General features: G+C 60.4%; 100 protein-coding genes and 1 pseudogene (2 of these 101 cut by a window edge). 43 read left to right on the plus strand and 58 right to left on the minus strand.

Translation table 11 applies throughout. The features are described from left to right. Positions 1-932, minus strand: partial view of a type VI secretion system tip protein TssI/VgrG gene (gene tssI, locus PspCFBP13508_RS13195; protein WP_137214763.1) — the 5' portion only. Its footprint begins 457 nt before the window's first position; only the first 932 of its 1,389 coding nucleotides appear in the window; it begins with the start codon at positions 930-932; the stop codon falls past the left edge of the window. Positions 933-1,153: 221 nt separating this feature from the next. Between tssI and PspCFBP13508_RS13200 the strand changes: the two genes are divergently transcribed. Continuing rightward, on the plus strand, positions 1,154-1,858 hold the full coding sequence (locus tag PspCFBP13508_RS13200) for a YebC/PmpR family DNA-binding transcriptional regulator (protein ID WP_073471330.1): 705 nt from the start codon (positions 1,154-1,156) through the stop codon (positions 1,856-1,858). A 102-nt stretch (positions 1,859-1,960) separates the two neighbouring features. Here PspCFBP13508_RS13200 and PspCFBP13508_RS13205 read toward each other — a convergent pair whose 3' ends face one another. The 4 genes from PspCFBP13508_RS13205 to PspCFBP13508_RS13220 form a co-directional block, all read right to left on the minus strand. Next, on the minus strand, positions 1,961-3,274 hold the full coding sequence (locus PspCFBP13508_RS13205) for a protein kinase (RefSeq protein ID WP_137214764.1): 1,314 nt from the start codon (positions 3,272-3,274) through the stop codon (positions 1,961-1,963). Positions 3,275-3,481: 207 nt separating this feature from the next. Further along, positions 3,482-4,612, minus strand: coding sequence for a cell division protein ZapE (zapE, locus tag PspCFBP13508_RS13210; RefSeq protein WP_137214765.1), 1,131 nt, complete (start codon positions 4,610-4,612; stop codon positions 3,482-3,484). 209 nt (positions 4,613-4,821) lie between these two features. Next, entirely contained in the window at positions 4,822-5,577 is a 756-nt protein-coding gene (locus tag PspCFBP13508_RS13215; RefSeq protein ID WP_110600761.1) for an anti-sigma factor, read from the minus strand. Then, positions 5,574-6,080, minus strand: coding sequence for a sigma-70 family RNA polymerase sigma factor (locus PspCFBP13508_RS13220; RefSeq protein ID WP_016775320.1), 507 nt, complete (start codon positions 6,078-6,080; stop codon positions 5,574-5,576). Before PspCFBP13508_RS13220 ends, PspCFBP13508_RS13215 begins: the two co-directional genes overlap by 4 nt. Before the next feature lie 156 nt (positions 6,081-6,236). Between PspCFBP13508_RS13220 and PspCFBP13508_RS13225 the strand changes: the two genes are divergently transcribed. Both PspCFBP13508_RS13225 and PspCFBP13508_RS13230 read left to right on the plus strand, forming a co-directional pair. Beyond that, positions 6,237-7,343 carry a catalase family peroxidase gene (locus PspCFBP13508_RS13225; RefSeq protein WP_137214766.1) on the plus strand — a complete coding sequence of 369 codons (1,107 nt, stop codon included), beginning with the start codon at positions 6,237-6,239 and terminating at the stop codon, positions 7,341-7,343. After that, entirely contained in the window at positions 7,340-7,885 is a 546-nt protein-coding gene (locus PspCFBP13508_RS13230; protein WP_137214767.1) for a cytochrome b, read from the plus strand. Before PspCFBP13508_RS13225 ends, PspCFBP13508_RS13230 begins: the two co-directional genes overlap by 4 nt. A 59-nt stretch (positions 7,886-7,944) precedes the next feature. Here PspCFBP13508_RS13230 and PspCFBP13508_RS13235 read toward each other — a convergent pair whose 3' ends face one another. Then, a complete protein-coding gene (locus tag PspCFBP13508_RS13235) occupies positions 7,945-9,096 on the minus strand; it encodes a M14-type cytosolic carboxypeptidase (RefSeq protein ID WP_137214768.1) in 1,152 nt (383 codons plus the stop codon). A gap of 417 nt (positions 9,097-9,513) precedes the next feature. Then, positions 9,514-9,912 (minus strand): DUF3077 domain-containing protein, encoded by a 399-nt coding sequence (locus tag PspCFBP13508_RS13240; RefSeq protein ID WP_137214991.1) that lies wholly within the window; start codon positions 9,910-9,912, stop codon positions 9,514-9,516. Between the two features lie 130 nt (positions 9,913-10,042). On the opposite strand from PspCFBP13508_RS13240, the gene PspCFBP13508_RS13245 reads away from it, so the two are divergent. Further along, positions 10,043-10,702, plus strand: coding sequence for a S24 family peptidase (locus PspCFBP13508_RS13245; protein WP_038861876.1), 660 nt, complete (start codon positions 10,043-10,045; stop codon positions 10,700-10,702). A 42-nt stretch (positions 10,703-10,744) separates the two neighbouring features. Here PspCFBP13508_RS13245 and PspCFBP13508_RS13250 read toward each other — a convergent pair whose 3' ends face one another. From PspCFBP13508_RS13250 to PspCFBP13508_RS13265, 4 genes are all read right to left on the minus strand, one after another. Next, positions 10,745-12,694, minus strand: coding sequence for an acetyl/propionyl/methylcrotonyl-CoA carboxylase subunit alpha (locus tag PspCFBP13508_RS13250; protein WP_137214769.1), 1,950 nt, complete (start codon positions 12,692-12,694; stop codon positions 10,745-10,747). Beyond that, positions 12,694-13,506, minus strand: coding sequence for a gamma-carboxygeranoyl-CoA hydratase (locus PspCFBP13508_RS13255; RefSeq protein ID WP_041477116.1), 813 nt, complete (start codon positions 13,504-13,506; stop codon positions 12,694-12,696). The genes PspCFBP13508_RS13250 and PspCFBP13508_RS13255 overlap by 1 nt, the downstream gene beginning before the upstream one ends. Before the next feature lie 120 nt (positions 13,507-13,626). After that, on the minus strand, positions 13,627-15,231 hold the full coding sequence (locus PspCFBP13508_RS13260) for a carboxyl transferase domain-containing protein (protein WP_137214770.1): 1,605 nt from the start codon (positions 15,229-15,231) through the stop codon (positions 13,627-13,629). Between the two features lie 107 nt (positions 15,232-15,338). After that, the gene (locus tag PspCFBP13508_RS13265) at positions 15,339-16,502 is read right to left on the minus strand and encodes an isovaleryl-CoA dehydrogenase (protein ID WP_024013438.1); all 1,164 of its coding nucleotides are present in this window, start codon (positions 16,500-16,502) and stop codon (positions 15,339-15,341) included. A 300-nt stretch (positions 16,503-16,802) separates the two neighbouring features. Between PspCFBP13508_RS13265 and PspCFBP13508_RS13270 the strand changes: the two genes are divergently transcribed. Further along, positions 16,803-18,500: an AMP-binding protein gene (locus tag PspCFBP13508_RS13270; RefSeq protein ID WP_137214771.1), complete on the plus strand. Its 1,698-nt coding sequence runs from the start codon at positions 16,803-16,805 to the stop codon at positions 18,498-18,500. Between the two features lie 655 nt (positions 18,501-19,155). Here PspCFBP13508_RS13270 and PspCFBP13508_RS13275 read toward each other — a convergent pair. The 3 genes from PspCFBP13508_RS13275 to PspCFBP13508_RS13285 form a co-directional block, all read right to left on the minus strand. Next, positions 19,156-20,055, minus strand: coding sequence for a hydroxymethylglutaryl-CoA lyase (locus PspCFBP13508_RS13275; RefSeq protein ID WP_137214772.1), 900 nt, complete (start codon positions 20,053-20,055; stop codon positions 19,156-19,158). A gap of 145 nt (positions 20,056-20,200) precedes the next feature. Then, entirely contained in the window at positions 20,201-20,596 is a 396-nt protein-coding gene (locus PspCFBP13508_RS13280; RefSeq protein ID WP_137214773.1) for a MerR family DNA-binding transcriptional regulator, read from the minus strand. 198 nt (positions 20,597-20,794) lie between these two features. Beyond that, positions 20,795-21,724, minus strand: coding sequence for a LysR family transcriptional regulator (locus PspCFBP13508_RS13285; RefSeq protein ID WP_016775308.1), 930 nt, complete (start codon positions 21,722-21,724; stop codon positions 20,795-20,797). Positions 21,725-21,895: 171 nt separating this feature from the next. Between PspCFBP13508_RS13285 and PspCFBP13508_RS13290 the strand changes: the two genes are divergently transcribed. Beyond that, complete coding sequence (locus PspCFBP13508_RS13290) at positions 21,896-23,125, plus strand: acyl-CoA dehydrogenase (protein WP_016775307.1); 1,230 nt, start codon at positions 21,896-21,898, stop codon at positions 23,123-23,125. Between the two features lie 121 nt (positions 23,126-23,246). On the opposite strand, the gene PspCFBP13508_RS13295 is transcribed toward PspCFBP13508_RS13290, so the two are convergent. Together PspCFBP13508_RS13295 and xthA are read right to left on the minus strand one after the other, a co-directional pair. Beyond that, positions 23,247-24,581, minus strand: coding sequence for a phosphate ABC transporter substrate-binding/OmpA family protein (locus tag PspCFBP13508_RS13295; RefSeq protein ID WP_137214774.1), 1,335 nt, complete (start codon positions 24,579-24,581; stop codon positions 23,247-23,249). A 189-nt stretch (positions 24,582-24,770) separates the two neighbouring features. Beyond that, positions 24,771-25,583: an exodeoxyribonuclease III gene (xthA, locus tag PspCFBP13508_RS13300; protein ID WP_137214775.1), complete on the minus strand. Its 813-nt coding sequence runs from the start codon at positions 25,581-25,583 to the stop codon at positions 24,771-24,773. A 299-nt stretch (positions 25,584-25,882) separates the two neighbouring features. Here xthA and PspCFBP13508_RS13305 point away from each other — a divergent pair, with 299 nt between their 5' ends. From PspCFBP13508_RS13305 to PspCFBP13508_RS13340, 7 genes are all read left to right on the plus strand, one after another. Continuing rightward, positions 25,883-26,533 carry a GNAT family N-acetyltransferase gene (locus PspCFBP13508_RS13305; RefSeq protein ID WP_130910729.1) on the plus strand — a complete coding sequence of 217 codons (651 nt, stop codon included), beginning with the start codon at positions 25,883-25,885 and terminating at the stop codon, positions 26,531-26,533. Positions 26,534-26,599: 66 nt separating this feature from the next. Then, a complete protein-coding gene (locus PspCFBP13508_RS13310; RefSeq protein ID WP_137214776.1) occupies positions 26,600-28,327 on the plus strand; it encodes an autotransporter assembly complex family protein in 1,728 nt (575 codons plus the stop codon). Next, the gene (locus tag PspCFBP13508_RS13315; RefSeq protein ID WP_137214777.1) at positions 28,324-31,998 is read left to right on the plus strand and encodes a translocation/assembly module TamB domain-containing protein; all 3,675 of its coding nucleotides are present in this window, start codon (positions 28,324-28,326) and stop codon (positions 31,996-31,998) included. Before PspCFBP13508_RS13310 ends, PspCFBP13508_RS13315 begins: the two co-directional genes overlap by 4 nt. 235 nt (positions 31,999-32,233) lie before the next feature. Continuing rightward, complete coding sequence (locus PspCFBP13508_RS13320; RefSeq protein ID WP_130910732.1) at positions 32,234-32,716, plus strand: MarR family transcriptional regulator; 483 nt, start codon at positions 32,234-32,236, stop codon at positions 32,714-32,716. Continuing rightward, positions 32,706-34,175: an efflux transporter outer membrane subunit gene (locus PspCFBP13508_RS13325; RefSeq protein ID WP_137214778.1), complete on the plus strand. Its 1,470-nt coding sequence runs from the start codon at positions 32,706-32,708 to the stop codon at positions 34,173-34,175. Before PspCFBP13508_RS13320 ends, PspCFBP13508_RS13325 begins: the two co-directional genes overlap by 11 nt. Positions 34,176-34,190: 15 nt before the next feature. After that, positions 34,191-35,393 carry an HlyD family efflux transporter periplasmic adaptor subunit gene (locus tag PspCFBP13508_RS13330; RefSeq protein WP_024013427.1) on the plus strand — a complete coding sequence of 401 codons (1,203 nt, stop codon included), beginning with the start codon at positions 34,191-34,193 and terminating at the stop codon, positions 35,391-35,393. Positions 35,394-35,554: 161 nt separating this feature from the next. Next, positions 35,555-37,084 (plus strand): DHA2 family efflux MFS transporter permease subunit, encoded by a 1,530-nt coding sequence (locus PspCFBP13508_RS13340; RefSeq protein WP_024013426.1) that lies wholly within the window; start codon positions 35,555-35,557, stop codon positions 37,082-37,084. A gap of 122 nt (positions 37,085-37,206) precedes the next feature. Here PspCFBP13508_RS13340 and lpxH read toward each other — a convergent pair whose 3' ends face one another. Continuing rightward, the gene (gene lpxH, locus PspCFBP13508_RS13350) at positions 37,207-37,959 is read right to left on the minus strand and encodes a UDP-2,3-diacylglucosamine diphosphatase (RefSeq protein WP_137214780.1); all 753 of its coding nucleotides are present in this window, start codon (positions 37,957-37,959) and stop codon (positions 37,207-37,209) included. After that, positions 37,956-38,462 carry a peptidylprolyl isomerase gene (locus tag PspCFBP13508_RS13355; RefSeq protein WP_095189877.1) on the minus strand — a complete coding sequence of 169 codons (507 nt, stop codon included), beginning with the start codon at positions 38,460-38,462 and terminating at the stop codon, positions 37,956-37,958. Before PspCFBP13508_RS13355 ends, lpxH begins: the two co-directional genes overlap by 4 nt. 251 nt (positions 38,463-38,713) lie before the next feature. On the opposite strand from PspCFBP13508_RS13355, the gene PspCFBP13508_RS13360 reads away from it, so the two are divergent. Together PspCFBP13508_RS13360 and cysS are read left to right on the plus strand one after the other, a co-directional pair. Beyond that, positions 38,714-40,411 (plus strand): glutamine--tRNA ligase/YqeY domain fusion protein, encoded by a 1,698-nt coding sequence (locus tag PspCFBP13508_RS13360; RefSeq protein WP_024013424.1) that lies wholly within the window; start codon positions 38,714-38,716, stop codon positions 40,409-40,411. Positions 40,412-40,429: 18 nt separating this feature from the next. Next, positions 40,430-41,812 (plus strand): cysteine--tRNA ligase, encoded by a 1,383-nt coding sequence (gene cysS, locus PspCFBP13508_RS13365; RefSeq protein WP_122612129.1) that lies wholly within the window; start codon positions 40,430-40,432, stop codon positions 41,810-41,812. Positions 41,813-42,151: 339 nt separating this feature from the next. Here cysS and PspCFBP13508_RS13370 read toward each other — a convergent pair whose 3' ends face one another. After that, a complete protein-coding gene (locus PspCFBP13508_RS13370) occupies positions 42,152-43,990 on the minus strand; it encodes a sigma-54-dependent Fis family transcriptional regulator (RefSeq protein ID WP_137214781.1) in 1,839 nt (612 codons plus the stop codon). Positions 43,991-44,062: 72 nt separating this feature from the next. On the opposite strand from PspCFBP13508_RS13370, the pseudogene PspCFBP13508_RS27655 reads away from it, so the two are divergent. From PspCFBP13508_RS27655 to PspCFBP13508_RS13405, 7 genes and pseudogenes are all read left to right on the plus strand, one after another. Then, positions 44,063-44,152: pseudogene (locus PspCFBP13508_RS27655) on the plus strand (metal ABC transporter ATP-binding protein); the annotation flags it as partial. A 220-nt stretch (positions 44,153-44,372) separates the two neighbouring features. Next, positions 44,373-45,467, plus strand: a complete 1,095-nt coding sequence (locus tag PspCFBP13508_RS13380; RefSeq protein ID WP_016775291.1) for an ABC transporter ATP-binding protein — start codon at positions 44,373-44,375, stop codon at positions 45,465-45,467. Then, positions 45,467-46,579: an ABC transporter ATP-binding protein gene (locus tag PspCFBP13508_RS13385; protein WP_041477087.1), complete on the plus strand. Its 1,113-nt coding sequence runs from the start codon at positions 45,467-45,469 to the stop codon at positions 46,577-46,579. The genes PspCFBP13508_RS13380 and PspCFBP13508_RS13385 overlap by 1 nt, the downstream gene beginning before the upstream one ends. After that, positions 46,576-47,442 (plus strand): sugar ABC transporter permease, encoded by an 867-nt coding sequence (locus tag PspCFBP13508_RS13390; RefSeq protein WP_007912484.1) that lies wholly within the window; start codon positions 46,576-46,578, stop codon positions 47,440-47,442. Before PspCFBP13508_RS13385 ends, PspCFBP13508_RS13390 begins: the two co-directional genes overlap by 4 nt. A gap of 9 nt (positions 47,443-47,451) precedes the next feature. Further along, positions 47,452-48,252: a carbohydrate ABC transporter permease gene (locus tag PspCFBP13508_RS13395; RefSeq protein WP_073471306.1), complete on the plus strand. Its 801-nt coding sequence runs from the start codon at positions 47,452-47,454 to the stop codon at positions 48,250-48,252. 10 nt (positions 48,253-48,262) lie between these two features. Further along, a complete protein-coding gene (locus tag PspCFBP13508_RS13400; protein ID WP_038861868.1) occupies positions 48,263-48,535 on the plus strand; it encodes a DUF2160 domain-containing protein in 273 nt (90 codons plus the stop codon). 47 nt (positions 48,536-48,582) lie between these two features. Beyond that, entirely contained in the window at positions 48,583-50,325 is a 1,743-nt protein-coding gene (locus PspCFBP13508_RS13405) for an ABC transporter substrate-binding protein (RefSeq protein ID WP_016775286.1), read from the plus strand. 383 nt (positions 50,326-50,708) lie between these two features. Here PspCFBP13508_RS13405 and nuoN read toward each other — a convergent pair whose 3' ends face one another. From nuoN to PspCFBP13508_RS13520, 22 genes are all read right to left on the minus strand, one after another. Then, complete coding sequence (gene nuoN, locus PspCFBP13508_RS13410) at positions 50,709-52,172, minus strand: NADH-quinone oxidoreductase subunit NuoN (RefSeq protein WP_101159113.1); 1,464 nt, start codon at positions 52,170-52,172, stop codon at positions 50,709-50,711. A 7-nt stretch (positions 52,173-52,179) separates the two neighbouring features. Next, positions 52,180-53,712: an NADH-quinone oxidoreductase subunit M gene (gene nuoM, locus PspCFBP13508_RS13415; protein WP_016775285.1), complete on the minus strand. Its 1,533-nt coding sequence runs from the start codon at positions 53,710-53,712 to the stop codon at positions 52,180-52,182. A gap of 39 nt (positions 53,713-53,751) precedes the next feature. Beyond that, positions 53,752-55,605 (minus strand): NADH-quinone oxidoreductase subunit L, encoded by a 1,854-nt coding sequence (gene nuoL, locus PspCFBP13508_RS13420; RefSeq protein WP_024013419.1) that lies wholly within the window; start codon positions 55,603-55,605, stop codon positions 53,752-53,754. Then, the gene (gene nuoK / locus PspCFBP13508_RS13425; protein ID WP_003180046.1) at positions 55,602-55,910 is read right to left on the minus strand and encodes an NADH-quinone oxidoreductase subunit NuoK; all 309 of its coding nucleotides are present in this window, start codon (positions 55,908-55,910) and stop codon (positions 55,602-55,604) included. Before nuoK ends, nuoL begins: the two co-directional genes overlap by 4 nt. A 3-nt stretch (positions 55,911-55,913) precedes the next feature. Then, on the minus strand, positions 55,914-56,414 hold the full coding sequence (gene nuoJ, locus PspCFBP13508_RS13430) for an NADH-quinone oxidoreductase subunit J (protein ID WP_007951462.1): 501 nt from the start codon (positions 56,412-56,414) through the stop codon (positions 55,914-55,916). Between the two features lie 9 nt (positions 56,415-56,423). Next, entirely contained in the window at positions 56,424-56,972 is a 549-nt protein-coding gene (gene nuoI, locus PspCFBP13508_RS13435) for an NADH-quinone oxidoreductase subunit NuoI (RefSeq protein WP_016775283.1), read from the minus strand. A gap of 11 nt (positions 56,973-56,983) precedes the next feature. After that, complete coding sequence (nuoH, locus tag PspCFBP13508_RS13440; protein ID WP_016775282.1) at positions 56,984-57,991, minus strand: NADH-quinone oxidoreductase subunit NuoH; 1,008 nt, start codon at positions 57,989-57,991, stop codon at positions 56,984-56,986. After that, the gene (gene nuoG / locus PspCFBP13508_RS13445; RefSeq protein ID WP_137214782.1) at positions 57,988-60,702 is read right to left on the minus strand and encodes an NADH-quinone oxidoreductase subunit NuoG; all 2,715 of its coding nucleotides are present in this window, start codon (positions 60,700-60,702) and stop codon (positions 57,988-57,990) included. The genes nuoH and nuoG overlap by 4 nt, the downstream gene beginning before the upstream one ends. A 136-nt stretch (positions 60,703-60,838) precedes the next feature. Next, the gene (gene nuoF / locus PspCFBP13508_RS13450; protein WP_024013417.1) at positions 60,839-62,194 is read right to left on the minus strand and encodes an NADH-quinone oxidoreductase subunit NuoF; all 1,356 of its coding nucleotides are present in this window, start codon (positions 62,192-62,194) and stop codon (positions 60,839-60,841) included. Continuing rightward, on the minus strand, positions 62,191-62,688 hold the full coding sequence (gene nuoE / locus PspCFBP13508_RS13455) for an NADH-quinone oxidoreductase subunit NuoE (RefSeq protein ID WP_003223804.1): 498 nt from the start codon (positions 62,686-62,688) through the stop codon (positions 62,191-62,193). Before nuoE ends, nuoF begins: the two co-directional genes overlap by 4 nt. Before the next feature lie 2 nt (positions 62,689-62,690). Then, positions 62,691-64,475 carry an NADH-quinone oxidoreductase subunit C/D gene (gene nuoC / locus PspCFBP13508_RS13460; protein WP_137214783.1) on the minus strand — a complete coding sequence of 595 codons (1,785 nt, stop codon included), beginning with the start codon at positions 64,473-64,475 and terminating at the stop codon, positions 62,691-62,693. A gap of 69 nt (positions 64,476-64,544) precedes the next feature. After that, a complete protein-coding gene (locus tag PspCFBP13508_RS13465) occupies positions 64,545-65,219 on the minus strand; it encodes an NADH-quinone oxidoreductase subunit B (protein ID WP_016775278.1) in 675 nt (224 codons plus the stop codon). 10 nt (positions 65,220-65,229) lie between these two features. Continuing rightward, a complete protein-coding gene (locus tag PspCFBP13508_RS13470) occupies positions 65,230-65,643 on the minus strand; it encodes an NADH-quinone oxidoreductase subunit A (RefSeq protein ID WP_003223812.1) in 414 nt (137 codons plus the stop codon). 644 nt (positions 65,644-66,287) lie between these two features. After that, complete coding sequence (gene aceA / locus PspCFBP13508_RS13480; protein WP_003223815.1) at positions 66,288-67,613, minus strand: isocitrate lyase; 1,326 nt, start codon at positions 67,611-67,613, stop codon at positions 66,288-66,290. 474 nt (positions 67,614-68,087) lie between these two features. Next, a complete protein-coding gene (locus tag PspCFBP13508_RS13485; protein WP_137214785.1) occupies positions 68,088-68,849 on the minus strand; it encodes a secretin N-terminal domain-containing protein in 762 nt (253 codons plus the stop codon). Positions 68,850-69,092: 243 nt separating this feature from the next. Then, on the minus strand, positions 69,093-69,518 hold the full coding sequence (locus PspCFBP13508_RS13490; protein ID WP_025108996.1) for a GNAT family N-acetyltransferase: 426 nt from the start codon (positions 69,516-69,518) through the stop codon (positions 69,093-69,095). Beyond that, a complete protein-coding gene (locus tag PspCFBP13508_RS13495; RefSeq protein ID WP_130912657.1) occupies positions 69,511-70,680 on the minus strand; it encodes a cupin domain-containing protein in 1,170 nt (389 codons plus the stop codon). Before PspCFBP13508_RS13495 ends, PspCFBP13508_RS13490 begins: the two co-directional genes overlap by 8 nt. An 86-nt stretch (positions 70,681-70,766) precedes the next feature. Next, the gene (gene purB / locus PspCFBP13508_RS13500; RefSeq protein WP_003223822.1) at positions 70,767-72,137 is read right to left on the minus strand and encodes an adenylosuccinate lyase; all 1,371 of its coding nucleotides are present in this window, start codon (positions 72,135-72,137) and stop codon (positions 70,767-70,769) included. Positions 72,138-72,263: 126 nt separating this feature from the next. Next, positions 72,264-72,887, minus strand: coding sequence for a high frequency lysogenization protein HflD (gene hflD / locus PspCFBP13508_RS13505; protein WP_130912656.1), 624 nt, complete (start codon positions 72,885-72,887; stop codon positions 72,264-72,266). Beyond that, positions 72,884-74,008: a tRNA 2-thiouridine(34) synthase MnmA gene (gene mnmA / locus PspCFBP13508_RS13510; protein ID WP_137214786.1), complete on the minus strand. Its 1,125-nt coding sequence runs from the start codon at positions 74,006-74,008 to the stop codon at positions 72,884-72,886. The genes hflD and mnmA overlap by 4 nt, the downstream gene beginning before the upstream one ends. 59 nt (positions 74,009-74,067) lie before the next feature. Next, positions 74,068-74,514, minus strand: a complete 447-nt coding sequence (locus tag PspCFBP13508_RS13515) for an NUDIX hydrolase (RefSeq protein WP_137214787.1) — start codon at positions 74,512-74,514, stop codon at positions 74,068-74,070. 198 nt (positions 74,515-74,712) lie between these two features. Then, on the minus strand, positions 74,713-76,938 hold the full coding sequence (locus PspCFBP13508_RS13520; protein WP_137214788.1) for an NADP-dependent isocitrate dehydrogenase: 2,226 nt from the start codon (positions 76,936-76,938) through the stop codon (positions 74,713-74,715). Between the two features lie 481 nt (positions 76,939-77,419). Between PspCFBP13508_RS13520 and icd the strand changes: the two genes are divergently transcribed. Next, positions 77,420-78,676 (plus strand): NADP-dependent isocitrate dehydrogenase, encoded by a 1,257-nt coding sequence (icd, locus tag PspCFBP13508_RS13525; protein ID WP_024013414.1) that lies wholly within the window; start codon positions 77,420-77,422, stop codon positions 78,674-78,676. Positions 78,677-78,753: 77 nt separating this feature from the next. On the opposite strand, the gene PspCFBP13508_RS13530 is transcribed toward icd, so the two are convergent. Then, positions 78,754-79,035 (minus strand): cold shock domain-containing protein, encoded by a 282-nt coding sequence (locus tag PspCFBP13508_RS13530; RefSeq protein ID WP_130912652.1) that lies wholly within the window; start codon positions 79,033-79,035, stop codon positions 78,754-78,756. Between the two features lie 224 nt (positions 79,036-79,259). On the opposite strand from PspCFBP13508_RS13530, the gene clpS reads away from it, so the two are divergent. Then, positions 79,260-79,643: an ATP-dependent Clp protease adapter ClpS gene (gene clpS, locus PspCFBP13508_RS13535; protein ID WP_011334948.1), complete on the plus strand. Its 384-nt coding sequence runs from the start codon at positions 79,260-79,262 to the stop codon at positions 79,641-79,643. Positions 79,644-79,673: 30 nt separating this feature from the next. After that, positions 79,674-81,944, plus strand: coding sequence for an ATP-dependent Clp protease ATP-binding subunit ClpA (gene clpA / locus PspCFBP13508_RS13540; RefSeq protein ID WP_016775266.1), 2,271 nt, complete (start codon positions 79,674-79,676; stop codon positions 81,942-81,944). Positions 81,945-82,572: 628 nt separating this feature from the next. Here clpA and infA read toward each other — a convergent pair. From infA to aat, 3 genes are all read right to left on the minus strand, one after another. After that, complete coding sequence (gene infA, locus PspCFBP13508_RS13545; RefSeq protein WP_002553999.1) at positions 82,573-82,791, minus strand: translation initiation factor IF-1; 219 nt, start codon at positions 82,789-82,791, stop codon at positions 82,573-82,575. A gap of 112 nt (positions 82,792-82,903) precedes the next feature. Continuing rightward, positions 82,904-83,611, minus strand: coding sequence for an arginyltransferase (locus PspCFBP13508_RS13550; RefSeq protein WP_137214789.1), 708 nt, complete (start codon positions 83,609-83,611; stop codon positions 82,904-82,906). 58 nt (positions 83,612-83,669) lie between these two features. Beyond that, the gene (gene aat / locus PspCFBP13508_RS13555; RefSeq protein ID WP_137214790.1) at positions 83,670-84,350 is read right to left on the minus strand and encodes a leucyl/phenylalanyl-tRNA--protein transferase; all 681 of its coding nucleotides are present in this window, start codon (positions 84,348-84,350) and stop codon (positions 83,670-83,672) included. Between the two features lie 522 nt (positions 84,351-84,872). On the opposite strand from aat, the gene ftsK reads away from it, so the two are divergent. The 6 genes from ftsK (at position 84,873) to cysG (ending at position 92,552) form a co-directional block, all read left to right on the plus strand. After that, the gene (ftsK, locus tag PspCFBP13508_RS13560) at positions 84,873-87,281 is read left to right on the plus strand and encodes a DNA translocase FtsK (RefSeq protein WP_041477069.1); all 2,409 of its coding nucleotides are present in this window, start codon (positions 84,873-84,875) and stop codon (positions 87,279-87,281) included. 67 nt (positions 87,282-87,348) lie between these two features. Then, positions 87,349-87,969, plus strand: a complete 621-nt coding sequence (gene lolA / locus PspCFBP13508_RS13565) for an outer membrane lipoprotein chaperone LolA (RefSeq protein WP_056788905.1) — start codon at positions 87,349-87,351, stop codon at positions 87,967-87,969. Between the two features lie 195 nt (positions 87,970-88,164). Beyond that, positions 88,165-89,487: a replication-associated recombination protein A gene (locus PspCFBP13508_RS13570; protein WP_137214791.1), complete on the plus strand. Its 1,323-nt coding sequence runs from the start codon at positions 88,165-88,167 to the stop codon at positions 89,485-89,487. After that, complete coding sequence (gene crcB, locus PspCFBP13508_RS13575) at positions 89,487-89,861, plus strand: fluoride efflux transporter CrcB (RefSeq protein WP_016775261.1); 375 nt, start codon at positions 89,487-89,489, stop codon at positions 89,859-89,861. Before PspCFBP13508_RS13570 ends, crcB begins: the two co-directional genes overlap by 1 nt. Positions 89,862-89,876: 15 nt before the next feature. Beyond that, positions 89,877-91,157 carry a serine--tRNA ligase gene (serS, locus tag PspCFBP13508_RS13580; protein WP_125927824.1) on the plus strand — a complete coding sequence of 427 codons (1,281 nt, stop codon included), beginning with the start codon at positions 89,877-89,879 and terminating at the stop codon, positions 91,155-91,157. After that, on the plus strand, positions 91,158-92,552 hold the full coding sequence (cysG, locus tag PspCFBP13508_RS13585) for a siroheme synthase CysG (RefSeq protein ID WP_137214792.1): 1,395 nt from the start codon (positions 91,158-91,160) through the stop codon (positions 92,550-92,552). Positions 92,553-92,670: 118 nt separating this feature from the next. Here the strand turns inward: cysG and PspCFBP13508_RS13595 are convergent, their stop codons facing one another. The 7 genes from PspCFBP13508_RS13595 to PspCFBP13508_RS13630 all read right to left on the minus strand — a co-directional run bounded on the left by PspCFBP13508_RS13595 (position 92,671) and on the right by PspCFBP13508_RS13630 (position 96,639). Continuing rightward, complete coding sequence (locus PspCFBP13508_RS13595; protein WP_137214793.1) at positions 92,671-93,672, minus strand: glutathione S-transferase family protein; 1,002 nt, start codon at positions 93,670-93,672, stop codon at positions 92,671-92,673. A gap of 91 nt (positions 93,673-93,763) precedes the next feature. Then, positions 93,764-94,765, minus strand: a complete 1,002-nt coding sequence (locus PspCFBP13508_RS13600) for a glycosyl transferase family protein (RefSeq protein WP_137214794.1) — start codon at positions 94,763-94,765, stop codon at positions 93,764-93,766. Beyond that, entirely contained in the window at positions 94,762-95,097 is a 336-nt protein-coding gene (locus PspCFBP13508_RS13605; protein ID WP_137214795.1) for a TusE/DsrC/DsvC family sulfur relay protein, read from the minus strand. The genes PspCFBP13508_RS13600 and PspCFBP13508_RS13605 overlap by 4 nt, the downstream gene beginning before the upstream one ends. After that, positions 95,094-95,387 (minus strand): sulfurtransferase complex subunit TusB, encoded by a 294-nt coding sequence (gene tusB, locus PspCFBP13508_RS13610; protein WP_130912875.1) that lies wholly within the window; start codon positions 95,385-95,387, stop codon positions 95,094-95,096. Before tusB ends, PspCFBP13508_RS13605 begins: the two co-directional genes overlap by 4 nt. Beyond that, positions 95,387-95,743, minus strand: a complete 357-nt coding sequence (gene tusC / locus PspCFBP13508_RS13615) for a sulfurtransferase complex subunit TusC (RefSeq protein ID WP_137214796.1) — start codon at positions 95,741-95,743, stop codon at positions 95,387-95,389. Before tusC ends, tusB begins: the two co-directional genes overlap by 1 nt. A gap of 2 nt (positions 95,744-95,745) precedes the next feature. Further along, positions 95,746-96,138 carry a sulfurtransferase complex subunit TusD gene (gene tusD, locus PspCFBP13508_RS13620; RefSeq protein ID WP_137214797.1) on the minus strand — a complete coding sequence of 131 codons (393 nt, stop codon included), beginning with the start codon at positions 96,136-96,138 and terminating at the stop codon, positions 95,746-95,748. 171 nt (positions 96,139-96,309) lie between these two features. Continuing rightward, on the minus strand, positions 96,310-96,639 hold the full coding sequence (locus PspCFBP13508_RS13630) for a DUF6388 family protein (protein WP_137214798.1): 330 nt from the start codon (positions 96,637-96,639) through the stop codon (positions 96,310-96,312). Between the two features lie 133 nt (positions 96,640-96,772). Here PspCFBP13508_RS13630 and PspCFBP13508_RS13635 point away from each other — a divergent pair, with 133 nt between their 5' ends. Then, positions 96,773-97,123, plus strand: a complete 351-nt coding sequence (locus PspCFBP13508_RS13635) for a hypothetical protein (RefSeq protein ID WP_137214799.1) — start codon at positions 96,773-96,775, stop codon at positions 97,121-97,123. 101 nt (positions 97,124-97,224) lie between these two features. Here PspCFBP13508_RS13635 and PspCFBP13508_RS13640 read toward each other — a convergent pair whose 3' ends face one another. Then, positions 97,225-97,650: a GNAT family N-acetyltransferase gene (locus tag PspCFBP13508_RS13640; protein ID WP_137214800.1), complete on the minus strand. Its 426-nt coding sequence runs from the start codon at positions 97,648-97,650 to the stop codon at positions 97,225-97,227. Positions 97,651-97,802: 152 nt separating this feature from the next. Between PspCFBP13508_RS13640 and PspCFBP13508_RS13645 the strand changes: the two genes are divergently transcribed. The 7 genes from PspCFBP13508_RS13645 to PspCFBP13508_RS13675 all read left to right on the plus strand — a co-directional run bounded on the left by PspCFBP13508_RS13645 (position 97,803) and on the right by PspCFBP13508_RS13675 (position 104,219). Next, positions 97,803-98,243, plus strand: a complete 441-nt coding sequence (locus PspCFBP13508_RS13645; RefSeq protein ID WP_016775257.1) for a hemerythrin domain-containing protein — start codon at positions 97,803-97,805, stop codon at positions 98,241-98,243. Positions 98,244-98,450: 207 nt separating this feature from the next. After that, a complete protein-coding gene (locus PspCFBP13508_RS13650) occupies positions 98,451-99,086 on the plus strand; it encodes a lytic polysaccharide monooxygenase auxiliary activity family 9 protein (protein ID WP_137214801.1) in 636 nt (211 codons plus the stop codon). A 98-nt stretch (positions 99,087-99,184) separates the two neighbouring features. After that, on the plus strand, positions 99,185-99,772 hold the full coding sequence (locus PspCFBP13508_RS13655) for an NUDIX domain-containing protein (RefSeq protein WP_137214802.1): 588 nt from the start codon (positions 99,185-99,187) through the stop codon (positions 99,770-99,772). Positions 99,773-99,919: 147 nt separating this feature from the next. Next, positions 99,920-101,647, plus strand: coding sequence for a gamma-glutamyltransferase (gene ggt / locus PspCFBP13508_RS13660; RefSeq protein ID WP_137214803.1), 1,728 nt, complete (start codon positions 99,920-99,922; stop codon positions 101,645-101,647). A 65-nt stretch (positions 101,648-101,712) separates the two neighbouring features. Continuing rightward, entirely contained in the window at positions 101,713-102,246 is a 534-nt protein-coding gene (locus PspCFBP13508_RS13665; protein WP_137214804.1) for a cysteine hydrolase family protein, read from the plus strand. A 188-nt stretch (positions 102,247-102,434) separates the two neighbouring features. Further along, a complete protein-coding gene (locus tag PspCFBP13508_RS13670) occupies positions 102,435-103,448 on the plus strand; it encodes a lysozyme inhibitor LprI family protein (RefSeq protein WP_137214805.1) in 1,014 nt (337 codons plus the stop codon). Positions 103,449-103,583: 135 nt separating this feature from the next. Further along, complete coding sequence (locus tag PspCFBP13508_RS13675) at positions 103,584-104,219, plus strand: hypothetical protein (protein ID WP_130912885.1); 636 nt, start codon at positions 103,584-103,586, stop codon at positions 104,217-104,219. Between the two features lie 40 nt (positions 104,220-104,259). Here the strand turns inward: PspCFBP13508_RS13675 and PspCFBP13508_RS13680 are convergent, their stop codons facing one another. After that, the gene (locus tag PspCFBP13508_RS13680; protein WP_130912886.1) at positions 104,260-104,805 is read right to left on the minus strand and encodes a hypothetical protein; all 546 of its coding nucleotides are present in this window, start codon (positions 104,803-104,805) and stop codon (positions 104,260-104,262) included. A 202-nt stretch (positions 104,806-105,007) separates the two neighbouring features. Here PspCFBP13508_RS13680 and PspCFBP13508_RS13685 point away from each other — a divergent pair, with 202 nt between their 5' ends. Continuing rightward, on the plus strand, positions 105,008-106,453 hold the full coding sequence (locus PspCFBP13508_RS13685) for a SulP family inorganic anion transporter (protein ID WP_137214806.1): 1,446 nt from the start codon (positions 105,008-105,010) through the stop codon (positions 106,451-106,453). On the opposite strand, the gene PspCFBP13508_RS13690 is transcribed toward PspCFBP13508_RS13685, so the two are convergent. Both PspCFBP13508_RS13690 and PspCFBP13508_RS13695 read right to left on the minus strand, forming a co-directional pair. Then, positions 106,421-108,652, minus strand: coding sequence for a response regulator (locus tag PspCFBP13508_RS13690; protein ID WP_137214807.1), 2,232 nt, complete (start codon positions 108,650-108,652; stop codon positions 106,421-106,423). The genes PspCFBP13508_RS13685 and PspCFBP13508_RS13690 overlap by 33 nt on opposite strands. Positions 108,653-108,838: 186 nt before the next feature. After that, positions 108,839-109,357: a carboxymuconolactone decarboxylase family protein gene (locus tag PspCFBP13508_RS13695; RefSeq protein WP_110645511.1), complete on the minus strand. Its 519-nt coding sequence runs from the start codon at positions 109,355-109,357 to the stop codon at positions 108,839-108,841. Between the two features lie 131 nt (positions 109,358-109,488). Between PspCFBP13508_RS13695 and PspCFBP13508_RS13700 the strand changes: the two genes are divergently transcribed. After that, positions 109,489-110,304: an AraC family transcriptional regulator gene (locus tag PspCFBP13508_RS13700; RefSeq protein ID WP_130899270.1), complete on the plus strand. Its 816-nt coding sequence runs from the start codon at positions 109,489-109,491 to the stop codon at positions 110,302-110,304. Positions 110,305-110,307: 3 nt separating this feature from the next. On the opposite strand, the gene PspCFBP13508_RS13705 is transcribed toward PspCFBP13508_RS13700, so the two are convergent. Next, positions 110,308-111,201: a DMT family transporter gene (locus tag PspCFBP13508_RS13705; RefSeq protein ID WP_137214808.1), complete on the minus strand. Its 894-nt coding sequence runs from the start codon at positions 111,199-111,201 to the stop codon at positions 110,308-110,310. 89 nt (positions 111,202-111,290) lie between these two features. Here PspCFBP13508_RS13705 and PspCFBP13508_RS13710 point away from each other — a divergent pair, with 89 nt between their 5' ends. Beyond that, positions 111,291-112,622 carry a PLP-dependent aminotransferase family protein gene (locus PspCFBP13508_RS13710; protein WP_137214809.1) on the plus strand — a complete coding sequence of 444 codons (1,332 nt, stop codon included), beginning with the start codon at positions 111,291-111,293 and terminating at the stop codon, positions 112,620-112,622. A gap of 40 nt (positions 112,623-112,662) precedes the next feature. After that, positions 112,663-113,046, plus strand: coding sequence for a cytochrome c family protein (locus PspCFBP13508_RS13715; protein ID WP_137214810.1), 384 nt, complete (start codon positions 112,663-112,665; stop codon positions 113,044-113,046). A gap of 516 nt (positions 113,047-113,562) precedes the next feature. On the opposite strand, the gene PspCFBP13508_RS13720 is transcribed toward PspCFBP13508_RS13715, so the two are convergent. Further along, on the minus strand, positions 113,563-115,008 hold the 3' portion of the coding sequence (locus PspCFBP13508_RS13720) for a diguanylate cyclase (protein ID WP_137214811.1). Its footprint extends 210 nt past the window's final position; the window shows 1,446 of its 1,656 coding nt (coding positions 211-1,656); its start codon lies off the right edge, out of view; its stop codon occupies positions 113,563-113,565.

The raw sequence follows: 115,008 nt of genomic DNA on the forward strand, positions 1-115,008 counted from the left end.
TGGCGCACGGCGCTGATCAACCATTGTTCGTTGAAATGATGGATCGGATGCTCTGCCACAAGCAGCAATCGGCCGCTGAGCAAATCGCTGCAATCACTGCGCCCGTGGATGGTGCGCAGTTGGCAGCGTTGGCGTTGCAAATGCCGCCGGCTGCGTTGCTCGGCGTACAGGCGCTCCGGTGATCGCGCTGGCATCGCCGGCTCTGTCGAGACTTCGTTGGCTGCGTCGATACTGGCGGTCGGCTGACCGCGATTGCGCACTACATGCAGCACCGGCACCGGCGCCGCGCGATGCTGTTGATACAGAGTGCTGACGCAGGGCGATGGCGGTTGCGCATCGGCGTTGAAAGGTATTTCGACCGGTTCCTGCGGCAGGCTCAGGCTGTCGTCGGCGAACACTGCGACATGTCCGTCCGGCCCGTGTTCGAAGTGATAGTGGATGCCTTCTTCTTCGCAAAGCCGCTGCAGCAGGGCCAGATCGCTTTCTTCGTACTGAACGCAAAACGCCCTTGCCGGGTAGTGACCGACGCTCATTTCGATGCGATAGCTATGTGCCGGCAGGGCATGTTCTTCGAGCAGTTGTTGAATGATCTGCGGCGTACTCAGATGGGTAAACACGCGTCGGTTATGCGTTTGCGCCAGTTGTTGCAGATGCGGCACCAGAATCAGTCGATAGCCGACCCGATGGGTGCCGCGGTGTTCGCAGCTGGCGCTGGAAATGACCCCATGGAAACCGTGCTGCTCACTCAGCCGCAAAAACGCCGGCCGTTGCAAAAAGGCGCCCGGGACGATGGCCGGGGCGAGGCCGAGTACTTCGATGTCGAAACGGTAGGGCTGGTTGAGCGCTTCCTCGCCGCGAAAACGCACCACCGGCAGGCGCAATCCGCTGTCGGTCAGCGTTAGGGTGAAGGGACTTTCCTTGTCATTGAGCATTCGAGCAGGCCCTGTCAGGCGATACGGGGTTTCAAGGGTACGAAACCGTCGGGCTGAATGGTCATGTCAAAGGTGCTTTTCAGAATTCCCCTACATGCTTTGGTGAAGATGTCGATTCCGCCGGCGATTTTTTTGGTCGATTGCCGACTTTAGGCCGTATAAACTTGCCGCCACGCGTCGGCCAATAGATGTCTCGGCGCCACAGATCAAGAGAGTGAGTAATGGGCGCACAGTGGAAGGTTAAACACAAAGAAGCGGCAGCCAACGCCAAAGGGAAGATCTTCGGCAAACTGGTGAAGGAAATCACCATTGCTGCGCGCAACGGTGCCGATACCGCCACCAACGCACACCTGCGTCTGGTGGTCGAACAGGCGAAGAAAGCCTCGATGCCAAAAGAAACCCTCGATCGCGCGATCAAGAAAGGCGCCGGTCTGCTGGGTGAAACCGTGCAATACCATCGCGTGACCTACGAAGGCTTCGCGCCGCATCAGGTGCCGCTGATCGTCGAATGCGTCACCGACAACATCAACCGCACCGTCGCGGAAATCCGCGTGGCGTTCCGCAAGGGCCAGTTGGGCGCTTCCGGTTCGGTGGCGTGGATGTTCAACCACGTCGGCATGATCGAAGCCTCGCCGGACAGCCCGGATGCCGATCCGGAAATGGCCGCGATCGAAGCCGGCGCCCAGGATTTCGAACCGGGTGAAGAGGGCGCGACGCTGTTCCTCACCGACCCGACCGACCTCGACGCTGTGCAGAAAGCCCTGCCTGAACAAGGTTTCACCGTGTTGTCGGCGAAACTCGGCTACCAGCCGAAGAACCCGGTCAGCGGCTTGAGCGACGAGCAGATGGCTGAAGTCGAAGCGTTCCTTGAAGGCCTCGACAACCATGATGACGTGCAGGACATGTTTGTTGGTCTGGCTGGCTGATCTGTCGCGCCAGTAATGACCTCTTCGCGAGCAGGCTCGCTCCCACATTTGAAATACATTCCATTGTGGGAGCGAGCCTGCTCGCGAATGACTGCGCAGCGGTCAAAGATTCTCCAGCACCTCGATCACTTCACTGAACCCCGGCCGCCCCAGCACATCGGCCTGACAGCAACGTCGCTCCAGCGCCTGCAGTTGCGCGCGCCGCTCCGTACTCAATCCTGAGTCGACACGCTCCAGCAATTCCCCCAACAACACACCGAACGCACGGACTTCCAGGCGCTGCAATGCGCGCGTCTGCACATCATCGCCGGTGGCATGAAACGACGCCGCGCCGAAATCCCCGAGCAGACAATCGCCGCGATCGTTCAACAGAATGTTGTGGCCATACAGATCGCCGTGGGTGATGCCTTGGCGGTGCAGGTGCTCGGCCGCTGAGGCGATGCCTTTGGCGACGCGCAGGGCGACCTCGGCGGGGAACCGGCAACCTTCGGCATAAACATCCCGCGAGCACGAGTCCAGGCTGGGCAAACCGGCGAGATTGCCGAAGCTCGGATCAATCAGTTGCATCACCAGCCCCTGCTGTTGGTCGGGATGGCCGCTGATGCGCCCTTCGACGCGGATCAGGTTCGGGTGCAAGCCTGCGGTGATGCAGGCGTTCATCTCATGCAACGGCGAGCCGTCGCTGGTCATCTCGCCTTTGTACAGCTTCACCGCAACCGCCTGCGCCGTGCCGTCGTCGCGCTGCCAGACTGCCCGGGAAATCACCCCGGAAGCGCCTTCGCCCAGTTGCTGCTCCAGGCGCAGCGCCGACCAGTCGATCAGCGGCGTGGCCTCAAGTGCAGCGGCATCGGCTTCGGTCTCCAGCGGATTGCCGGCGTAGGCCAGCCAGGTCAGGCTCGGCAAGGTCAGCAACCACTGCGGCAGTTCGCTGAGCTGATTGGCAGCGATGCGGAGCAATTCCAGCCGATGGCAGTGACGCAGGGAGTCTGGCAGCGATTGCAGGCGATTGCCGGCGAGCATGAGCTTCTGCAAAGCGGGGCGTTCACCGAGTTCGCTGGGCAGGCTTTCGATGCGGTTATCGGTGAGGATCAGCCAGCGCAGCTGCGGCGGCAGGGCGGCACCGGGCACAGTGACGATGCGGTTGGCCTTGAAGCCGACCATGGTCAGCGCGGTGCACTGGCCGAGGCACGCCGGCAGTTCGCTGAACTGGTTGTCGGAGCAGAACAGCACGCGCAGGCGGGTCAGGCGGTGCAGGTCAGCGGGCAGGCTGGATAACGCGTTGCCGCTGAGGTTGAGCACTTCCAGCGTGTCGGCCAGTTGGAAAACTTCGCGGGGGAATTCAGTCAGCCCGCAAGACAGGTCGAGGCGGGTAATGCCTGACAGCTCGCCGGCGCGCAGTTGAGCAAGGGTGTGCATGTCTGGTTTCGCTATTGATCGGTGGAGCGACGCGGGGGCGCTGGGAATGGGCGACATGATAGCGGTAAAGCGGATGCTGAACGGATTTTGAGTTGTCCCGGGACCTTGTGGGAGCGAGCCTGCTCGCGAAAGCGGTGTATCAGTTAAATGAATTCTGACTGACATACCGCTTTCGCGAGCAGGCTCGCTCCCACAGGGTTCAGGGTGTCAGTTGGGTTCGTGGATTTCCTGCAATTGCCCCAACCGGCTGCGCGTGCGCGCCAGGTCAATGGCGTGACCTTCCAGACTCTGACCCAGCGGCAACTGGCCGAGCAGGGTCAGGTGTTTGTCCTGATCGTAGAGCACGTCGATCAGATTGATGAAGCGCTGCTGCACGGCGATCGGACACTCGCCGAGCTGCGGCAGGTCATCGATGATCCACTGCTCGAAACGCTGGCACAGTTGCAGATAATCCATCACTGCTGTTGGCTGTTCACACAAATCGTTGAAGGTGACCGCGACTCGCCGGCCTTGGCAAAAACGGGCCTGAAGCTGGCGCTTGCCAACTTCGAGGGCCAGGGCAGGCGCGTCGGCTGGTGGCAGGTCCAGAGTCTGACGTTGAGCTGCCGTCGCCGGCCAAACGTAATGTCCTTGGGTAAACACTTGATGCGTGTGCTGGCGGTTGAGTGTGCGGTAGTCGTGGGCGCCGCCGACTTCCATCACTTGCATGCGCGTGTTGATCAGCTCGATCACCGGTTTGAAGCGCGCGTGATACAGCGGATTGGGCAGCAGGCCCTCGGGTGCATAGTTGGAGGTCACCAGCAGCATGATCTGCCGTTTGAACAGGGCCTTGAACAGTCGCGTGATCAGCATCGCGTCGCCGATGTCATGCACGTGAAATTCGTCGAAACACAGCACCTGGCAATCTTCCAGCAGTTCGTCCAAGGTGATTTCCAGCGCGTCTTCCTCCTGGCGATGACGGAACATGCCGTCGTGCAACCGAGCGAAGAACTGATGGAAATGCAGGCGGCGTTTGCGCGTGATCGGCAGTGCCTGGAAGAAACCGTCGAGCAACCAGCTCTTGCCGCGCCCGACGGCGCCGTAAAGATACAGGCTCGGCGGGGTGTGGCCGCTGTCGCCGAGCAGCACGCTGGCTTGCTGCGCCATGCAGTCGATGACTTGCTGCTGACTGCGGCTGAGGGTGTAACCCTGACTGTGGGCCTTGTCGCGGAAGTAATCGCGGATGCTCGCGGCATGAGCATCGTGCCCGGCGCTGGCGGGAAGGCCTTTGCCGAACAGGCGGCGCAGCAACGGCCAGCGTTGGCTCAGTCGTGATCGTTTCGGCGGTCGGGCGGGCACGCGGGAAAGGCTCCTGTTTGATTGGGCGAGCTCCACCGGGAGCGCGGTGGCCCAAGTGTAACCAGAGCTCAGGGGCTGGCTCCATGAAATATGTGCACGTTCCCCTGTAGGAGCTGACGAGTGCAACGAGGCTGCGATCTTTTGATCCTGGGTTGCCACCAACAGATCGCAGCCTCGTTGCACTCGTCAGCTCCTGCAAGAGGCGGATTTCAGAACGGTGGCGATTGCTTGAGCAACTCTGCTGCCGGCGAGTCGGTCGGGCTGACCACCGCATAGTTGTAGCCCGGCCCTGACCAGTAATCGGCCTGCAGATCGCCATCGCTGCGCGAGCCACGCGGCAGCAGGGTGTTTTTCGGCCCCGGTGGACGCAGGTAAAAGCTCACTTTGTGACCGCTGCCATCCTCATACATCACCATCGCCGCCGCGCCTTCATCGGTGCTGAGCAAGCGCCCGCTGACCGGCTCGAATCCGGCAGCTTTCAAGTCCGGCAAGCGCCCGGCACCGCTGAAGTAGCGGTCGAGCCAACGCTGCATGTCGCCGTCGCTGTCGACCTTGTAATCGGCGGGCAGTACGCCTTGCTGGGCGATCAGGCGATAGGCTTGCAACGCGTCAGTCATCGGCAATTGCGCAGGGCGCGCCAGGGTCATTTCCCGCGCCTGCCAGCCACTGAAACCGCCAATGCTCACGGCAATCAGCAACACCGCCGCGCTGGCCAGGTGGCGACGGGACTGCTGGCGGCGGCGCTGGCGAATCATCATCGGGTCGAGCGCCGGATTGGCCGGTTGCTGCAACGCGCCACTCAGCGCTGCGCGCAACTGTTGGGCATCGCGTTGCCAGGCGCGCACCTGCGCCGCTTCTTCGGGGTGGCTGGCCAGCCAGGTCTCGAGTACGCGCCGATCGGCGTCGCTGAGCTGGTGGTCGACGTAGGCGTGCAAATCACGTTCGCTGGGAGGCAGGCTGATCATTTGAGTATCCGCAAGGAAGGGCTGCTGATTTCGCCGTCGCTGAGTTGGCGCAAGGCCTGGCGGGCGCGGGACAGGCGCGACATCACGGTGCCGATCGGGGCGCCGAGGATCTCGGCGACCTCTTTATAGGACAGGCCTTCCACCGAGACCATCAGCAGCAGAGCGCGCTGTTCGGTGGGCAGGCGTTCGAAGGCTTGCAGGGTCGACTGGGCAATCACGGTGCGTTCCACCGAGGGTTCGGCATCGTCGCGACCGGTGAAAAATTCCAGCATCCGCGCATAGCGCCGCGAACGACGGTGCGCGTCGAGAAATTGCCGATAGAGGATCGCAAACAGCCAGGCGCGCAGGTCGCCCTCAGCGCGTTTCTCGCCCCAGGCCGACAGCGCCCGCTCGAGGCTGGCCTGGACCAGATCGTCAGCGCTGCTGCTGTTGCGCGTCAACGACACGGCGAAGCGGCGCAATCTGGGAATGATTTCTCTCAACTGTTCGTCGAATTCGCTCATGAATTTCTGCTGGTCGCTACGCTGTGGACTAGGAAGACGCCCGTCAGCGCAGGTTATTCCCCGTGCGCAAAAATAAATACCGCGCCGTGGAATAAACCCGGACGGGGTGCGTCTTGCTGACTCTTTCCACTTGTGGCCGATGGCCTGGAGATATTCATGGTTGATCGCTCGTCCCCCAACGCTGCACCGCCCGGCAGGCCGCCGCGCCAGCCACTGAGCGCCGCGAGCCTGGTTTTTCGCCTGGGCGGCATTGCCGTGATTGTCGCCGCCGTGGCCGGGGCGTTTGCCTACGTGCATGGCAACCTTGACCCACAACGATTGACGCCAAAAGCGTTGGTCGATGTGCTGGAAAAGAACAACGGCGTGCATCCCGGTTTCCGTCGCAATCACGCCAAGGGTGTCTGCGTGATCGGCCATTTCGAAAGCAGCGGCGAGGCGCGCGCGTTCTCCACCGCGCAAGTGTTCAATCTGCCGCAGACGCCGGTGGTGGGGCGTTTCGCCTTGCCGGCCGGCAATCCCTATGCGCCGGACAGCGCCGTGCCAATCCGCAGCCTGGCGCTGCGCTTCACCCAAGCGAACGGTCAGCAATGGCGCACCGGCATGAACAGCATGCCGGTGTTCCCGGTGGGCACGCCTGAAGCGTTCTACCAATTGCAGCAGGCGCAGTCGCCGGATCCAGCCACCGGCAAGCCCGACCCGACGAAGGTGCCGGCGTTCTTCGCTGCACACCCGGAAGCCGTGCCGTTCTTGACGTGGGTGAAGACCGCCAAGCCTTCGGCCAGCTACGCGACCGAAACCTATAACAGCATCAATGCGTTCTATCTGGTCGATGGCAACGGTAAAAAGCAGGCCGTGCGCTGGAGCATGACCCCGTTGGCGCAGGACGCAACAGGTGCCACGGCCCCTGAAGGCGCGGACTTTCTCGAGAAGGATCTGGTGCAACGCCTGGCCGCCGCACCATTGCGCTTCCAGTTGAACATCACCCTGGCCAACGCCGACGACCCGGTCAACGATGCCAGCAAGACCTGGCCCGCAAATCGCAAAGTGCTGAACGCCGGGACGTTGGTGCTGGAGAAAACCCAGCCACAGCTCAGCGGTGAATGCCGCGACATCAACTACGACCCGCTGGTGCTGCCGGCCGGGATTCAAGGCTCGGCAGATCCACTGCTGGCCGCGCGTTCTGCCGGCTATGCCGATTCCTACCTGCGTCGCACCAGCGAAGTCAGCCAGTTGCCCGCCGCCAAACAGGAGGCTCGTCCATGAACAAGCAACCGACGCATTTCGTTTTGCTGGCGCGCCTGCTGCACTGGCTGATGGCGCTGATGATCATCGCCATGCTGTTTATCGGCGCGGGGATGGTCACTTCGGTGTCGTCTCGCCATGAATGGCTGATTCATCTGCACAAGCCGCTGGGCATCGCGATTCTGGCGCTGGTGATCGTGCGCCTGCTGGTGCGCTTCACCACGCGTCAGCCGCCGTTGCCGGATGATCTGCCGGGCTGGCAGGTGCTGGCGGCCAAGGCTTCCCACGTCTTGTTGTATGCGTTGATGCTGGTGTTGCCGCTGCTTGGCTGGGGGATGATCAGTGCCTCGGGCGAACCGGTGATGCTCACGGCGTCGCTGCATCTGCCGTCGATTGTGCCGGCCGATGCGCAACTGTTTGCGTTGCTGCGCAAGTCGCACGGCTATCTGGCCTATCTGCTGTTTCTGACGGTGCTGCTGCACCTGGCGGCGGCGCTGTTTCATGGCTGGGTGCGTCGTGACGAAGTGCTCGACAGCATGTTGCGCGGGCGTGATCGCGGCTGAGCCGTTAAAGCAAAAGATCGCAGACAGGCTGCGATCTTTTGTCGTTACAGAGGAGGGGATCAGCGCAGGGTGTCGACCATGTCGGCGAGGGTGGTCAGCACGTCCTTGCCCAATTGCTTCGAACGTTTGCCCGACCAGCCGGTGATCTTGTCCGGGTGGTCGTCGTGGTCCTTGAACGGCATCTCCAGGGTCAGCGACAGGCAATCGTATTTCTGCCCGACGCTGTTGCACGCCAAGGTCATGTTGGCCTGCCCCGGTTCGTCGCGGGTGTAGCCGTAGGTGGTCTGGAAGTCTTTGGTGGTGTGCTTGAGATGACTGCGGAAATGCTCTTCAAGCTTTTCGATGCGCGGTGTAAAGCCAGGATTGCCTTCACAGCCGGCGGTGAAAACGTGAGGTATGGTTTCGTCGCCGTGTACGTCGATAAACGCATCGACGCCATACTTTTGCATCTGCTGCTGAACGAACAGCACTTCCGGGCTGATGTCCTGGCTCGCGTTCTGCCAGGCCCGGTTCAAGTCCTGGCCCATGGCATTGGTGCGCAGGTGGCCGTGGAAGGCGCCATCCGGGTTCATGTTCGGCACCAGATACAGATCGGCGCTCGCCAGCAGTTTATTCAGAATCGGGTCGTCATGGCGCTCCAGACGCTCAATCACGCCTTCCATGAACCATTCCGCCATGTGCTCGCCCGGATGCTGCTGGGCGATGATCCAGATCTTGCGCTGGCCTTCGGCACCGGTGCCTTTGCGCAGTAGCTGAATGTCGCGGCCCTCGACACTTTTGCCGGTCGCCAGCAATTCGGTGCCAGCCTTGCTCAGCGCCTGCTCGATCAACCAGTCGTGGCGGCCGCGGCTGTAGGGTTCGAAATAGGCGAACCAGGCGTGGGTCTGTTCGGCTTCCAGGCAGAAGCGCAGGCTGTCGCCTTCGAAGCTGGTGGGGATGCGGAACCAGTTGACGTGATCATACGATGCCACCGCTTGATAGCCCGGCCAGCCTTTGCTGTAGGTCGATTGGCTGGCGTTGACCAGACGAAACCAGTGTTCCTGATGCACATGCAGGCCGCTGGCCTTGAAGTGGAACCACTGAAAATGAGCGCTGCGGGTGTCCGGGCGGATGGCCAGAACCGGATTGAGCGGGTTGCTGATGTCGATGACTTGGATATTGCCGCTGTCGAAATTGGCGCTGATGTCGAACGAAGATTTGGCCACGGTCATAATCGCTTCCAGAGCAGGATTTTTATGACCGGTACTTTACACGCAGGCTGGGGTGAAACCGAGGGGAATTGCGGGTGTAGCGGGGGGCGTCTTCCGTGACGCGCCAGCAGCTTAGAGGCTATGCGATTGATTCTCAAGTGCTGATTGCCATTGTTTGGCCCAATGTGGCCGGGCTCGGCTTGCCAATCAATATTCTTTTGATATTATCCGCGCCATCGAATTTGCAGCACCCAAAGACTTCATTAGCCTGAAGACACAAGCCCGAAAAACGGGCAAAAAAAGACCCGGCAAAAAGCCGGGTCAAAAACCGTGATTAGCCTGATGAGGAGATAGTCCAGAAGACCGACCTAAGGTCTCTGGTCCATCGACTGATCTCGCGACCAGCTGCTTGCAATAATAATCATTATCATTTGCAAGTCAAATGTTTTTATCTGCGCGATGGGAAAATTCTTTCCTGTCCGCCCGTACCTTGTCCGCCGTGACTTCGTCGTTGTCGATCGAATGGTCGACCATTGCCCGCGCCATATCCACCATGTGCACCACCGAGAAAGCCAGGTCGCGATTCGTGCCTTGCAGGTTTTCTGCAGCCTTGAACGCTGTGGCGGCCGCACATCGCAACAAGTCCGAGGCGTGCACCAGTGCTTCCTCGCCACTGAGATGGTTTTTGACATCGAAGAAACGTTCGTCCGCCTCGGATTTCGAAACAGTCGGTTTCAAGTAGTAGTCGAGAGCGCGCTGTGCGGCGGCATTGCCCTGAGGCGAGGTGAAGCTGGTGTCGATATGCAGATCGGGCAGGTCTTTGCTGCTGATGTTCATCATGAAACGTCACTCCATGTTCGATTGAAAGTCCGTTTCCCTAGGATAGTACCACCTGTATTTGTGACGAGAATTTAAATACTACAATATGTGTTTTGCCGGTCGAAGACGTCCGCGTAAGGTGCGGCACATGGATAAATGGATTGAGTTGGTCAAGGCCAAGATGAGTGAACTCAAAGTCACTCAAACAGAGCTCGGAGAGCGCGTCGGCATGTCCCAGGGCGGGATCGGTCATTGGCTGAACAAGCGTCGCGAACCCGGTGTTACCGAAATGAACCGCGTGCTCAAGGCGCTGGGAATGGACTTCCTCGAAGTCGTTCTGGTGATCCGCGAACCGCAGCCGACGCCGGAAGACGAAATGCCGCTGGCGCAGAAGTACAACCCGTACTTCCGTTATCCGGTCTGCGATTGGCGTGCGCCGTGCGAAGTGCGTGACACTGCGGCGAGCTATCCCGGAGCATCAGCGAAGCAGCGCTTCGAACTGACGGATTACCACGCTCGTGGCGGTGCCGCGTTCTGGCTGACGGTGACGGGGGATTCGATGACCGCGCCGAGCGGCCAGAGCATTGCCGAGGGCATGCTGATTCTGGTTGACCCGGAGTTGGAGGCAGTGCCTGGCAAATTGGTGATCGCCCAGTGGCCGGACAGCGAAGAAGCGATTTTCCGCAAACTCGACGAGCAGGCCGGCCAGCGCTACCTGGTGCCGCTCAATCCAACCTGGCCGAAAACCCTGCTCACCGATGAATGCCGGATTATCGGCGTGGTGGTTCAGGCGACGGCGCGTTACTGAACGGATCGATCCTCGCTCAAGGCCAGGATCGACCCTTTTATTTCATCCCTCTTCCAGTTCAACCAAAGCACTGCCTTCACTGACCATATCGCCTTCCTGGCAATACAGCGCTTTGATCACACCGGCCTGCGGCGCGCGGATGCTGTGTTCCATCTTCATGGCTTCAAGCACCACCAGTTGCGCCCCGGCCTCAACCGACTGTCCCGTTTCGACCAACACGCGCACGATGCTGCCGTTCATTGGCGCGGTCAGACCGCCCTGATGGCTGTGGCTGGCTTCGACGGCACTGATCGGATCGAACGCTTCGATGCGCCGCAACTCGCCGTCCCATTCCAGATACAACGCGCCACCCTGACGAATCGCCCGGAATGTGCGGCGCACGCCGTCATGCTCGATGGTCAGCGCCTCGCCCAGCAGTTTTGCATGGGCCGCAGTTCTCAAGGTCAACGCGCGATCCTGTCCCTCGCAACTCAAATGCAAGGTGATTTGCGCCGGCAAACCTGCGCGCAAACCACTGCCGCAAGACCAGGGGGAGGCGGGATCATCCGCCCGCGCACGCTTCGGCAAACTCTGCGCAAACGCCTGCGCCGCCGCATGCCAGAACTCATCGCTCAACGCGGCTGGTGCTGGCAGCAATTGCTCCTGATAGCGCGGGATAAACCCGGTATCCAGCTCTGCCGCCGCAAACGCTGGATGCGCGATGATCCTTCGCAGGAAATTGATGTTGGTCCTCAGCCCGCCAATCGCAAACTCGTCGAGCATGCTCAACAGACGCAAGCGCGCCTGTTCGCGATCTTCACCCCAGGCAATCAGTTTGCCGAGCATCGGATCGTAGAAGGGCGAGATCTCGTCACCTTCCTCAACGCCGCTGTCTACCCGTCGCCCCGGTCCCTGCGCCGATTCGCGGTACAAGTCCAGACGCCCGGTGGCCGGCAGGAAATCATTCGCCGGATCTTCGGCATACAAGCGCACTTCAATCGCATGACCGTTGAGCGGCACCTGCGCCTGGGTGATCGGCAGCGCTTCCCCACGGGCGACGCGAATCTGCCAGGCGACCAGATCCAGCCCGGTGATTGCTTCGGTCACCGGGTGCTCGACTTGCAGCCGCGTGTTCATCTCCATGAAGAAAAACTCGCCGCGCGCATCCAGCAAAAACTCCACGGTGCCGGCGCCGACATAACCGATCGCCTGCGCCGAACGCACAGCCGCTTCGCCCATTGCCCGGCGCAACTCGGGCGTCAGACCCGGCGCCGGGGCTTCTTCGACGACTTTCTGATGCCGACGCTGGATCGAGCAGTCGCGCTCGTTGAGGTACAGGCAGTTGCCGTGCTGATCGGCGAACACCTGAATCTCCACGTGACGTGGCTTGAGCAAATACTTTTCCACCAGCATCCGCGAGTCGCCAAACGACGATTGCGCTTCGCGCTGCGCCGAGGCGAGGGCTTCAGCCAGTTGGCTGACATCCTCGACGACTTTCATGCCTTTGCCGCCACCACCCGCAGTGGCCTTGAGCAGCACCGGATAACCGATGCGTTCGCAGGCTTTGCTGAAGGTGTCGAGGTCCTGCGCTTCGCCGTGATAGCCCGGCACCAGTGGCACGCCAGCCTTTTCCATCAGCGCCTTGGCGGCGGATTTGCTGCCCATCGCATCGATGGCCGAGGCGGGCGGGCCGAGGAAGATCAGCCCGACGGCTTCGATGGCGCGGGCGAATCCAGCGTTTTCCGAGAGAAAGCCATAGCCGGGATGAATCGCCTGGGCACCGCTGGCCTTGGCGGCGGCGATCAATTTATCAATTTGCAGATAACTCTCGGCAGCCTTGCTGCCGCCCAGATCCACGCGGATATCGGCTTCACGGCTGTGCCGCGCATCGCGGTCGGTGGCGCTGTGCACGGCGACGGTGGTCAGGCCCAGGGCCTTGGCGGTGCGCATCACGCGGCAGGCGATTTCGCCGCGGTTGGCCACCAACAGGGTGGTAATCACAGGTGCGCTCATCAACGCGACTCCTTGGTGGATGCGGCTTGCCAGTTCGGCGGGCGTTTTTGCAGAAAGGCGCGCAAGCCTTCCTGACCTTCGGCGCTGACGCGAATCCGCGCGATGGCATTTTCCGTGTAACGACGCAGGGCCGGGGTCAGCGCGCCGTTGCCGACTTCACGCAGCAAATCCTTGCTGGCGCGCATCGCGGCGGGGCTGTTGAGCAGCAGATTGTCGATCCACTGTTCGACCTGTTGCTCCAGTTCAGCGGCCGGGTAGCTTTCGGCGAGCAAGCCGATTTCCCGCGCCCGCTGCCCGCTGAAGCGCTCGGCCGTCAGCGCATAGCGGCGCGCCGCACGCTCACCGATCGCCTGCACCACGAACGGGCTGATCACCGCTGGCGCCAGGCCGATGCGCACTTCCGACAGGCAGAACTGCGCGTCATCGGCGCCGATCGCCATGTCACAGCAACTGATCAAGCCCAGCGCGCCACCAAACGCCGCGCCCTGAACCACAGCCAGAGTGGGGATTTTCAGCTTGGCGAGGTTGTACATCAGCTCGGCCAGTTCGCGGGCATCGTCAAGATTGGTGTGGTAATCGAGTTCCGCCGATTGCTGCATCCACGCCAGGTCGGCACCGGCACTGAAATGCTTGCCACGCCCGCGCAGCAGCAGGAAACGCAGGCTCGAATCGCTGGCGACCTTGTCGAGGGCGAGGATCAGTTCGCGGATCATCTCGGCGTTGAAGGCGTTGTTTTTCTCGGCGCGGTTGAGCCACAAGGTCGCAAAACCGCGTGGGTCGTTTTGCAGTTCGAGGGTATTGAAGTCGCTCATATTCATCCGTCTCCACGGTTCTTGTGGGAGCGAGCCTGCTCGCGAAAGCGGGGTATCAGTCGATCTATCCGCTGCCTGACAGAGCGCATTCGCGAGCAGGCTCGCTCCCACAAAAAAACATCACATCCGGAACACGCCGAAGCGGCTCGGTTCGATTGGCGCGTTCAGCGCCGCGGACAACGCCAGGGCCAGTACATCGCGGGTCTGCGCCGGGTCGATGACGCCGTCGTCCCACAGTCGCGCGCTGGAGTAGTAGGGGTGACCCTGTTCTTCGTACTGATCGAGAATCGGCTGCTTGATCTCGGTCTCCTGCTCGGCGCTGAACGCCTGACCGCTGCGTTCGGCCTGTTCGCGCTTGACCTGCACCAGTACGCCGGCGGCCTGTTCGGCGCCCATCACGCCAATTCGCGCGTTCGGCCACATCCACAAAAAACGCGGATCGTAAGCGCGCCCGCACATGCCGTAGTTGCCGGCACCGAAGCTGCCGCCGATGATCACGGTGAATTTCGGCACTTTGGCGCAGGCCACCGCGGTCACCAGTTTCGCGCCGTGCTTGGCGATGCCGCCGGCTTCGTACTTCTGGCCGACCATGAAACCGGTGATGTTCTGCAGAAACAGTAGCGGGATGCCGCGCTGGCAGGCCAGTTCGATGAAGTGCGCGCCTTTCTGCGCGGCTTCGGCGAAAAGGATGCCGTTGTTCGCCAGAATCGCGATCGGGTAGCCATGCAAGTGTGCGAAACCGCAGACCAGCGTGGTGCCGAACAGCGCTTTGAATTCATCGAACACCGAACCGTCGACCAGCCTCGCAATCACTTCGCGCACATCGAATGGCTGCTTGGCGTCAGCCGGAACCACGCCGTACAACTCATCGCTGGCGTACAGCGGCGCAATCGGCGTGCGCTGCTGCACCTCGCCGAGCTTGCGCCAGTTGAGGTTGGCGACGCTGCGGCGGGCGAGGGCAAGGGCGTGTTCGTCGTTCTCGGCGTAATGGTCGGCCACGCCGGAGGTCTTGCAGTGCACATCGGCGCCGCCGAGGTCTTCGGCGCTGACCACTTCACCGGTCGCAGCTTTCACCAGCGGCGGGCCGGCGAGGAAAATCGTCGCCTGGTTGCGCACCATGATCGCTTCGTCCGCCATGGCCGGCACATACGCGCCGCCCGCGGTGCACGAGCCCATGACCACGGCGATCTGCGGGATGCCCATGGCGCTCATGTTGGCCTGATTGAAGAAGATCCGCCCGAAGTGCTCGCGATCCGGAAATACTTCGTCCTGACGCGGCAGGTTGGCACCACCGGAATCCACCAGATAAATGCATGGCAGGCGATTCTGCTGCGCAATGGTCTGCGCGCGCAGGTGTTTTTTCACCGTCAGCGGGTAGTACGAGCCACCTTTCACCGTCGCATCGTTGGCGACGATCATGCACTCGACGCCTTCAACGCGACCAATCCCGGCGATCACCCCGGCAGCCGGGACGTCTTCGCCATACACGGCGTGAGCGGCGAGTTGGCTGATTTCGAGAAACGGCGAGCCCGGATCAAGCAAGCGATTGATGCGCTCGCGCGGCAGCAATTTCCCCCGCGAGGTGTGGCGTTCCTGAGCTTTGACACCGCCACCCTGCGCCACTTGAGCGAGCAGGGTGTGCAGCGCGTCGACCTGTTTGAGCATCGCCGCGCTGTTGGCGGCGAACTCCGCTGAACGCGGGTTGAGCTGAGTGTGCAGAATCATGGGGCTTACTCCGTAAGCAGCTTCGAGCTACAAGCGGCAAGCTGCAAGTTGGGGCAAGAGCGTGGATCTCTTGCAGCTTGTAGCTTGCGGCTTGCAGCTGACGAAATTCATTTCGTCTCGTTGAACAGTTCGCGGCCGATCAGCATGCGGCGGATCTCGCTGGTGCCGGCGCCGATTTCGTAGAGCTTGGCGTCGCGCAGCAGGCGGCCGGCGGGGAATTCGTTGATGTAGCCGTTGCCGCCGAGAATCTGGATCGCGTCGAGGGCCATTTGCGTGGCGCGTTCGGCGGTGTAGAGGATCACCCCGGCCGCGTCCTTGCGCGTGGTTTCGCCGCGCTCGCAGGCCTGGGCCACCGCGTACAGATAAGCGCGGCTGGCATTGAGCTGGGTGTACATGTCGGCGACTTTGCCCTGGATCAGTTGGAATTCGCCGATGCTCTGGCCGAACTGTTTGCGGTCGTGGATGTACGGCACGATCAGGTCCATGCACGACTGCATGATTCCGGTCGGGCCGCCCGAGAGCACCACGCGCTCGTAATCGAGGCCGCTCATCAACACTTTCACGCCACCGTTGAGCACGCCGAGAATGTTCTCCTCGGGTACTTCGACATCGTCGAAAAACAGCTCGCAGGTGTTGGAGCCACGCATGCCGAGCTTGTCGAACTTGTTGCTGCGGCTGAAGCCTTTCCAGTCCCGCTCGACGATGAACGCGGTGATGCCGTGCGGGCCTTTTTCCAGGTCGGTCTTGGCGTAGATCACGTAGGTATTGGCGTCCGGACCGTTGGTGATCCAGGTTTTGCTGCCGTTGAGGACGAAGCGGTCGCCGCGTTTATCGGCACGCAGTTTCATCGACACCACGTCGGAACCGGCGTTGGGCTCGCTCATCGCCAGGGCGCCGACGTGCTCGCCGCTGATCAGCTTCGGCAGGTATTTGGTTTTCTGTTCGTGATTGCCGTTGCGGTTGATCTGGTTGACGCAAAGGTTGGAGTGCGCGCCGTAGGACAGCGCCACCGAAGCGGAGCCACGGCTGATTTCTTCCATCGCCACCACATGCGCCAGATAACCCAGACCCGCGCCGCCGTACTCTTCCGGCACGGTGATGCCGAGCAGGCCCATGTCACCGAATTTGCGCCACATGTCGGCGGGGAACAGGTTGTCGTGGTCGATCTGCGCAGCGCGCGGGGCGATCTGATCGGCGACGAAGGACTGCACCTGATCGCGCAGCATGTCGATGGTTTCACCGAGGGCGAAATTCAGGGATGGATAGCTCATGGGTCACCTTTTGGCTTTTTTATCGGGTGGAGCGCACGACTAATCGGCGTTCAGCTTTACGTTAACGTAAAGCTTCCACAGATCGACTGTCAATCGGCTTTACGTAAGCGTCAACTTGGGCGAGAGTAAGGGCAGTTCAGGATCAGATATCGGTTTGTTTCTGGTGGGAGCGAGCCTGCTCGCGAAAGAGCTGTATCAGTCGCCCCCAAGGCTGAATGACGCAGCGTATTCGCGAGCAGGCTCGCTCCCACAGGGATTCAAAACCGGGAAAACCCACTAATAAAGACAATAGGGGTCGTCATGGATCAACCCAGTGCAAACCCGCAGCGCAGCTACAGCCGTGGCTCTCAGGACCAAGCTCTGCTGGCGATGACCATCGGTCAGCGCTTCGATCAGACTGTCGCGCAGTACCCGGACGGCGAGGCGTTGGTGGTGCGCCATCAACAGTTGCGTTACTCCTGGCGGCAGCTGGCCGACGCGGTGGATGAGCAGGCCAGGGCCTTGCTCGCCCTGGGCTTGCAGGCCGGCGATCGACTCGGCATCTGGGCGCCGAATTGCGCGCAGTGGTGCATTACCCAGTTCGCCACGGCGAAGATCGGCGTGATCCTGGTCAATATCAATCCGGCCTACCGCAGCTCCGAACTCGAGTACGTGCTCAAGCAATCCGGCTGCCAGTGGCTGGTCTGTGCCGGAGCGTTCAAGACCTCGAATTACCACGAAATGCTCCAGAGCCTGACGCCACAGTTGGCTGAACACGCCATCGGTCAGCTGCGTAGCGAACGCTTGCCGGAGCTGCGCGGCGTGATCAGCCTCGATGCCAATCCGCCGCCCGGTTTTCTGCCGTGGTCGCAGCTCAGCGATCTGGCGGTCAGCGTCTCGCCCGATCAATTGCGTGAACGCAGTGCCAGCCTGCATTTCGATCAACCGGTGAACATCCAGTACACCTCCGGCACCACCGGTTTCCCCAAGGGCGCGACCCTCAGTCACTACAACATCCTCAACAACGGTTACATGGTCGGCGAAAGCCTCGGCCTGACGGCTGCCGATCGTCTGGTGATTCCGGTGCCGCTGTATCACTGCTTCGGCATGGTCATGGGCAACCTCGGTTGCGTCACCCATGGCAGTACGATGATTTACCCCAATGACGCGTTCGATCCGGCGCTGACCCTGCAAGCGGTGGCCGAAGAGCAGGCCACGGCGCTGTATGGTGTGCCGACCATGTTCATCGCCATGCTGGATCAGCCGCAGCGGCAGACTTTCGACCTGTCGAGCCTGCGCACCGGGATCATGGCCGGCGCCACCTGTCCGATCGAGGTCATGCGGCGGGTCATCAACGAAATGCACATGAGTGAAGTGCAGATCGCGTACGGCATGACCGAAACCAGCCCGGTGTCGTTGCAGACCGGGCCGGCGGACGAGCTGGAGTTGCGCGTCACCACGGTCGGGCGCACCCAGCCGCAACTGGAAAGCAAGATCATCGACACCGCTGGCAACCTTGTGCCGCGCGGCACCATCGGCGAATTGTGCACGCGCGGTTACAGCGTGATGCTCGGTTACTGGAACAACCCGCAGGCCACCGCCGAAGCCATCGATGAGGCGGGGTGGATGCACACCGGCGACCTGGCGAGCATGAACGAGGAGGGTTACGTCAACATCGCCGGGCGTAACAAGGACATGATCATTCGTGGCGGCGAGAATGTTTATCCCCGTGAGCTGGAGGAATTCTTCTTCACCCATCCGGCGGTGGCCGACGTGCAGGTGATCGGTATTCCGTGCTCACGCTACGGTGAGGAAATCGTTGCCTGGATCAAATTCCACCCCGGCCACAGCGCCTCGGAGCTGGAGCTGCAAACGTGGTGCAAGGAACGCATCGCCCATTTCAAGACACCGCGTTACTTCAAATTCGTCGACGCGTTTCCGATGACGGTGACGGGCAAGATTCAGAAATTCAGGATGCGAGAGATCAGTATCGAGGAGCTGAAAACAATCGACCGATAACCACGTCTTCTGTGGGAGCGAGCCTGCTCGCGAATGCAGTGTGTTATTCAGCGCAAATGTGTCTGATACACCGTTTTCGCGAGCAGGCTCGCTCCCACAGGGATGCAGTGATAGAGAGACGAATCGCAGAAAGCACAAAGGGGAGCCGAAGCTCCCCTTTAATTTGTCGTTGCGTGCTCTTTTTATTATTGAGGGTCGGTCTGTTGTTGTTTTTGGCAACCGTGGCCCTGTACAGCTTTTTGGCGACCCCCATCCGGGGTCAAGAGCAAACGTATTTTTTTGAGCGCTGATCTGCTTTCTCGTTTAACGATCCAACCGATTCGGGAGCTACCTGAAGGTAGTTTTATTGTTCTCTGCCCGGTTGCGGGTCACTCCTGAAAGCACCCTGAAAAGCACACCTTCTCCAAAAAAATCTGTTAGCTGCGTCTCTGCCGTGTTGTTCTTGTTATGTCAGAGTCGTTTCGTCTTGTTTTTATTGGTTTGCGGCTTTTTATTCTTGTTATGCCATAGAGATAGCAGGTGTCGTGCCAACTTTTAAAAAACCTTTTGAATCAACCGCTTAGGATTTTTAGGCTTTTTCAGCTTGGGGCAAAGCCAGACAATTTGTTTCCGTGTTACTCGCTTTTGCCCACATCACTGACGCAGCGGTAACACCTCACTGCGCGCTGCGCGCCTTGGCCACTCGCGAACCGCTCGGGCGGCCGAGCACTGCGCTGATCTGCTGGCCTGCGGCAATCAAGGCGTCCAGGTCGATACCGGTCTCGATGCCCAAGCCGTTGAGCAGGTACACCACGTCCTCGGTGGCAACGTTACCGCTCGCGCCTTTGGCGTACGGGCAGCCGCCGAGGCCGGCGATAGAGCTGTCGAACACCGCAATGCCTTCGAGCAGGCTGGCGTAGATGTTGGCCATGGCCTGGCCATAGGTGTCGTGGAAATGCCCGGCGAGCTTGTCCCGTGGCACCTGCGCCGAAACCACCTCGAACAGGCGCCGGGTCGCGCCGGCCGTGCCGGTGCCGATGGTGTCGCCCAGCGACACTTCATAGCAGCCCATCGCGTACAGTTCACGCGCGACCATCGCCACTTGCTCCGGCGCGACCGTGCCTTCATACGGACAGCCCAGCACACAGGAAACGTAACCGCGCACGGTAACGCCGTGTTGTTTCGCCGCCTCCATGATCGGCGCAAACCGCGCCAGGCTTTCGCTGATCGAGCAATTGATGTTGCGCTGCGAGAACGCCTCGGAGGCGGCGGCGAACACCGCGACTTCCTTGACCCCGGCGGCGAGCGCGTCTTCAAAGCCGCGCAGGTTCGGCGCCAGCGCGCCGTAGGTCACGCCAGGTTTGCGCTGGATCTGCGCGAACACTTCGGCGGATCCGGCCATCTGCGGCACCCATTTCGGCGAGACGAAACTGCCGACTTCGATGTAGCCGAGCCCTGCGGCGCTCAGCGCATCGACCAATTGCACCTTGTCAGCGACGCTGATCGGTTGGGCTTCGTTCTGCAGGCCATCGCGCGGGCCGACTTCGATCAGGCGTACTTGGGAGGGGAGGGACATGGGTGGGACCTGCCTGTTTTTTCAGTTCACGAAGATCCCTGTGGGAGCGAGCCTGCTCGCGAAAGCGGTGGATCAGTCACCGTTAATGGTGGATGACAGAATGCATTCGCGAGCAGGCTCGCTCCCACAGGGGCACCAATATTTGCTAGACCGCCTGGCTTTTGAGCGTCTGCTCCAGCGCCTGGACGCAGCGCTCTTCGGCAGTGTCCAGCTCAAGCTTCATCTGTTCGATATCCAGCAACTGCTGTTCGAGCTGTTCGCGGCGTTCGCTGATTTTCGCCAGCATGCTGTTGAGCTGTTTGGTGTTACCGCCGGACGGGTCGTAGAGTTCGATCAGCTCGCGGCATTCGGCCAGGGAGAAACCGATGCGCTTGCCGCGCAGGATCAGCTTCAGGGTGACCTTGTCGCGCGGCGAATAGATACGTTCCTGGCCACGACGCTCGGGGCTGAGCAGGCCTTGCTCTTCATAAAAGCGGATCGCCCGGGTGGTGATGTCCAGCTCGCGGGCGAGGTCGGAAATGCTGTAGGTCTGACTGCTCATGAAAGCGCTCGGAAAATGGGCATGGCGCTAAGCTAATCGGTGGTTTACGTTTACGTCAAGAAGGATGGTTGTGGTTGTCTGTACAGGCCCCTTCGCGAGCAAGCTCGCTCCCACATTCGACCGCGTTCCTTCAGATGAAATGCAATTCATTGTGGGAGCGAGCCTGCTCGCGAAGAACGATAACGCGGTAAAAAAGCCCTACACCTTCTCCAGCTTCTTCTCCTGCGCCGTCACCTGCTGGCACAACTCGATCATCTGCTCGCGCATCCAGCGGTTGGCCGGGTCCTGGTCGGTGCTTTCGTGCCAGTACAAATGCGTTTCCACCGACGGCACATCATTCACCGGCAAATTGAACGACTGCAAATCATGGCGGCGGGCGAAGCGTTCCGGCACGGTCATGACCATGTCGGTCTGCTGCATCACTTGCGAGGCCATCAGATAGTGCTGCGAGCGCAGGGCGATCTTGCGCTGGATGCCCATTTTGCCCAGCGCCAGATCGACATAACCCAGACCACTGCGGCGGCTGGAAATATGGATGTGAGTCAGCGACAGGTAGTCATCGAGGCTGAGTTTTTCCTTGCCCGCCATTGGGTGGCCCTTGCGCATGGCGCAGACGTAACGGTCGTCCATCAGCTTGACGTGGCGCACCTGCGGGTCGGTGTTGAGCGGCGCATCCACAGCGAAATCCAGACGCCCGGCCGCGAGTTCCTTGGTGGTTTCCCGGCGCTTGGACAGAAAGCTTTCGATGATCACCGTTGGCGCGAGGCGGCGCAGGCGCTGGAACAGTGGCGGCAGAATGATTGCTTCCGTCAGGTCGGTCATGCTGATGCGGTAGGTCTTGACCGCCTGCGCCGGGTTGAAGATGCGACTTTCCTGCACCGACACGCGCAGCAGCGAAAGGGCGTTGCGCACCGGGCCGATGATGTTCTGCGCCATCGGCGTGGGCACCATGCCCTGAGCGGTGCGCACGAAGAGCGGGTCGTTGAAGGTTTCGCGCAACCGCGCCAGGGCGTTGGACACCGCCGGCTGGGTGATGCCGACAATCTGCCCGGCGCGGGTCAGGTTGGCTTCGGTGTAGATCGCGTCGAAGACGATGAAAAGGTTCAGGTCGACCTTGCTCAGATTCATAACGCGGCTTCTCTTGTTATTAAGTGCAAATGTTTTGGGGCTGACGATCAGCGGATCATATATTGGTGATGAATGTTTATACACGCCGAGAATAGGCTAGGTAAATGATCAGCGCTGTTCTAGCATCGATTGCATGACTTGAACAACCTCTGCCCGAGAAGGTAACTACCCATGGATTTCGCTTATTCGCCCAAGGTTCAGGAACTGCGTGAGCGCGTGACTGCGTTCATGGACACTTACGTTTACCCGGCCGAAGCGGTGTTCGAACGCCAGGTCGCCGAGGGTGATCGCTGGCAGCCGACCGCGATCATGGAAGAGCTCAAGGCCAAGGCCAAGGCTGAAGGGCTGTGGAATTTGTTTCTGCCTGAGTCCGAGCTGGGCGCCGGCCTGAGCAACCTCGAATATGCGCCATTGGCGGAAATCATGGGCCGTTCCCTGCTTGGGCCGGAGCCGTTCAACTGCTCGGCGCCGGACACCGGCAACATGGAAGTATTGGTGCGCTACGCCAACGAAGAGCAGAAACAGCGCTGGCTCGAGCCGCTGCTGCGCGGCGAGATCCGTTCGGCGTTCGCCATGACCGAACCCGACGTGGCATCTTCCGACGCGACCAATATGGCCGCCCGTGCTGTGCGCGATGGCGATCAGTGGGTAATCAACGGAAAAAAATGGTGGACCTCTGGCGCCTGCGATCCGCGCTGCAAGATCCTGATCTTCATGGGCCTGAGCAACCCCGACGCGCCGCGTCACGCCCAGCACTCGATGATTCTCGTGCCGGTCGACACCCCCGGGGTGAAGATCGTCCGGCCGCTGCCGGTGTTCGGTTACGACGACGCACCGCACGGTCACGCCGAAGTGCTGTTCGATAACGTTCGGGTGCCGTACGAAAACGTCCTGCTCGGTGAAGGACGCGGCTTTGAAATCGCTCAGGGTCGCCTTGGCCCAGGCCGCATTCACCACTGCATGCGTTCGATCGGTATGGCCGAGCGTGCACTGGAACTGATGTGCAAACGCTCGGTGAGCCGCACCGCATTCGGCAAACCACTGGCGCGTCTGGGCGGCAACATCGACAAGATCGCCGACTCGCGAATGGAGATCGACATGGCGCGCCTGCTGACGTTGAAAGCGGCGTACATGATGGACACCGTCGGCAACAAAGTGGCGAAAAGCGAGATTGCGCAGATCAAAGTGGTGGCGCCGAATGTCGCCCTGCGAGTGATTGATCGGGCGATCCAGATGCATGGCGGGGCAGGGGTGTCGAACGATTTCCCGCTGGCCTACATGTATGCCATGCAGCGCACCCTGCGTCTGGCCGACGGCCCCGACGAAGTGCACCGCGCGGCGATTGGCAAGTTCGAGATCGGCAAGTATGTGCCGAAGGAGATGTTGCGCAGCGGTCAGTAATACCGCGTCGCCTCATTCGCGAGCAGGCTCGCTCCCACAAGATTTGTGCACGCCACAGATCCAATGTGGGAGCGAGCCTGCTCGCGAAAGGGCCTGTACATTCAGCACATCGACATCAGGATCAATACACCCAAACCTCAACCCGCCGATTCTTGATCCGCCCTTCATCTGCACTGTTGGTCGCCACCGGCATCAGCGCACCAAAGCCGCGTACTTCGCGCATGACCACACCGTTTTTGACCAGCTCACGCCGCACTGCCATGGCTCTCAGCTTCGACAGCAGATCGGCCCGCGCCGGGTCATCCTTCAAATCACCAAACCCCACCAGCGTCACCGCGCGCTCGGTCTTGCCATGGCGCTTTATATAGTCGAGCACCCGCGCCAGATCCTGCCGCGCCTTGTTATCCAGACTGGCGCTGCCCTCGGCAAAACGGAAATTCACTGTCAGACGCTGGGCATGCCGGCTGAGAGATTGATAACCCTCGGGCATCAGCGCATTCGGCGCCACGCTCATGGCCTGCACGGTCTGGCTGACAAAACCGCTGGCCGCGACGATCGCCTGACCCTGCGGGCTTTGCGCGAACGTTGCCAACGCCTGCGCCCACGGATTCTGGCTGTCCGGCGGCAGATAAAAGAACAAGCGCCGCGACAGCGGATAATCTTCGGTGGCGATCAGACTGTTCAGCGGCAGCATCGCTTGCGAGGCGCCATCGGCAATCGCCACGGCTTTGGCTTGACGCACATAGGGCAAGCCGATGAAGCCGATACCTTGCGGGTCGGCGCTGACCGCGTCGGATAACTGCTCGCTGGACTCGAAACGCTTCGCCGCGCTGCTGAGACTTTTCCCACGCCGGCTCAGGACCAGTTCCTTGAAGGTGTCGTATGTCCCCGACTGATCATCCCGCGCATATAAATGTATAGCGCCGCCACGCCCACCGAGCTCTTCCCAGGTTTTCACTTCGCCGGCAAAAATCCGCGCCAGTTGCTCGGTGTTCAACTGCTCAAGCGGGTTGGCCGGGTTGAGGATGATCGCCAGGCCGTCGATGGCAATGACTTGCTCGGCCGCCGGGCTTTTCAGATCGCCGAGGGCTTGCAGGGCAAGCAGTTCGCTGTCCTTGATCTCACGGGAAGAGGCGGCCAGATCGGCGCTGGCGTTTTTCAACGCGGCGAAACCGGTGCTGGAACCGTGGGCGGCGACTTCGATGATCACGCGTTGCCCTTGTGCGGTCTGGCCGACGATGCGTTGTTCGTTGGCGGTGTCCGGGGTTTCGCGGTGGATTTTCAGCAGGCCTTGTTCCTGCAACAGGCCTTCGACCAGCGCCGGGCCAAGTTCGGCGCCGATGGTGTTGGAGCCCTGAATGCGTAATGCCGGGCCGTTTTCGGGGATCGGCAGGGCGGCGGCGGACACCGACAGCCAGCCACTCAACAGGAAAACGCAGAGAACACGCAGGGTCATTCCGGCACCGAATCAAGCCAAGGGGATTGCCGGGGAGATTAAGTCAGGCGCGTGACCGAAATATGACAGGGGATTACCTGTGGGAGCGAGCCTGCTCGCGAAGGCGGCGTGTCAGTCGAAAAATTCGTCGCTGATCCACCGCTTTCGCGAGCAGGCTCGCTCCCACAATGAAAATTCCCTCAGGCTGGATCAGCTCAGCTCAAGCCAGATCGGCGCATGGTCCGATGGTTTTTCCATGCCGCGCAGTTCGTAGTCCACGCCGGCATCCTTGACGCGTGGCAGCAGGCCATGGGACGCCAGAATCACATCGATGCGCAGGCCACGCTTCGGCTCATCTTCGAAACCACGGCTGCGGTAGTCGAACCAGCTGAACATGTCGGTCACCTCGGGGTTGAGGTGACGATAGCTGTCGGTGAGGCCCCAGTTTTTCAGGCGCGCCATCCACTCGCGTTCTTCCGGCAGGAAGCTGCATTTGCCGGTTTTCAGCCAGCGCTTCATGTTGTCCGGGCCGATGCCGATGTCGCAGTCTTCCGGGGAAATATTCACATCACCCATCACCACCAGTGGCTGTTCATTGTGGAACTGGCTTTCCAGCAGCGCTTGCAGGTCGCTGTAGAAACGCTCCTTGGCGGGGAATTTGGTTGGGTGGTCGCGGCTTTCACCTTGTGGGAAATAGCCGTTCATGATCGTCACCGGCACGCCGTTGGCATCGGCAAAAGTGCCCCAGATAAAGCGCCGCTGCGCGTCTTCTTCATCGGTGGCGAAGCCTTTATGGATGGTGATCGGTTCGTTGCGCGAGAGCAGGGCGACACCGTAATGGCCCTTCTGGCCATGGAAGTGCACGTGGTAGCCGAGGGCGCGGATGTCATCGTGGGGGAACTGGTCGTCGTGAACCTTGGTTTCCTGCAGGCCGATCACGTCGGGCTGATGTTTTTCGATCAGCGCTGCCAGCTGATGCGGACGGGCACGCAGTCCGTTGATGTTGAAGGAAACAATCTTCATGGTCGGCAGTCCTGGCAAAAGGGCGATGCTAGCTGACATGGGGGAGATGGGCCAGTGTGGGACAAATCAATTTCACCTGTGGGATTTGGGTTGTTGGATCTGGCCCCTTCGCGAGCAGGCTCGCTCCCACATTCAGACCGCGGTCCCCTGTGGGAGCGAGCCCGCTCGCGAAGAGGCCGGCAAGATCGATGAAGATCCCGACTTGGTCTATACCTTTCAGGGGAACCACCACATCCGCCCAAGGTTCGTACCAACAAGCGCGCCAGCCTCCGAGCGCGCCTCCGGGGAGAATCACTGCAATGCCTGAAACCCAGTCCGCCGTTGCCGACGTCCACATGCTCGACCGCGGCTATTCACGCGAAGCCCGCTCGTTGCTGTATCAGGCCTATCGCCACGAGCCGACCTTCGGCTATCTGTTCGAAGCCGAACGTCCCGGCTACGAACAGCGCGTGCGCGCGACGGTGCGCGAGTTGGTCAAACAGCATTTCCTCCAGGACCTGCCGGCAATCGGCCTGTTGGTCAACGATCGCTTGATCGGCATTGCCCTGATCGCACCACCGCAACGGCGCCTGGGCGTTACCGAGAGCTGGGCGTGGCGCTTGCGCATGGTGCTCAGCACCGGTTTTCGCTGCACCCGGCGTTATCTGGAATACCACGATGCCGTCGCCGCGTGCGTGCCCGGTGACTCGGTGCACATGCTGCCGTTGCTTGGTGTGCATCCGCAGTTTCAGGGCAAGCATTACGGCGAACAATTGCTGACTGCCGTGCACAACTGGTGCGCGGTCGATGAAACCTCGCAAGGGGTGGTGCTCGACACCGGCAACCCGCGCTATCTGGAATTCTATAAAAGGCAGGGTTATCAGGAGATCGGCGAGGTTGCCGTCGGGCCGGTGCGCGAACACGTATTTTTCCACGCCAATCCGCAGGTGTTACAAACAGCAACGGGATAATCATCGAACTTCTTCACAAATTACCTGTTCTATCAGGCTCCCGAGCCCGTGATAGCATCCGCGCCTATGAAGTTTCCACGAAGATTTACCAGCGGCGTGCTGATGCTGTTATCCAGCTGCGCGGCGCTGGCGCAAAGTGAATTGGATGTACGGATCAAGCCGTCCAACGATGAACTCAAGGCCAATATAGAAGGCTATATCGGCAGCCTCGGCGATCGCGACGAAGAAGCCTTGCTGCGTTTCAGTCGCGGCGCCGAAGAGCAGGCGCGCAAAGCCGCGCAGGCGCTGGGCTACTACCAGCCGCAGATCGACAGTGACGTCAAGGGCGGGGAAAAACCGCGTCTGGTGCTGAACATCGATCCCGGCGAGCCGATTCGCCTGCGCAACGTCACCGTGCGTGTCGACGGCCCGGCGGCGTCGCTGAAATCCTTTCGCGTACCGAAAAGCGACCTGCTCAAATCCGGCGCCGTGCTCAACCATGGCCGTTACGAAGACGCCAAACGGGTGATCCAGAATCAGGCTTCGCGCTTCGGTTATTTCAGTGGCCATTTCACCAGTCAGAAGCTCATGGTCGATCCGCGCGCGGGCGTGGCCGACATCGAATTGATCTACGACAGCGGCCCGCGCTATGCGCTGGGCAAAGTCAGTTTCGAGGGCGACACGCCGTTCGACGAAGACCTGCTGCAACGCATGGTGCCGTTCAAGGCAGGCGAGCCTTACGATTCGGAACTGATCGCCGAACTCAACCGCGACCTGCAATCGAGCGGCTATTTCGAGGGCGTGCGCGTCGACGCCGCGCCGACCGCTGCGAAAAACGATGTGATTCCGGTCGAGGTCAAACTCGACACGCGCAAGCCGCGCACCATGGGCCTTGGTCTCGGTTACTCGACCGACGTCGGCCCACGGATCAAGGCCAACTGGACGCGCCACTGGGTCAACCCGCAAGGCGACAGCTATGGCTGGGAAGCCGAGCTTTCCGCGCCCCGGCAGAACGTCGGGCTGTTTTACGACATCCCGCTCGACCCGCCGCTGACCGACAAACTGCGCTGGGCCGGCGGCTATCAGTTCGAAGACATCGAAAGCTCCGACACCCTCAGCAAGCTGCTGACCTTCGGCCCGGAATGGCACAGCAAGTTGCCCAGCGGCTGGCAGCGGGTGATCTCGCTGAAATGGCAACGCGAGGAATACGAACTCGGCGACGACTCGGGCCTGAGCACGTTGCTGATGCCTGGCATCAGTTATTCGTACCTCAAAAGCGACAACCGCATCGACCCGCGCAACGGCTATCGCCTGAGCTTCGAAAGCAAAGTGGCCAAGGAAGGGCTCGGTTCGGACAACAACCTTTTATACGGCACCGCGCTGGTCAAAGGCCTGACTACGGTGTTCGACAAACACCGCTTGCTCGGCCGCGTGCAGGTTGGCGGCAGCGCCACCAACGGCTACAACTCGATTCCGCCGTCGCTGCGCTTCTTTGCCGGCGGCGATCAGAGCGTGCGCGGTTACGACTACCAGAGCCTGTCGCCGAAAAACTCTGACGGCGACCGCATCGGTGGCCGCTACATGATCGCCGGCAGTGTCGAATATCAATACTCGATCGCCGAGAAATGGCGGGTCGCGACCTTCGTCGACCAGGGTAACTCTTTCAACAAACTCGAACTGCCCGACCTCAAGACCGGCGTCGGTGTGGGTGTGCGCTGGGTCTCGCCGGTCGGGCCGATCCGCCTCGACCTCGCACGGGGGCTGGATGACGGCGGCGGCTTCCGACTGCACTTTTCCATGGGGCCTGAGCTGTGAAGCGTGGTTTGAAAATAACGGCGCTGACGGTGTTGGCGCTGGTCTTGCTGATCGTCCTGAGCCTGGCCGCACTACTTGGTACGCAGGCGGGCAGTCGTTGGGCGTTGGGCCTGGTGCCGGGCCTGAACGTGGAGAATTTCCACGGTCGCCTCGCTGGGCAGTGGAGCGCCGATCACTTGGTGTGGCAGCAGGACACCAGCCGTGTCGAGCTGAACAAGGCGATCTTCGCCTGGTCACCGCTGTGCCTGACGCGCATGACCTTGTGCATCGATCAGCTCAAGGCCGATCAGCTGATCCTGCAGTTCCCGCCCAGCGAAGAAACCACCGAGAGCGGCCCGATCAAACTGCCCGATCTGCAGTTACCGTTGGCCATTGAACTCGGCGATGTCGAGGTCGGCAGCCTGTTGTTTAACGGCAGCGAACAGCTCAAGGGCTTGCAGCTGGCGGCGCACTGGACCGCTCAGGGCCTGCAGATCGACAGCGTGAAATTGCAGCGTGACGAGCTCAGCCTGAACCTGTCCGGCCTGCTGCAACCGAGCGGTAACTGGCCACTGAATATTCAGGGCGATCTGGCCTTGCCCGCTCCCGGCAGCGAGCCGTGGACCCTGGCGCTGAAAGTTGAGGGCGACCTGCTGAAAACCCTCAACCTGCACGCCGACAGCCGTGGTTACCTCGACGGCCAGTTGAGCGGCGAGCTGCAAGCACTGGCGGAAAACCTCCCGGCCAAGCTGCGCATCACCAGCGACGCGTTCAAGCCGAGCGCCGATCTGCCGGACACCCTGCAATTCAATCAGCTTGTACTCACCGGCGAAGGCGACCTGAAAAACGGTTATCAACTGCTCGGCAACGCCACGCTGCCCGCCGAAAAATCGCCAGTGGCGCTGCTGCTCAAAGGCAAGGTCGACGCCAACGGCGCGCAGATCGCCGGGCTCGACCTCAACGCCAACGACCAGCAAAACCTCAAACTCACCGGCAGTGTCGACTGGAGCAAGGGCCTCAGCGCTCAGGCCAATATCAACTGGCAAGACTTCCCGTGGCACCGGCTCTATCCGGAAATCGACGAGCCGCAAGTGACGTTGCGCACCTTTACCGGCGAAGTGTCCTACACCGACGGCCAGTACCTCGGTAATTTCGACGCCGCGCTGGATGGCCCGGCCGGGGCGTTCACCTTGAGCAGTCCGTTCAGCGGCAGCCTCGAACAGATCGCCTTGCCGCAACTGGTCATGCAGGCCGGGCAGGGCAAGGCCGAAGGGCACGTCAATGTGCGCTTCGCCGACGGCATCGCCTGGGATACCGCGCTGGATCTGTCGGCGCTCAACCCGGCATATTGGGTCGCCGAACTGCCGGGCACGCTGGCCGGGCCGTTGCAGAGCAAAGGCGAGATGAAGAATGATCAGCTCAGCCTCAGCGCCGACCTCGACCTCAAAGGCAAATTGCGCGGTCAGCCGGCGGTCCTGCAAGCGAAGGCTGACGGTGCGGGCGAGCGGTGGAACCTCAACGCCCTGCAGATCCGCCTCGGCGACAACAGCATTAACGGCAAGGGCAGCCTGCAGGACAAACTCGGCGGCCAGATCGACATCAAACTGCCGCGTCTGGCCCAGCTCTGGCCGCAATTGCGCGGGCAGGTCAACGGTCAGGTCAATGTTGCCGGCACGTTGAAGGCGCCGCAGGGCAAGCTTGATCTGCAGGGTTCGCAACTGGCCTTTCAGGACAATCGCCTGCAAAGCCTCAACCTCGACGCCACGCTCGACAGTGCGCAGCGGGCGAAGATCAATCTCAAAGGCAGCGGCATTCAGACCGGCGATACTTCGCTCGGCACCCTGACCGCCAGTGCTCAGGGCGACATCAAGAGCCAGAAACTCAACCTCGACCTGATCGGGCCGAAGCTGAAACTGGCGCTGGGGCTGGACGGCAATCTGGACAAGGGCAACTGGCGCGGACGCTTGGCCAGTGGCGACATTCAGGCCGGTGGCCAGGACTGGAAGCTGCAAGGCCCCGCAAAACTGGAGCGCCTGGCGGACGGCCAGATCAATTTCGGCGCGCATTGCTGGCTGTCCGGCAATGCCAGCCTGTGTGGCGAAGACCAGCGCCTGATGCCCGAGCCGAAGCTGCGTTATCACCTCAAGCAATTCCCGATCGAAAGCCTTGCGCAGTGGCTGCCCAAGGACTTCGCCTGGCAGGGCCGACTCAACGCCGATCTGCAACTGGACCTGCCGGCGAGCGGCCCGAACGGCGTGGTCAGTGTCGACGCCAGCGGTGGCACCCTGCGCGTGCGCGACAAGGATCGCTGGCTGGATTTCCCCTACCAGACCCTCAAACTCACCAGCAAACTCACGCCCAAGCGCGTCGACACCGAGCTCAATTTTGTCGGCGGAAAACTCGGCGAATTGATGGTCCAGGCGCAGCTCAATCCGCTGCCGAAAAACAAACCGCTGAGCGGCTCGTTCCGCCTTTCCGGCCTCGATCTGTCGGTGGCGCGGCCGTTCGTGCCGATGGTGGAAAAACTCACCGGCCGGCTCAACGGCAGCGGCACTATTTCCGGTGGCCTGCTCGCACCGCTGGTCAACGGCACCGTGCAGCTCAGCGACGGCGAGGTGTCCGGCGCCGAACTGCCGATGGAGTTGCAGAATCTGCAACTGACTGCGGCGATCGCCGGCGAATCGGTGCGCCTGGACGGTGGCTGGGACAGCGGCAAGACTGGCAAAGGCAGTCTCAACGGCAACGTCGCCTGGGGTCAGGCACTGGTGGTCGATCTGGCGCTCAAGGGCACGCAATTGCCGGTCAGCGTCGAACCCTACGCCAAATTGGAAATGGCTCCGGATCTGAAAATTTCCATGGCCGGCGATGAGCTGAAAGTTGCCGGTAAGGTGTTGGTGCCGAAGGGCGAAATCACCGTGCGCGAACTGCCGCCATCGACGGTAAAAGTCTCCGACGACACGATCATCGTCGGCGCGCAGACCGAAGAGGGCAAACCGCCGATCGCGATGAAAATGGACATCGACGTGATCGTCGGCCAGGACAAGCTGAGCTTCGCCGGTTTCGGCCTGACCGCGAATCTGCAAGGTCAGGTGCACATCGGCGACAACATGGACACCCGTGGCGAACTCTGGCTCAACGACGGCCGCTATCGCGCCTACGGCCAACGCCTGACGGTACGGCGTGCGCGTCTGTTGTTCGCCGGCCCCATCGACCAGCCGTATCTGGATATCGAAGCGATCCGCCAGACCGACGACGTCATCGCCGGTATTCGCCTGAGCGGCAGCGCCGAACAACCGACCACGCAGATCTTCTCCGAACCGGCGATGAGTCAGGAACAGGCGCTGTCGTACCTGGTGCTGGGCCGTCCGCTGAGCACCAGCGGCGAAGATAACAATATGCTCGCGCAAGCCGCGCTGGGCCTGGGCCTGATGGGCAGCGCCGGGGTCACCAGTGGTCTGGCCAAGGATCTGGGCATCGAGGATTTCCAGCTCGACACCCAAGGCAGCGGCAACGACACCAGCGTCGTCGCCAGCGGTAACATCTCCGAAAAACTCAGCCTGCGCTACGGCGTCGGCGTCTTCGAACCGGCCAGCACCATCGCCTTGCGCTACAAGCTGAGCAAGAAGGTCTACGTCGAAGCAGCGAGCGGCGTGGCGAGTTCGCTGGATATTTTCTACAAGCGGGATTTCTAGAGCGCACCTGCTCATTTGAACCGAGTCGCACCCTTCGCGAGCAGGCTCGCTCCCACATTGGAACGTGTTTTCCCTGTGGGAGCGAGCCTGCTCGCGAATGCGGTCGCTCACGCGATAAAACCCAGCCCACAGGTCAACTAATTACCAAGCCCCCTAACTATTGCGTTGACATTCGCTGCCTAAGCAGTAACATCTCGACATACATTCACTGCCTAGGCAGTTATCAGGTCGACCCATGAAGCATTTCACCCCGGAAGAATTCAAACATTGCCACCTCGGCCTGCTGCTGGGCCGGGCGGCGTTGCTCAAGGACCGGATCATCGACACCCACATGGAACCGCACGGCATCACCGCCGCGCAGTTCAAGGTGTTGATCATCATGGCCCAGTTCGGCGTCGACACCCCGACCGAGCTGTGCCGGCATCTGTCGCTGGACAGCGGGTCGATGACGCGCATGCTCGATCGTCTGGAGCAGAAGGGCTTCCTGATTCGCCAGCGCAGCGAAGATGACCGCCGTCAGGTGCAGCTGAAGCTGACCGAGCAGGGCCAGCAGTTGACCGATCGTCTGCCGCAGATTGGTGCCGAGGCGATGAATGAACTGGCCGGTGCCATTACCCGCGAAGAGCTGAAGACCCTGGAATACATCCTCAAGAAAATCCTCCTGGCCGCCGGTGACCCGATTACCGTCCAGCGTTTGGGTGAACACAATGAGCGCTAAGACCTTGCGCAGCAGTCTGACGCTGTTGTTGTCGGCGATGATCCTCGCCGGTTGCGCCAACTACAGCGGCCTCGACACTGAAGGCCAGCGCCTCGACGCGGCGCAGTTGAAGACAGCGCAGTCTCTCGATGGCGTGACCCTGTCTCCAGCGGCGTGGCCGAAAAGCGATTGGTGGAGCAGCCTCGGCGATCCGCAGCTCGACGGCCTGATCCGCGAAGCCCTGCGCGACAGCCCGGACATGCAGATCGCCGAAGCCCGTGCGCACCAGGCCAGCGCCGCCGCGTATGCTGCCGATGCCGAGCGTTATCCGACCCTCGACGCCAGCGCTGGCATCAGCCGTTCGCGTCTGGCCCGCGATCAGGATCCGCGCGGGCAGGGCGGGGCTTATGCGACGGTGCGCAATGTCAGTGCCGGCTTCAATTACAACTTCGACTTGTGGGGCGGCCAGCGCGATGCCTGGGAAGCCGCACTCGGCGAGGCCCGTGCTGCTGAAGTCGATCGTCAGGCCGCGCAGTTGACCCTCGCCGCTGACGTCGCCCGTGCTTACAGCGATCTCGGTCAGGCGCACATCGTTTACGACCTCGCCAGCGAGGACCTCAAGCGCACCCGGCAAATGCTCGACCTCAGCCAGCGCCGCTTGAGTTCCGGGATCGACAGCCAGTACCAGTTTCAGCAAACCCAGAGTCTGGAAGCCAGTTCTCAAGCGAGCCTGATCGACGCGGAAAAACGCTTGAACAGCGCGAAAATCGCCTTGGCGGTATTGCTCGGCAAAGGCCCGGATCGTGGCAACGAAATCGCTCGACCGAAAGTCCTGCAAGCCAGCGCCGTGGCGGTGCCCTCGGTGTTGCCAGCGGAACTGCTCGGCCGCCGCCCGGATCTGGTCGCGGCGCGCTGGCGTGTCGAGGCGGCGAGCAAAGACATCGATGCGGCGAAAACCCGTTTCTATCCCAACCTCAACCTGTCGGCCTCGGCCGGCGCCGAGTCGTTGCTGGGTGATGCGATGTTCGGTTCGGCCAGTCGTTTCTTCAACATCGCGCCGACCGTGTCGCTGCCGATCTTCGATGGCGGACGCCTGCGCGCCAACCTCGATGCCCGCGACGCCGATTACGATCTGGCGGTGGCGCAGTACAACAAGAGCCTGGTCAAAGCCCTGGGTGATGTCGGCGACACCATCAATCAGCTGCGCGATATCGGCCGGCAGATCGGCGCGCAGCAACATGCCACCGACATTGCTCAGGATTCTTACAACACCGTCGTCCAGCGTTACGGATCCGGCATCGGCAACTACCTGGACGTGCTCAGCATCGAGCAGCAATTGCTCCAGGCCCAGCGTCAGCTGGCGACCCTCAATGCCGAGCAGATCGACCTGTCGATTCAACTGATGCAAGCGCTGGGCGGCGGCTTTCAGGGTGAAAACCTGAACGCAGCCAACGCCAGCCCCGCGTCGTCGCACCCATAATTCAAGGTATTTGTCATGGCCACTGCCGAAAACACCCAAGCTCAAGACAACACCCCGGACACCGGCAACCCGCGCAAACGCAAGGTGATGCTGCTGGCCCTCGCTGTGGTGGTCCTGCTCGCCATTGCCGGCGTCTGGGCCTATCACGAGTTCATCGGGCGCTTTAACGAAAGCACCGACGATGCCTACGTCAACGGCAACGTCGTGGAGATCACGCCGCTGGTCACCGGCACCGTGGTCAGCATCGGTGCCGACGACGGGGATCTGGTCCAGGAAGGCCAGGTGCTGGTCAACTTCGACCCCAACGATGCCGAAGTCGGCCTGCAAAGTGCCAAGGCCAAACTGGCGCGCACCGTGCGTCAGGTGCGCGGCCTGTATAGCAACGTCGACGGCATGAAAGCTCAGGTCAATGCGCAGCAGGCCGAAGTGCAGAAGGCCCAGGACAACTACAACCGGCGGAAAAATCTCGCCCAGGGCGGGGCGATTTCCCAGGAAGAGCTGTCCCACGCCCGCGACGACCTGACCTCGGCGCAGAACGCCTTGGCTAACGCCAAACAGCAACTGAAAACCACCAGCGCGCTGGTCGACGACACCGTGGTCTCGTCCCATCCGGACGTAATGTCGGCGGCTGCCGATCTGCGTCAGGCCTACCTGACCAATGCCCGCAGCACGTTGATCGCGCCGGTCACCGGTTACGTCGCCAAGCGCACCGTGCAACTCGGTCAGCGTGTGCAGCCGGGCACTGCGTTGATGGCGGTGATTCCGCTGGATCAGCTGTGGATCGACGCCAACTTCAAGGAAACCCAACTGCGTGACATGCGCATCGGTCAGCCTGTCGATATCGAGGCCGATATTTATGGCAGCGATGTGAAATACAGCGGCACCGTCGACAGCCTCGGTGCCGGTACGGGTAGCGCGTTTGCTCTGCTGCCGGCACAGAACGCCACTGGTAACTGGATCAAGATCGTCCAGCGTGTGCCGGTGCGTATCCACATCAATGCCGAAGAGCTGGCCAAACACCCGCTGCGTGTCGGTCTGTCGACCAATGTCGAGGTCAATCTGCACGACCAGAGCGGCCCGGTGCTGGCCCAGCAACCGCCGCAAAAGGCCTCGTTCAGCACCAATGTGTATGACCGCCAACTGGCTGAAGCGGACGCGATGATTGCCCAGTTGATTCACGACAACAGCGCAGCAGCAGGCAAGACCGCACAGCGCTGAATGCTGACTCCAACCCCTGTGGGAGCGAGCCTGCTCGCGAATGCTGACTGACATTCAACATAAATGTCGACTGATCCACCGCCTTCGCGAGCAGGCTCGCTCCCACAGGGTCAGCTGTGCCTGCCATGGCGCAGCGCTCCTCAGGTTTCATAGGATTCACAATGAGCAATAACGCTTCTTTCACGCCGCCCAGCCTGTTGCTCAGCACCATCGGCCTGTCGCTGGCGACGTTCATGCAAGTGCTCGACACGACCATCGCCAACGTGGCGTTGCCGACGATTTCCGGCAACCTCGGGGTGAGTTCGGAGCAGGGCACCTGGGTCATCACTTCGTTCGCCGTGAGCAACGCGATTGCGCTGCCGCTGACCGGTTGGCTCAGCCGCCGCTTCGGCGAGGTGAAGCTGTTTCTGTGGGCGACGATGCTGTTTGTACTGGCGTCGTTTCTCTGCGGTATCTCCACTTCGATGCCTGAGCTGATCGGCTTTCGCGTGCTGCAAGGCCTGGTCGCCGGGCCGCTGTACCCGATGACGCAGACCCTGCTGATCGCGGTGTATCCGCCGGCGAAACGCGGGATGGCCTTGGCATTGCTGGCGATGGTCACGGTGGTCGCGCCGATTGCAGGTCCCATTCTCGGCGGCTGGATCACCGACAGTTACAGCTGGCCGTGGATTTTCTTTATCAACGTGCCGATCGGCATCTTTGCGGTGATGGTGGTGCGTTCGCAATTGGCGAAACGGCCGGTGGTCACCAGTCGCCAGCCAATGGACTACGTCGGCCTGATCACGCTGATCATTGGCGTTGGCGCGTTGCAGGTGATCCTCGACAAGGGCAATGACCTGGACTGGTTCGAGTCGAATTTCATCATTGTCGGCGCGGCGATTTCCGTGGTCGCCCTGGCGGTGTTCGTGATCTGGGAAATGACCGACCGCCATCCGGTGGTCAACCTGCGCCTGTTCGCCCATCGCAACTTCCGCATCGGCACGCTCGTGCTGGTGCTGGGTTATGCCGGGTTCTTCGGCATCAACCTGATCCTGCCGCAGTGGTTGCAGACGCAAATGGGCTACACCGCGACCTGGGCAGGTCTGGCGGTGGCGCCGATCGGGATTCTGCCGGTGCTGCTATCGCCGTTTGTCGGTAAATACGCGCACAAGTTCGACCTGCGTCTGCTCGCCGGCATTGCGTTTCTGGCGATTGGCCTGAGCTGCTTCATGCGCGCCGAGTTCACCAATGAGGTCGACTTCCAGCACATTGCGCTGGTGCAGTTGTTCATGGGCATCGGCGTGGCGCTGTTCTTCATGCCGACCCTGAGCATTCTGATGTCGGACTTGCCGCCGAGCCAGATCGCTGACGGCGCAGGCCTCGCGACTTTCCTGCGGACACTGGGCGGCAGCTTCGCGGCCTCGCTGACCACCTGGATCTGGATTCGCCGGGCCGATCAGCATCATGCGTATATGAGCGAAAGCATCAGCACGTTTGAGCCAGCCACCCGCGAGACCTTGAATCAGTTGGGCGGCGCGAGCCAGTCGGCGTATGCGCAGATGGATCAGATCCTCACGAGCCAGGCGTACATGCTCTCCACCGTGGATTACTTCACGTTGCTGGGCTGGGGATTCATGGGGTTGATTCTGATTGTGTGGCTGGCTAAGCCGCCGTTCGCCGCCAAGGCCGGGCCTGCCGCCAGCGGGCATTAACCTGAAACGCAGCACCTGTGGGAGCGAGCCTGCTCGCGAAAGCGGTGTGTCAGACACTCGACTGCTGAGTGACACACTGCATTCGCGAGCAGGCTCGCTCCCACAGGGTTTTGTGTTTGGCTTTAAATCGTAGGGGCGGGCAGGGCGGGTGGCGGGGCGAAATCGAATGGCGCCAAGGCATACCCACTCTCATCCACCTGCAACGCCCATCCCTGACGATCCCAATCCCCCAGCACAATCCGCTTCGCCGCTTGTTCACCAAGCTGCAACTTGTGAATTGCCGGGCGGTGGGTGTGGCCGTGGATCAGGGTTTTCACGCCGAATTCCTGCATCACTCGCGGAATCTCTTCCGGGGTGACATCAACGATGTCATTGGCCTTCATCCGCGTCTGTGCACGGCTTTCGCTGCGTAGCTTGCGCGCCAGTTGGTGGCGGCTGCTCAGCGGCAGATGACGGAGGATGAAGAGGGTGATCGGGTTGCGCAGGTAGCGGCGCAGCTTCATGTAGCCAACGTCGCGGGTGCACAGGCTGTCGCCGTGCATCAGCAGCACTGGCTCGCCGTAGAACTGCACGACACTCGGATCCTTCAGCAAGGTGCAGCCGGCCTGTTTGCAGAAGGCCTTGCCGAGCATGAAATCGCGATTGCCGTGCATCAGAAAGATGGCCGTGCCGCTGTCGCTCAAATCGCGCAGGGCCTGGCAGATGGAGCGCTGAAAGGGCGTCATGGCGTCGTCGCCAATCCACGCCTCGAAGAAGTCGCCGAGGATGTACAACGCACTCGCCGAGCGGGCGCGTCCGGCGAGCAAATCCAGAAACGCCCGGGTTATGTCCGGGCGCTCCTCTTCCAGATGCAAGTCTGAAATCAGCAATATCACGCTTCGATGATCTCGGCTTTCTCGATGATCACGTCGTCTGCGGGTACGTCCTGGTGGCCGGCCTTGGAGGTGGTCGACACGCCTTTGATCTTGTCGACAACGTCGGTGCCGGCGGTCACTTTACCGAATACCGCGTAGCCCCAGCCCTGCACGTTCTTGCCGCTGTGGTTGAGGAAAGTGTTGTCGGCGACGTTGATAAAGAACTGCGCCGATGCCGAATGCGGCTCCATGGTGCGGGCCATGGCGACGGTGTATTTGTCGTTGGAGAGACCATTGTCCGCTTCGTTCTGGATGCTTGGACGCTTGTCTTTCTTTTCTTTCATGCCAGGCTCGAAACCGCCGCCCTGGATCATGAAGTTGCCGATGACGCGGTGGAATACGGTGTTGGTGTAGTGACCGGCGTTGACGTACTCGATGAAGTTGGCAACGGTGATCGGCGCCTTTTCAGCGTTCAGTTCGATGACGATGTCGCCATGGTTGGTGGTCAGTTTGACTTGAGTCATGGTCATTACTCTTCATAGGGAATTCGTGGTTCTGGGACATTGAGCCCCACAACCGGTTCAGCCTGCTTCGGCCAAGGTGCGCAGTTTAGCGTGACAGGCGCGAATTTCGAGGCGGTTTTTCATTTCCCGGCGATTAAATGCGTGCCTTTATAAGAGCTGCTCTGTCAGGCCCTTGACAGCATCGGCTATGATAGCGGCTTTGTTTTGTCTGGCCCCTCTTTGCGGCCGCGCACCTGTACGTCAAGGATCCTATGAGCAAGCCCACTGTCGACCCTACCTCGAATGCCAAGTCCGGCCCTGCCGTGCCGGTCAACTTCCTGCGGCCGATCATCCAGGCAGACCTGGACTCGGGCAAGCACACCCAGATCGTGACTCGCTTCCCGCCGGAGCCCAACGGCTACCTGCACATCGGCCACGCCAAGTCGATCTGCGTCAACTTCGGCCTGGCCCAGGAGTTCGGTGGCGTCACGCACCTGCGTTTCGACGACACCAACCCGGCCAAGGAAGATCAGGAATACATCGACGCCATCGAAAGCGACGTCAAATGGCTGGGCTTCGAATGGTCCGGTGAAGTGCGCTACGCCTCGCAGTATTTCGACCAGTTGCACGACTGGGCCGTCGAGCTGATCAAGGCCGGCAAGGCCTACGTCGACGACCTGACCCCGGAGCAGGCCAAGGAATACCGTGGCAGCCTGACCGAGCCGGGCAAGAACAGCCCGTTCCGTGACCGTTCGGTTGAGGAAAACCTCGACCTGTTCGCGCGCATGAAGGCCGGTGAATTCCCGGACGGCGCGCGCGTGCTGCGGGCGAAGATCGACATGGCCTCGCCGAACATGAACCTGCGCGACCCGATCATGTATCGCATCCGCCACGCGCATCACCACCAGACCGGCGACAAGTGGTGCATCTACCCGAACTACGACTTCACCCACGGGCAGTCGGATGCCATCGAAGGCATCACCCATTCGATCTGCACCCTCGAGTTCGAAAGCCATCGTCCGCTGTACGAGTGGTTCCTGGAGAACCTGCCGGTGCCGGCGAACCCGCGCCAGTACGAGTTCAGCCGCCTGAACCTGAACTACACGATCACCAGCAAGCGCAAGCTCAAGCAACTGGTTGACGAGAAGCACGTCAACGGCTGGGACGATCCGCGCATGTCCACGCTGTCGGGCTTTCGCCGCCGTGGCTACACGCCGAAATCGATCCGCAACTTCTGCGAAATGATCGGCACCAACCGTTCCGACGGCGTGGTCGATTTCGGCATGCTCGAATTCAGCATCCGCGACGATCTCGACCACAGCGCACCGCGCGCGATGTGCGTGCTGCGCCCGCTGAAAGTGGTCATCACCAACTACCCGGAAGGCCAGGTCGAAAACCTCGAACTGCCACGCCACCCGAAAGAAGACATGGGCGTGCGCGCGCTGCCGTTCGCCCGGGAAATCTACATCGACCGCGAAGACTTCATGGAAGAGCCGCCGAAGGGCTACAAGCGCCTGGAACCGGCCGGTGAAGTGCGTCTGCGCGGCAGCTACGTGATCCGTGCCGACGAAGCGATCAAGGACGCCGACGGCAACATCGTCGAACTGCGTTGCTCGTACGACCCGGACACCCTCGGCAAGAACCCGGAAGGGCGCAAGGTCAAAGGCGTGATCCACTGGGTGCCGGCCGCCGCCAGCGTCGAGTGCGAAGTGCGTCTGTACGATCGCCTGTTCCGTTCGCCGAACCCGGAAAAGGCCGAAGACAGCGCCAGCTTCCTCGACAACATCAACCCTGACTCGCTGCAAGTGCTGACCGGTTGTCGCGCCGAGCCATCGCTCGGCAATGCACAGCCGGAAGACCGTTTCCAGTTCGAGCGCGAAGGCTACTTCGTCGCAGACCTGAAGGACTCGAAACCCGGTCAGCCGGTATTCAACCGTACCGTGACCCTGCGTGATTCGTGGGGCCAGTGAGTGAGTCAAGGAACTAACGTGCTAACGATCTACAACACGCTCAGCAAGAGCAAAGAAGTCTTCAAGCCGCTGGATGGCAACAAGGTGCGCATGTACGTCTGCGGAATGACCGTGTACGACTACTGCCACCTCGGCCACGGCCGCAGCATGGTCGCGTTTGACCTGGTGACGCGCTGGCTGCGCTTCAGCGGTTATGACCTGACCTACGTGCGCAACATCACCGACATCGACGACAAGATCATCAATCGTGCCCGTGAGAACGGTGAGTCGTTCGAAGCACTGACCGAGCGCATGATCGCCGCGATGCACGAAGACGAAGCGCGCCTGAACATCCAGAAGCCGGACATGGAACCGCGCGCCACCGATCACATCGCTGGCATGCACGCGATGATCCAGACCCTGATCGACAAGGGCTACGCCTATGCGCCGGGCAATGGCGACGTGTACTACCGCGTCGCCAAGTTCATGGGCTACGGCAAGCTGTCGCGCAAGAAGATCGAAGATTTGCGCATCGGTGCACGCATCGAGGTCGACGAGTCGAAACAAGACCCGCTCGACTTCGTGCTGTGGAAAGCCGCCAAGCCGGGCGAGCCGAGCTGGGAATCGCCATGGGGCGCCGGGCGTCCGGGCTGGCACATCGAGTGCTCGGTGATGTCGACCTGCTGCCTCGGCGAGACTTTCGATATTCATGGCGGCGGCAGCGATCTGGAGTTCCCGCACCACGAAAACGAAATCGCCCAGAGCGAAGCGGCCACCGGCAAGACGTACGCCAACGCGTGGATGCATTGCGGGATGATTCGCATCAATGGCGAGAAGATGTCCAAGTCCTTGAACAACTTCTTCACCATCCGCGATGTGCTCGACAAGTACCACCCGGAAGTCGTGCGTTACCTGCTGGTATCGAGCCACTACCGCAGCGCGATCAACTATTCGGAAGACAACCTCAAGGACGCCAAGGGCGCGCTTGAGCGTTTCTACCACGCGTTGAAAGGCCTGCCGAGCGTGGCGCCGGCCGGTGGCGAAGCGTTTGTCGAGCGTTTCACCACGGTGATGAACGACGACTTCGGCACCCCTGAAGCCTGCGCCGTGCTGTTCGAGATGGTGCGTGAGATCAACCGTCTGCGTGAGAGCGATCTTGATGCAGCGGCGGGGCTGGCGGCACGTCTGAAAGAACTGGCGAGTGTGCTGGGTGTGTTGCAGTTGGAGGCGGATGACTTCCTGCAGGCCGGTGCTGAAGGGCGGGTCGACGCGGCTGAAGTCGATGCACTGATTGCGGCGCGCCTGGCAGCTCGGGCGGCGAAAGACTGGGCCGAGTCGGACCGGATTCGTGATCAGCTGACGGCGATGGGCGTGGTGCTGGAAGATGGCAAGGGTGGGACTACCTGGCGTCTGGCTGACTGATTCAAAAGCCAAAAGCCCCTCACCCTAACCCTCTCCCAGAGGGAGAGGGAACTGACCGAGGTGTCTTTTGCTATACGCCGACCTGAACGACCGAGTCGATTATGGATTCGGTGAAGCCAGATCAGGTCGGCGCATCTCTCGAATATCCCCCAATCGGCTCCCTCTCCTCGGGGAGAGGGCTGGGGTGAGGGGCAAGGGGTTGATGCAGTAGCCGAACAGGACGATGTTCGCCTAATCCATAATCGACGCGTGTTTTTCAGGTCGATGTATAACGCAAGACACCTCGGTCGGCTCCCTCTCCTCGGGGAGAGGGCTGGGGTGAGGGGCAAAGGGGTGTACTCAGTTGCCAATTTGCCGCAACCGCTTATACAGCGTATTCCGACTCACCCCCAACCGCCGCGCCAGGTGCGAAATATTCCCTCCGGCCGCCTTCAACTCGCGATTCAGCGCTTCGACATCATTCAAATCCAGCCCCAACGGCGCAGCCACTTCGACCGGCTCCATCTCCAGGTCGACAAAAAAATCATCCGGCAGATGCTCAGGCCGCACCGGTTGTTCCTCGGCCATGGCCAGCGCCACTTGCATCACGCTGCTGACCTGACGCAAATTCCCCGGCCACGGATGCTTTTCAAACAACTCCAGAACTTCAGGGCTCAGCCCCGCCCATTGCGTCGGCTCGCGATGCTGCTCCCACAGCCGTTTGAACAGCGCCTGCTTGTCGCTGCGTTCGCGTAACGGCGGCAGTTCCAGGGTCAGGCCACCAATGCGGTAATACAAATCCTCACGAAATCTGCCCAGTTGCACCTGCTCGCGCAACGATCGGTTGGTCGCCGAGATAATCCGCAAATCCACCGGGAACAACTCGCTGCTGCCCACTGGCTGCACGCAGCGCTCCTGCAACACGCGCAACAAACGCGCCTGAGTTGGCAGCGGCATGTCACCGATCTCATCGAGAAACAGCGTGCCTTTGTCGGCCTTGCGGATCAGGCCGATGCTGCCTTTCTGGTTGGCCCCGGTGAACGCGCCTTTCTCGTAACCGAACAACTCGGACTCGACCAGTTCAGCGGGGATCGCTGCGCAGTTCACCGCGATGAATGCCTGTTTCTGTCGGGAGCTGGCTTGGTGCAAGGCTTTGACGAACACTTCCTTGCCGACGCCGGTTTCGCCGTGGATCAACAACGGAATGTCCTTCTCCAGCAAGCGCTCAGCCTGGCGCACGGCTTTTTCCACGCGACTGTCGCCGAAGTGCAGGGTATTGAGGCTGATCGCACTGGCTGGCGCAGGCTTGTCCTCGGCGACAAACACCCGCGCCTGCACCGGTGCCTGTTTCGGCCGTTTCAGCAAGCACTGGAAGCGGTTGCGCCCCGAAGTCTGCAAGGCAAACGGCAAGCCCTCGGGTTGATTGATCAACTCCAGCAATGACACTTTGAACAGGCTTTCGACACTCACGCGCGACAGACGCACACCGAGCAGATTGTCGGCCCGGCGATTGGCCGAGAGCACTTGGCCGCTCTCATCGAAGATCAACAACCCGGCCCATTGGCTGTCGAGGTTGTTCAATCCGGTGTTGAAGGTCAGTTGAAAATGCTGGCCGTGGAACAGGTTGAGGATCAGCCGGTTCTCCACGGTCTGGCTCATCATCTTGACCATGCCCAGGGTGTGCGAGGGCGGCAGGTAGCTGTCGCTGGAGACATCGAGCACGGCGATGACCTTGCGCTCGGCGTCGAAAATCGGCGCGGCGGAGCCGGTCATGAAGCGGTTGGCCTTGAGAAAGTGTTCGTCGTGTTCGATGTGCACCGCCTGCTCACAGGCCAGTGCGGTGCCGATTGCATTGGTGCCGCTGCTGCGCTCCATCCAGCTCGCCCCGGCCTGAAAGCCCCGGGCCAGATTCGGCTCGATAAAGCGCTGTGTGCCCCACGAGGTCAGCACTTGGCCCTGATTGTCGGCGAGCATGATCAGGCAGTTGGAGTTGCTGAGGATGTTTTCGTAGTAGGGCAGGACTTCCTGATGCGTTGTCTGCACCAGCGAATGATGGCTGTCGAGCAACCGCGCAATGCCGGCGGCGGGCAATTGATCGAAGGCCGGGGCGCTTTGGTGGTCGAGGCCGAACGCGCGGCAACGTTGCCAGGAGGTCTGGACGATCGCGTCGTGGGACAGCGGCGAAGCAGGTGCGGCCATGGGGGCGAGCCTCTGAGTGCAGCGATTTTATTATTGTTATGAACCCGATCTTCAAAACTACACAAATCCCCTGTGGGAGCGAGCCTGCTCGCGAAAGCGTCGGTTCAGTCAATGCATTCATTGAATGACACACCGCTTTCGCGAGCAGGCTCGCTCCCACAGAGCATCTCCATCGCATTCAAGGTCGGCAAAAGCGTGCATAGAGTGTTGTTCACTATTGTTCATTGTCAATCACCCCGACTGTTCAAAAGTGTTCAGCTGTGAACGCCGCTTGCCCCCGTAAACACTGCTTCCCAAGACAAATCAACCACTTGCAATTTCTGGCACGAATGTCGCTCTGTTGCTCCGGTCGCTTGACTCCAAAAATAACAAAGGCCGAGCCATGTCACTCACCCTGGAGCACGTCAGCCGTACCGTCGAGGGCCAGATCTGGATCGACGATGCGTGCCTGAAATTCGAACCCGGATCCTTCAACGTTCTGCTCGGGCGCACCCTGTCCGGCAAGACCAGTCTCATGCGTCTGATGGCCGGTCTCGACAAGCCCGACAGCGGCCGCGTGTTGATGAACGGCGTCGACGTCACCCAGCGCCCGGTGCGGCTGCGCAACGTGTCGATGGTCTATCAGCAGTTCATCAATTACCCGACCATGACGGTATTTGAGAACATCGCCTCGCCACTGCGTCAGGCCGGCATCTCGAAAGAGATCATCCACAGCAAGGTGCAGGAAACCGCACGCATGCTGCGCATCGAGAAGTTCTTGCAGCGCTATCCGCTGGAGCTCTCCGGTGGGCAGCAACAGCGCACGGCCATGGCCCGCGCGCTGGTCAAGGATGCTGAACTGATCCTCTTCGACGAGCCGCTGGTCAACCTCGACTACAAGCTGCGCGAAGAGCTGCGTCAGGAAATGCGCGAGCTGTTCAAGGCCCGCCACACCATCGCCATCTACGCCACCACCGAGCCCAACGAAGCGCTGGCCCTCGGCGGCACCACGACCATTCTTCACGAAGGCCGGGTGATCCAGAGCGGGCCGTCGACCGAGGTGTATCACCAGCCGCAATCGGTGCTCGCCGCTGAACTGTTCTCCGAACCACCGATCAACTTGATGCCGGGACGCATCGCCGGCAACGAAGTCAGCTTCGCCAATTTTGTGCACTTCCCGTTGAACGTCGATCTGCGCCCGGTAGGCGAGGGCGAGTTCCGCTTCGGCGTGCGCCCCAGCCATATCTCGCTGGTGCCGAGCAACGATGACGACCTCGAACTGGCGGTGACCGTCGAGGTCGCCGAAATCAGCGGTTCGGAAACCTTCCTGCATGTACGCAACGAGCACTTTCTGTTGGTGCTGCACTTGCCGGGTGTTCATGAATACGACGTCGATGCGCCGATCCGCATCTATATCCCGACCCACAAACTGTTCGTTTTCGATGCGCAGGGCCGTCTGGTGCAAGCACCGGGCCGGCGTGTCGCGAGGGTTGCCTGATGGCCGAAATCCGTTTGCAGCACCTCGCCCACAGCTACAGCAAAACCCCCAGTGGCGCGGAGGATTATGCGATCCGCGAGATGGATCACGTCTGGGAGCAGGGCGGCGCCTACGCCTTGCTCGGCCCGTCCGGTTGCGGCAAGTCGACCTTGCTCAACATCATTTCCGGCCTGCTCAGCCCGTCCCAGGGCCATGTGTTGTTCGACGGCAAAGCGGTCAACGACCTGACCCCGGAGAAGCGCAACATCGCCCAGGTTTTCCAGTTTCCGGTGGTCTACGACACCATGACCGTGTTCGACAACCTCGCCTTCCCGCTGCGAAACCAGGGCATGGCCGAGGCGAAAGTGCACAGCAAGGTGCAGGAAATTGCCGAAGTGCTCGATCTGCAGAATCTGCTGAGCAAAAAAGCGCGCAATCTCACCGCCGACGAAAAGCAGAAAGTCTCCATGGGCCGTGGCCTGGTGCGCGACGACGTCTCGGCAATCCTCTTCGATGAGCCGCTGACGGTGATCGACCCGCACCTGAAGTGGAAACTGCGGCGCAAGCTCAAGCAGATCCACGAGCAGTTCAATATCACCATGGTCTACGTCACCCACGATCAACTGGAAGCTTCGACGTTCGCCGACAAGATCGCGGTGATGTACGGCGGCCAGATCGTCCAGTTCGGTACGCCACGGGAATTGTTCGAGCGGCCGAGCCACACCTTTGTCGGCTATTTCATCGGCAGCCCGGGGATGAATCTGATCGAGGTGCAGCCGCAGCCCGGTGGCGTCGGTTTCGCTTCGACGCACCTGCCGTTGTCCGACGCCTTGCAGCGCCATATCGAGCACGGCCAGTGGAAAAATCTCAAGGTCGGCATCCGCCCGGAGTTCATTCATGTGTGGGACGAGCCGTTTGACGACGCCATGCAGGCCAAAGTCGTACACGTCGAAGACCTCGGCACCTACAAAATCATGACTCTCAACCTCGACGGCGCGCCGTTGAAGGTGCGTCTGGCCGAAGACAAACCGGTGCCGCAGGGCACGGCTTACATCAGTTTTCCGGCGCAATGGCTGATGGTCTATGCCGACGAATTTCTCCTGGAAGTCAGCGACGAGGAGGTGCAGCCATGAACAAGGTGCAGAACAACAAGGCCTGGTGGCTGGTGCTGCCGGTGTTCCTGCTGGTGGCGTTCAGTGCGGTGATCCCGATGATGACCGTGGTCAACTATTCGGTGCAGGACATCTTCGACCAGTCCAGCCGCTACTTCGTTGGCGCTGACTGGTACAAACAAGTGTTGCTTGATCCGCGCCTGCATGACTCGCTGCTGCGCCAGTTCATCTACTCGGCGTGCGTGCTGCTGATCGAAATCCCGCTGGGCATCGCCGTCGCGCTGACCATGCCGACCAAGGGCCGCTGGTCCTCGGTGGTGCTGATCATTCTGGCGATTCCGCTGCTGATTCCGTGGAACGTGGTCGGCACCATCTGGCAGATCTTCGGCCGCGCCGACATCGGCCTGCTCGGTTCCAGCCTCAACGCGATGGGCATCAGCTACAACTACGCGGCCAACACCATGGACGCCTGGGTGACGGTGCTGGTGATGGACGTCTGGCATTGGACTTCTCTGGTCGCGCTGCTGTGTTTCTCAGGCCTGCGGGCGATTCCCGACGTCTATTACCAGGCCGCGCGCATCGATCGCGCCTCGGCCTGGGCGGTGTTCCGCCACATTCAATTGCCCAAGCTGAAAAGCGTACTGCTGATCGCGGTGATGCTGCGCTTCATGGACAGTTTCATGATCTACACCGAGCCGTTCGTGCTCACCGGCGGCGGGCCGGGCAATGCCACGACCTTCCTCAGTCAGACGTTGACGCAGATGGCTGTAGGGCAATTCGACCTCGGTCCGGCAGCGGCGTTTTCGCTGGTGTACTTCCTGATCATCCTGTTGGTGTCGTGGCTGTTCTATACCGCCATGACGCACTCCGACGCCAACCGCTGAGGCCCGGCCATGAGCAAGAAAAAGCTTATTCCGTTGCTGGTCTACATCCTGTTCCTGCTGGTGCCGATCTACTGGCTGCTGAACATGTCGTTCAAGAGCAACACCGAAATCCTCGGCGGCCTGACGCTTTTCCCACAGGAATTCACGCTGGCGAACTACAAGGTGATCTTCACTGATCCGAGCTGGTACACCGGCTACTTGAACTCGCTGTATTACGTCAGCCTCAACACGGTGATTTCCCTGAGCGTGGCGTTACCGGCGGCTTACGCGTTTTCACGCTATCGTTTCCTCGGCGACAAGCATCTGTTCTTTTGGCTGCTGACCAATCGCATGGCGCCGCCGGCGGTGTTCTTGCTGCCGTTCTTTCAGTTGTATTCGTCGATCGGCCTGTTCGACACGCACATCGCCGTGGCTTTGGCGCACTGCCTGTTCAACGTGCCGCTGGCGGTGTGGATTCTCGAAGGTTTCATGTCTGGCGTGCCCAAGGAGATAGACGAAACGGCCTACATCGACGGCTACAGTTTCCCCAAGTTCTTCGTGAAGATTTTCATCCCGTTGATCGGTTCCGGTATCGGTGTCACGGCGTTTTTCTGCTTCATGTTTTCCTGGGTCGAGCTGCTGCTGGCGCGCACGCTGACTTCGGTCAACGCCAAGCCGATTGCGGCAGTGATGACGCGCACGGTGTCGGCGTCGGGGATCGATTGGGGCGTGCTGGCAGCGGCGGGGGTGTTGACCATCCTGCCGGGCATGCTGGTGATCTGGTTTGTACGCAACCACGTGGCCAAGGGCTTTGCCCTCGGTCGAGTCTGAGGAACTGATGATGGAATGGATGAGCTGGACGACACCGACCGCCGCGTTCTTCATCGGCATCGGTCTGATTCTGGTGGGCATGACCACCTGGGAATTGCGCTCGCCGAGCATTCTGCGGCGCGGGTTTCTGCCGATTGCCACCACCCGTGGCGATCGCTTGTTTATCGGTCTTCTCGGCAGCGCCTACCTGCATTTGCTGGTAATCGGCGTCACCGACTGGAGCATCTGGGTAGCGTCCGCGTTGTCCCTGGTGTGGCTGTTGGCTGTGATGCGTTGGGGCTAGTCGAATCGTTCGGCAACGCGGCTCCACAACTTAAACAGGAGGTCTCTATGTTCGATAAAAACAATAAGCTGCGACATAGCATTTCATTGGCAGCCATGCTGGCACTCAGCGGTCTGAGCGCATCTGCCTGGGCCGACGCCTACGAAGATGCTGCAAAAAAATGGATCGGCAGCGAGTTCAAGCCCTCGACCCTGACGGCCGAACAGCAGCTTGAAGAACTGAAGTGGTTCATCAAGGCCGCCGAGCCGTTTCGTGGCATGGACATCAAGGTCGTCTCCGAGACCCTGACCACCCACGAATACGAGTCCAAGGTGCTGGCCAAGGCCTTCAGCGAAATCACCGGGATCAAACTCACCCACGACCTGCTGCAGGAAGGCGACGTGGTCGAGAAGATGCAGACGGTGATGCAGTCGGACAAGAACATCTATGACGGCTGGGTCAACGACTCCGACCTGATCGGCACGCACTTTCGCTACGGCAAGACCGAATCGATCACCGACCTGATGGCCAATGAGGGCAAGAATTTCACTTCGCCAACACTCGACATCAAGGACTTCATCGGCATCTCCTTCACCACCGCGCCGGACGGCAAAATCTATCAACTGCCCGACCAGCAGTTCGCCAACCTGTACTGGTTCCGCGCCGACTGGTTCGAGCGCGCCGATCTGAAAGCCAAGTTCAAGGAAAAGTACGGCTACGAATTAGGCGTGCCGGTGAACTGGTCGGCCTATGAAGACATCGCCAAATTCTTCAGCGAAGACGTCAAGGAAATCGACGGCAAACGCGTCTACGGCCACATGGATTACGGCAAAAAAGACCCGTCGCTGGGCTGGCGCTTCACCGACGCCTGGTTCTCCATGGCTGGTGGCGGCGACAAGGGACTGCCCAACGGTTTGCCGGTGGACGAGTGGGGCATCCGCGTCGAAGACTGTCATCCCGTCGGTTCAAGCGTGACCCGTGGCGGCGACACCAACGGCCCTGCGGCCGTGTTTGCCACCACCAAATATGTCGACTGGCTGAAGAAATACGCGCCACCGGAAGCGGCCGGCATGACCTTCTCCGAGTCCGGCCCGGTGCCATCGCAGGGCAACATCGCCCAGCAGATCTTCTGGTACACCGCGTTCACCGCCGACATGACCAAACCCGGCCTGCCAGTGGTCAACGCCGACGGCACGCCGAAATGGCGCATGGCGCCGTCGCCTAAAGGTCCGTATTGGGAAGAGGGCATGAAGCTCGGCTATCAGGATGTGGGGTCGTGGACGTTCATGAAATCCACGCCTGAGAAACAGAAACTCGCGGCGTGGCTGTACGCGCAGTTCGTCACGTCGAAAACCGTTTCGCTGAAGAAAACCATCGTCGGTCTGACCCCTATTCGCGAGTCGGACATCAACTCGCAGGCCATGACCGATCTGGCGCCGAAACTCGGTGGTCTGGTCGAGTTCTATCGCAGCCCGGCCCGCGTGCAGTGGTCGCCGACCGGTACCAACGTGCCCGACTATCCACGTCTCGCTCAGCTGTGGTGGAGCCATATCGCCGAAGCCGCCAGCGGCGAGAAAACACCGCAACAAGCGCTCGATGGCCTGGCCAAGGATCAGGACCGCATCATGGAACGCCTCGAACGCTCCAAGGCCCAGGCCACTTGCGCGCCGAAGATGAACCCTGAGCGCGATGCGCAATACTGGTTCGATCAGCCGGGCGCACCGAAGCCGAAACTGGCCAATGAGAAGCCGAAGGGCGAAACCGTTAGCTATAGCGAACTGCTGAAATCGTGGGCGGATGCGCGTAAATGATATTGGAAATGTGAGAAGCGAACGGCACCGGAAGGTGCCGTTTTTTTTGCTGCCTGATCTGCCGCTTTCGCGAGCAGGCTCGCTCGCACAGGGATTTTGGGTGCCACCGATCTTGAGTAGCATTGATCCAATGTGGGAGCGAGCCTGCTCGCGAAAGCGCTGGGTCAGACGGCGGATTTTCAACTGACATGACACCATCGCGAGCAGGCTCACTCCTACAAGAGTTTGCGATGAACCCGGGTTTATGGGCGACACAAAAACCTTTGGAAGCGGGCATGCCCGCGATGAGGGCAGCACAAACTCCGGCGATATCGACTTCTGCTACAAACAAAAAACGGCACCCGAAGGTGCCGTTTTCATTTCCAGCCAGATCAGCCGAGCAATCAGCCCGCCAGACCCGCCTGCTGTACCAGCACCAGCAATGGCTGCGGGTACACGCCCAGGAAGAATGCGACCAGGGCGATGGCCAGCAGCATCACGCCGCCTGCCTTCTGTTCCCAGTGCAGCTGGGCGTCGTGGCGACGCAGGTTAGGCTCGATCAGGTACAGGGTGACCATCACGCGCAGGTAGTAGAAAACGCCGATGGCGCTGCCCAGTACCAGTGCGCCGACCAGCCACCACTGACGCGTTTCAACGCCGCTGGCGATGATGTAGAACTTGCCGATAAAGCCGGCGGTCAGCGGGATGCCGGCCAGGGACAGCATCATTACGGTCAGCACGGCAGTCAGGTACGGACGGCGCCAGAACAGGCCGCGGTACTCGTACAGCGCGTCAGCGTCGCGGCCGTTGTACGGCGAGGACATCAGGGTGATCACGCCGAACGCGCCGAGGCTGGTGATGACATAAGTCACCAGATAGACGCCGATGGCTTCCACCGCCAGACCCTTGCTCGCCACCAGCGCGATCAGCAGATAGCCGAAGTGCGCAATCGACGAGTAACCGAGCAGACGCTTGAGGTTGCTCTGGGTCAGGGCCAGCAGGTTACCGAACAGGATCGAGGCGACCGCAATCACGCTGAGCACATCGCTGAGCACACCACTGCTGGCAGCAGGGGAGATCTGGAACAGACGCACCATCACCGCAAACACTGCGACCTTCGAAGCGGTAGCGAGGAACGCCGCCACCGGTGCCGGAGCACCTTCGTAGACGTCCGGCGTCCACAGGTGGAACGGTACCAGCGACAGCTTGAACGCCAGACCGATCAGCATCATGCCCAGGCCCAGTTGCGCCAGCGGGCTTGGCAGGCCGGTCGCGGCCAGGGCCTGACCGATGCCGACGAAGCTCAGCGAACCGGCGTCGGCGTAGAGCAGCGCCATACCGAACAGCAGGAACGCGGAACCGGCAGCCGACAGCACCATGTACTTGATGCCGGCTTCCAGCGAACGCTTGTTGAAGAAGGCGTATGCCACCAGACCGTAGACCGGTACCGACAGCAGTTCCAGGCCAATGAACAAACCGGCCAGGTGCTGCGCGCTGACCAGGACCAGACCACCGGCGGCGGCCATCAGGATCAGCAGATACAGTTCTTCGCGGTTGCCCGGGTAACCCGAACCGCCATCACCGAGATAGGCGTGGGCGAGGGTGACGCAGGCGAGGGTGGCGACCAGGATCATCGCCATGTACAGGCAGGCGAAGGCATCGATCTGCAGCAACGGGGTCACGGCCAGAGGCGCGACTTTCAACGCAGGCAGGATCGACAGCAGGGCCAGGTTCAGACCCGCCACCGAAATCAGGAAGGTCTGCGAGTGGTTGCGGCGCCAGGCGATTGCCAGCATCACCACGATAATGGTGAGGCTGGTGATCAACAGTGGCGCAAGCGCAATAAAGTGTTGAATCGTGAATTCCATAGCGCTCTTACCGGGCCGAAGCGAGTTGAGAGAAGGCGGTGCCGAGCCACTGCTGCACGCCATGCATGGTGGCGGCAGAGGTGTCGAGGAACGGTTGCGGGTAGACGCCGAGGTAAATCAGCAGCACCGCCAGACCGAGCACCATGATCAGTTCGCGCGCGTCCATGCCGTGCAGCACCGCGTCGGATTTCGACGGGCCGAAATAGGCACGGTGGATCATGATCAGCGAGTAGACCGAACCGAACACCAGACCGGAAGTGGCAATCGCCGTGACCCATGGAGCGCTGGCGAAGGAGCCGATCAGGATCAGGAATTCGCCGACAAAGTTACCGGTGCCCGGCAAGCCCAGCGACGCCGCAGCGAAGAACAGGCTGATGGCCGGCAGGTAAGCGATACGCGACCACAGACCGCCCATCTCACGCATGTCCCGAGTGTGCAGACGCTCGTACAACTGACCGCTGAGGATAAACAGTGCCGCTGCCGACAGACCGTGTGCCAGCATCTGGATCACTGCGCCTTGCAGCGCCAGTTGGCTGCCGGAGTAGATACCGATCAACACGAAGCCCATGTGGGAAACGGAAGAGAAGGCAATCAGACGCTTGATGTCGGTTTGTGCGAACGCCAGGAACGCGCCGTAGAAGATCCCGATCAGACCGAGGGTCATGGCGATCGGCGCGAACTCCGCCGAAGCGTTCGGGAACAGCGGCAGGGCGAAACGCAGCAGGCCGTAGGCCGCGGTTTTCAGCAGGATACCGGCGAGGTCGACGGAACCGGCAGTCGGCGCCTGGGCGTGAGCATCAGGCAGCCAGGAGTGGAACGGTACGACGGGCAGCTTGACCGCGAAAGCGATGAAGAAGCCGAGCATCAGAATGTACTCGGTGGTCATCGACATCTTGGTTTTCAACAGGTCGGCGTAGTTGAAGGTGATCACGCCGGTATTGTTGAAGTTGACCAGCACCAGACCGAGGATCGCCACCAGCATGATCAGGCCGGACGCCTGAGTGAAGATGAAGAACTTGGTCGCTGCGTAGATCCGGGTTTTCTTGCCGTCCGAAGAACTGTGACCCCAGAGCGCGATGAGGAAGTACATCGGCACCAGCATCATTTCCCAGAAGAAGAAGAACATGAACAGGTCGAGGGCGAGGAACACGCCGACCACACCGCCCAGGATCCACATCAGGTTCAGGTGGAAGAAGCCAACGTGACGTTGGATTTCTTTCCACGAGCAGAGTACCGAGAGGATACCCAGCAGGCCGGTCAGCAGGATCATCAACAGCGACAGGCCGTCGAGGGCCAGGTGCACGTTGATGCCGAAACGCTGGATCCAGACATGCTTGAACTCAAGCGCCCAGGTCGGATCGGCGCCCGGCGCCGGTGCGAATGAATAGTCACCGTGGGCCCACAGCCAGAGGCCGAGCGCGAGTTCCAGGGTCATGGTCAACAGCGCAATCCAGCGCGGGAGGGTAGCGCCGAAGCGCTCACCCATCCAGCACAGCAGGCCGCCGATGAAGGGGATCAGGATTAGCCAAGGCAGAATCATGACGGGCTCGTTTCCTTTCGCAAATTCGCAAGGTTCATATCAGACCGCTACCAGCACGATGGCGCCGATCACCAGCACGGCACCAGCAGCCATCGAGGCGGCGTACCAACGCAGTTGACCGGTCTCGGTGCGGCTCAGGGCAGTGTGACCACCCTTGGCCATACGCGGGATCAGACCGATGGTCTGGTCGAGCGGGTCTTTGCGCAGTACATGGCTGATCGCAAGGTACGGCTTGACGAACAGTTTGTCGTAGATCCAGTCGAAGCCCCAGGCAGCGAACCACCAGGCCGAAAGGAAACGGCCGATGCCGCTGTTGGCGATCGCCGTGACGAAGCGACGCTTGCCGAGGAACAGCAGCGCTGCCAGCAGGATACCGGCCAGGGCGATGGCGCCCGAGGCGATTTCCAGACTGTGCTTGGCCTCGCCACCGGCATGCCCGACGCTTTGCGGCAGTACGCCGTGCAGCGGCGGCACGATCATCGCGCCGACGAAAGTCGACAGCACGATCAGTACCGACAGAGGCAGCCAATGGGCAATGCCGTGGCCGGCGTGGGCTTCGGTCTTGGCTTCACCGTGGAACGCGATGAAGATCAGGCGGAAGGTATACAGCGACGTCATGAACGCACCCACCAGACCTGCGTAAAGCAGACCCTGGTTGCCGCTGGCGAACGCTTCCCAGAGGATTTCGTCCTTGGAGTAGAAGCCTGCGGTGACCAGTGGCAGAGCGGCCAGCGCAGCACCACCGACGATGAAGCTGGCGTAGGCCAGTGGCAGTTTCTTCCACAGACCGCCCATCTTGAAGATGTTCTGCTCGTGGTGGCAGGCAACGATCACCGCACCGGAAGCAAGGAACAGCAGGGCCTTGAAGAAGGCGTGGGTCATCAGGTGGAAGATCGCGCCTTCCCAGGCACCAACGCCCAGCGCCAGGAACATGTAACCGATCTGGCTCATGGTCGAATAGGCGAGGATACGTTTGATGTCGGTCTGCACCAGCGCGGCAAAACCGGCCAGTACCAGGGTCACGCCACCGACGATGCCGACGAGGTGCAGGATGTCCGGCGCCAAGGCGAACAGACCATGGGTACGGGCGATCAGGTAGACACCGGCGGTGACCATGGTCGCGGCGTGGATCAGTGCCGAAACCGGGGTAGGGCCGGCCATCGCATCCGCGAGCCAGGTTTGCAGCGGCAGTTGCGCCGATTTACCGACAGCACCGCCGAGCAGCATCAGGGTTGCCAGAACGATCCAGAAGTCACCGACCTTGAAGTGCTCCGGCGCACGTACCAGCAGTTCCTGGACGTTCAGCGTGCCCAGTTGCTGGAACAGGATGAACAGGCCGATGGCCATGAACACGTCGCCGATGCGGGTGACGATGAAAGCTTTGAGTGCGGCGTTACCGTTGTTGCGGTTGCTGTAGTAGAAACCGATCAACAGGTACGAGCACAGGCCCACGCCTTCCCAACCGAAGTAGATGAACAGCAGGTTATCGCCGAGGATCAGGAACAGCATGCTGGCGATGAACAGGTTGGTGTACGAGAAGAAGCGCGAGTAACCGTCTTCGCCACGCATGTACCAGGACGCGAACAGGTGGATCAGGAAGCCGACGCCGACGACCACACCGAGCATGGTCACCGAGAGGCCATCCAGATACAGCGCGAAGTTCGGCTGGAAACCTTCCACCGACATCCAGCGCCACAGCACCTGGGTGTACACGCCACCCTCCGGCGGTGCGACGTTGAATTGCCAGATCACGTAAGCGGTGACGATGGCCGACAGGCCGATCGAACCGACACCGATCAGCGCCGAGAGGTTTTCCGAGAAGCGGCCGCGCGAGAACGACAGCAACAGGAACCCGATCAGAGGGAATACGAAAGTCAGAAAGAGTAGGTTCATCCGCGCATCTCACTGGCAGCGTCGATATCGAGCGTGTGGAAGCGGCGATACAGTTGCAGCAGGATCGCCAGGCCAATACTGGCCTCGGCCGCTGCAAGGCTGATCACCAGGATGAACATGATCTGTCCATCCGGCTGCGCCCAGCGGGCGCCCGCGACGATGAAGGCCAGGGCAGAGGCGTTCATCATCACTTCCAGACTCATCAACACGAACAAAATGTTGCGGCGGACCATCAGGCCGACCAGACCAAGGCAGAACAGGATGCCGGCGACGGCCAATCCATGTTCGAGAGGGATAGCAGGCATGTCTTACTCCTTCGCCTCGTTACGGCCCAAATGGAACGCCGTGACGGCTGCGGCGAGCAGCAGCATCGAGGCGAGTTCGACCACCAGCAGGTACGGGCCGAACAGGCTGATGCCCACGGCTTTCGCGTCTACGGTGGTGTGGCCGATGGCCTGGCCGCTCTGGTGAGCGAACAGCACATACAGCAGTTCGGCCAGCAGCAGCGCGGCAAGAATCACCGGTCCTGCCCAGATGCCGGGCTTGAGCCAGGTGCGTTCCTGCTGCACCGAGGCGGGACCGAGGTTGAGCATCATCACCACGAACACGAACAGCACCATGATGGCGCCGGCGTAGGCGATCACTTCCAGCACACCGGCGAACGGCGCGCCGAGGGCGAAGAAGGTCATGGCCACGGCGATCAACGAGATGATCAGGTAGAGCAGGGCATGCACAGGGTTGGTGTTGGTGACCACACGCAGCGTGGACACCACAGCAATACCTGATGCGAAATAGAAAGCGAATTCCATCGTTCTTCCTTAAGGCAGCAAGCTCTTCACGTTGATCGGTTCGGCTTCGTTCTGCGCAGCGCCTTTCGGCTTGCCAGCGATTGCCATACCTGCAACACGATAGAAGTTGTAATCAGGGTTTTTGCCGGGGCCGGAGATCAAAAGATCTTCTTTCTCGTACACAAGGTCCTGACGTTTGAACTCGGCCATCTCGAAATCCGGGGTCAGCTGGATTGCGGTGGTCGGGCAGGCTTCCTCGCAGAGACCGCAGAAAATGCAGCGCGAGAAGTTGATCCGGAAGAAGTCCGGGTACCAGCGACCGTCTTCGGTTTCAGCTTTCTGCAGCGAGATGCAACCCACCGGGCAGGCCACGGCGCACAGGTTGCAGGCTACGCAGCGTTCTTCGCCATCGGGGTCGCGGGTCAGGACGATGCGGCCACGGTAGCGCGGCGGCAGGTAGACCTGCTCCTCGGGGTATTGCAGGGTGTCGCGCTTGCGAAAGCCATGGCCGAAGACCATGACCAGGCTGCGCAACTGGGTACCGGTACCCTTAACGATGTCGCCAATATATTTGAACATGGGTCAAATCCTCACTGAACCGCAACCGCAGGCGTGTTCATCAACACAACCGCAGCGGTCACCAGCAAATTGATCAGGGTCAGTGGCAGGCAGAATTTCCAGCTGAAATCCATCACCTGGTCATAACGCGGACGCGGGATGGAAGCGCGCAGCAGGATGAACAGCATGATGAAGAACGCGGTCTTCAGTGCGAACCAGACGAAGGACAGTTGCGGCAGGATGCCGAACGGACCATGCCAGCCACCGAAGAACAGGGTGACCAGCAGCGCCGAGATCAGGATGATGCCGATGTATTCACCGACGAAGAACATGCCCCATTTCATACCGGCGTATTCAATGTGGTAACCGTCGGCCAGTTCCTGTTCCGCTTCCGGCTGGTCGAACGGGTGACGGTGAGTCACGGCGACGCCAGCGATGAAGAAGGTACAGAAGCCGAAGAACTGCGGAATGATGAACCACAGGTTCTGCGCCTGGTACTCGACGATGTCGCGCATGTTGAACGAGCCGACCTGGACCACGATGCCCATCAGGGCCAGGCCCATGAACACTTCGTAGGACACGGTCTGCGCCGAGGCACGCAAGCTGCCGAGCAGGGCGAACTTGTTGTTGCTCGACCAGCCGGCGAACAGCACCGCGTACACCGACAGACCGGCCATGGCGAAAAAGAACAGCAGGCCGATGTTCAGATCCGCCACGCCCCAGGTCGGGGTGATCGGGATGATCGCAAAGGCGATCAGCAGGGCGGACATGGCCACCACCGGCGCCAGGGTGAAGATCACCTTGTCGGCGAACGGCGGGGTCCAGTCTTCCTTGAAGAACATCTTCAGCATGTCGGCGGCGATCTGGAACATGCCGAACGGGCCAACGCGGTTCGGACCGTAACGGTCCTGCCACCAGCCCAGCAGGCGACGTTCGACAAAGCTGAGCAACGCGCCTGCGACCACCACGGCCAGCAGGATCACGATGGCTTTGATGACCGTCAGGATCACATCGATCACTTCAGGGGTGAACCAGGTCATTGCGCTGCCTCCTGCAGACCGTCGACGGACACGCCGGCGAATGCCGGTGGAATGCCGGCGATGCCCGCAGGCAATGCCACCAGACCGGCGCCCAGTTCTTCATTGATGCGCAGCGGCAGACGCAAAGTCTGACCGGCCACGTTCAGGCTCAGCAGGGCACCGTCGTTGACGCCGAGGCGATCCGCTTCGGATTTCGCCAGCGCGACGTAAGGTGCCGGAATGCGTTCCTGTACCGGGGCGGCTTTCGAAGAGTTTTCTTCACTGCCGAACAGGTGGAAGAACGGCACGGCTTGCCAGGTACCCGGCGCCGGGTTGAACGCACGCGGCGCAGCAGCGAACCAGTTCAGCGAATCACCGGTGCTTTCGATCAGGCGTGTGCCCGGGTCGCCAGCGCGCAGATGACCACCGACTTCGTCCTGGAACTTGTTCCACGCTTGTGGCGAGTTCCAGCCCGGCGACCATGCGAATGGCACCTGCTGACGCGGTTCGGCCGAGCCCGAGTAACCTTCCATGGAGAAGGCGAACGCGGTGTCCTGGTCTTGCGGGGTGCGTGGTTCGTGAACGCTGATGTCGGCGCGCATGGCGGTGCGACCGGAATAACGCAGCGGCTCACGGGCCAGTTTCAGACCCTTGATGCGGAAAGCCGCCGACGGTGCAGCATCGACGATACGTGCCAGTTGCGCGGTGCTCGAGGCAACGGCAGCGGTGACATGGTCGAGTTGCGTCCAGTCGATCGGCTGGTTCAGCAGGGTCGCGCGCAAGGCGTGCAGCCAGCGCCAGCCTTCGTGCACCAGAATGCTCGCATCCATGTATTGCGGATCGAAAACCTGGAAGAAACGCTGGGCGCGGCCTTCCTGGCTGACCAGCGTACCGTCGCCCTCGGCGAAGCTCGCCGCTGGCAGAACCAGGTGCGCGCGATCGGTGGTGGCGGTTTTCTGATGGTCAGCGACGATCACCACTTTCGCGGCATTCAGCGCAGCATCGACCTTGGCATTGGCGGTGCGGGTGTACAGATCGTTTTCCAGCACGACGATAGCGTCGGCCTTGCCATCGATGACCGCTTGCAGCGCAGCGTCGACCGATTCGCCACCGAGCATGGCCAGACCGAGGCTGTTGGCTTCCGGCACGATCAGGCTGATCGAACCGTTCTTCTCGCGCAGCTTCAGGGCTTTGGCGATGTTCGCGGCAGCTTCGATCAGGGCTTTGGAGCCCAGCGAAGTACCGGCGATGATCAGCGGACGCTTGGCGGCGAGCAGGGCATCGGCGATGCGCTGCGCCAGTTCCAGGGCTTCGGTGTCCAGACCTTCAACGGCCGGGGCACTGGCATCCAGAGCATGCGCAACGGCGAAACCGATGCGCGCCAGATCGTCGGGAGCTGCGTGTACGCATTCTTCAGCGACGTCGTCGAGCTTGGTTTCGGCGAGGCTGGCGATGAACAGTGGGTTCAGCGCGTGCTGGCCGATGTTCTTCACTGCCGCGTCGAGCCAAGGCTGTACGCGCATGGCTTCGGCCATGTCTTCAGCCTTGCCCTTGACCGACTGACGCAGGGCCAGCGCCATACGTGCGGCGGTCTGGGTCAGGTCTTCGCCGAGGACGAAGATTGCGTCGTGATCTTCGATGTCGCGCATGTTCGGCACTGGCAGCGGGCTGTCGTTCAGCACCTGCAGGACCAGACGAATGCGCTCCAGCTCGGAGGCTTCGATACCCGAATAGAAGTGCTCGGCACCAACCAGTTCGCGCAACGCGTAGTTGCTCTCGAGGCTGGCACGCGGCGAACCGATGCCGACGATATTGCGTCCGCGCAGCAGGTCGGCGGCTTTGTCCAGCGCAGCGTCGAGACCGAGCTTGGTGCCGTCGGCCAGCAGCGGCTGACGTGGACGGTCGGTGCGGTTGACGTAGCCATAACCGAAGCGGCCACGGTCGCAGAGGAAGTACTGGTTCACCGAACCGTTGAAACGGTTTTCGATGCGACGCAGTTCACCGTAACGCTCGCCCGGGGAAATGTTGCAACCGCTCGAGCAGCCATGGCAGATGCTCGGCGCGAACTGCATGTCCCACTTGCGGTTGTAGCGCTCGGAGTGAGTCTTGTCGGTGAATACACCGGTCGGGCAGACCTCGGTGAGGTTGCCGGAGAACTCGCTTTCGAGGGTGCCGTCTTCAACGCGACCGAAGTACACGTTGTCGTGGGCGCCGAACACACCGAGGTCGGTGCCGCCGGCGTAGTCCTTGTAGAAACGCACGCAGCGGTAGCAAGCGATGCAGCGGTTCATTTCGTGGGAAATGAACGGGCCCAGTTGCTGGTTCTGGTGAGTGCGTTTGCTGAAGCGATAACGGCGCTCGTTGTGGCCGGTCATCACTGTCATGTCTTGCAGGTGGCAGTGACCGCCTTCCTCGCACACCGGGCAGTCGTGCGGGTGGTTGGTCATCAGCCATTCGACAACGCTGGCGCGGAACGCCTTGGATTCTTCATCGTCGATGGAGATCCAGGTGTTGTCGGTGGCCGGGGTCATGCAGGACATGACGATGCGACCGCGGGTGTCGTTCTCGTCGGTGTACTGTTTGACCGCGCACTGGCGGCAGGCCCCGACGCTACCAAGCGCGGGGTGCCAGCAGAAATATGGAATGTCGAGGCCCAGCGACAGACATGCCTGTAACAGGTTGTCTGCCCCGTCGACTTCGAGCGCTTTGCCGTCTACGTGGATAGTGGCCATGGTTCAAAGGTCTTCGTTGGCCCGGTGTCAGCGGGCGTGGCTAATGGAATCTTGTTATGCGTCCGAATCCAAACAGCCCCGGAGGGCGTCATCGGACGAAAGGCGAAGGGCACGGACCCTTCGCCTTTTTAAGCGTTTACGCGCCGACTACGATCGGCCTTGCCAGAGGCGGGACGGCGGCGCTGACAGGCGCGATACCGGCTTCGAACTCTGGACGGAAGTATTTGATGGCGCTGCCCAGCGGCTCCACGGCACCCGGTGCGTGAGCACAGAAGGTCTTGCCCGGGCCGAGGAAACCGACCAGACCCAGCAGGGTCTCGATGTCGCCCGGCTGGCCCTTGCCCTGTTCGATGGCCATCAGGAGCTTGACGCTCCATGGCAGACCATCGCGGCACGGGGTGCAGAAACCGCAGGATTCGCGCGCGAAGAACTGCTCCATGTTGCGCAGCAGCGAGACCATGTTGACGCTGTCATCCACCGCCATCGCCAGACCGGTACCCATCCGGGTGCCGACCTTGGCGATACCGCCGGCATACATTTGTGCGTCGAGGTGCTCGGGCAGGAGGAAACCGGTACCGGCACCGCCTGGCTGCCAGGCCTTGAGCTTGAAGCCGTCGCGCATGCCGCCGGCGTAGTCTTCGAACAGCTCGCGACCGGTGACGCCGAACGGCAGCTCCCACAGGCCCGGGTTCTTGACCTTGCCGGAGAAGCCCATGAGCTTGGTGCCCATGTCTTCGGAACCTTCGCGGGCCAACGACTTGTACCAGTCAACGCCGTCGGCAATGATCGCCGGCACGTTGCACAGGGTTTCGACGTTGTTCACGCAGGTCGGCTTGCCCCACACGCCCACGGCGGCAGGGAAGGGCGGCTTGGAGCGCGGGTTGGCGCGGCGGCCTTCGAGGGAGTTGATCAGTGCGGTTTCTTCACCGCAGATGTAACGCCCGGCGCCGGTGTGGACGAACAGCTCGAAATCGAAGCCGCTGCCCAGAATGTTTTTACCCAAAAGGCCAGCAGCCTTGGCTTCTTCCACGGCACGGTTGAGGTGCTTGGCGGCGGTGGTGTATTCGCCGCGCAGGAAGATGTAGCCACGGTAGGTTTTCAGCGCGCGGGCACTGATCAACATGCCTTCGATCAGCAGATGGGGCAGTTGCTCCATCAGCATGCGGTCTTTCCAGGTGTTCGGCTCCATTTCATCCGCGTTGCACAGCAGGTAGCGGATGTTGATGGATTCGTCCTTGGGCATCAGGCCCCACTTCACGCCAGTGGGGAAGCCGGCGCCGCCGCGACCCTTGAGGCCAGCGTCTTTGACGGTCTGGACGATCGCGTCCTGATCCATCTCGGCGAAGGCTTTGCGCGCAGCGGCGTAACCGTTCTTGGCCTGGTACTCGTCGAGCCACACGGCTTCGCCGTCATCGCGCAGACGCCAGGTCAGCGGGTGTGTCTCGGCCGAACGCTGGATGCGGTTGGCTGGACCAAAAGATGTCAGGGTCATACGTAGCCCTCGAGCAGTTTGGCCACGCCAGCAGGCTGCACGTCGCCAAAGGTGTCGTCGTCGATCATCAGCGCCGGTGCCTTGTCGCAGTTGCCGAGGCAGCAGACAGGCAGCAGGGTGAAACGACCGTCGGCGGTGGTCTGGCCCAGGCCGATGCCCAGATTGTTCTGGATTTCGCTGACCACCGACTCGTGGCCGCCGATGTAGCAGACCATGCTGTCGCAGACGCGAATGATGTGGCGGCCGACCGGCTGACGGAAGATCTGGCTGTAGAACGTCGCCACGCCTTCAACGTCGCTGGCCGGAATGCCGAGGATCTCGCCGATCGCGTACAGGGCGCCATCCGGCACCCAGCCGCGTTCCTTCTGCACAATCTTCAGGGCTTCGATCGACGCCGCGCGCGGGTCTTCGTAGTGATGCAGCTCGTGCTCGATGGCCGAGCGCTCGGTTTCACTCAAGGTGAAACGGTCTGTCTGGATAAGCGTGCTGTTCATGCTTAGCGGTCCACGTCGGCCATAACGAAGTCGATACTACCCAGGTACGCAATCAAGTCCGCGACCATGCTGCCTTTGATCACCGAAGGGATCTGTTGCAGATGCGGGAAGCTCGGAGTACGGATCCGGGTACGGTAGCTCATGGTGCCGCCGTCGCTCGTCAGGTAATAACTGTTGATGCCCTTGGTCGCTTCGATCATCTGGAAGGATTCGTTGGCCGGCATGACCGGGCCCCACGAAACCTGCAGGAAGTGCGTGATCAGGGTTTCGATGTGCTGCAGCGTGCGCTCTTTCGGCGGCGGCGTGGTCAGCGGGTGATCCGCCTTGTACGGGCCTTCCGGCATGTTGCGCATGCACTGGTCGATGATCTTGATGCTCTGGCGCATCTCTTCGACGCGGACCATGCAGCGGTCATAGGCATCGCCGTTGACGGCCAGCGGCACTTCGAATTCGAAGTTCTCGTAGCCCGAATACGGACGCGCTTTACGCAGGTCGAAATCGCAACCGGTAGAACGCAGGCCGGCACCGGTGACGCCCCATTCCAGGGCTTCTTTGGTGTTGTAGGCGGCAACGCCGACGGTACGCCCCTTGAGGATGCTGTTCTGCAGGGCGGCCTTGGTGTATTCGTCGAGACGCTTGGGCATCCACTCGACGAAATCCTTGACCAGTTTTTCCCAGCCGCGCGGCAGGTCGTGGGCGACGCCGCCGATGCGGTACCAGGCCGGGTGCAGACGGAAACCGGTGATGGCTTCGATCACCGTGTACGCCTTCTGGCGGTCGGTGAAGGTGAAGAACACCGGGGTCATGGCGCCGACGTCCTGGATGTAGGTACCCAGGAACAGCAGGTGACTGGTGATCCGGAAGAACTCGGCCATCATGATGCGGATGACGTCGACCTTCTGCGGCACCTTGATGCCGGCGAGCTTCTCGACCGAGAGCACGTACGGCAGGTTGTTCATCACGCCGCCGAGGTAGTCGATACGGTCGGTGTAAGGAATGTAGCTGTGCCAGGACTGACGCTCGCCCATCTTCTCGGCGCCACGGTGGTGGTAACCGATGTCCGGGACGCAATCGACGATCTCTTCGCCGTCCAGCTGCAGGATGATGCGGAACGCACCGTGCGCCGAAGGGTGGTTCGGGCCGAGGTTGAGGAACATATAGTCCTCGTTGGCACCGGACCGCTTCATGCCCCAGTCTTCCGGACGGAAGCGCGCGGCTTCCTCTTCCAACTGCTGCTTGGCGAGGTTGAGGCTGTACGGATCGAATTCGGTGGCGCGCGCCGGGAAGTCCTTGCGCAGCGGGTGACCTTCCCAGGTCGGTGGCATCATGATGCGCGACAGGTGCGGGTGGCCTTTGAAGTCGATGCCGAACATGTCCCAGACTTCACGTTCGTACCAGTTGGCGTTGGGCCAGATGCTGGTGACGGAAGGCATGCTGAGGTCGCCTTCGGACAAGGCCACCTTGATCATCACGTCACTATTACGCTCCAGCGACATGAGGTGATAGAACACGGTGAAATCGGCGCCGGTCGGCAGCCCTTGACGCTTGGTGCGCAGACGCTCGTCCACGCCGTGCAGGTCATAGAGCATGACGTACGGCTTGGGCAGGTTGCGCAGGAAAGTCAGGACTTCAACCAATTTGGCACGGGCCACCCACAGCACCGGCATGCCGGTGCGGGTTGCCTGCGCGGTGAACGCATCGGCGCCAAAACGGTTGTTCAGTTCGACGACCACATCCTGGTCGTCTGCCTTGTAAGGCGGGATGTACAGAGCACTGCCTGTAGTCATGGTTATTTTTTCGCTTTCGGTCAACGTAAAGAATGAAGCCAGCTTCTCGTTACTTGGAACAGAACTGGATCAGACTTCGTCAGGGCTGCGCAGATTGGTGACTGCGATTCGCTGTTCGCGGCGCTGTTCCTTCTGCGATGGCATGTCGGCGCGATACACGCCTTGATCACCAACGACCCAGGAAAGCGGACGACGCTCCTGTCCAATCGATTCCTGCAACAGCATCAAGCCTTGCAGAAATGCTTCCGGACGGGGCGGGCAGCCAGGTACGTAGACGTCCACGGGCAGGAACTTGTCCACCCCTTGAACCACGGAGTAGATGTCGTACATGCCGCCGGAGTTGGCGCACGAACCCATGGAGATAACCCATTTCGGCTCGAGCATTTGCTCGTAGAGACGCTGGATGATCGGCGCCATCTTGATGAAGCAGGTACCGGCGATAACCATGAAGTCGGCCTGACGCGGCGAGGCCCGGATGACTTCGGCGCCGAAGCGCGCGATGTCGTGGGGCGCCGTGAAGGCGGTGGTCATTTCCACGTAGCAGCACGACAGGCCGAAGTTGTACGGCCACAGGGAGTTCTTACGTCCCCAGTTGACCGCGCCACTCAGCACGTCTTCCAGCTTGCCCATGAAAATGTTTTTGTGGACTTGATCTTCTAACGGATCGGCAACGGTTTCCCGCTGGCCAATCGGATACTGCTCGTTAGGAGCATCGGGGTCGATCCTGGTGAGATTGTATTGCATTGCCAAAGCCTCATTGTTTCAGCTTCGCCTGCCGCTTGCGACGAGCTTCCGGAGCCCAGTCAAGGGCGCCCACTCGGAACAGGTAGACAAGACCTGCCAACAGAATTGCTATGAAAACGAGAGCTTCGACGAATCCGGTCCAGCCGCTTTCGCGGACGGACACAGACCATGCAAAGAGAAAGAGGGCTTCGATATCGAAGATCACGAAGAGCATCGCGACCAGATAGAATTTGGCTGAGAGCCGCAAGCGGGCGCCACCGGTAGGTAGCATGCCCGACTCGAACGGTTCGTTTTTGCTGCGACCCCAGGCTTTTGACCCGAGGAGGCTGGAGACGCCAAGCATGAAGGCACACAGGCCGACGACACCCAGAAGGAAAATGGCAAAGCCCCAGTTGTGGGCCATGAGTCCTGTCGCTTCGGGCATGCTGGTAATCCTTAACAGAGAGCAAAGGTCTCTGAGCTTGATAAAGAAATAAGGCAGTGACGATATGTCGCAGCAATCAATCGGGCTGATTTTATGGCTAAACACCCGGCAAGTAAAATTCCAAAGGCGAAATTATTTACCGGATTAAGGACATAGCGCCTCCTGAGGTCGCTGCGGCCCATGCGTTGCGGGCATTAGCCGGGTTTCCATCAATTATGTTTTGTAGGGTTTGTAACGAACATAGTTGCAGCTAAATGATAATTGATATCGTTTGGCGTGGTTTTGTAACTGTTTAACGAGTGAGTGGCTGGGAAGTTGTTTTACTTGCGCGTTACTGCAAGTAGCGAAGCCTACCGTTTTAGCGGAAATTTCTGACGCTTGTAGCGCTTCAGATCAATGTTTCGTCTCGCGGCTGACGGTAGCCCTGTGGGAGCGAGCCTGCTCGCGAAAGCGAAGGATCAGCCTCCAGATGTGCAAGCTGACTTATCGCCTTCGCGAGCAGGCTCGCTCCCACAGGGGATTTGTAGTGTCTTTGAGATTCCCCAGGCAAAAAAACGCCCCGATCAAGTCGGGGCGTCAATTTTGCAGCTCTGCGGTTAGCTTTTATTCGATCCGCAGAGGCCGTTTGCTCAGGTGAAGCCGAATCAGTGGAACTGTTCTTCTTCGGTCGAACCGGTCAGCGCGGTCACCGAGGACGAGCCGCCCTGGATCACGGTGGTCATGTCGTCGAAGTAGCCAGTGCCCACTTCCTGCTGGTGCGCAACGAAGGTGTAACCCTTGGCGGCGTCAGCGAATTCCTGCTCTTGCAGCTTCACGTAGGCAGTCATGTCGTTGCGGGCGTAGTCGTGCGCCAGGTTGAACATGCTGTGCCACATGTTGTGAATGCCGGCCAGGGTGATGAACTGGTGCTTGTAGCCCATGGCGGACAGTTCGCGCTGGAACTTGGCGATGGTCGCGTCGTCCAGGTTCTTCTTCCAGTTGAAGGAAGGCGAGCAGTTGTACGACAGCAGCTGGTCCGGGTATTCCTTCTTGATCGCTTCAGCGAAGCGACGGGCTTCTTCCAGATCCGGTTTGGCGGTTTCGCACCAGATCAGATCGGCGTACGGCGCGTAAGCCAGGCCACGGGCGATCGCTTGATCCAGACCGGCACGTACCTTGTAGAAACCTTCCTGAGTACGCTCGCCGGTCACGAATGGCTGATCGTACGGGTCGCAGTCGGAAGTCAGCAGGTCAGCCGCGTTGGCGTCGGTGCGGGCCAGAATGATCGTTGGCGTGCCAGCGACGTCAGCGGCCAGACGGGCAGCGGTCAGCTTCTGTACGGCTTCCTGGGTTGGTACCAGAACCTTGCCGCCCATGTGCCCGCATTTCTTCACCGAAGCCAGTTGGTCTTCGAAGTGAACGCCGGCGGCGCCTGCTTCGATCATGCTCTTCATCAGCTCGTAGGCGTTGAGTACACCGCCGAAACCGGCTTCAGCATCCGCAACGATTGGCGCGAAGTAATCGATGTAGCCTTCATCGCCCGGGTTCTTGCCGGCTTTCCACTGGATCTGGTCGGCACGACGGAACGAGTTGTTGATGCGCTTGACCACGGTTGGCACCGAGTCCACCGGGTACAGCGACTGGTCCGGGTACATCGATTCTGCGGAGTTGTTGTCCGCAGCCACCTGCCAGCCGGACAGGTAGATCGCCTGGATACCGGCCTTGACCTGCTGAACAGCCTGGCCGCCAGTGAGGGCGCCCATGCAGTTGACGAAATCTTTCTCTGGACGGAAGGACGGCTTGGCACCCTGGGTGACCAGGTTCCACAGCTTCTCGGCGCCCATCTTCGCGAAGGTGTGCTCAGGCTGAACCGAGCCACGCAGGCGGACCACGTCGGCAGCGGAGTAAGTGCGAGTCACGCCTTTCCAGCGCGGGTTCTCGGCCCAGTCTTTTTCGAGGGCTGCAATTTGCTGTTCGCGTGTCAGTGCCATGGAGATAAACCTCGTCGCGTCTTTTATGAAAAGTTGTTCTGCGGTGGAAAATTCCTGCGCTCGCTGACCAGAAGCTTAGGTGGTCAAGTCGGATTCGGCGGGGTAGGCGACGGGATGAACGATGGGCTCGAGGGGAAGTGAGCAGGTAGTGGCGCGGTGCGGGCGCATTCCGGCGTCGTGGGCCTTTATACGGTCTGCAGCGTGAAGCCGGGTTACCTAAATACGCTTCCGTCCCTCGGGACAACTTCGTTCCAGTCGGCAACCTCGTCAAACACACCTTGTGGGCGGTACAGACACGAAACGGCTCGCGGGGTAGGTGCGAGCGGCGCTTCGAAGGCCCTTGCCAGGGCCTCTGATTAGCGGGAGCGAGGCCATCATGCCTTCGCTTTTTTTTCGCGTCAAACGTTTTGTAGTGCTTTTTTTCAGGCACTACATCTTTCGTCTAATACGACTAATCAGTCAGTTTTTGGTGCTTTAGTCCAGTGTGTCGACTTTCACCCGCAAGGTCATGTCATCACGGCCTTGAGTCGAGTAGCTGCGGGTCAGGCCCTGTTTATCGGCCTGAGTCTGGCTGTTGACGCCCGCCAGAGTGATCCACTCACCGAGGCGTCCGGTGACGGTTGTGTCGGTGCTTTGCACGTTCACTACATCGGGATGTTCCTGGCTCATACGGTCACGGTTGGTACTGATCGCCAGATGAACGGTTTCGCCGGTGACGCTGGCGGTGACGTAGAAACCCTGGGTGACGTTGCGGTATTGGGTCTCGCTGCTGTAACCGCCGTAGGAATCGCTCTGGGTGTTGGTGATCGGCACGCTCTGGCCAACCTGGATCAGCGCCGGAGTGCCTTCACTGGTCTGCACTTGCTGAACGCCGCCGTTGCGGCTGGTGGTGCTGCGGCTGATGATCCGGGTCTGGTTCGGCTGAGCGCCGTTGACTGAATAACCTTCGTCGCCACGGCCATTGTTTTCGTTGGTGTCGACGGTGATCAGCAAGCGCTTCGGTGCGGTATCGAGTTGCGCCAGCAGATCCTTCAACTCCTGAATCTTGCCCGGCTCGGCTTTGACGATCAGTTGGTTGCCGTAAGCGCTGACCTGGCCGTCCTGGCCGATGAAATCCTGCGCGACCGGCAGCATGTCGGCGCTGGTGTGGTATTTGAGGGGGACGATTTCTGTGGCTGCCAGCACCGAAAAACTGCAGCCGAGCAGCAGGGTGGTGAGCAGGGTGCGTAGGGACATGTCCGTTATCTCCGCGTTCGAAAGGCTTGATATTGCCAGTTTGTCGGCCCGGGGTGGGGCAAGTTGAATCGTAGACAGCAAAACGCCCCGGCATCCGAAAATGGCGGGGCGTTTTGTGGTGTGCTGGCGGGCCTCTTCGCGAGCAGGCTCGCTCCCACAGTAGATCTCCAGCGGACACAAATTGTGTGTCAGGCACAGATCCCCTGTGGGAGCGAGCCTGCTCGCGAAGGCCGCGCCGCGGTCTTAAGCCGAATGCCGAACCATATCGACATGCGGTATCCCGGCCTCAAGAAACTCTTCGCTGACCAGGCTGAAACCCAAACGCTCGTAGAACGCCGTGGCCTGCACCTGCGCGCTGAGCATTTGTTGCTTCAGGCCGCGCGCTTCAGCTTCGGCGATGACCGCTTGCATCAGCGCGTCACCGACCTTCATTCCGCGCCAGTCTTTGAGTACTGAAACCCGGCCGATGTGGCCGTCGGGCAACAGCCGCGCCGTGCCGATCGGGAAGTCGCCTTCGAACGCCAGAAAATGCACGGCGGTCGCGTCATCGGCGTCCCACTCAAGCTCGGGTGGCACCGATTGTTCGGCGATGAACACCGTTTCACGAATGCGCCGGATCTCGGCGATATCCTTCTGCCAGTCTGCGACACGAACGCGAATTTTATTCATCGGCGAACCCCAGGCTCCCTTGCTTGACCAGTTCGCAAAGCAGGCTGCGACCGTCTTCGTCGCTCAGCCACTCGCCGAGGTTGTCGGCGTGCAGGGCGTCAGCGGCGCAGATCAGCTTCAGCAGTTCGCGCAGCTTGCCCGGCAGGTAGCGGCTCTGGCCACTGGCGAACAGCAGCAGATCGTCGTCGACTTCCGACCAGGCCAGGCGCGCGCTCGGGTTGCGGATCAGCACGGCGCCGTCCTGCAGGGCGGCGAGGAAGTCATCTTCTTCGACGTCTTCCGGGCCGACCACCAGTTCCGGGTAGCGCGGCTCGGTCATGTACTGGCCGAACCAGGTCAGCAGCAGACGCTCATCGCTCATGTGCTCGGCGAGCAGGCTTTTCAGGCGATCCAGCGCATCGTGTTGAATCTGGTGCGGATCGACCGCCGGCTTGGCGTCGGCATCGGTGTAGCGTTCTTCGTCGGTCAGGAACTGGCTGAGGAAGTCGGTGAAGTGGGTCAGCACTTCAGCGGCGCTTGGCGCGCGGAAGCCGACCGAGTAGGTCATGCAGTTGTCGACCGCGACACCGCAATGGGCCAGGCGCGGCGGCAGGTAGAGCATGTCGCCCGGCTCCAGCACCCATTCTTCGGTCTCGTGGAATTCAGCGAGGATGCGCAGGTCGGCGTGTTGCAGCAGCGGGCTCTCGGAGTCGCACATCTGGCCGATTTTCCAGTTGCGCTTGCCGTGGCCCTGCAGCAGGAACACATCGTAGTTGTCGAAGTGCGGGCCGACGCTGCCACCCGGTGCGGCAAAGCTGATCATCACGTCATCGACGCGCCAGCTCGGCAGGAAGCGGAAGTTTTCCAGCAGTTCGCTGACTTCCGGCACGAACTGGTCAACCGCCTGCACCAGCAGGGTCCACTCTTTCTCTGGCAATTTGCTGAACTCGTCTTCGGCGAACGGGCCGCGACGCAGTTCCCACGGACGCTCGCCGTGCTCGATGACCAGGCGCGATTCGACTTCTTCTTCCAGGGCCAGGCCGGCCAGTTCGTCGGCGTCGATCGGGCTTTCGAAGTCAGGAATCGCCTGACGGATCAGCAGCGGTTTTTTCTGCCAGTAGTCACGCAGGAATTCGCGTGCTGTGAGGCCGCCCAGAAGTTGAAGAGGAATATCGGAATTCATATGTAACCTATTGAAAAAAAGCACTTTTCAGACGGGAATAAAAACGCCCGGCGCGGCCGGGCGTCTCAAACGGGGCAAACGGTCGATCAGATGCGTTTGGCTTGTGCCACTGCGTTGCCGATGTAGTTGGCCGGAGTCAGTTGCTTGAGCTCGGCTTTGGCTTCGGCTGGCATGTCCAGGCCATCGATGAAAGTCTGCAACGCTTCAGGGCTGATGCCCTTGCCACGGGTCAGTTCTTTCAGCTTTTCGTACGGGTTTTCGATGTTGTACCGACGCATCACGGTCTGGATCGGCTCGGCCAGTACTTCCCAGCAAGCGTCGAGGTCGGCGGCAATCTTCTGCTCGTTGAGCTCCAGTTTGCTGATGCCTTTGAGGCTGGCTTCGTATGCGATCACGCTGTGGGCGAAGCCGACACCGAGGTTGCGCAGGACGGTGGAGTCGGTCAGGTCGCGCTGCCAGCGGGAAATTGGCAGCTTGCTCGCCAGGTGCTGGAACAGTGCGTTGGCGATACCCAGGTTGCCTTCGGAGTTTTCGAAGTCGATCGGGTTGACCTTGTGCGGCATGGTCGACGAACCGATTTCGCCAGCGATGGTGCGCTGCTTGAAATAACCCAGGGAAATGTAGCCCCAGATGTCGCGGTCGAAGTCGATCAGGATGGTGTTGAAGCGCGCGATGGCGTCGAACAGCTCGGCGATGTAGTCGTGCGGTTCGATCTGCGTGGTGTACGGGTTGAAGCCCAGGCCCAGCTCGTCTTCGATGAAGGCGCGGGCGTTGGCTTCCCAGTCGATCTGCGGGTAGGCCGAGAGGTGCGCGTTGTAGTTGCCGACGGCGCCGTTGATCTTGCCCAGCAGCGGCACGGCAGCGACCTGAGCGATCTGGCGCTCGAGACGGTAAACCACGTTGGCCAGCTCTTTACCCAGAGTAGTCGGCGAAGCCGGCTGACCGTGGGTGCGCGACAGCATCGGCACGTCGGCGAAACGGATGGCCAGTTCGCGGATGGCGTTGGCGGTCTGGCGCATCAGCGGCAGCATCACGTCGTCACGGCCTTCACGCAGCATCAAGGCGTGGGACAGGTTGTTGATGTCTTCACTGGTGCAGGCAAAGTGGATGAATTCGCTGACCTTGGCCAGCTCCGGCAGCTTGGCCGCCTGCTCTTTGAGCAGGTATTCGATCGCTTTGACGTCGTGGTTGGTGGTGCGCTCGATCTCTTTGACGCGCTCGGCGTGCTCCAGCGAAAAGTTTTCCGCCAGTTCGTTGAGAACGGCGTTGGCCTCGGCGGAGAAGGCTGGCACTTCAGGGATGCCAGCATGGGCGGCCAGGCGCTGGAGCCAGCGCACTTCAACCAGAACGCGGGCACGGATCAGGCCGTACTCGCTGAAAATCGGGCGCAGGGCCTGGGTTTTGCCGGCGTAGCGGCCGTCAACAGGGGAAACCGCAGTGAGCGAAGAGAGCTGCATGGGGTGTTCTCGGACAGTCGGGCAACGAAATGGGGCGCGTATCATACATGAAAAAATCCGCCGGTCCGTCGCCAACTGACCGGCGTATTACGCGTTACAGACTACAAAGCCTTCATGACGCGGCGTTTACTCGCTGCGCATCAACGGATAAAGCTCTTTGAGCAGCTTGCGGCGGCTGATCACCAACTGCCAGCGATGACCACCGAGCTGACGCCACAGGCGCGCCGAGCGGATACCAGCGAGGAGCAGGGCGCGGATTTTCGAGGCATTGCTCGGCTGCTGCAGGTTGCGCATGTCGCCGTGCACCTGAATGCGCTGGCGCAGGGTGCTCAAAGTGTCCTGATACAACGCACCGCAAGCGGCGATGACGTTTTCGTGCGCAGGGCCAAAATGCTCCACCTGCGACTGAATCTGCGGCAGGCGCTTGGCAATCGTCTCGAGCATGTCGTCACGCTTGGCCAATTGCCGCTCCAGACCGAGCATCGACAGCGCGTAGCGCAACGGCTCGCGCTGCAAGGTGCTCGGATCGCGCTCCAGTGCGCCAATCAGCGCGCGATAACCCTCGCGCAGATTGATGTCGTCGCCGCCGTACACGTCCAGCGTATCTTTCGGATCCCGTACCAACAGGCTGCCGAGCATGCAGCTCAGGCCCGCTTCGTTGGTCTGGCCGGTCTTGGCGATGCGGTCGACCAGCACGGCGGCGAGAAACACACCGCCCAGCGCCGTCAGTTGCTCCTGAGTCGGGCTCATGCCTGGGCGCTCCACGGCTCGGCCACTTCGATCACGCCGCCGCCGAGGCAGATTTCACCGTCATAGAACACCACCGACTGGCCCGGCGTCACCGCGCGTTGCGGTTCGTCGAACACGGCGCGATAACCGTTGGCGGTTTTTTCCAGGGTGCAGGCCTGATCGCTCTGGCGATAGCGCACTTTCGCCGTCAGGCGCAGCGGCTGGCTCAGGTCGATCGGGTTGACCCAGTAGATTTCCGAAGCGAGCAGGGCGCTGGAGAACAGCCATGGATGGTTGTTGCCCTGACCGACGATCAGCTCGTTGGTCTGCAGATCCTTGCGCAGCACGTACCACGGCTCATCGCCGGCATCCTTCAAGCCGCCGATGCCGAGGCCCTGGCGCTGGCCGATGGTGTGGTACATCAAGCCGTGGTGACGGCCGATGACTTCGCCTTCGGTGGTCTTGATTTCGCCCGGTTGTGCCGGTAGGTACTGCTTGAGGAAGTCGCTGAAACGACGCTCGCCGATGAAGCAGATCCCGGTGGAATCCTTCTTCTTGGCGGTGGCCAGTTCGTATTTCTCGGCAATCGCGCGGACGTCAGGCTTTTCCAGTTCGCCGACCGGGAACAGGGTCTTGGCGATCTGTTCGCCGCCAACGGCGTGCAGGAAGTAGCTCTGATCCTTGTTCGGATCGATGCCCTTGAGCAGTTCGGTGCGGCCATCGATGTCGCGGCGGCGCACGTAGTGACCGGTGGCGATCAGGTCGGCGCCGAGCATCATCGCGTAGTCGAGGAACGCCTTGAACTTGATCTCGCGGTTGCACAGGATGTCCGGGTTCGGCGTGCGACCGGCCTTGTACTCGGCAAGGAAGTGCTCGAACACGTTGTCCCAGTACTCGGCCGCGAAGTTGGCGGTGTGCAGCTTGATGCCGATCTTGTCGCAGACAGCCTGAGCATCCGCCAGGTCGTCCATGGCGGTGCAGTATTCCGTTCCGTCGTCTTCTTCCCAGTTCTTCATGAACAGGCCTTCCACTTCATAACCCTGCTCGATCAGCAGAAGGGCAGAAACGGAAGAGTCCACGCCGCCGGACATGCCGACAATGACGCGCTTCTTGGATGTGTCAGAAGGGGCTGGATCACGCATAGGGGTTCAATGAGTGTCTTGGAAAAGGGCGCGATTCTATCAGGCTCGCGGCCGCAAGGCTAAAGAGAAGGGCGGATCAGTTCGAGGCTGAAGTGATGACCGGCCAGATAATCGTCGATGCAACGGATGATCAGCTCGCTGCGCCAGTTGTCGCGCTGGGCGATTAATTCTTCGCGGGTCAGCCACTTGGCGCCGACGATGCCGTCGTCGAGTTGGTAATCCGGGTGGTGCTGCACGGCTTTGGCGCTGAAGCATATGCGCTGGTAAGTCACGCCGTTGCTCGGTGCGGTGTACAGATAAATGCCGATCACGCCGGTGGGTTCGACGTCCCAACCGGTTTCTTCGAGGGTTTCGCGAATCGCCGCGTTGATCAGGGTTTCATCCGGATCGAGATGCCCGGCGGGCTGGTTGAGCACATTGCGCCCGCCTTTGTGCTCTTCGACCATCAGGAAACGGCCGTTGTCCTCGACGATGGTGGCGACGGTGATGTGGGGGAGCCATTCCATAAAACCTTCCTCAATATCCAGGTTAAAACCCGACCCCCTGTGGGAGCGAGCCTGCTCGCGAAAGCGGTGGGTCAGTCAACGAAGGTGCTGAATGATAAACCGCATTCGCGAGCAGGCTCGCTCCCACAAGGGATTTATGTTGTCAGTAAAAACACAAACCCCGGCACTCGGCCGGGGTTTGTTTACCGCATTACAACCTTAAACCAGCGCAGCAATCGCCGCGTTGAAGGTTGCGCTTGGGCGCATGGCCTTGCTGATCAGCTCGGCGTCGGCGTGGTAGTAACCGCCGATGTCGACTGGCTTGCCCTGAACGGCGTTGAGCTCGGCAACGATAGTTGCTTCGTTCTCGGTCAGGGTTTTGGCCAGAGTCGCGAACTGCGCTTGCAGTGCAGCGTCTTCAGTCTGGGCGGCCAGGGCCTGAGCCCAGTACATCGCCAGGTAGAAGTGGCTGCCGCGGTTGTCGATGTTGCCGACTTTGCGCGATGGCGACTTGTTGTTGTCGAGGAACTGGCCGGTGGCCTGGTCCAGGGTTTTCGACAGCACCAGTGCTTTCGGGTTGTTGTAGTTTACACCCAGATGCTCGAGGGAAGCGGCCAGGGCGAGGAACTCACCCAGCGAATCCCAGCGCAGGAAGTTTTCTTCAACCAGTTGCTGCACGTGCTTCGGAGCCGAACCGCCGGCGCCGGTTTCGAACAGACCACCGCCGTTCATCAGCGGCACGATCGACAGCATCTTGGCGCTGGTGCCCAGTTCCATGATCGGGAACAGGTCGGTCAGGTAGTCGCGCAGTACGTTACCGGTCACCGAAATGGTGTCCTTGCCTTCGCGGGTGCGCTTCAGGGTGTACTTCATCGCGTCGACTGGAGCCATGATCTGGATGTCCAGACCGCTGGTGTCGTGATCCTTCAGGTACGCCTGAACTTTCTCGATCACTACGCCATCGTGAGCGCGCATCGGGTCAAGCCAGAAGATCGCCGGCGTGCTGCTGGCGCGAGCACGGTTGACGGCCAGTTTGACCCAGTCCTGGATCGGCGCGTCTTTGGTCTGGCACATGCGGAAGATGTCGCCGGCTTCGACAGCCTGTTCCATCAGCAGCTTGCCTTTGCTGTCGGTGACGCGAACAACGCCGTCAGCCTTGATCTGGAAGGTCTTGTCGTGGGAGCCGTACTCTTCGGCTTTCTTCGCCATCAAACCGACGTTCGGCACGCTGCCCATGGTGGTCGGGTCGAAAGCGCCGTTGGCTTTGCAATCTTCGATCACGGCCTGGTAGATGGTCGCGTAGCAACGATCCGGGATCACAGCCTTGGTGTCGTGCAACTGACCGTCGGTGCCCCACATCTTGCCGGAGTCACGAATCATCGCTGGCATCGAGGCGTCAACGATGACGTCGCTCGGCACGTGCAGGTTGGTGATGCCTTTGTCGGAGTTGACCATCGCCAGCGACGGACGAACGGCGTAGACCGCTGCGATATCGGCTTCGATCTGCGCTTGCTGGTCGGCCGGCAGGGCCTTGATGCGCGCGTACAGATCGCCGATGCCGTTGTTCAGGTTGAAGCCGATCTGGTTCAGCACGTCAGCGTGCTTGGTCAGAGCGTCTTTATAGAACTCGGCAACGATCTGGCCGAACATGATCGGGTCGGAGACCTTCATCATGGTCGCTTTCAGGTGCACCGAGAGCAGCACGCCCTGGGCCTTGGCGCTTTCGATCTCGGCAGCGATGAACGCACGCAGGGCGTTTTTGCTCATCACGGCGCAGTCGAGGATCTCGCCGGCCTGAACGGTGGTTTTTTCTTTCAGAACGGTGGCAGCACCGTCCTTGGCGATCAGCTCGATCTTCACAGCGTCAGCGGCGTCGATCAGGACAGCTTTTTCGCTGCCGTAGAAATCGCCGGTGCTCATGTGCGCAACGTGGGACTTGGAGTCCTTGGCCCAGGCGCCCATTTTGTGCGGGTGCTTGCGCGCGTAGTTCTTCACCGACAGCGGAGCGCGGCGGTCGGAGTTGCCTTCGCGCAGAACCGGGTTCACGGCGCTGCCCTTGACCTTGTCGTAACGCGCCCGGGCGTCTTTTTCGGCGTCGCTGGTCACGGTTTCCGGATAGTCCGGCAGGTTGTAGCCCTGCGCCTGCAGCTCTTTGATCGCGGCTTGCAGTTGTGGCACCGAAGCACTGATGTTCGGCAGCTTGATGATGTTGGCTTCAGGCGTAACGGCCAGGTCGCCCAGTTCGGCGAGGTGGTCGGCTACGGCTTTGTCGCCCAGTTGCTCGGGGAAGCTTGCCAGGATGCGTGCTGCAAGAGAGATATCGCGGGTTTCCACGGCGATATCGGCCGAGGCGGTGTAAGCCTCGATGATCGGCAGCAGGGAATAGGTGGCGAGGGCAGGAGCTTCGTCGGTGAAGGTATAGATGATCTTCGAGCGGGTGGGCATATTCGGATTAACTCTCTCTTCTTTGCTAAAGCGTGCGCAGAAACTCGAGGGGCGCCGGGTAAGCGCGTTCGTTCAAAGTCATCCATGAACCGAATGTCGAGATTCTTCGCGGTGATGTTGGGTGCATCAGTAGAGCGTCAAGCAGTCAGGCTGCGGTAACAACCCGACCAATCAGGCGGAAAGTCTCGTGCTAGAGAGGCCAGCCGTCGTGACCCTGTGGTCAGCGGGCGGCATTATACATAGGTAGCTGGCAATCTGCCGATGGTTCATATGCAACGATTCTCGTCCATTGGTCTAAAGGTCGCAGGGCGCGACCGGGCAAAGACTCGTTACGAATGCTGGAGTTTGGCGCTTTTCCCTTTGCTTTCAGGCTTGTAGGAAACGAGATGTGCGCGGCGGCGGAACATAGGGTTTGCGTGTTGATTCAACTGGGTTACGCTCGAAGCAAGCCAGGTGTTCAATCCAAACAATGGAGTTCAGCATGGGTTACAAGAAGATTCAGGTTCCAGCCGTCGGTGACAAAATCACTGTCAATGCAGACCATTCTCTCAATGTTCCTGATAACCCGATCATCCCCTTCATCGAAGGTGACGGTATTGGTGTCGACATCAGTCCGGTGATGATCAAGGTTGTCGATGCTGCTGTTGAAAAGGCCTACGGCGGCAAGCGCAAGATTTCCTGGATGGAAGTCTACGCCGGCGAAAAAGCCACTCAGGTTTATGACCAGGACACCTGGCTGCCGCAGGAAACCCTCGACGCGGTCAAGGATTACGTGGTCTCCATCAAAGGCCCGCTGACCACTCCGGTCGGTGGCGGCATCCGCTCGCTGAACGTGGCCCTGCGTCAGCAACTCGACCTGTACGTCTGCCTGCGTCCGGTGCGCTGGTTCGAAGGCGTGCCGAGCCCGGTGAAAAAGCCCGGCGACGTCGACATGACCATCTTCCGCGAGAACTCCGAAGACATCTACGCCGGTATCGAATGGAAGGCCGGTTCGCCGGAAGCCACCAAGGTCATCAAATTCCTTAAAGAAGAAATGGGCGTTACCAAGATCCGTTTCGACGAAAACTGCGGCATCGGTGTCAAGCCGGTCTCCCGCGAGGGCACCAAGCGTCTGGCGCGCAAGGCTCTGCAATATGTAGTCGACAATGACCGCGATTCGCTGACCATCGTGCACAAAGGCAACATCATGAAGTTCACCGAGGGTGCCTTCAAGGAATGGGCCTACGAAGTGGCGGCCGAAGAGTTCGGCGCGACCCTGCTGGACGGCGGTCCGTGGATGCAGTTCAAGAACCCGAAAACCGGCAAGAACGTTGTGGTCAAGGACGCCATTGCCGACGCCATGCTCCAGCAGATCCTGCTGCGCCCGGCGGAATACGATGTGATCGCTACGCTTAACCTCAACGGTGACTACCTGTCCGACGCGCTGGCGGCGGAAGTGGGTGGTATCGGTATTGCGCCGGGTGCCAACCTGTCCGACACCGTAGCGATGTTCGAAGCGACCCACGGTACTGCGCCGAAGTATGCCGGCAAGGACCAGGTCAACCCGGGCTCGCTGATTCTCTCGGCCGAGATGATGCTGCGTCATATGGGCTGGACGGAAGCGGCGGACCTGATCATCAAGGGCACCAACGGTGCGATCGGCGCCAAGACTGTTACTTATGATTTCGAGCGTTTGATGGATGGGGCCAAGCTGGTTTCGTCTTCCGGGTTCGGGGATGCGTTGATTTCGCATATGTAAAAGTCGCAGGCACGCAAAAACCGCCTGACTCGATGGGTTGAGTCAGGCGGTTTTTTATGACCGAATGTTTTGAGGCTTCAACTGGTTGCCGTTTGTTGTTCCGTGGCAATCGAGCTTGGCGTGGGAGCTGCTTCGACCGAAGTTATCTTCACGGCATGCAAGCCTTTAGGGCCATGAACGATCTCGAAGGTCACCGCCTGACCCGCTTTCAGGGTCTTGTACCCTTCCATTTCAATGGCCGAGTAGTGGGCAAAGAAATCAATGTCCTTGCCATCCTCATCGCGACCTTCCCGGGCGTCGGTATTGATAAAGCCGAATCCCTTGGCATTGTTGAACCATTTCACCTTGCCGACAGCCATGCTCAAATCCCTCTGCAACAGACTCCATCGCTGGAGTATCATCCACGACATCCGCAATCGAATTCGATAAAAGAATTGACTCCGCGGATCTTTTTTACCCACTGTGGGCTCTATTGGTTGTAACACCGTTTTCCCGATAGTCAAGGTGACCGGGCAGTCGTAGTTGAAAACGTGTGCAACCGCCCCCACCACTGTATTCGCACAACTGACGAACCTTTTTTTCCATGCATGCAATCAGCCAGATTCGACTAACATTCAATCAGGATCGCCCGCTTCTCCAAAAGGATCTTCCACAGGAGCACGACGACGATTCGGCAGGCGTTGCTGTTCAGGAAGCAAAGCCCGCGTTACAGGCGCCGCCGATGTACAAGGTGGTTTTGTTCAACGATGACTACACACCGATGGATTTCGTCGTCGAAGTGCTCGAGGTGTTTTTTAACCTGAATCGCGAGCTGGCGACCAAGGTCATGCTGGCCGTCCATACAGAAGGCCGGGCAGTATGTGGAGTGTTTACCCGCGACATCGCCGAGACAAAGGCCATGCAGGTCAACCAGTACGCCAGGGAAAGCCAGCATCCGCTACTCTGTGAAATCGAGAAGGACGGTTAATCGCCGACCACTTGGGTATGAGGTGAAGCTATGTTAAACCGCGAGCTCGAAGTCACCCTCAATCTTGCCTTCAAGGAGGCTCGTTCGAAGCGTCATGAGTTCATGACCGTCGAACATCTCCTGCTGGCGCTATTGGATAATGAGGCTGCCGCCACCGTTTTGCGTGCCTGCGGCGCAAACCTCGACAAACTCAAACATGATCTGCAGGAGTTCATCGACTCCACCACGCCATTGATCCCCGTGCATGACGAGGATCGCGAAACCCAGCCAACCCTGGGCTTCCAGCGTGTCCTGCAGCGTGCTGTTTTTCACGTACAGAGCTCGGGCAAACGCGAAGTGACCGGCGCCAACGTGCTGGTCGCCATCTTCAGTGAGCAAGAGAGTCAGGCAGTGTTCCTGCTGAAACAGCAGAGCGTTGCGCGCATCGATGTCGTCAACTACATCGCACACGGCATTTCGAAAGTGCCGGGGCATGGCGATCACTCTGAAGGTGAACAAGATATGCAGGACGACGAGGGCGGTGAGTCTTCTTCTTCAGGCAATCCTCTGGATGCTTATGCCAGCAACCTCAACGAACTCGCGCGCCAGGGTCGCATTGATCCGCTGGTCGGCCGTGAGTCGGAGGTCGAGCGTGTCGCGCAGATTCTCGCGCGCCGGCGCAAGAACAATCCGCTGCTGGTGGGTGAAGCGGGCGTGGGTAAAACCGCGATTGCCGAAGGCCTGGCCAAGCGCATCGTCGACAACCAGGTACCAGATCTGCTGGCCAATGCGGTTGTCTACTCGCTCGATCTTGGCGCTCTGCTCGCGGGCACCAAGTATCGCGGTGATTTCGAGAAGCGCTTCAAGGCGCTGCTCAATGAGCTGAAAAAGCGTCCGCAGGCGATCCTGTTCATCGACGAGATCCACACCATCATTGGTGCTGGCGCTGCGTCCGGTGGCGTGATGGATGCGTCCAACCTGCTCAAGCCGCTGCTGTCGTCTGGCGATATTCGCTGCATCGGTTCGACCACATTCCAGGAATTTCGCGGCATCTTCGAAAAAGATCGCGCCTTGGCGCGTCGCTTCCAGAAGGTCGATGTCGTCGAGCCATCGGTGGAAGACACCATCGGTATCCTGCGCGGTCTGAAAGGGCGTTTCGAGCAGCACCACAATATCGAATACAGCGATGAGTCGTTGCGTGCCGCTGCCGAACTGGCGTCGCGCTACATCAATGACCGGCACATGCCGGACAAGGCCATCGACGTGATCGACGAAGCGGGCGCCTACCAGCGTCTGCAACCGGTAGAGATGCGCGTCAAGCGTATCGAAGTGCCGCAGGTCGAGGACATCGTCGCGAAAATCGCGCGGATTCCGCCAAAGCATGTCACCAGTTCCGACAAAGAGCTGCTGCGTAACCTGGAGCGTGACCTGAAGCTGACGGTGTTTGGTCAGGACGCAGCGATCGATTCGCTGTCGACTGCGATCAAGCTGTCGCGTGCCGGGCTCAAGTCGCCGGACAAGCCAGTCGGTTCGTTCCTGTTTGCCGGGCCTACCGGTGTCGGTAAAACCGAGGCCGCGCGACAACTGGCCAAGGCCCTTGGCATTGAACTGGTGCGTTTCGACATGTCCGAGTACATGGAGCGTCACACCGTGTCGCGTCTGATTGGTGCGCCTCCAGGCTATGTCGGTTTCGATCAGGGCGGTCTGTTGACCGAAGCGATCACCAAGCAGCCGCATTGCGTATTGCTGCTCGATGAAATCGAGAAGGCGCACCCGGAAGTCTTCAACCTGCTGTTGCAGGTTATGGACCACGGCACGCTGACCGATAACAACGGGCGCAAAGCGGACTTCCGCAACGTGATCGTGATCATGACCACCAACGCGGGTGCCGAAACGGCCGCGCGGGCTTCGATCGGTTTCACCCATCAGGACCACTCGTCTGATGCCATGGAAGTGATCAAGAAGAGCTTCACGCCGGAATTCCGTAACCGTCTGGACACCATTATCCAGTTTGGTCGCCTCAGTCATGAGGTCATCAAAAGTGTGGTGGACAAGTTCCTTACCGAGCTTCAGGCGCAGCTGGAAGACAAGCGTGTGTTGCTTGAGGTTACCGATGCGGCGCGTAGTTGGCTGGCGGCGGGTGGTTATGACTCGGCGATGGGCGCACGTCCGATGGCGCGTCTGATCCAGGACAAGATCAAGCGTCCGCTGGCGGAGGAGATTCTGTTTGGCGAACTGGCCGAGCATGGCGGTGTGGTGCACATCGACATCAAGGATGGGGAGTTGACGTTCGACTTCGAAACCACTGCAGAGATGGCCTGACGGCTTGATGTGGATTGGAAAGGCGCCTTCGGGCGCCTTTTTGTTGTCCGGTGTTTTTGGGCTTTGTGTGTATATCCGTTGCTGCGGTGATGGCTTATTACGGTTTCGCCCTTACGGCGAGTCACCTTTTTCAAACGCCAAAAAGGTAACCCAAAACGCTTGCTCCTACGTTCGGCCCTCGCAGGCTCGGGTTCCTTCGCTCCGGGACTGATCCGGGCGCAGCGGCTACGGTTTGCTTCGCTGCACCTCCTTCCGCTGTGTCTGGCTGCGCCAGACGGTCGCTGCGCTCCCACGCCCGGATCAATCCCTCCACTCAGCCTTCCGACGTCGCCGGTGGATCAAGATCAAAAGCACTCGAGCTTGCGCTCATTGTTGAGTGGGGCGGCTTCGCCGCGGCCAGCTGCGCTGCCTTGCTTTTGCTTTTGCTTTTCTGTGGGAGCGAGCCTGCTCGCGAAGGCGGCCCGCAGGTCAACCCGTTTCTATCGAATTCGCGCGATCCAACCTATGGGCTGCCGAAGGCTGCGATCTTTTGATTTGCATGCTGTAAGCGCGAAACCGCCAGCCCCAAAACCTCAAAACGCAGATACAAAAACGCCCGGCATAACCCGGGCGTTCTGTATTGACTTGATTAACGAGCGCGGTAAGTGATCCGCCCTTTGCTCAAATCATAGGGCGTCAGCTCGACGCGCACTTTGTCACCGGTAAGAATACGAATGTAGTTCTTGCGCATCTTGCCGGAAATATGCGCGGTTACGACGTGCCCATTTTCCAACTCCACACGAAACATGGTGTTGGGCAGGGTGTCGACGACAGTGCCTTCCATTTCGAAGCTGTCTTCTTTCGACATGCAGTAAAGCCCTCGGTATCCAATGAATGGCCCGGTGCAACTGCGCCAGGCAAAAGCGGCGTGCATTGTGCCCGAAAAATGGGGTTTACGCCAAGGGGTTTAGGCCGCAGGTTTAGTTCAGGACGACCCAGCGCTGATTGATCAGCAATTCAATGGGCCGATATTGCGTCTTGTAGTTCATCTTTTTGCAGTTCTTGATCCAGTAACCCAGGTACACCGCTTCAAGGCCCAGGCGCTGGCTTTCGGCGATTTGCCAGAGGATCGCGTAACGGCCGAGGCTGCGGCGTTCTTCGTCGGGTTCGTAGAAGGTGTACACCGCCGACAGACCATTAGGCAGCAGATCGGTGACCGCCACCGCGAGCAACCGTCCGTCGAGCCGAAACTCGTAGAATCGCGAGAAGGGCAGGTCGCGCACCAGGAACGTCGAGAACTGATCACGGCTTGGCGGGTACATGTCGCCGTCGGCATGGCGCTGTTCGATGTAGCGCTGATACAGGTCGAAATATTCTTCGCTGAAGTGCGGCTTGACCGGCTGCACTTGCAGGTCGGCGTTGCGTTTGTAGATACGCTTCTGCTGGCGATTGGCGATGAACTGGGCGGAAGGAATGCGCGCAGGCACGCACGCATTGCAATTCTGGCAATGCGGCCGGTACAGATGATCGCCACTGCGACGAAAGCCCATTTCCGACAGGTCTGCGTAGACATGCACATCCATGGGCTGACTCGGGTCGAGAAACAGCGTCGTGGCCTGCTCCTCGGGCAGATAACTGCAAGAGTGGGGCTGAGTGGCATAAAACTTCAAACGCGCCAACTCGGTCATGAATCAACCCTCGGGATAAGCTGGTGGATTAAGTGTAAGCCACCTGCGCAAAAGTCGCTCAGCAAACCCAGATCGCCGAATTCGGTTGGTCGAGATGGCGCTGCAGATAGTCGGCGAATTCGCCCCGCGGAATGGATCGCGCACCGAGGCTGTGCAGGTGATCGGTCGGCATCTGGCAGTCGATCAGCACAAACCCGGCGGCTTTCAAATGCTGGACCAGCGTGGCAAAGCCATATTTGGACGCGTTGTCGGCACGGCTGAACATCGACTCGCCAAAAAACAGTTGGCCCATCGCCAGGCCGTACAGGCCGCCGACCAGCTGTCCCTCGTCCCAGACCTCAACCGAATGAGCGAAACCGCGCCGATGCAATTCTACGTAAGCATCCTGCATGGCCTCGGTGATCCAGGTGCCGTCGGCGTAGTCACGCGGGGCAGCGCAGGCGCGGATGACGGCGTCGAAATCCTGATCGAAGGTCACTTGATAGCGTTGCTTGCGCAGCAGCTTGCCGAGGCTGCGCGAGACGTGCAGTTCGTCGGGAAACAGCACGGTGCGAGGGTCTGGCGACCACCAGAGAATGGGTTGGCCTTCGGAGAACCAGGGAAAGCAGCCATGGCGATAGGCCTGGATCAGTCGGTCGGCGGACAGATCGCCGCCGGCGGCGAGCAATCCGTTCGGCTCGCGCATGGCTTTTTCCAGTGGCGGAAAGGTCAGGGAATTACGTTGTAACCAAGTCAGCATGGCATCCAGGCTTGCAGAAGGGGAGGGCGGTCAGGGGGCGTGCAGGCCCCGCGAAAGAGTTTGCCGCGAAACGGCGCCGCTGTCCTGCACAGTTGTCTGGTGCAGCGAGCATTGAGCTGCAACTTGATGTGTCGCCCGTGGTCGTAAGCGTCGCCGTGTCGATGCTGTTGAGCATTCCTGTGAGCCCGATCCGGCCAGGTTCGCTAGGTTCATCAAATACAGCTCATAAGCCTTTGTCACAAAAGGCAATGCATGCTCCAATTGCAAGGCACTGCGTGTGCGATTGGCTATGCTCAAAGCTGGGGTCTGAAACATGGCATCGGGCGCACAAACCCGTACAATGCCGGGTTGTGACGGGCTTTTCGCTGCGCGCAGTGTTTATAGCTGTGTTTATAAAACCAGTGGCACAGTGTTAAAAGTAGTCCGAGTTGAGCTTTTCACCTTTTTTACCTGCCTGGATTGGGCAGTTTTTTATCGTCATTCAATAGATGGACGCGCCTCGGGCGCAGGAAAAGAAGCGTTTTGAAGAAGACCACCGAAGCACCCAAAACAGTCGTTCCGCTCTGGCGCCAGCAACTGCACTACCGGCTCAAGGAAGGTGCATTGATCGCCATCGGCGCCTTGTGCCTGTTCCTGATGATGGCTTTGCTGACTTACGGCAAGGACGACCCGGGCTGGAGCCATAACAGCAAGATCGACGATGTGCAGAACTTCGGCGGCCCGGCCGGCTCGTACAGCGCCGATATCCTGTTCATGGTGCTCGGCTACTTCGCCTATATTTTTCCGTTGCTGCTGGCGGTCAAGGCGTACCAGATCTTTCGTCAACGCCACGAACCATGGCAGTGGAGCGGCTGGCTGTTTTCCTGGCGCCTGATCGGTCTGGTGTTCCTCGTGCTCTCCGGTGCTGCGCTGGCGCACATTCATTTCCATGCCGCGACCGGTCTGCCGGCCGGCGCTGGCGGTGCCCTGGGCGAAAGCCTTGGCGATCTGGCGAAGAATGCGCTGAACATTCAAGGCAGCACGCTGCTGTTCATCGCGCTGTTCCTGTTCGGCCTGACCGTATTCACCGACCTGTCGTGGTTCAAGGTGATGGACGTCACCGGCAAGATCACCCTCGATCTGTTCGAACTGTTCCAAGGCGCGCTCAACCGCTGGTGGTCGGCGCGCACCGAGCGCAAGCAACTGGTCGCGCAACTGCGTGAGGTTGATGACCGCGTCCACGATGTGGTCGCACCGACTGTCACCGACAAGCGTGAACAGGCCAAGGTCAAGGAACGCCTGATCGAGCGCGAGCAAGCGTTGAGCAAGCACATGTCCGACCGCGAGAAGCAGGTGCCGCCGGTGATCGCGCCGGCACCAGCCAAGGCGCCGGAGCCGAGCAAGCGCGTGCAGAAAGAGAAGCAGGCGCCGTTGTTCGTCGACAGCGCGGTCGAAGGCACCTTGCCGCCGATCTCCATTCTTGATCCAGCGGAAAAGAAACAGCTCAACTATTCTCCTGAGTCCTTGGCAGCGGTCGGCCACTTGCTGGAAATCAAGCTCAAGGAGTTCGGCGTCGAAGTCACCGTTGACTCGATCCACCCGGGCCCGGTGATTACCCGTTACGAAATCCAGCCTGCCGCCGGGGTAAAAGTCAGCCGTATCGCCAACCTGGCGAAAGACCTGGCACGTTCGCTGGCGGTGACCAGTGTGCGGGTCGTCGAGGTTATTCCGGGCAAGACCACCGTCGGCATCGAGATTCCCAACGAAGACCGCCAGATCGTGCGTTTCTCCGAGGTGCTGTCGACCCCCGAGTACGACAACTTCAAATCGCCGGTCACCCTGGCGCTCGGTCACGACATCGGCGGCAAGCCGGTCATCACCGACCTGGCGAAGATGCCGCACTTGCTGGTGGCCGGTACCACCGGTTCCGGTAAGTCCGTGGGCGTGAACGCGATGATCCTGTCGATCCTGTTCAAGTCCGGTCCCGACGATGCCAAGCTGATCATGATCGACCCGAAAATGCTTGAGCTGTCGATCTACGAAGGCATTCCGCACCTGCTCTGCCCGGTGGTGACCGACATGAAGGACGCCGCCAACGCCTTGCGCTGGAGCGTTGCCGAGATGGAACGTCGCTACAAGCTGATGGCGAAAATGGGCGTGCGTAACCTCTCCGGCTTCAACGCCAAGGTCAAGGAAGCCCAGGATGCCGGCGAGCCGTTGAGCGATCCGCTGTACAAGCGCGAAAGCATTCACGACGAAGCGCCGCTGCTGCAGAAACTGCCGACCATCGTCGTAGTGGTGGACGAATTCGCCGACATGATGATGATCGTCGGCAAGAAGGTTGAAGAACTGATTGCCCGTATTGCGCAAAAAGCGCGTGCGGCGGGTATTCACTTGATCCTCGCAACCCAGCGCCCTTCGGTGGACGTGATCACCGGCCTGATCAAGGCCAACATCCCGACCCGTATGGCGTTCCAGGTATCGAGCAAGATCGACTCGCGGACCATCATCGACCAGGGTGGCGCCGAACAACTGCTCGGTCACGGTGACATGCTCTACATGCCGCCGGGCACCAGTCTGCCGATCCGGGTGCACGGCGCGTTCGTCTCCGACGATGAAGTTCATCGTGTGGTCGAAGCGTGGAAGCTGCGCGGTGCGCCGGAATACAACGACGACATCCTCAACGGTGTCGAAGAGGCGGGTAGCGGCTTCGAAGGCAGCAGCGGTGGTGGCGACGGTGATGATCCGGAAGCCGACGCGCTGTATGACGAAGCGGTGCAGTTCGTCCTCGAAAGCCGTCGTGCGTCGATTTCCGCTGTGCAGCGCAAGCTGAAGATCGGCTACAACCGCGCCGCGCGGATGATCGAAGCGATGGAAATGGCCGGCGTCGTTACCTCAATGAACACCAACGGTTCGCGTGAAGTCCTGGCCCCAGGCCCGGTACGCGACTGAAACGCAAAGACTCGGGTGGCGCAATGACGCGCCACCCGCTCTCCCACGAGTATTCAAGAGGACTCTCATGCGCCTTATCCGCATGCTGTTGCCAGTACTGGCGCTGACCACACTCACGGCCCACGCTGATGAAAAGGACGTGGCGCGTCTGACCCAGTTGCTGGAAACATCGAAAACCCTGTCGGCCAACTTCTCGCAGTTGACCCTCGACGGCAGCGGTACCCAATTGCAGGAAACCACCGGCAACATGACCCTGCAGCGTCCGGGCCTGTTCTACTGGCACACCAACGCGCCGGCCGAGCAGACCATGGTTTCCGATGGCAAGAAAGTCACCCTGTGGGACCCGGACCTGGAACAGGCAACCATCAAGAAGCTCGATGAGCGTCTGACCCAGACGCCTGCGCTGCTGCTGTCGGGTGATGTCTCGAAAATCAGCCAGAGCTTCGACATCAGCGCGAAAGAGGCTGGCGGTGTGATCGACTTCACCCTCAAGCCGAAGACCAAGGACACGCTGTTCGACAACCTGCGCCTGTCGTTCCGTAACGGTCTGCTCAATGACATGCAACTGATCGACAGCGTCGGCCAGCGCACCAATATCCTGTTTACCGGGGTCAAGGCCAACGAAGCGGTGCCAGCGTCCAAATTCAAATTCGACATTCCCAAGGGTGCCGACGTTATCCAGGAATAAACACCGGCCCTTTGTGTCAGGGCCTTTGTGGTGAGGGCCTGCTATTGAGGGGCTATTGTGGCGAGGGGATTTATCCCCGTCCGGCTGCGCAGCAGTCGTCGCTTTTGGGGCCGCTTCGCAGCCCAACGGGGATAAAATCCCTCACCACAGGTTCTTCAGCAGGTTTCAGAAAATCAGAGGTTTCAACGCTACGTGATGGATCTGTTTCGCAGTGCACCGATTGCACAACCCTTGGCCGCGCGTCTGCGTGCGGCCAATCTGGATGAGTACGTCGGTCAGGAACACGTGCTCGCTCGCGGCAAGCCTCTGCGTGAGGCGCTGGAGCAGGGCGCGCTGCATTCGATGATCTTCTGGGGGCCGCCGGGCGTGGGCAAGACCACCCTGGCGCGGCTGCTCGCGGAAGTCTCTGATGCGCACTTCGAAACGGTTTCGGCGGTGCTCGCCGGGGTCAAGGAAATCCGTCAGGCCGTTGAGATCGCCAAGCAGCAGGCCGGCCAGTACGGCAAGCGCACGATCCTGTTTGTCGATGAAGTGCACCGCTTCAACAAGTCGCAGCAGGACGCGTTTCTGCCGTACGTGGAAGACGGCACGCTGATCTTCATCGGCGCCACCACCGAAAACCCTTCGTTCGAACTGAACAACGCCTTGTTGTCGCGGGCACGCGTCTACGTCCTGAAAAGCCTCGACGAAGCGGCGCTGCGCAAACTGGTGCATCGGGCTTTGACCGAAGAGCGCGGGCTGGGCAAGCGCAACCTGACACTGAGCGATGAAGGTTTTCAGATGCTGCTGTCCGCCGCTGATGGTGATGGCCGGCGCCTGCTCAATCTGCTGGAAAACGCCTCTGATCTGGCCGAAGACAACAGCGAAATCGGCACTGATTTGCTGCAAAGCCTGCTCGGCGATACACGCCGACGCTTCGACAAGGGCGGGGAAGCGTTCTACGACCAGATATCGGCGCTGCACAAATCGGTACGCGGCTCCAATCCCGACGGCGCGCTGTACTGGTTTGCGCGGATGATCGACGGCGGTTGCGATCCGCTGTACCTGGCGCGGCGCGTGGTGCGCATGGCCAGCGAAGACATCGGCAACGCCGACCCGCGTGCGCTGAGCCTGTGCCTGGCGGCGTGGGAAGTGCAGGAGCGTCTCGGCAGCCCTGAGGGCGAATTGGCAGTCGCCCAGGCCATTACTTATCTGGCCTGTGCACCGAAAAGCAATGCGGTGTACATGGGCTTCAAAACTGCACTGCGCGCAGCTGCTGAAAACGGCTCGCTGGAAGTGCCGCTGCATCTGCGCAACGCACCGACCAAGCTGATGAAGCAATTGGGTTATGGCGACGAATACCGCTACGCCCACGACGAACCGGACGCCTATGCCGCCGGTGAAGACTATTTTCCGGAAGAACTCGAGCCGATACCTTTTTATCAGCCAGTGCCCCGTGGCCTGGAGTTGAAGATCGGCGAAAAGCTCAATCACCTCGCTCAACTCGATCGTCTGAGCCCTCGGCAGCGGAGAAAATAGTGGTCCCATTGATCCTTGCAGTGTCGGTCGGCGGTGTTGCCGGGACATTGTTGCGCTTCGCCACCGGTAATTGGGTCAGCGCCAATTGGCCGCGGCACTTCTATACCGCGACGCTGGCCGTTAATATCGTGGGCTGCCTGCTGATTGGCGTGTTGTACGGCCTGTTTCTGATACGCCCGGAGGTGCCGATCGAGGTGCGCGCCGGGTTGATGGTCGGCTTCCTCGGGGGGCTGACGACTTTTTCATCCTTTTCACTGGATACGGTGCGCCTGCTGGAAAGCGGGCAAGTGTTGCTGGCCCTGGGCTACGCCGCACTCAGCGTATTCGGCGGGCTGCTCGCAACGTGGGCCGGCCTGTCCCTGACCAAACTTTGATAACGAGAAACCGACATGCTCGATTCCAAACTGTTACGTAGCAACCTTCAGGACGTAGCGGACCGCCTGGCTTCCCGTGGCTTTGCCCTGGACACCGCGCGCATCGAAGCGCTGGAAGAACAGCGCAAGACCGTCCAGACCCGCACCGAAGCACTGCAGGCTGAGCGTAACGCGCGTTCCAAATCCATCGGGCAGGCCAAGCAGCGCGGCGAAGACATCGCGCCGCTGATGGCGGACGTCGAGCGCATGGCGGGCGAGTTGAGCGCGGGCAAGGTCGAGCTGGACGCGATCCAGACCGAACTCGATTCGATCCTGCTCGGTATCCCCAACCTGCCGCACGAGTCGGTTCCGGTCGGCAAGGACGAAGACGACAACGTCGAAGTGCGCCGCTGGGGCACCCCGACCCAATTCGATTTCGAAGTGAAAGATCACGTCGCCCTCGGCGAGAAGTTCGGCTGGCTGGACTTCGAAACCGCCGCCAAGCTGTCCGGCGCGCGTTTCGCCTTGCTGCGCGGCCCGATCGCCCGTCTGCATCGTGCACTGGCGCAGTTCATGATCAACCTGCACGTCAACGAGCACGGCTATGAAGAGGCTTACACGCCTTATCTGGTTCAGGCTCCGGCGCTGCAAGGCACCGGCCAGCTGCCGAAGTTCGAAGAAGACCTGTTCAAGATCGCCCGCGAAGGCGAAGCGGATCTGTACCTGATCCCGACTGCCGAAGTGTCGCTGACCAACATCGTTGCCGGTGAAATCGTCGATTCCAAGTTGCTGCCGATCAAGTTCGTTGCCCACACCCCGTGCTTCCGCAGCGAAGCCGGTGCGTCGGGTCGCGACACGCGTGGCATGATCCGCCAGCACCAGTTCGACAAAGTCGAAATGGTCCAGATCGTCGAGCCATCGCAATCGATGGAAGCGCTGGAAGGCCTGACCGCCAACGCCGAAAAAGTCCTGCAACTGCTCGGTCTGCCTTACCGCACCCTGGCGCTGTGCACCGGCGACATGGGCTTCAGCGCGGTCAAGACCTACGATCTGGAAGTGTGGATTCCGAGCCAGGACAAATACCGCGAAATCTCCTCGTGCTCCAACTGCGGCGACTTCCAGGCGCGGCGCATGCAGGCTCGTTTCCGCAACCCGGAAACCGGCAAGCCCGAGCTGGTGCACACCTTGAACGGTTCCGGCCTGGCGGTCGGTCGTACTCTGGTTGCCGTGCTGGAAAACTACCAGCAGGCCGACGGTTCGATCCGCGTGCCGGACGTGCTCAAACCGTACATGGGTGGCCTTGAGGTCATCGGCTAAATGAAATATCTGCCGCTGTTTCACAACCTTCGCGGCAGTCGTGTGTTGGTTGTCGGTGGGGGGGAAATTGCCTTGCGCAAATCCCGCCTGCTGGCCGATGCCGGTGCGCTGCTGCGGGTGGTCGCACCTGAAATCGAAACGCAACTGGCTGAACTGGTCGCTGCCAGCGGCGGTGAATGCCTGTTGCGCGGTTACGCCGAAACGGATCTGGACGGTTGCGGGCTGATCATTGCCGCTACCGACGACGAAACGCTCAACGCGCAAGTCTCCACCGACGCCCACCGCCGTTGCGTGCCGGTCAACGTGGTCGATGCGCCGGCCTTGTGCAGCGTGATCTTCCCGGCGATCGTCGATCGCTCGCCGCTAATCATTGCCGTCTCCAGCGGCGGTGATGCGCCGGTACTGGCGCGCCTGATCCGCGCGAAAATCGAAACCTGGATTCCTTCCACTTACGGTCAATTGGCAGGGCTGGCTGCGCGTTTCCGTCATCAGGTGAAAAACCTGTTTCCGGATGTGCAGCAGCGTCGCGGCTTCTGGGAAGACGTTTTCCAGGGCCCGATTGCCGATCGTCAACTGGCCGGGCAGGGCGCTGAAGCCGAGCGCCTGCTGCAGGCTAAGGTCGATGGCGAGCCCATGGTCACCACAGGCGAGGTTTATCTGGTCGGTGCCGGTCCGGGTGATCCGGATCTGTTGACCTTCCGCGCGCTGCGTCTGATGCAGCAAGCCGATGTGGTGCTCTATGACCGCCTGGTGGCGCCGGCAATTCTTGAGTTGTGCCGTCGCGATGCCGAGCGGGTGTATGTCGGCAAGCGTCGCTCCGAACACGCCGTGCCGCAGGATCAGATCAACCAGCAACTGGTCGATCTGGCCAAGGCCGGCAAGCGTGTGGTGCGGTTGAAGGGCGGCGATCCGTTTATCTTTGGGCGCGGTGGCGAAGAGATCGAAGAACTCGCGGCCCACGGTATTCCATTCCAGGTGGTCCCGGGCATTACGGCGGCCAGCGGTTGCGCTGCTTATGCGGGGATTCCGCTGACCCATCGAGATCATGCGCAGTCCGTGCGGTTTGTCACTGGCCACTTGAAGGATGGTTCCACCGATCTGCCATGGGCCGATCTGGTCGCCCCGGCGCAGACGCTGGTGTTCTACATGGGCCTGGTGGGTTTGCCGATCATCTGTGAGCAGTTGATCAAGCACGGTCGCGCGGCGGATACCCCGGCGGCATTGATCCAGCAGGGCACCACGGTCAATCAGCGGGTTTTCACCGGCACGCTGGCGGATCTGCCGCAAATGGTGGCAGAGCATGAAGTGCATGCGCCGACCCTGGTGATCGTCGGCGAAGTGGTACAACTGCGCGAGAAGCTGGCGTGGTTTGAAGGGGCTCAGGCGCAGATCTAAACACCGCGTCGTTCCCTTCGCGATCAGGCTCGCTCCCACATTGGATCTGTGTCATGCACAAATCCGGTGTGGGAGCGAGCCTGCTCGCGAACGGGGTCTCGAACCAATACCGAGCTAATCAACCCCGGCGCCAAACCCCTTTCCCGATCAACCGCTCGCGATCATGCGCCACGCTGAAATCCTGCTGCGGCCCCTTCGGCACCACGCCGGTCGGGTTGATGGTCTTGTGGCTGCCATAGTAGTGATGCTTGATGTGCTGGAAATCCACCGTCTCGGCAATCCCCGGCCACTGATACAACTCGCGCAGCCAGTTCGACAGGTTCGGGTAGTCGGCAATCCGCCGCAGGTTGCACTTGAAGTGGCCGTGATACACCGCGTCGAAACGAATCATCGTGGTGAACAGGCGCACATCGGCCTCGGTCAGGTATTCCCCGCTCAGGTAGCGATTGGCGCCCAGCAGTTGCTCCAGATGATCCAGTTCGGCGAAGACTTCATCGAACGCCTGTTCGTAGGCCTGTTGCGAGGTGGCGAATCCGGCACGATAGACGCCGTTGTTCACCGCCGGGTAGATCCGCTCGTTCAGCGCATCGATTTCGTTGCGTAGCGGCGCCGGATAAAAGTCCAGATCGTTACCAGTGATCTCGTCGAAGGCGCTGTTGAACATGCGGATGATTTCCGCTGATTCATTGCTGACGATGCGCTTGAGTTTCTTGTCCCACAGCACTGGCACCGTCACGCGCCCGGTGTAGTCAGGCGTATCAGCCGTATAGCGCTGGTGCATGAAGTCGAAACCATCGAGTTTGTCGCCGGTCGAGCCGAGCGCTTTGTCGAAAGTCCAGCCGTTTTCCAGCATCAGCCAGCTGACCACCGACACGTCGATGAGACTATCCAGGCCTTTGAGTTTGCGCAGAATCAGCGTGCGATGCGCCCAAGGGCAGGCGAGGGAAACATAGAGGTGATAGCGCCCGGCTTCAGCAGTGAAACCGCCTTCACCGCTGGGGCCTGGCTGACCGTCGGCGGTCACCCAGTTGCGGCGTTGCGCTTGTTCGCGCTGGAACGCGCCGTCCTTGCTGCTTTCGTACCACTTGTCCTGCCAGTGGCCGTCGACAAGTAAACCCATGATCAAGACTCCCAAAACCAATATTCGTTGGAGTCGAGTCTATTCCGATGAGTTCGAACAAAAAGCGCAAAGATCGGGCGCTAATGATCGGCTAGATCGATGTGTTGCGCGCCGCCCAATACTGCTCGGCGGTTGCGAAGGCCTGTTCACGATTCTGACCGAGACCGCGCAGGGCGAGGGCCATGGTCGCAATCAAGGCCATTTGCGGATAACTGTCGACCACATCGCCACGCCACACGGCTTTCAAGTGCTCGATGTCCAGCGAGGCGGGTTTGACGTGGCGCTGCGCTGACAGCTGCGGCCATTCTTCATCCCAGCTCTGACCGCTGCTGGTGCCATAAAGGTGGCTGGTGGCGTCGGGGTTGATCTCGATTTCACCGCCATCGCCCTTGACCACAATTGCCGTGTCGCCGAGCAAGCCGCTGGCATCGCGATGCACCGCCTGATAGCCCGGATGGAAAATGCTCTGCAGGCCACAACGTGCGCCGAGCGGATTGAGAATCCGCGCCAGCGAGTGGATCGGCGACCGCAGGCCCAGGGTGTTGCGCAGGTCGATCATCTTTTGCAACTGCGGCGCCCAGTCCACCAGCGGCATAAAGGCCAGGCCGCCGTTGTCCAGTGCCGTGCCGACCTGCTGCCAATCACGGCACAGGGGAATGTTCAGTTCGCCCAGCAGTTGTTCGCTATACAGGCGCCCGGCCGTATGCGCGCCGCCGCCGTGCATGAAGATGCGCACGCCATTCTGCGCCAGGCACTTGGCCGCGAGCAGATACCATGGCAGGTGGCGTTTTTTGCCGGCGTAGGTCGGCCAGTCCAGGTCGACATTCAATGCAGGCGCTTGCAAGCGTGCGCGCAGGGCTTCGGTGAAACCGGCCATTTCCTCGGCGCTCTCTTCCTTGTGCCGCAGCAACATCAGGAAAGCACCCAGTTGCGTATCTTCGACCTGGTCATCAAGGACCATGCCCATGGCCTCGCGGGCTTCTTCGCGCGTCAGGTCGCGGGCGCCGCGCTTGCCCTTGCCGAGAATGCGCACGAATTGCGCGAACGGATGCTCGGCAGGCGTTTCGATGGTCAAAGCTGGAAAGTCGTTCATAGGCAATTCGTCGGTTTGGGCAGGCCCGCCAGTTTCGCGGCGAGTTTGGCAGGGGTGCCTTTGAACAGTCGGTTCAGGTGCAGGCTGTTGCCTTTGTCCGCGCCGAGTTTCAACGCGGTGTACTTGATCAGCGGCCGCGTGGCCGGCGATAGCTGGAATTCGGCGTAGAAGCTACGCAGAAGCTCGAGGACTTCCCAGTGTTCAGGCGTCAACTCGACGTCTTCGGCGGCGGCGAGGGCGCTGGCGACTTCAGCCGACCAGTCGTTGAGGTCAACGAGAAAGCCGTCCTTGTCCAGTTCGATGGCGCGGGCGCCGACGGTCATTGAATTCATAGCCAGCTGTTGACCTTGGCGTGATGGATCGACAGTTCGACGAAGGCCGGATAGTCGATGGCCTCGGCCCAGTCTGGAATCTCGATCGCACGCGCCTGTGCGTCCTCAACCAATACAAAAAGTTTGATTGGTCGCTCTTGCAGAGCAGAGAACGGCGCAGTGTCCGGTTGCAGCGCATACACCGCATCGCCGGACAACAACACGGCATCGGCGCTGCCGAGCAGGCGCAGGCAACTGCTCAGGCGATCGTCGCCGAACGGGGAATGAGACAACACATGCAAAGTCGACATCAGAGGGTAATCACCTGATCGTAGCGGTCAATAAGGGCGGTGATTTGATCAGCGGCCAGTGGCTGCGCTTCGTCCAGCGACAGGTTGCCAAGACCGCGAGCATTGGCGCTTTCGACGCAATAGAACAGCTCTTCGATACCAAACATCGGTAGCGCCTGCAGATTGGCGCTGAGGTCTTTCTGCTGCACGGCCTTGGCGTTCTGCCCGGCGGCCAGTTGCAGCACGCCGTCATCGAGAAACAGCAAACCGATCGGCAGATCGAAGGCGCCGCCGGCGAGCACGATATCCAGCGCTTCCCGTGCGCCGGGGCCGGACCAAGGCGATTGGCGGCTGATGATCAATAGCGATTTGGCCATGTTCAAGCGCCTCCGAAACAGATGAGCCGATCAGCGTCCTGCACGGCGTCGTGCAATTGACCCAGACCGGACAATTCCCACGGCGCGCTGAGCGAAATCGCTTCACGCTGGTAACGCTTGGCTTCTTCTTCGTTCAACACACCACGGCGCAGAGCGGCGGCGATGCAGACCACGCCATCAAGTTGCTTTTCGTTGATAAAGGCGCGCCATTGCTTGGGCAAATCCAGTTCATCCTGCGGCGTCACCACCGCATCGGAGGCGTTGAACACGCCGTCCTGATAGAGGAACAGCCGAACAATCTCATGGCCGCCAGCCAGCGCGGCCTGGGCAAACAGCAAGGCACGGCGCGAGGAGGGCGCATGGGCGGCGGAAAACAGCGCAATGGCGAACTTCATGATGGACTCGATCAACGAAACTGCGGCCATGATAAAGCTTTATTGCTACAGCCGCGAAACCCGAGTTTTACGCAGATACCTTTGTAGGAGCTGCCGAAGGCTGCGATCTTTTGATTTTGCTCTTCAAGATCAGGATCAAAAGATCGCAGCCTTCGGCAGCTCCTACATCGATTACGGCGTAATGCCGTAAAGATCGCAATATTCGATCCAGTCCATCCCCGCCATTTCTGCCACTTCCCGGTGCACTTCCAGGCGTTGCGCCTGATAGTCCTCCGGCGAATCAGCGGTCAGCTGCAATGTCAGCTCCCAGGCAAACAACCCTTGGCTTTCCGCCTCAGCCTCGAATGCTTCGTGCAAGCGTTCTTCGCGGTACTGCGCCTGGGTTTCGCCCTTGGCCTGAGCCAGCAGCGGGTTGAGATGGTCGAGGGTTTCACGTAGTTCGGGTCGCGCATCGAGAAACAGTTTCAAAGCCTGTTCATGTCGCTGGTCGCTAGGCGCCATGTAATTTCCTTGTGTGACTGATGACCATAGGGTGCCGCACCTGCTTGCGCATGTCGCGCATGAAAACAGTAAAGCAGAACGATTTGCCGCGTCGCAGTGCTACAGTCCGCTTTTTTCTCGATGAGCAAATGCAATGCGAATGCTGATGGTAGTGCTGGCGGCGGCCCTGTTGGCCGGGTGCGCCGGTTCGGTGATGAACGATGCTCGCAGCAAGAGCCCGGACAAGGTCCTGACCTCGGACAAGCCGGAGAAAGACGTCGCCCGGTGCGTGCAATTTGCCTGGCAGGACGAAGCGGTGTTTGGCGTCGACGCGGCGGCCTATCTGGAGCCGCGCGAGTCCGGTGGCACTACGGTTTACACGCGTTCGGCAGAGTCGTTTGTCGATGTGATTACCGAAACGTCAGGTACTACCTTGAACTATTACGCGCAGAAGAGTGATTTTGTCGCGATGCGGCGGATGGCGGCGATGGCGACCTGCCTTTGATTATGCTGCGAAGCAGTTGACGCTTTCGCGAGCAGGCTCGCTCCCACAGGTTGTAATGCGTTGCACTGTGGGAGCGAGCCTGCTCGCGAATACGGCATGACTCAATCGATCAGGCGCTTCTGAAAGTAGTGCCGCTTGTGCCCCGGTGGGTAGTCAACGATTTCCCCAAACTGGCTGAACCCCAGCTTCCTGTAGAACTCCGGCGCCTGAAAATCGAAGGTGTCGAGCCAGAGGCCGTAGCAATTCTTTTCCCTGGCCAGGGCTTCCGCCTGAGCCATCAATTTCGAGCCGATCCCCTGTCCGCGACCCTGTTCCGGCACGGACAGCAGCTCGATGAACATCCAGCGAAAAATCATTCGCCCGTACAAACCGCCCAGTATTTCGCCATTCTGGTCTTTGACCATCAAGGCGAACGGCTCGGATTTAGAACCGCCGGTTTGATCATCGTTGTACTCGATCAGTGGCTGCAGAATGGCCTGACGCTGTTCCTCGGTAGGATTCTGCGTCAACTCGATACGCAAATTCATGCATGACTTCCTTGTGTAATTGAAAGCCCAGCCTAACGCGTCCGGGCAAGCGTCTCCAAGCCCTTCGATCAAACAAGCGGAACCGTCAAACCAGCGTTGCGGTCTAGGCTTTTATCGCGTCTTTCCCTGAGCGCGATTGATGAGGAAATCCCGTGAATATTTTTGAAGCCCTGCGCGAAAGCCACGAGCGCCAGCGCACTTACGCCAAGGCTTTGATCGCGACCAGCGGCGACAGCCCTGAGCGGGTCGAGGCCTACAAGCAGCTCAAAGCAGAACTGCAAGCGCATGAAACCGCTGAAGAGCGGCATTTCTACATTCCGTTGATGGAAATCGATGAAGGCGTGGACCTGAGCCGCCACGCCATCGCCGAACACCACGAAATGGACGAGATGATGGAAGAGCTCGACGAGACCGAAATGTCCAGTCCGGCCTGGCTGGCCACGGCCAAAAAGCTTTCCGACAAGGTTCATCACCACCTCGAGGAAGAAGAGCACAAATTCTTCCAGATGGCCGGCAAGCTGCTCGACGATAAACAGAAAACCCAACTCGCCGGGCAGTACGAAAAGGAGTATCAGGCGCAACTGTCTGAATGACCAAAGGCGACTCGGCGTGTAGGTGTTCAGCTACACGTTGAGTGCGATGTGTCGACTGGTACTGGTTATCCATCCAGTCTTTTCGGGTTTTCGACGTCCTGCACAGTCGCATCGTGACAAAGGCGCCGATGGACAAAAAATTCACCTCCGCTAGCTTGAAGGCCTCTCCTCGGGAAGGAGAGTTCTCAAATCAACGGAGTGAAGAAGATGAATCAGGCAATCCCACAAACCCAACTCAAACACGGTCGTGTCATCTCGCCAGCGAGTCGCGGCGCAGTGGCCATCGACCTCGGCCTGCTCGGCGCTTGGCAAGTCAATGAAATGGAGGGCGGCAAGAACTTTCCGGCCCTGGACGCCGGACCTTTCCCGCAACCTTTCGAGACCGACTCGGACAGCGTCGCGCCGCCGGCCGATGGCCACATTCTCAGCGGCGGCAAGACCGATGCCCGCGATTGCGTCAATTGCACCGGCGAGGAGATGAGCAAGAAGCTCGGCCGTTTATTCAACTGGCCGCTGCTCAACGTCCATCCGGGCCAGATTCTTGAGGTCAGCTGGGCCTACACCGCGCCGCACACCACCCGTGGTTATCGCTGGCTGATCACCAAAGACGGCTGGGATCCACAGCAACGCATCAGCCGTGCGCAGCTGGAAACCCAGCCGTTCTTCGAAGACTTCTACCCGCAAGTGCCGTATTACAGCCATGCTGATGAATTGAAGGCCAAGGTCGATCATCAAGTGAAGCTGCCTGCGAACAAGCAGGGTCATCACGTCATTGTGCTGATGTGGATCGTCGCCAACACCGGCAACGCTTTCTACCAGGCCTTCGACGTCGACTTCCAGTAACCGCGGGAGCGGAACGAGCCCGGTAGCGCTGCCGGGCTTTTTTTGTCTGCGCAATTGTCCGACCATGGCAGTCCCCCACGAAGACAGGATCAGACGCGATGTCCAACACAGCCGAACGGGTCAACATCGTCGACACTCAGGTGTTGTCCCACGACTGGTATCTGCTGAAGAAAATCACCTTCGATTACCACCGCAACAACGGCGAGTGGCAGCGCCAGACCCGCGAGGTCTACGACCGGGGCAACGGCGCGGCGATTCTGCTGTTCAACCGCGAAAACCGCACGGTGGTGCTGACCCGCCAGTTTCGTTTGCCGGTGTTCGTCAATGGTCACGATGGTTTGCTCATCGAGGTGGCGGCGGGGTTGCTGGAAGGTGCCGCCCCAGAGCAACGCATTCGTGACGAAGCCGAGGAGGAAACCGGTTATCGCGTGCACGACGTGAAAAAAGTATTCGAGGCGTACATGAGTCCCGGTTCGGTGACGGAGAAACTGCACTTCTTTATCGCTGAATACGACGCCGCGTCCAAAGTCAGCGACGGTGGTGGCCTGGAAGAGGAAACCGAAGAACTGGAAGTGCTCGAGTGGGGCTTCGATGAGGCACTGGCAGCGTTTCAACGCGGCGAGATCTGCGATGCCAAGACCATCATGCTGTTGCAGTACGCGGCGATGAACAACCTCTTCGCTTGATTCGGGCAGGAGCTGCCGACGGCTGCGATGGCTCAGCATACTGGCTGAACGGGGAGGCGCAATACGTAAAGCCGACCATACTGCTTGTTGCTCCTGAAGCGTTGCCCTGCGTTTGCGCAGTCCCCGAAAACAAAAAGAGATCGACTCATGAAGTACGAACCTTTGGCCAGATCGCTCATTGCGACCTCCCTGGCGCTCAGCTGTCTCATGGCTCACGCGGCATCAGTGGCGCCGGTTGCGGCGGAAAACGGCATGGTGGTCACCGCGCAACATCTGGCGACCCATGTGGGTGTCGATGTGTTGAAAAGCGGCGGCAACGCCGTGGATGCGGCGGTCGCGGTGGGCTATGCGCTGGCGGTGGTCTATCCGGCTGCGGGCAACCTCGGCGGCGGCGGGTTCATGACCATTCAACTGGCGGACGGGCGCAAGAGCTTTCTCGATTTCCGCGAAAAAGCGCCGCTGGCAGCGACCGCCAACATGTATCTGGACAAGGACGGTAACGTCATCCCGGACCTGAGCACCCGCGGGCACCTGGCGGTCGGCGTGCCGGGTACAGTGTCTGGCATGGAGCTGGCGCTGAGCAAATACGGCACCAAACAGCGCAAGGAGATGATTGCCCCGGCGATCAAACTGGCCGAAGACGGTTTCGAACTGCAACAGGGCGATGTCGAGTTGCTTGAGTACGCGACGGATGTGTTCAAGAAGGACATGCGCGATTCCGGCTCGATCTTCCTCAGCAACGGCGAGCCGATGCAGGTCGGGCAGAAACTGGTGCAAAAGGATCTGGCGAAAACCCTGCGGACGATTTCCGACAAGGGCGCCGACGGCTTCTACAAAGGCTGGGTCGCCGATGCCATCGTCACCTCCAGTCAGGCCAACAAAGGCATCATCACCCAGGCTGACCTGGACAAATACAAAACCCGCGAACTGGCCCCGGTTGAGTGCGATTATCGCGGCTATCACGTGGTCTCGGCGCCACCGCCAAGCTCCGGCGGGGTGGTGATCTGCCAGATCATGAATATCCTCGAAGGCTATCCGATGAAGGACCTGGGCTTCCATTCGGCTCAGGGCATGCACTACCAGATCGAAGCGATGCGCCACGCGTACGTCGATCGCAACAGCTACCTTGGCGATCCGGATTTCGTGAAAAATCCCATCGAGCATCTGCTGGACAAGAACTATGCGACCAAACTGCGCAACGCCATCCAGCCGCAAAAGGCCGGCGTGTCGGCTGAGCTCAAACCCGGTGTAGCGCCGCATGAAGGCAGCAACACCACGCACTATTCGATCGTCGACAAGTGGGGCAATGCCGTTTCGGTCACTTACACCCTTAATGACTGGTTCGGCGCCGGCGTGATGGCGAGCAAGACCGGGGTGATCCTCAACGACGAAATGGACGACTTCACCTCCAAGGTCGGCGTGCCGAACATGTACGGTCTGGTTCAGGGGGAAGCCAATGCCATCGCACCGGGCAAAGCGCCGCTGTCGTCGATGAGTCCGACCATCGTCACCAAGGATGGCAAAGTGGTGATGGTGGTCGGCACGCCGGGTGGTAGCCGGATCATCACCGCGACCTTGCTGACCATGCTCAACGTCATCGATTACGGCATGGGCTTGCAGGAAGCGGTCGACGCGCCGCGCTTCCATCAGCAGTGGATGCCGGAGGAAACCAACCTCGAAGACTTCGCCGCCAGCCCGGATACGAAAAAGCTCCTCGAGAGCTGGGGCCACAAGTTTGCCGGCCCGCAGGATCCCAACCACATCGCCGCGATTCTGGTCGGCGCGCCGTCACTGGACGGCAAACCGGTTGGCAAGAATCGCTTCTACGGCGCCAACGATCCACGGCGCAATACCGGCTTGTCTTTGGGTTACTGAGCGGAGTAAAAAGGGGCGGGCGCAGGTCCGCCCCATTCTCAAGGACTGATCAAGGAAGGCTCGACATGACCACCGCATTACTGATCATCGATGTCCAGCAAGCCCTGTGTGCTGGTGAATATCAGTGCTTTGAAATCGACCGCGTGATCGCCACGATCAACGATCTGAGCCAGCGCGCCCGCGACGCTGGCGTTCCGGTAGTGTTGATCCAGCATGAAGAAAAGGACGGTCCGTTCGTGCATGGTGCGGACGGTTGGCAACTGGCTAACGGTCTGCTGACTTCGACGAAAGACCTGCGTGTAGGCAAAACTACCGGGGACTCTTTCTACCAGACCGATCTCGGCAAGCTGCTGCCCAGCGAGGACTTCGAACGCCTGATCATCTGCGGCCTGCAAACCGATTACTGCGTCAACGCCACGGTGCGCAGCGCGCATTCACTGGGCTACGACATCGTCGTCGCGCAGGATGCGCATTCGACGGTGGATAACGGCAACATGAGCGCCGAGGACATCATTGCCGAACACAACAAGGACTTCGCCGCCCTGACCAGTTCCGTGGCGCGAATCGACGTCAAACCGGCAGCCCAAATCACCTTCTGAACTCACACAAAACCCCTGTGGGAGCGAGCCTGCTCGCGAAAGCGCTGTTACAGCCAACATCAAACCGACTGATATACCGCCTTCGCGAGCAGGCTCGCTCCCACAGGGGTGAGCAGGCTCTACGACAACGGCGATTTACGGCAGCAGCACTGGCATACTCCCCGCCGCCCGAAGAATGGAATCTCTCGATGTTCGCTATCTCCCTGCGTCACGCCGTGGCGCTGACCTCTCTCGTCCTTGCCTGCACCGCTCACGCCAGCAGTTTCGATTGCACCAGCGCCGCCAGCAAAACCGAAAAAGCCATCTGCAGCGATCCCTACCTCTCAACCCTTGACGACAAGCTCGCCGAGCAATGGCGGACAACGCTGGGCAAAGTTGCCGATCCCAAGGCTCTGAAAACCGACCAACGCCAATGGCTGAAAAACCGCAACGCCTGCGGTGCCCTGAGCGCATGTCTGCGGCGCGAATACCTGATGCGCCTCACCGAGCTCGAACACGCGGTTCAGCCCTTCAGTTGGGATGCCAACTGGCAACTGATCCCGCCCGGCACCTCGACCTCGGCGACGCTTGTCACCCAACGTCGTGATGCTACACATATCGCCATCGATATCTCGGCAGGCGAGGGCGCCAATTCCGGAGACTTGACTGGCGTTGCCATACTCACGGATGGAACAGCCGTGTACGCCGAGGACGCCTGCAAACTCGCCTTCACGCCCATCAATGGCGTACTGAACGTCACGCAAACCGGTGTGGACTCCGACTGCGGCGGAGGCATGGGCGTGTATTACGCCGGTCGGTACGTTGCTTCCGAACAACCGCTGAAGCTGGATTACGATCTGCTCAGCCTCGGTCTGGCTCGCACGCCCGCAGAAGATCAGGCACTGCGTTCGCTGCTCAAGACTGACTACCAGAAACTCGTGGAAACCTCCGGTTCATTGCAGATCGGCGAGGCCTCAAAAGATGTGCCCGATGCTCAGGTGGTAGAAATGTGGATGCGTGGTCTGGGTGGCATCGGCATCCTGATGAGTGCCGACGACGCGCAGGTCTGGCTGATCTTCAAAAGCTACGATGACCGCGGCAAGGAACATCTTCGTTACTACACCAATGCGCAGCAGTGGAAGCAGAAGCTCCCTGATGTTCTGCAAGCCTGGTATGAGCGCTTCAAAAACAATGGAACGTCGGAACTGGAATTCATGCCCTGACCATGCTCGAAGCTTCGATGCGAACTATTTTTTCCCTTCAGCCTTTTCATAATCGATTGCTGTCTCTAGAATCCGCCCGCTTCTGCGGTGGAGGCGCATTGCCATCATCTGGTAATCATCTAAGGGACGGACATCATGCAATTCGGGAAAATGCTGGCGCTGGGGCTGGTTCTTGCGCTGGGCGGTTGTGCCAGTTTCACCAAAGACGAAGTGGCCCCGGTGACACTGCCGTCGATGGCCAACTACGCCAACAAGCCAAACGTCTACGTCGATTTCGACTTTTACCAGGGCGAACCGAAAAGTGCCTCGGCAGTGGAAGTGCCGCAAGCGCGCGATCAACTCAAGCCACAGCTGCAGAAGATTCTTGCCGATTCCGGACTGTTTGGTCGGGTCACGCTGGACGAATTCGAGAAACAGCCGGGTGACTACAGCCTGCGTCTGAAAATGTACAACCATCCACCGAACGCCGGTTCCATGGTGCTGGCCTTCATCAGTGGTTTGAGCATGATGATCATCCCGGCCTACGGCAGCGATCAGTACACCCTGAGCCTGGAAGCGCAGGATGGGCAGGGTCAGGCCGTGACGACGGCGAGCAACCACGACGCCGTGGGCACCTGGATCGGCATCTGGTTCATTCCGCTGATGGCCAACACGCCGAAGGACGCGGTGAACGACACCTTCACCCGTCAGGTCAATGCGCTGCTCAAGCAGATGGTTGATAACAACAACCTGAAGTACTCGGCACTGGACGCCGGTATTCCCCGGGCATGAAGCCAAAAAAGAGCCGCAATCGCGGCTCTTTTTTTGTCGGTTACTTCAGCGCCTGGATAAATTTCGGATCGCTGTACAGCTCTTTGAGCAAATCACGCAGCATCGGGTTGTAGGCGTTGACCGCGTTCGGGATCGCGATGAAACCGAAGAAGCTGCTGCTCCACTGGCTGCTGACATCTTTGGTCGCGTCGTACACCACATCACTGCCGTTGAGCAGAGTGAAGCGTGCAGCGAGCTGGCCGTCGCCTGTGCCCATCCCGGCGGACAGGTTGTTTTTCACCACAAGAACCTTTAACTGACGCTGAGCCTGCGGGTCGAGCAGACCGGCCTTGCGCAGTTCTTCGGTGATGGCGTCCTGAATGTGCGCCGGGATGCTGCCGGACGGCGAGCGGACAGGGTTGGCGCGAACTACCAGAGAACCTTCGCCTGATTCGGCGGTGACCTGCGGATTGCTGATCGCATTCAGAGGCGGGGTCTGCTTGAGCTTCTGAACGTTTTCATAACTCGGCTCGTAGCGGGTCATGGTCATACCACAACCTTGCAGCAGCAGCGCCAGCATCGGGATCAACAGCAGAGACTTCTTCACGGCAATACCTTGCACAGAACATAAGGGGGTGCGAATTATGGGCAGAGTGCCATCATTGAGCAATCAGGTTTTCCATTCCCAGCCCGCGCCAACCGATGTCAGTGTTTCACTGGCCCGAGGCCGAACAATTCCGTAACATTCGCCTCCCTCTTTTTTCGCGAAAACAGCGGCCGTGCTCGACGGCCGCTCTGTCAGGTAAGCCATGAAACCGATTCGTCTGCGCGCCGATGTCCTCGCCGGACTCACCACCTCGTTCGCCCTGTTGCCCGAATGCATTGCTTTCGCGCTGGTCGCGCATCTCAATCCGCTGATGGGCCTGTACGGCGCGTTCATCATTTGCACGCTGACAGCGTTGTTTGGCGGCCGACCGGGCATGGTTTCCGGTGCGGCGGGTTCGATGGCGGTGGTGATCGTCGCGCTGGTGGTGCAACACGGCGTGCAATATCTGCTGGCAACGGTGCTGCTCGGTGGTCTGATCATGATGGCGTTCGGGCTGTTGCGCTTGGGCAAACTGGTGCGCATGGTGCCGCATCCGGTGATGCTCGGTTTCGTCAACGGCTTGGCGATCATCATCGCCCTGGCGCAACTGGAGCATTTCAAAAGCGGCGAGCACTGGCTCAGCGGTACGCCGCTGTACCTGATGACCGGGCTGGTGCTGCTGACCATGGCCATCGTTTACATCCTGCCGCGCCTGACCAAAGCGGTGCCGCCGGCGCTGGTGGCGATCCTTGGCGTCGGCCTGCTGGTTTACCTGTTCGGCTTGCCGACCCGCACCCTCGGCGACATGGCGCACATCGCCGGCGGTCTGCCGACTTTCGCCATGCCGGACATTGCGTGGAGCCTGGAAACCCTGCGCATCATCGCCCCGTACGCGATCCTGATGGCGATGGTCGGCCTGCTGGAAACCCTGCTGACGCTGAACCTGACCGACGAAATCACCGAAACCCGTGGCTATCCGGATCGTGAGTGCGTGGCGCTCGGCGCGGCGAACATGGTGTCCGGCGCGTTCGGCGGCATGGGTGGTTGCGCGATGATCGGCCAGACCGTAATCAATCTCAGCTCCGGCGGGCGCGGGCGCATGTCTGGCGTGGTTGCCGGGGTGCTGATTCTGTTGTTCATTCTGTTTCTGTCACCGCTGATCGAGCGTATTCCGCTCGCCGCGCTGGTCGGGGTGATGTTCGTGGTGTCGCAGCAGACCTTCGCCTGGGCTTCGTTGCGAGTGATCAACAAGGTGCCGCTGCACGATGTGCTGGTAATCATCGCCGTGACCACCATCACCGTGTTCACCGACCTGGCCACGGCCGTGCTGTGCGGGATCATCATCGCCGCGCTCAATTTCGCCTGGCAGCAGGCCCGCGAACTGTACGCCGATGAACATCTGGAAGCGGACGGCAGCAAGCTCTATCGCCTGCACGGCACGCTGTTCTTTGCCTCGACCACGCCGTTTCTCAACCAATTCGATCCGGCCAACGATCCGGCCAAAGTCACTCTCGACTGCCGACACCTGAGCTTTGTCGATTACTCGGCGATTGCCGCGTTGAAAACCCTGCGTGAGCGCTACGCCAAGGCTGGCAAGCATCTCCAGGTGTTTCATCTGTCGGAGCGCTGCAAAAAATTACTCAAGCGCGCCGGCGTCGATCACGACTGAAATCGCGGGCGTTGCATCCTTGAGCCAGGTCTTGCCGAGAATTCGCGAGACCTGTTCGGCGGAGTAGGGCTTGGCGAGAAATTCGAAACCTTCGTAACCGCTGCGGGCCAGTTCTTCGCTATAGCCAGAGGTCAGAATCACCGGCAGATCGGGACGGCGCTGGCGCAACTCCTTGGCCAATGCGACGCCGGTGATGCCCGGCATTACCACGTCGGAAAACACCGCATCGAACGCCATGGCATCGCCGCCGGCCAGTTGCAGGGCTTCTTCGGCGTTGGTCGCCCACGCGGTTTCATAGCCCAGGTCCTGAAGGATCTGGTTGGCGAAACGGCCGACGTCGAGATTGTCTTCGACCACCAGCACCCGGCGTTTTTCGCAGGCCGGCTGCACCTCGCCATCGTCCTCGGTATCGTCGAGTTCAGCCTCGTCCGCCGGCACTTGCGGCAAATACAAGGTGAACTCAGTGCCTTGGCCAATCACGCTTGAAACATCGACGTTGCCACCCGATTGCTTGGCGAAGCCGAACACCTGCGACAGCCCCAGACCCGTGCCTTTGCCGACAGCCTTGGTGGTAAAGAACGGTTCGAAGATGTGTTCGAGGGTGTGTGCGTCGATGCCGGCACCGGTGTCGGCCAAGGCAATCGACACGAAATGGCTGCTGGACCCAGCGTGGCCGCGAATCGGCGGCAGCGCTTTATGGCACTCCAGGCGCAATTTCAGCTCACCCTGACCATTCATGGCGTCGCGAGCGTTCAGGGCGATGTTGATCAACGCGGTTTCAAACTGACTGAGATCGACGCGGATGTAGCAGGGGTGATCCGGGCGCTCGACGCACACGTGAATCTGCGCGCCGGTGACCGATTCGAGCATCTCGCCGATGTTTGCCAAACGTTCGCCGGCGTCGACTACCTGCGGATTGAGCGGCTGACGGCGGGCGAAGGCGAGCAACTGGCTGGTCAGCTTGGAGGCGCGCTCGACCGTATCGGAAACCGCGCGCATGTAGCGCTGGCGGCGTTCTTCCGGGAGGTTGGGCTGGCGCAGAAAATCCACCGACGAGCGAATGATCGTCAGCAAATTGTTGAAATCGTGGGCCACGCCGCCGGTCAATTGGCCGATGGCTTCGAGCTTCTGCGACTGGCGCAGCGCCGACTCGGCCTGGGCCAGACGCAGGCTGCGCTCTTCGACCCGTTGCTCCAGCGTGGCATTGAGTTCGGCCAATGCAAGCAAGCCCTCGCGCACGTTGGCATCGGCGCGCACCCGTTCGATGTGCGCCCAGCAACGTTCGGTGACTTCGCTGAGCAGCGCCTGTTCGAAGCTCGACCAGACACGCGGCACTTTGTCGTGAATGGCCATTAACGCGGTAAGACGGCCTTGCTTGATCAGCGGCACGCAAATGGTGGCGGTGATGCCTATGCCCTGAAAGGTCGCTGATTCTTCCGGCGGCAATTCGCTGCGGTTGTCGTGGATCACCAAAGGTTGACCCGCGCGCAGAAGACGTACTGCTTTCTCGCCGAAATCGCGCAAACGGTAGTGGCCGACGATGCTCGGCGAACCCGGCGCTGCATAGTCGCCGCGAATGGTGAAACCATCTTCGTCGGCATCCATGTCGGCGTAGGCGCAATTGGACAGACGCAGTTGCTCGACCATCAGCCGCGTGCTTGCCGCCAGGATTGCTTGCGCATCCGTGGCATTGGTCACCGCTTCGCCGATGGCATCGAGGACGGCCAGGCGTCGGTTGAGATAAACGGTCTGGGTGGTCTCGGTGACGGTGTCGATCATGCCGACGACATTGCCGTGGGAGTCGCGAATCGGGCTGTAGCAAAAAGTGAAGAACGCCTGCTCCGGGCCTTTGCCGCGTTCGATCTGCAGAGCGAAGTTTTCGATGTAAGTGGCCTGGCCGGCGTACGCGGCCTCAGCAATCGGGCTGATCTCGTGCCAGGCTTCCTTCCAGATGTCGCTGAAAGGGCGTCCCAACGCGTGCGGCTTGTCGCCGAGAATCGGTACGAAGGCGTCGTTATAGAGTGTGATGAGTTGCGGGCCCCAGACGATCGCCTGAGGGAAATGCGAGGCGAGACTGAGCGAGACAGTGGTCTTGAGTACATCGGGCCAGTTTTCCAACGGGCCGAGGGGCGAATTTGCCCAGTCGTGACGGCGGATCTGCCCGGCCATCTCGCCGTTGTCTTGCAACCAGTCTGTCATGGGGTTCGTGTCTTTCCGGGCATTTGTCTGAGAACAAAGACCTGCGCACAGGCTGTTTGGTTTCAGCGCACCAGACACTGTTTGCGCTGCGAATTATTCTGACCTACATCATGGCAGCAAAAAACAGCGGTGGCGAAAAGAGCGTCTTTTCGCCACCGGTTTTATCCTCGGATCGTGAGCGACTGCTCAGGCCTCGACGGCCGGGAAGTCAATGTCGGTCAGCGCCGTGTTGTTCAGGTAGTTGGTCAATGTCTGCACGGCGACCAGGGCAATCACTTCGATGATCTTGCGGTCATCGATACCGGCAGCGCGAGCGGCGGCCAACTGTTCATCGCTCAAGTGGCCACGGGTTTCGGTCAGTTGGCGGGCGAGGGCGGCGTAGGCATTCAGTTCGCCATGACGTGCCGCGATGATGTCCTGCGCCGACAGCCCGGCTTTGCCGGCGAACACGGTGTGTGCGGACAGGCAATAGTCGCAACCGTTGACCTGCGAAGTGGCGAGGTAGATGGCTTCCTTCTCTTTGCCGCTCAATGAGGTCTTGCCGAGGATGGCCGAGGCTTGCAGGTAAGTGTCGAATGCAACCGGCGCCTGGGCGAGGGTGGTGAAGACGTTGGGCAGGAAGCCGATTTTTTTCTTTACGCCTTCCAGTGCGGGACGGGTGGCGTCGGTGGCGGTGTCGAGGCTGATTGCAGGGATGCGGCTCATGGTGATTCTCCGAAAATCCGCGGCGAAGTGCAGCGGCGATGGAGAGATCTTAGGGGCTGCCAATGGCGCTTTGGCGGCAAATCGTCGAGGATATGCGGCAGATCGTCCAGATATGCCTTCGGGAGTCAGCCATGGATCGCCTTTCCACATTACTCAGTCATTTCGGTGTGAACGCCGGCACCTTCCATAGCGGCGCGTTTTGCGGCGTGAGCGTTCACCAAGGCGAACCGGTCGGCCATGTGCATGTTCTGCAAGCCGGGGCGTTGCTGCTCAAACCGGGCAACGAGCGGGAAATTCGCCTGGAAGAACCGTCGCTGATTTTCTTTCCCCGGCCTTTCACTCACCGGATGTTTGCCGACGAGGCCATGGCCAGCCAGGTGGTGTGCGCCTCGCTGAGCTTCGACGGTGGCTCAGGCAATGCCCTGGCCGCCGCGTTACCGGACTATCTGGTATTGAAACTCACCGATATCCCGGAATTGCGCAGCACCCTTGACTGGCTGTTCAACGAAGCTTTTGAAGGGCATTGCGGGCGCGTGGCGGTGATGGATCGCCTGTTTGAATTGCTGGTGATTCTGCTGCTGCGCCATCTCATCGGCAGTCGTGATCAGCAACCGGGCATGATGGCCGGGCTGGCGGATCCGCGCGTGTCTCGCGCCTTGAACCTGATCCACGAGCAGCCGCACAAGCCTTGGAGTGTCGCTGATCTCGCTGCAGCGGCGAACCAGTCCCGCGCCGGTTTTGCCGAGCAGTTTCGCCGCGTGGTCGGGCAGACGCCGGCCGATTACCTGTTGAGCTGGCGCGTCAGTCTTGCGCAGAAACGCCTGCGTGAGGGCCGGCCGATTGCACTGATTGCCGAGGAGGTTGGATACGAAAGTCCGTCGGCGCTGGCCCGGGCGTTTCGGCGCAAGACCGGGCTCAGTCCTCGGCAATGGAAAGCCGAACACTGAACATTACCTGGCGAATTTCTTCGCTCCGGCCACGCAAAGAATCACCCCCAGCGTGACGCCGAGCATGCCGACACTGACCTGCTCATGCAGCAACGTCGCCGCCAGTGCCAGACCAAAAAACGGCTGCAGCAACTGCAACTGCCCGACCGCTGCGATTCCACCTTGTGCCAGACCGCGATACCAGAACACGAAGCCGATCAGCATGCTGAACAGCGACACGTAAGCCAGGCACATCCACGCCGAAATGCTGATGCCGGCGAACGAGGCGGGCGCCAGCCACAGGCTCAGCACTGTCATCAGCGGTAACGACAACACCAGCGCCCAACAGATCACCTGCCAGCCGCCGAGGCTGCGCGACAGTTTCGCGCCTTCGGCGTAACCGAGGCCGCAGGCGAGAATCGCCGCAAGCATCAGTAGATCCCCAATCGGCGAGGCGCTCAGTCCCTGGGACAGGGCGAAGCCAACCACCAATGCGCTGCCCAGGATCGAGAAGATCCAGAACACCGGCCGTGGCCGCTCACCGCCACGCAAGACACCAAACATCGCCGTGGCCAGCGGCAGCAATCCTACAAACACAATCGAATGCGCTGACGTTACGTGCTGCAATGCCAACGCGGTCAGCAGCGGAAAACCCAACACCACGCCCAGTGCCACAATCAACAGCGACAGCCACTGATGGCGCGACGGTCGCGGTTGCTTGAACAACAGCAGAAGTGCTACGGCCAGTGCGCCGGCGATCGCTGCTCGCACCACGGTCAGAAACACCGGATCGAATTCCAGCACCGCCAAACGTGTGGCCGGCAGCGAACCGCTGAAAATCAGCACGCCGATAAAACCGTTGATCCAGCCGCTGGTTTTTTCCAGCGCCGGGTGGGCCGCAGTCGATGTTGTGTGCATGTCGGTCGCGCTCAAAAAGTGGCTTGTGTTGTCGTTATCCTAGGGTCGAGAATCAGCACAATCAAAAAATTGTCATGGATACAGCCGACATGCCGCGTTCCCGTTACAAGACCCTGGTTGACCGCTATGCGGCAGACATTCGTGGCGGACGATTGGCGCCGGGCACGCGACTGCCAACGCATCGGCAGCTGGCGAGCCAGGAAGGACTGGCACTGGTTACCGCTTCACGGGTTTATGCCGAGCTTGAAGCGATGGGCCTGGTCAGTGGTGAAGCCGGGCGCGGCACGTTTGTCCGGGAAACGTCGCTGGCGCCGGGGCAGGGCATTGATCAGAAAGATGTCGCGGTCGGCATGATCGACCTGAATTTCAACTATCCCTCCTTGCCAGGTCAGGCTGAACTGTTGCGCACGGCGTTGCGCCAACTGGCGTTGTCCGGTGATCTGGAAGCGCTGTTGCGTTATCAACCCCACGCCGGGCGTGCCCACGAACGCGCCTCGGTGGCGCGACATTTGTCGACACGCGGCGTGGCGGTTGAAGCCGACCAAGTGCTGATCGTCAACGGCGCTCAGCAAGGTTTGGCGGTGACGCTGATGGCTCTGCTCAAACCCGGCGATGTGATTGCCGCCGATGCGCTGACCTATTCGGGATTCAAGGTGCTGGCCGACGCGCTGCATCTGGAAGTGCTGGCGATCCCGATGACGGAGCACGGCCCGGATTTGCCGGCACTGGACAGACTCTGTCGCCAGCGTGCGGTGCGCGCCGTATACAGCATGCCGACGCTGCACAATCCGCTGGGCTGGGTGATGCCACTGGAACAGCGCGAACGATTGGTGGCGATTGCCCGCCGCTATGATCTGACACTTATCGAAGATGCGGCCTACGCGTTTCTGGTCGAGAACCCGCCATGCCCGTTGATTGAACTGGCACCGGAACGGACGTTTTACGTATCGGGCCTGTCGAAAAACATCGCCACCGGATTGCGGGTCGGCTTCATTGCCGCGCCGCTGCTTCAAGTGCCCGCACTGGAGCGAATCATTCGCGCGACGACGTGGAACACCCCCGGGGTGATGACCGCCATTGCCTGTGGTTGGCTCGATGACGGCACCGTCACCGTGCTTGAAGAGCAGAAGCGCAGCGATGCCATGGCTCGACAGGCCTTGGCCGCCGAGGTGCTGAAAGGGCTGCGCTACATTGCTCATCCGGCTTCGTATTTTTTGTGGCTGCCGTTGCCGGAAGACGTGCGTGCCGATCAGATCGTGGTGGAGTTGATGCAGCAGCAGATTTCGGTCACCAGCGCCGAGCCGTTTTCGCTGTCGACCAACACGCCCCACGCGATTCGTCTGGCGCTGGGCTCGGTGGACATGCTGGTGTTGCGTCAGGCGTTGATCACCGTCAGAACGATCATCGGCGCTTATCTGTAAACTGCGCCCACGCCATGCAAAGCGAGGTTTGGACTGCTCAATGAAATTTACCACGACACTGTTTCTGGCCTTGATCTTCAGCGCCAGCGCCAGCGCACGGGCTGAGGGCGATCCTGAGGCCGGGGCGAAAATCTTTCCGCGTCTGTGCGGCGGTTGCCATCAGGTTGGCGAGTCGGCTCGTTCGGGGTTTGGTCCGCAGCTCAACGGCATCATTGGCCGGGCTGCGGGGACTTCGGCCAATTATGTTTATTCCGATGCGATGAAGAACTCGGGGATTATCTGGGATCGGGCGACGTTGAAGGCTTATCTGGAGGATCCGAAAGGGGTGGTGCCGGGGACGCGGATGATTTTCTGGGGGCTGAGTGATGAGGAGAAGCTGGAGAATCTGTTGGCTTATCTGCAGATGTTCAGTGCTGAGCCCTAGTCGGGCGATGGTTTCCTGGCTGATTGAGTACATATCCATTGCTGCGGTAACGGCTGCTTAGGGTTCCGCCCTTACGGCGGGTCACCTTTTTCAAACGCCAAAAAGGTAACCCAAAAGGCTTGCTCCTGCGTTCGGCCCCTCGCAAGCTCGGGGTTCCTTCGCTGCGGGATCGATCCGGGCGCAGCGGCTACGGTTTGCTTCGCTGCACCTCCTTCCGCTGTGTCTGGCTGCGCCAGACGGTCGCTGCGCTCCCACGCCCGGATCAATCCCTCCGCTCAGCCTTCCGACGTCGCCCGTGGATCAAGATCAAAAGCACTCGAGCTAACGCTCATTGTTGAGTGGGGCGGCTTCGCCGCGGGCAGCTGCGCTGCTTTGCTTTTCTGTGGGAGCGAGCCTGCTCGCGAAAGCGGTTCTCCAGCCGGCCCAAATTTCCGCTATTACCCCATCCCTGTGGGAGCTGGCTTGCCAGCGATGGGGTCGGTGAGCCGGCCTGTCTCTGGTTGATATACGCCGGTGTCAGTGGGCATGGAACGCCACCTGATTGCGCCCCGCAGCCTTCGCCTGATACAGCTGCTGATCGGCACGTTTGATGAGTGCCGTGTGGTTGTTGTCTGCCGGATCTGCCAGGCCGAGACCGATACTCACCGTGACGTTGCCGACGCCGGGAAACTGCGCTTCGGCGACCGCCGTGCGAATCTTTTCGGCGACGACTTCCGGAGTGTCGGGTTGTGCGACTTCCGGCAGCAGTACGGCGAACTCTTCGCCGCCGTAGCGGGCGACGAAATCGGTGCTGCGTACGCTGTTCTGGATCAAGGTCGCCAGTTGTTGCAGGACCTCATCACCGACCGCGTGGCCGTGGCTGTCATTGATACGTTTGAAGTGGTCGGCATCGATCAGCAGCAGGGCAAACGGGCGCCCGGTGCGTCGGGACAGCAGTGAGTATTCAGTGATTTTTTCGTCAAAGCGGCGGCGGTTGTAAACGCCGGTCAAACCGTCGTGAGTGGCCAGGCTCAGCAGCTCGGCGTTGGCCTCGGTGAGTGCGGCGGTGCGTTGCGCCACGGTGGCTTCCAGCGAGGCGTTGGCTTCTTGCAGTTCGCGCTCCTTGCCGAGCAGTGATTGCGTCATCGCGTCGATGGACTGGCCGAGCTGGGCGATTTCCAGCACCGGGTGCTGGAGCTGGAACTGTGCGCCGGCCTGGTTGTTTTGCACCTGTTTGGCCGAGCGTGCCAGTTGTTCGATCGGCCGGCTCAGGTACAGCGCCAGATAATAAGCCACCAGACCGAAAACGATGGCGGCGAATACGCCGAGGATCAGCAATTCGTATTGCAGCATCCGCGCCGGTTGCAGCGCAGTCTCCAATGGCTGGCGAATGGCGATCGACCACGACAGCGCCGTTCCCGATGGCGTCGGCACGGTGACCATGCTGGTCAGGTAACCGTTGGCCGCCGTCCAGCCAGGCAATATCGAATCGGTCATTGCCAGTTCTTGACCCATCAGCGCTTCGGGGTAGAGCACCTTGCCGTCGTGGTCGACGATCAGCGCCTGGATATCCGGCGCCGAGTTCTTGTGGGAAAACGCCGCCGACTCGACGATGCGCGTCACCCAGCTCCAGTGCGCATGTGCGCCCAGCACGCCAATCACCTGCCCTTCAGCATTGTGGACTGGCGCGGCGAAATCGATGAAGCGCAGCGGCTCGCCATTGGGCAGGCCCGGCAACAACTTGGCCAGCAACACCGCTTCGTGGGGATCACCGGTGTACTGGCGGCGCAGACCGATCTGGAACCAAGGGCGTTTCTGTACGGATTGGCCAACCAGCAGGTCATTGACGGCCTGGCGCACATTACCCTCGGCGTCGGTGACGCCCATCCACGCATATTCGGCGCGCGCCTGGGTGCGCAACTGCATCGACTTGAGGATGGCTGGATTGTCCAGATCACCACGCTCCAGATGCGGCGCGCGACT

It is taken from the genome of Pseudomonas sp. CFBP13508 (genome assembly GCF_005233515.1).
Lineage (GTDB): Bacteria > Pseudomonadota > Gammaproteobacteria > Pseudomonadales > Pseudomonadaceae > Aquipseudomonas > Aquipseudomonas mercuritolerans.

Bases quoted from the DNA above. Each gene is read 5' to 3' on its own strand.
- PspCFBP13508_RS13520 (WP_137214788.1), bottom strand. From the start codon at position 76,938: ATGCCCACCCGCTCGAAGATCATCTATACCTTCACCGACGAAGCTCCT.
- nuoI (WP_016775283.1), bottom strand. From the start codon at position 56,972: ATGTTCAAATATATTGGCGACATCGTTAAGGGTACCGGTACCCAGTTG.
- PspCFBP13508_RS13325 (WP_137214778.1), top strand. From the start codon at position 32,706: ATGAGCGCTAAGACCTTGCGCAGCAGTCTGACGCTGTTGTTGTCGGCG.
- serS (WP_125927824.1), top strand. From the start codon at position 89,877: ATGCTCGATTCCAAACTGTTACGTAGCAACCTTCAGGACGTAGCGGAC.
- PspCFBP13508_RS13255 (WP_041477116.1), bottom strand. From the start codon at position 13,506: ATGAGCGACTTCAATACCCTCGAACTGCAAAACGACCCACGCGGTTTT.
- PspCFBP13508_RS13650 (WP_137214801.1), top strand. From the start codon at position 98,451: ATGAATCAGGCAATCCCACAAACCCAACTCAAACACGGTCGTGTCATC.
- PspCFBP13508_RS13220 (WP_016775320.1), bottom strand. From the start codon at position 6,080: ATGAGCGAATTCGACGAACAGTTGAGAGAAATCATTCCCAGATTGCGC.
- PspCFBP13508_RS13265 (WP_024013438.1), bottom strand. From the start codon at position 16,502: ATGAGCTATCCATCCCTGAATTTCGCCCTCGGTGAAACCATCGACATG.
- PspCFBP13508_RS13700 (WP_130899270.1), top strand. From the start codon at position 109,489: ATGGATCGCCTTTCCACATTACTCAGTCATTTCGGTGTGAACGCCGGC.
- PspCFBP13508_RS13670 (WP_137214805.1), top strand. From the start codon at position 102,435: ATGTTCGCTATCTCCCTGCGTCACGCCGTGGCGCTGACCTCTCTCGTC.
- PspCFBP13508_RS13275 (WP_137214772.1), bottom strand. From the start codon at position 20,055: ATGTCCCTCCCCTCCCAAGTACGCCTGATCGAAGTCGGCCCGCGCGAT.
- PspCFBP13508_RS13305 (WP_130910729.1), top strand. From the start codon at position 25,883: ATGCCTGAAACCCAGTCCGCCGTTGCCGACGTCCACATGCTCGACCGC.
- nuoM (WP_016775285.1), bottom strand. From the start codon at position 53,712: ATGATTCTGCCTTGGCTAATCCTGATCCCCTTCATCGGCGGCCTGCTG.
- PspCFBP13508_RS13390 (WP_007912484.1), top strand. From the start codon at position 46,576: ATGAACAAGGTGCAGAACAACAAGGCCTGGTGGCTGGTGCTGCCGGTG.
- PspCFBP13508_RS13330 (WP_024013427.1), top strand. From the start codon at position 34,191: ATGGCCACTGCCGAAAACACCCAAGCTCAAGACAACACCCCGGACACC.
- nuoE (WP_003223804.1), bottom strand. From the start codon at position 62,688: ATGAACAGCACGCTTATCCAGACAGACCGTTTCACCTTGAGTGAAACC.
- PspCFBP13508_RS13710 (WP_137214809.1), top strand. From the start codon at position 111,291: ATGCCGCGTTCCCGTTACAAGACCCTGGTTGACCGCTATGCGGCAGAC.
- PspCFBP13508_RS13320 (WP_130910732.1), top strand. From the start codon at position 32,234: ATGAAGCATTTCACCCCGGAAGAATTCAAACATTGCCACCTCGGCCTG.
- PspCFBP13508_RS13595 (WP_137214793.1), bottom strand. From the start codon at position 93,672: ATGGGTTTACTTGTCGACGGCCACTGGCAGGACAAGTGGTACGAAAGC.
- tusD (WP_137214797.1), bottom strand. From the start codon at position 96,138: ATGAAGTTCGCCATTGCGCTGTTTTCCGCCGCCCATGCGCCCTCCTCG.
- PspCFBP13508_RS13495 (WP_130912657.1), bottom strand. From the start codon at position 70,680: ATGAATTCCGATATTCCTCTTCAACTTCTGGGCGGCCTCACAGCACGC.
- tusB (WP_130912875.1), bottom strand. From the start codon at position 95,387: ATGTCGACTTTGCATGTGTTGTCTCATTCCCCGTTCGGCGACGATCGC.
- PspCFBP13508_RS13655 (WP_137214802.1), top strand. From the start codon at position 99,185: ATGTCCAACACAGCCGAACGGGTCAACATCGTCGACACTCAGGTGTTG.
- clpS (WP_011334948.1), top strand. From the start codon at position 79,260: ATGCATGCAATCAGCCAGATTCGACTAACATTCAATCAGGATCGCCCG.
- PspCFBP13508_RS13530 (WP_130912652.1), bottom strand. From the start codon at position 79,035: ATGGCTGTCGGCAAGGTGAAATGGTTCAACAATGCCAAGGGATTCGGC.
- lolA (WP_056788905.1), top strand. From the start codon at position 87,349: ATGCGCCTTATCCGCATGCTGTTGCCAGTACTGGCGCTGACCACACTC.
- PspCFBP13508_RS13695 (WP_110645511.1), bottom strand. From the start codon at position 109,357: ATGAGCCGCATCCCTGCAATCAGCCTCGACACCGCCACCGACGCCACC.
- ggt (WP_137214803.1), top strand. From the start codon at position 99,920: ATGAAGTACGAACCTTTGGCCAGATCGCTCATTGCGACCTCCCTGGCG.
- PspCFBP13508_RS13405 (WP_016775286.1), top strand. From the start codon at position 48,583: ATGTTCGATAAAAACAATAAGCTGCGACATAGCATTTCATTGGCAGCC.
- PspCFBP13508_RS13245 (WP_038861876.1), top strand. From the start codon at position 10,043: ATGGATAAATGGATTGAGTTGGTCAAGGCCAAGATGAGTGAACTCAAA.
- PspCFBP13508_RS13310 (WP_137214776.1), top strand. From the start codon at position 26,600: ATGAAGTTTCCACGAAGATTTACCAGCGGCGTGCTGATGCTGTTATCC.
- aceA (WP_003223815.1), bottom strand. From the start codon at position 67,613: ATGGCACTGACACGCGAACAGCAAATTGCAGCCCTCGAAAAAGACTGG.
- PspCFBP13508_RS13570 (WP_137214791.1), top strand. From the start codon at position 88,165: ATGGATCTGTTTCGCAGTGCACCGATTGCACAACCCTTGGCCGCGCGT.
- PspCFBP13508_RS13360 (WP_024013424.1), top strand. From the start codon at position 38,714: ATGAGCAAGCCCACTGTCGACCCTACCTCGAATGCCAAGTCCGGCCCT.
- nuoK (WP_003180046.1), bottom strand. From the start codon at position 55,910: ATGCCTGCTATCCCTCTCGAACATGGATTGGCCGTCGCCGGCATCCTG.
- PspCFBP13508_RS13515 (WP_137214787.1), bottom strand. From the start codon at position 74,514: ATGGAATGGCTCCCCCACATCACCGTCGCCACCATCGTCGAGGACAAC.
- PspCFBP13508_RS13355 (WP_095189877.1), bottom strand. From the start codon at position 38,462: ATGACTCAAGTCAAACTGACCACCAACCATGGCGACATCGTCATCGAA.
- clpA (WP_016775266.1), top strand. From the start codon at position 79,674: ATGTTAAACCGCGAGCTCGAAGTCACCCTCAATCTTGCCTTCAAGGAG.
- PspCFBP13508_RS13400 (WP_038861868.1), top strand. From the start codon at position 48,263: ATGGAATGGATGAGCTGGACGACACCGACCGCCGCGTTCTTCATCGGC.
- PspCFBP13508_RS13690 (WP_137214807.1), bottom strand. From the start codon at position 108,652: ATGACAGACTGGTTGCAAGACAACGGCGAGATGGCCGGGCAGATCCGC.
- PspCFBP13508_RS13395 (WP_073471306.1), top strand. From the start codon at position 47,452: ATGAGCAAGAAAAAGCTTATTCCGTTGCTGGTCTACATCCTGTTCCTG.
- PspCFBP13508_RS13705 (WP_137214808.1), bottom strand. From the start codon at position 111,201: ATGCACACAACATCGACTGCGGCCCACCCGGCGCTGGAAAAAACCAGC.
- hflD (WP_130912656.1), bottom strand. From the start codon at position 72,887: ATGAGCCCGACTCAGGAGCAACTGACGGCGCTGGGCGGTGTGTTTCTC.
- PspCFBP13508_RS13715 (WP_137214810.1), top strand. From the start codon at position 112,663: ATGAAATTTACCACGACACTGTTTCTGGCCTTGATCTTCAGCGCCAGC.
- PspCFBP13508_RS13260 (WP_137214770.1), bottom strand. From the start codon at position 15,231: ATGATTCTGCACACTCAGCTCAACCCGCGTTCAGCGGAGTTCGCCGCC.
- xthA (WP_137214775.1), bottom strand. From the start codon at position 25,583: ATGAAGATTGTTTCCTTCAACATCAACGGACTGCGTGCCCGTCCGCAT.
- infA (WP_002553999.1), bottom strand. From the start codon at position 82,791: ATGTCGAAAGAAGACAGCTTCGAAATGGAAGGCACTGTCGTCGACACC.
- PspCFBP13508_RS13465 (WP_016775278.1), bottom strand. From the start codon at position 65,219: ATGCAATACAATCTCACCAGGATCGACCCCGATGCTCCTAACGAGCAG.
- PspCFBP13508_RS13550 (WP_137214789.1), bottom strand. From the start codon at position 83,611: ATGACCGAGTTGGCGCGTTTGAAGTTTTATGCCACTCAGCCCCACTCT.
- PspCFBP13508_RS13470 (WP_003223812.1), bottom strand. From the start codon at position 65,643: ATGCCCGAAGCGACAGGACTCATGGCCCACAACTGGGGCTTTGCCATT.
- PspCFBP13508_RS13250 (WP_137214769.1), bottom strand. From the start codon at position 12,694: ATGAGCGCACCTGTGATTACCACCCTGTTGGTGGCCAACCGCGGCGAA.
- tusC (WP_137214796.1), bottom strand. From the start codon at position 95,743: ATGGCCAAATCGCTATTGATCATCAGCCGCCAATCGCCTTGGTCCGGC.
- PspCFBP13508_RS13630 (WP_137214798.1), bottom strand. From the start codon at position 96,639: ATGGCGCCTAGCGACCAGCGACATGAACAGGCTTTGAAACTGTTTCTC.
- PspCFBP13508_RS13640 (WP_137214800.1), bottom strand. From the start codon at position 97,650: ATGAATTTGCGTATCGAGTTGACGCAGAATCCTACCGAGGAACAGCGT.
- PspCFBP13508_RS13215 (WP_110600761.1), bottom strand. From the start codon at position 5,577: ATGATCAGCCTGCCTCCCAGCGAACGTGATTTGCACGCCTACGTCGAC.
- aat (WP_137214790.1), bottom strand. From the start codon at position 84,350: ATGCTGACTTGGTTACAACGTAATTCCCTGACCTTTCCGCCACTGGAA.
- cysG (WP_137214792.1), top strand. From the start codon at position 91,158: ATGAAATATCTGCCGCTGTTTCACAACCTTCGCGGCAGTCGTGTGTTG.
- PspCFBP13508_RS13605 (WP_137214795.1), bottom strand. From the start codon at position 95,097: ATGAATTCAATGACCGTCGGCGCCCGCGCCATCGAACTGGACAAGGAC.
- PspCFBP13508_RS13685 (WP_137214806.1), top strand. From the start codon at position 105,008: ATGAAACCGATTCGTCTGCGCGCCGATGTCCTCGCCGGACTCACCACC.
- PspCFBP13508_RS13490 (WP_025108996.1), bottom strand. From the start codon at position 69,518: ATGAATAAAATTCGCGTTCGTGTCGCAGACTGGCAGAAGGATATCGCC.
- PspCFBP13508_RS13235 (WP_137214768.1), bottom strand. From the start codon at position 9,096: ATGACCGTGGCCAAATCTTCGTTCGACATCAGCGCCAATTTCGACAGC.
- PspCFBP13508_RS13200 (WP_073471330.1), top strand. From the start codon at position 1,154: ATGGGCGCACAGTGGAAGGTTAAACACAAAGAAGCGGCAGCCAACGCC.
- nuoC (WP_137214783.1), bottom strand. From the start codon at position 64,475: ATGACTACAGGCAGTGCTCTGTACATCCCGCCTTACAAGGCAGACGAC.
- PspCFBP13508_RS13635 (WP_137214799.1), top strand. From the start codon at position 96,773: ATGCGAATGCTGATGGTAGTGCTGGCGGCGGCCCTGTTGGCCGGGTGC.
- PspCFBP13508_RS13340 (WP_024013426.1), top strand. From the start codon at position 35,555: ATGAGCAATAACGCTTCTTTCACGCCGCCCAGCCTGTTGCTCAGCACC.
- PspCFBP13508_RS13380 (WP_016775291.1), top strand. From the start codon at position 44,373: ATGTCACTCACCCTGGAGCACGTCAGCCGTACCGTCGAGGGCCAGATC.
- PspCFBP13508_RS13665 (WP_137214804.1), top strand. From the start codon at position 101,713: ATGACCACCGCATTACTGATCATCGATGTCCAGCAAGCCCTGTGTGCT.
- PspCFBP13508_RS13240 (WP_137214991.1), bottom strand. From the start codon at position 9,912: ATGAACATCAGCAGCAAAGACCTGCCCGATCTGCATATCGACACCAGC.
- mnmA (WP_137214786.1), bottom strand. From the start codon at position 74,008: ATGCGTGATCCAGCCCCTTCTGACACATCCAAGAAGCGCGTCATTGTC.
- PspCFBP13508_RS13370 (WP_137214781.1), bottom strand. From the start codon at position 43,990: ATGGCCGCACCTGCTTCGCCGCTGTCCCACGACGCGATCGTCCAGACC.
- nuoF (WP_024013417.1), bottom strand. From the start codon at position 62,194: ATGACCCTGACATCTTTTGGTCCAGCCAACCGCATCCAGCGTTCGGCC.
- PspCFBP13508_RS13270 (WP_137214771.1), top strand. From the start codon at position 16,803: ATGGATCAACCCAGTGCAAACCCGCAGCGCAGCTACAGCCGTGGCTCT.
- icd (WP_024013414.1), top strand. From the start codon at position 77,420: ATGGGTTACAAGAAGATTCAGGTTCCAGCCGTCGGTGACAAAATCACT.
- purB (WP_003223822.1), bottom strand. From the start codon at position 72,137: ATGCAGCTCTCTTCGCTCACTGCGGTTTCCCCTGTTGACGGCCGCTAC.
- PspCFBP13508_RS13600 (WP_137214794.1), bottom strand. From the start codon at position 94,765: ATGAACGACTTTCCAGCTTTGACCATCGAAACGCCTGCCGAGCATCCG.
- PspCFBP13508_RS13205 (WP_137214764.1), bottom strand. From the start codon at position 3,274: ATGCACACCCTTGCTCAACTGCGCGCCGGCGAGCTGTCAGGCATTACC.
- PspCFBP13508_RS13295 (WP_137214774.1), bottom strand. From the start codon at position 24,581: ATGACCCTGCGTGTTCTCTGCGTTTTCCTGTTGAGTGGCTGGCTGTCG.
- nuoG (WP_137214782.1), bottom strand. From the start codon at position 60,702: ATGGCCACTATCCACGTAGACGGCAAAGCGCTCGAAGTCGACGGGGCA.
- PspCFBP13508_RS13285 (WP_016775308.1), bottom strand. From the start codon at position 21,724: ATGAATCTGAGCAAGGTCGACCTGAACCTTTTCATCGTCTTCGACGCG.
- nuoN (WP_101159113.1), bottom strand. From the start codon at position 52,172: ATGGAATTCACGATTCAACACTTTATTGCGCTTGCGCCACTGTTGATC.
- PspCFBP13508_RS13225 (WP_137214766.1), top strand. From the start codon at position 6,237: ATGGTTGATCGCTCGTCCCCCAACGCTGCACCGCCCGGCAGGCCGCCG.
- nuoJ (WP_007951462.1), bottom strand. From the start codon at position 56,414: ATGGAATTCGCTTTCTATTTCGCATCAGGTATTGCTGTGGTGTCCACG.
- nuoH (WP_016775282.1), bottom strand. From the start codon at position 57,991: ATGACCTGGTTCACCCCTGAAGTGATCGATGTGATCCTGACGGTCATC.
- PspCFBP13508_RS13675 (WP_130912885.1), top strand. From the start codon at position 103,584: ATGCAATTCGGGAAAATGCTGGCGCTGGGGCTGGTTCTTGCGCTGGGC.
- PspCFBP13508_RS13230 (WP_137214767.1), top strand. From the start codon at position 7,340: ATGAACAAGCAACCGACGCATTTCGTTTTGCTGGCGCGCCTGCTGCAC.
- PspCFBP13508_RS13290 (WP_016775307.1), top strand. From the start codon at position 21,896: ATGGATTTCGCTTATTCGCCCAAGGTTCAGGAACTGCGTGAGCGCGTG.
- PspCFBP13508_RS13280 (WP_137214773.1), bottom strand. From the start codon at position 20,596: ATGAGCAGTCAGACCTACAGCATTTCCGACCTCGCCCGCGAGCTGGAC.
- PspCFBP13508_RS13485 (WP_137214785.1), bottom strand. From the start codon at position 68,849: ATGTCCCTACGCACCCTGCTCACCACCCTGCTGCTCGGCTGCAGTTTT.
- PspCFBP13508_RS13385 (WP_041477087.1), top strand. From the start codon at position 45,467: ATGGCCGAAATCCGTTTGCAGCACCTCGCCCACAGCTACAGCAAAACC.
- nuoL (WP_024013419.1), bottom strand. From the start codon at position 55,605: ATGAACCTACTCTTTCTGACTTTCGTATTCCCTCTGATCGGGTTCCTG.